79 protein-coding genes and 1 pseudogene are annotated in these 104,997 nt (G+C 71.0%); 50 read left to right on the top strand and 30 right to left on the bottom strand.

All coding sequences use genetic code 11. The features are described 5' to 3' along the window. The 4 genes from VQ02_RS35705 to atzF all read left to right on the top strand — a co-directional run. Positions 1-215, top strand: a 215-nt coding sequence (locus VQ02_RS35705; protein ID WP_245239751.1) for a DUF4089 domain-containing protein, incomplete at its 5' end; no start/stop codon positions are given. Further along, positions 212-1,597, top strand: coding sequence for an AtzE family amidohydrolase (locus VQ02_RS15975; RefSeq protein WP_048445183.1), 1,386 nt, complete (start codon positions 212-214; stop codon positions 1,595-1,597). The genes VQ02_RS35705 and VQ02_RS15975, both read left to right, overlap by 4 nt. 166 nt (positions 1,598-1,763) lie before the next feature. Next, complete coding sequence (gene hpxZ, locus VQ02_RS15970; protein ID WP_048445196.1) at positions 1,764-2,153, top strand: oxalurate catabolism protein HpxZ; 390 nt, start codon at positions 1,764-1,766, stop codon at positions 2,151-2,153. After that, the gene (atzF, locus tag VQ02_RS15965; protein ID WP_048445182.1) at positions 2,150-3,952 is read left to right on the top strand and encodes an allophanate hydrolase; all 1,803 of its coding nucleotides are present in this window, start codon (positions 2,150-2,152) and stop codon (positions 3,950-3,952) included. Before hpxZ ends, atzF begins: the two co-directional genes overlap by 4 nt. A 1,182-nt stretch (positions 3,953-5,134) precedes the next feature. On the opposite strand, the gene VQ02_RS15960 is transcribed toward atzF, so the two are convergent. Continuing rightward, positions 5,135-5,803, bottom strand: coding sequence for a GntR family transcriptional regulator (locus VQ02_RS15960; RefSeq protein WP_048445181.1), 669 nt, complete (start codon positions 5,801-5,803; stop codon positions 5,135-5,137). 89 nt (positions 5,804-5,892) lie between these two features. Between VQ02_RS15960 and VQ02_RS15955 the strand changes: the two genes are divergently transcribed. From VQ02_RS15955 to VQ02_RS15935, 5 genes are all read left to right on the top strand, one after another. Beyond that, positions 5,893-6,903 carry a TRAP transporter substrate-binding protein gene (locus VQ02_RS15955; RefSeq protein WP_048445180.1) on the top strand — a complete coding sequence of 337 codons (1,011 nt, stop codon included), beginning with the start codon at positions 5,893-5,895 and terminating at the stop codon, positions 6,901-6,903. A 10-nt stretch (positions 6,904-6,913) separates the two neighbouring features. Then, positions 6,914-8,800, top strand: coding sequence for a TRAP transporter large permease (locus VQ02_RS15950; protein ID WP_083469248.1), 1,887 nt, complete (start codon positions 6,914-6,916; stop codon positions 8,798-8,800). Positions 8,801-8,810: 10 nt separating this feature from the next. Then, positions 8,811-9,167, top strand: a complete 357-nt coding sequence (locus VQ02_RS15945; RefSeq protein ID WP_083469247.1) for a cupin domain-containing protein — start codon at positions 8,811-8,813, stop codon at positions 9,165-9,167. Between the two features lie 522 nt (positions 9,168-9,689). Next, on the top strand, positions 9,690-10,694 hold the full coding sequence (locus VQ02_RS15940; RefSeq protein WP_048445178.1) for an ABC transporter substrate-binding protein: 1,005 nt from the start codon (positions 9,690-9,692) through the stop codon (positions 10,692-10,694). A gap of 8 nt (positions 10,695-10,702) precedes the next feature. Next, the gene (locus VQ02_RS15935) at positions 10,703-11,602 is read left to right on the top strand and encodes a glycine reductase (protein ID WP_048445177.1); all 900 of its coding nucleotides are present in this window, start codon (positions 10,703-10,705) and stop codon (positions 11,600-11,602) included. A gap of 49 nt (positions 11,603-11,651) precedes the next feature. Here the strand turns inward: VQ02_RS15935 and VQ02_RS15930 are convergent, their stop codons facing one another. The 3 genes from VQ02_RS15930 to VQ02_RS15920 all read right to left on the bottom strand — a co-directional run bounded on the left by VQ02_RS15930 (position 11,652) and on the right by VQ02_RS15920 (position 17,024). Next, positions 11,652-13,730: a di-heme-cytochrome C peroxidase gene (locus tag VQ02_RS15930; RefSeq protein WP_157080651.1), complete on the bottom strand. Its 2,079-nt coding sequence runs from the start codon at positions 13,728-13,730 to the stop codon at positions 11,652-11,654. A 197-nt stretch (positions 13,731-13,927) separates the two neighbouring features. Beyond that, complete coding sequence (locus tag VQ02_RS15925) at positions 13,928-15,673, bottom strand: patatin-like phospholipase family protein (protein WP_048445176.1); 1,746 nt, start codon at positions 15,671-15,673, stop codon at positions 13,928-13,930. An 838-nt stretch (positions 15,674-16,511) separates the two neighbouring features. Continuing rightward, positions 16,512-17,024: a hypothetical protein gene (locus VQ02_RS15920; protein WP_048445175.1), complete on the bottom strand. Its 513-nt coding sequence runs from the start codon at positions 17,022-17,024 to the stop codon at positions 16,512-16,514. Between the two features lie 208 nt (positions 17,025-17,232). On the opposite strand from VQ02_RS15920, the gene VQ02_RS15915 reads away from it, so the two are divergent. Beyond that, a complete protein-coding gene (locus VQ02_RS15915) occupies positions 17,233-17,604 on the top strand; it encodes a hypothetical protein (protein ID WP_425339904.1) in 372 nt (123 codons plus the stop codon). Positions 17,605-17,690: 86 nt separating this feature from the next. On the opposite strand, the gene VQ02_RS15910 is transcribed toward VQ02_RS15915, so the two are convergent. After that, on the bottom strand, positions 17,691-19,076 hold the full coding sequence (locus tag VQ02_RS15910) for a sensor histidine kinase (protein WP_053080398.1): 1,386 nt from the start codon (positions 19,074-19,076) through the stop codon (positions 17,691-17,693). 375 nt (positions 19,077-19,451) lie between these two features. On the opposite strand from VQ02_RS15910, the gene VQ02_RS15905 reads away from it, so the two are divergent. The 3 genes from VQ02_RS15905 to VQ02_RS15895 all read left to right on the top strand — a co-directional run bounded on the left by VQ02_RS15905 (position 19,452) and on the right by VQ02_RS15895 (position 21,228). Then, positions 19,452-19,958, top strand: coding sequence for a DUF427 domain-containing protein (locus VQ02_RS15905; RefSeq protein ID WP_157080650.1), 507 nt, complete (start codon positions 19,452-19,454; stop codon positions 19,956-19,958). A gap of 162 nt (positions 19,959-20,120) precedes the next feature. Next, positions 20,121-20,306, top strand: coding sequence for a hypothetical protein (locus VQ02_RS15900; RefSeq protein WP_048445173.1), 186 nt, complete (start codon positions 20,121-20,123; stop codon positions 20,304-20,306). Positions 20,307-20,505: 199 nt separating this feature from the next. After that, positions 20,506-21,228 (top strand): SDR family NAD(P)-dependent oxidoreductase, encoded by a 723-nt coding sequence (locus tag VQ02_RS15895; RefSeq protein ID WP_048445172.1) that lies wholly within the window; start codon positions 20,506-20,508, stop codon positions 21,226-21,228. 31 nt (positions 21,229-21,259) lie between these two features. On the opposite strand, the gene VQ02_RS15890 is transcribed toward VQ02_RS15895, so the two are convergent. The 3 genes from VQ02_RS15890 to VQ02_RS15880 form a co-directional block, all read right to left on the bottom strand. Continuing rightward, the gene (locus tag VQ02_RS15890; protein WP_245239750.1) at positions 21,260-22,399 is read right to left on the bottom strand and encodes a hypothetical protein; all 1,140 of its coding nucleotides are present in this window, start codon (positions 22,397-22,399) and stop codon (positions 21,260-21,262) included. A gap of 6 nt (positions 22,400-22,405) precedes the next feature. Further along, complete coding sequence (locus VQ02_RS15885; RefSeq protein ID WP_048445171.1) at positions 22,406-22,933, bottom strand: DUF421 domain-containing protein; 528 nt, start codon at positions 22,931-22,933, stop codon at positions 22,406-22,408. A gap of 171 nt (positions 22,934-23,104) precedes the next feature. After that, positions 23,105-23,875, bottom strand: a complete 771-nt coding sequence (locus VQ02_RS15880; protein WP_048445170.1) for a potassium channel family protein — start codon at positions 23,873-23,875, stop codon at positions 23,105-23,107. Positions 23,876-24,229: 354 nt separating this feature from the next. On the opposite strand from VQ02_RS15880, the gene ycaC reads away from it, so the two are divergent. The 4 genes from ycaC (at position 24,230) to VQ02_RS15860 (ending at position 28,508) form a co-directional block, all read left to right on the top strand. Then, positions 24,230-24,877, top strand: a complete 648-nt coding sequence (gene ycaC, locus VQ02_RS15875; protein ID WP_048445169.1) for an isochorismate family cysteine hydrolase YcaC — start codon at positions 24,230-24,232, stop codon at positions 24,875-24,877. 468 nt (positions 24,878-25,345) lie between these two features. Beyond that, positions 25,346-26,824 (top strand): protein adenylyltransferase SelO, encoded by a 1,479-nt coding sequence (locus tag VQ02_RS15870; protein ID WP_048445168.1) that lies wholly within the window; start codon positions 25,346-25,348, stop codon positions 26,822-26,824. A 203-nt stretch (positions 26,825-27,027) separates the two neighbouring features. After that, positions 27,028-27,492 (top strand): nuclear transport factor 2 family protein, encoded by a 465-nt coding sequence (locus VQ02_RS15865; RefSeq protein WP_048445167.1) that lies wholly within the window; start codon positions 27,028-27,030, stop codon positions 27,490-27,492. A 125-nt stretch (positions 27,493-27,617) separates the two neighbouring features. Continuing rightward, the gene (locus VQ02_RS15860; RefSeq protein WP_048445166.1) at positions 27,618-28,508 is read left to right on the top strand and encodes a LysR family transcriptional regulator; all 891 of its coding nucleotides are present in this window, start codon (positions 27,618-27,620) and stop codon (positions 28,506-28,508) included. Positions 28,509-28,636: 128 nt separating this feature from the next. Here the strand turns inward: VQ02_RS15860 and VQ02_RS15855 are convergent, their stop codons facing one another. Beyond that, positions 28,637-28,861, bottom strand: a complete 225-nt coding sequence (locus VQ02_RS15855) for a transposase (RefSeq protein WP_053080397.1) — start codon at positions 28,859-28,861, stop codon at positions 28,637-28,639. Between the two features lie 765 nt (positions 28,862-29,626). Between VQ02_RS15855 and scpC the strand changes: the two genes are divergently transcribed. The 7 genes from scpC to VQ02_RS15820 all read left to right on the top strand — a co-directional run bounded on the left by scpC (position 29,627) and on the right by VQ02_RS15820 (position 44,589). Beyond that, the gene (scpC, locus tag VQ02_RS15850) at positions 29,627-31,150 is read left to right on the top strand and encodes a succinyl-CoA:acetate CoA-transferase ScpC (RefSeq protein ID WP_048445164.1); all 1,524 of its coding nucleotides are present in this window, start codon (positions 29,627-29,629) and stop codon (positions 31,148-31,150) included. A 108-nt stretch (positions 31,151-31,258) separates the two neighbouring features. Then, complete coding sequence (locus VQ02_RS15845) at positions 31,259-32,155, top strand: fructose bisphosphate aldolase (protein WP_048445163.1); 897 nt, start codon at positions 31,259-31,261, stop codon at positions 32,153-32,155. A 778-nt stretch (positions 32,156-32,933) separates the two neighbouring features. Next, positions 32,934-38,747, top strand: a complete 5,814-nt coding sequence (locus VQ02_RS15840) for a HAMP domain-containing protein (RefSeq protein ID WP_048445162.1) — start codon at positions 32,934-32,936, stop codon at positions 38,745-38,747. A gap of 26 nt (positions 38,748-38,773) precedes the next feature. Beyond that, on the top strand, positions 38,774-40,822 hold the full coding sequence (locus tag VQ02_RS15835) for a response regulator (RefSeq protein ID WP_048445161.1): 2,049 nt from the start codon (positions 38,774-38,776) through the stop codon (positions 40,820-40,822). 146 nt (positions 40,823-40,968) lie between these two features. Further along, on the top strand, positions 40,969-42,162 hold the full coding sequence (locus VQ02_RS15830; protein WP_048445160.1) for an MFS transporter: 1,194 nt from the start codon (positions 40,969-40,971) through the stop codon (positions 42,160-42,162). 117 nt (positions 42,163-42,279) lie between these two features. Then, positions 42,280-42,810 (top strand): MarR family winged helix-turn-helix transcriptional regulator, encoded by a 531-nt coding sequence (locus VQ02_RS15825; RefSeq protein ID WP_053080396.1) that lies wholly within the window; start codon positions 42,280-42,282, stop codon positions 42,808-42,810. 99 nt (positions 42,811-42,909) lie between these two features. Continuing rightward, positions 42,910-44,589 (top strand): FAD-dependent monooxygenase, encoded by a 1,680-nt coding sequence (locus VQ02_RS15820; protein WP_048445159.1) that lies wholly within the window; start codon positions 42,910-42,912, stop codon positions 44,587-44,589. 105 nt (positions 44,590-44,694) lie between these two features. On the opposite strand, the gene VQ02_RS15815 is transcribed toward VQ02_RS15820, so the two are convergent. Both VQ02_RS15815 and VQ02_RS35150 read right to left on the bottom strand, forming a co-directional pair. After that, entirely contained in the window at positions 44,695-46,161 is a 1,467-nt protein-coding gene (locus VQ02_RS15815; RefSeq protein ID WP_048445158.1) for a sensor histidine kinase, read from the bottom strand. A gap of 123 nt (positions 46,162-46,284) precedes the next feature. Then, positions 46,285-48,384: a methyl-accepting chemotaxis protein gene (locus tag VQ02_RS35150; RefSeq protein ID WP_245239749.1), complete on the bottom strand. Its 2,100-nt coding sequence runs from the start codon at positions 48,382-48,384 to the stop codon at positions 46,285-46,287. Positions 48,385-48,487: 103 nt separating this feature from the next. Here VQ02_RS35150 and VQ02_RS34760 point away from each other — a divergent pair, with 103 nt between their 5' ends. Then, a complete protein-coding gene (locus tag VQ02_RS34760; RefSeq protein ID WP_280818947.1) occupies positions 48,488-50,335 on the top strand; it encodes a putative 2OG-Fe(II) oxygenase in 1,848 nt (615 codons plus the stop codon). A 50-nt stretch (positions 50,336-50,385) separates the two neighbouring features. Here the strand turns inward: VQ02_RS34760 and VQ02_RS15800 are convergent, their stop codons facing one another. Together VQ02_RS15800 and VQ02_RS15795 are read right to left on the bottom strand one after the other, a co-directional pair. Continuing rightward, entirely contained in the window at positions 50,386-51,336 is a 951-nt protein-coding gene (locus tag VQ02_RS15800) for a 2-hydroxyacid dehydrogenase (protein ID WP_048445156.1), read from the bottom strand. A 23-nt stretch (positions 51,337-51,359) separates the two neighbouring features. Beyond that, positions 51,360-52,217 carry an isocitrate lyase/PEP mutase family protein gene (locus VQ02_RS15795; RefSeq protein WP_048445155.1) on the bottom strand — a complete coding sequence of 286 codons (858 nt, stop codon included), beginning with the start codon at positions 52,215-52,217 and terminating at the stop codon, positions 51,360-51,362. Positions 52,218-52,432: 215 nt separating this feature from the next. Here VQ02_RS15795 and nac point away from each other — a divergent pair, with 215 nt between their 5' ends. The 15 genes from nac to VQ02_RS15720 all read left to right on the top strand — a co-directional run bounded on the left by nac (position 52,433) and on the right by VQ02_RS15720 (position 65,560). Continuing rightward, positions 52,433-53,368: a nitrogen assimilation transcriptional regulator NAC gene (nac, locus tag VQ02_RS15790; protein WP_048445154.1), complete on the top strand. Its 936-nt coding sequence runs from the start codon at positions 52,433-52,435 to the stop codon at positions 53,366-53,368. A gap of 90 nt (positions 53,369-53,458) precedes the next feature. Beyond that, the gene (locus VQ02_RS15785) at positions 53,459-53,917 is read left to right on the top strand and encodes an acetyl-CoA carboxylase biotin carboxyl carrier protein (RefSeq protein WP_245239748.1); all 459 of its coding nucleotides are present in this window, start codon (positions 53,459-53,461) and stop codon (positions 53,915-53,917) included. A 7-nt stretch (positions 53,918-53,924) separates the two neighbouring features. Further along, positions 53,925-55,274, top strand: coding sequence for an acetyl-CoA carboxylase biotin carboxylase subunit (gene accC, locus VQ02_RS15780; protein WP_048445152.1), 1,350 nt, complete (start codon positions 53,925-53,927; stop codon positions 55,272-55,274). Next, positions 55,271-56,026, top strand: coding sequence for a 5-oxoprolinase subunit PxpB (gene pxpB / locus VQ02_RS15775; RefSeq protein ID WP_083469244.1), 756 nt, complete (start codon positions 55,271-55,273; stop codon positions 56,024-56,026). The genes accC and pxpB overlap by 4 nt, the downstream gene beginning before the upstream one ends. After that, a complete protein-coding gene (locus tag VQ02_RS15770) occupies positions 56,023-57,009 on the top strand; it encodes a 5-oxoprolinase subunit C family protein (protein WP_048445151.1) in 987 nt (328 codons plus the stop codon). Before pxpB ends, VQ02_RS15770 begins: the two co-directional genes overlap by 4 nt. After that, positions 57,006-57,425, top strand: coding sequence for an acetyl-CoA carboxylase biotin carboxyl carrier protein (locus VQ02_RS15765; protein WP_048445150.1), 420 nt, complete (start codon positions 57,006-57,008; stop codon positions 57,423-57,425). Before VQ02_RS15770 ends, VQ02_RS15765 begins: the two co-directional genes overlap by 4 nt. Before the next feature lie 2 nt (positions 57,426-57,427). Next, positions 57,428-58,204 (top strand): LamB/YcsF family protein, encoded by a 777-nt coding sequence (locus VQ02_RS15760; RefSeq protein ID WP_048445149.1) that lies wholly within the window; start codon positions 57,428-57,430, stop codon positions 58,202-58,204. 86 nt (positions 58,205-58,290) lie between these two features. Then, positions 58,291-59,043, top strand: a complete 753-nt coding sequence (locus tag VQ02_RS15755; protein ID WP_048445148.1) for an SDR family oxidoreductase — start codon at positions 58,291-58,293, stop codon at positions 59,041-59,043. A gap of 13 nt (positions 59,044-59,056) precedes the next feature. Then, entirely contained in the window at positions 59,057-59,758 is a 702-nt protein-coding gene (locus VQ02_RS15750; protein WP_048445147.1) for an amino acid ABC transporter permease, read from the top strand. A gap of 2 nt (positions 59,759-59,760) precedes the next feature. Beyond that, positions 59,761-60,510, top strand: a complete 750-nt coding sequence (locus tag VQ02_RS15745; protein ID WP_048445146.1) for an amino acid ABC transporter permease — start codon at positions 59,761-59,763, stop codon at positions 60,508-60,510. Continuing rightward, entirely contained in the window at positions 60,507-61,256 is a 750-nt protein-coding gene (locus VQ02_RS15740) for an amino acid ABC transporter ATP-binding protein (protein WP_048445145.1), read from the top strand. The genes VQ02_RS15745 and VQ02_RS15740 overlap by 4 nt, the downstream gene beginning before the upstream one ends. A 137-nt stretch (positions 61,257-61,393) precedes the next feature. After that, positions 61,394-62,236, top strand: coding sequence for an ABC transporter substrate-binding protein (locus VQ02_RS15735; protein WP_048445144.1), 843 nt, complete (start codon positions 61,394-61,396; stop codon positions 62,234-62,236). Positions 62,237-62,243: 7 nt separating this feature from the next. After that, positions 62,244-63,281, top strand: a complete 1,038-nt coding sequence (locus VQ02_RS15730) for an L-idonate 5-dehydrogenase (RefSeq protein WP_048445143.1) — start codon at positions 62,244-62,246, stop codon at positions 63,279-63,281. Positions 63,282-63,416: 135 nt separating this feature from the next. Continuing rightward, positions 63,417-64,178, top strand: a complete 762-nt coding sequence (locus VQ02_RS15725) for an SDR family oxidoreductase (protein WP_048445142.1) — start codon at positions 63,417-63,419, stop codon at positions 64,176-64,178. Between the two features lie 179 nt (positions 64,179-64,357). Beyond that, positions 64,358-65,560, top strand: a complete 1,203-nt coding sequence (locus VQ02_RS15720; protein ID WP_048445141.1) for a pyridoxal phosphate-dependent aminotransferase — start codon at positions 64,358-64,360, stop codon at positions 65,558-65,560. 313 nt (positions 65,561-65,873) lie between these two features. On the opposite strand, the gene VQ02_RS15715 is transcribed toward VQ02_RS15720, so the two are convergent. The 8 genes from VQ02_RS15715 to VQ02_RS15680 form a co-directional block, all read right to left on the bottom strand. After that, positions 65,874-66,425, bottom strand: a complete 552-nt coding sequence (locus tag VQ02_RS15715; protein WP_048445140.1) for a protein phosphatase CheZ — start codon at positions 66,423-66,425, stop codon at positions 65,874-65,876. A gap of 266 nt (positions 66,426-66,691) precedes the next feature. Continuing rightward, positions 66,692-67,390 carry a hypothetical protein gene (locus tag VQ02_RS15710; protein ID WP_157080649.1) on the bottom strand — a complete coding sequence of 233 codons (699 nt, stop codon included), beginning with the start codon at positions 67,388-67,390 and terminating at the stop codon, positions 66,692-66,694. 167 nt (positions 67,391-67,557) lie between these two features. Further along, on the bottom strand, positions 67,558-68,757 hold the full coding sequence (locus VQ02_RS15705; protein ID WP_245239747.1) for an ABC transporter substrate-binding protein: 1,200 nt from the start codon (positions 68,755-68,757) through the stop codon (positions 67,558-67,560). A gap of 285 nt (positions 68,758-69,042) precedes the next feature. Further along, a complete protein-coding gene (locus VQ02_RS15700; RefSeq protein ID WP_048445138.1) occupies positions 69,043-70,584 on the bottom strand; it encodes an AMP-binding protein in 1,542 nt (513 codons plus the stop codon). 43 nt (positions 70,585-70,627) lie between these two features. After that, the gene (locus tag VQ02_RS15695; RefSeq protein ID WP_209437029.1) at positions 70,628-71,608 is read right to left on the bottom strand and encodes a quinone oxidoreductase family protein; all 981 of its coding nucleotides are present in this window, start codon (positions 71,606-71,608) and stop codon (positions 70,628-70,630) included. 30 nt (positions 71,609-71,638) lie between these two features. Then, positions 71,639-72,892 (bottom strand): thiolase family protein, encoded by a 1,254-nt coding sequence (locus tag VQ02_RS15690; RefSeq protein ID WP_048445136.1) that lies wholly within the window; start codon positions 72,890-72,892, stop codon positions 71,639-71,641. Then, positions 72,889-73,719: an SDR family NAD(P)-dependent oxidoreductase gene (locus VQ02_RS15685; protein ID WP_048445135.1), complete on the bottom strand. Its 831-nt coding sequence runs from the start codon at positions 73,717-73,719 to the stop codon at positions 72,889-72,891. Before VQ02_RS15685 ends, VQ02_RS15690 begins: the two co-directional genes overlap by 4 nt. A gap of 5 nt (positions 73,720-73,724) precedes the next feature. Further along, positions 73,725-74,522 carry an SDR family NAD(P)-dependent oxidoreductase gene (locus VQ02_RS15680; RefSeq protein ID WP_048445134.1) on the bottom strand — a complete coding sequence of 266 codons (798 nt, stop codon included), beginning with the start codon at positions 74,520-74,522 and terminating at the stop codon, positions 73,725-73,727. Between the two features lie 523 nt (positions 74,523-75,045). On the opposite strand from VQ02_RS15680, the gene VQ02_RS35700 reads away from it, so the two are divergent. From VQ02_RS35700 to VQ02_RS37150, 4 genes are all read left to right on the top strand, one after another. After that, the gene (locus tag VQ02_RS35700; RefSeq protein WP_083469241.1) at positions 75,046-75,606 is read left to right on the top strand and encodes a LuxR C-terminal-related transcriptional regulator; all 561 of its coding nucleotides are present in this window, start codon (positions 75,046-75,048) and stop codon (positions 75,604-75,606) included. Between the two features lie 369 nt (positions 75,607-75,975). Continuing rightward, complete coding sequence (locus VQ02_RS15675; RefSeq protein WP_245239746.1) at positions 75,976-79,908, top strand: Pls/PosA family non-ribosomal peptide synthetase; 3,933 nt, start codon at positions 75,976-75,978, stop codon at positions 79,906-79,908. A gap of 43 nt (positions 79,909-79,951) precedes the next feature. Beyond that, positions 79,952-81,400, top strand: coding sequence for a carbohydrate porin (locus tag VQ02_RS15670; protein ID WP_048445132.1), 1,449 nt, complete (start codon positions 79,952-79,954; stop codon positions 81,398-81,400). Positions 81,401-81,759: 359 nt separating this feature from the next. Beyond that, a complete protein-coding gene (locus tag VQ02_RS37150) occupies positions 81,760-82,395 on the top strand; it encodes a glycosyltransferase family protein (protein ID WP_157080648.1) in 636 nt (211 codons plus the stop codon). 563 nt (positions 82,396-82,958) lie between these two features. On the opposite strand, the gene VQ02_RS15665 is transcribed toward VQ02_RS37150, so the two are convergent. The 4 genes from VQ02_RS15665 to VQ02_RS15650 form a co-directional block, all read right to left on the bottom strand. Further along, positions 82,959-83,228: a hypothetical protein gene (locus VQ02_RS15665; RefSeq protein WP_048445131.1), complete on the bottom strand. Its 270-nt coding sequence runs from the start codon at positions 83,226-83,228 to the stop codon at positions 82,959-82,961. 451 nt (positions 83,229-83,679) lie between these two features. Next, positions 83,680-86,550 carry an NHLP bacteriocin export ABC transporter permease/ATPase subunit gene (locus VQ02_RS15660; RefSeq protein ID WP_053080394.1) on the bottom strand — a complete coding sequence of 957 codons (2,871 nt, stop codon included), beginning with the start codon at positions 86,548-86,550 and terminating at the stop codon, positions 83,680-83,682. Next, positions 86,540-88,735 carry an NHLP family bacteriocin export ABC transporter peptidase/permease/ATPase subunit gene (locus VQ02_RS15655; RefSeq protein WP_048445130.1) on the bottom strand — a complete coding sequence of 732 codons (2,196 nt, stop codon included), beginning with the start codon at positions 88,733-88,735 and terminating at the stop codon, positions 86,540-86,542. The genes VQ02_RS15660 and VQ02_RS15655 overlap by 11 nt, the downstream gene beginning before the upstream one ends. An 8-nt stretch (positions 88,736-88,743) precedes the next feature. Then, positions 88,744-89,994 (bottom strand): NHLP bacteriocin system secretion protein, encoded by a 1,251-nt coding sequence (locus VQ02_RS15650; protein ID WP_083469240.1) that lies wholly within the window; start codon positions 89,992-89,994, stop codon positions 88,744-88,746. A 437-nt stretch (positions 89,995-90,431) separates the two neighbouring features. Here VQ02_RS15650 and VQ02_RS15645 point away from each other — a divergent pair, with 437 nt between their 5' ends. Then, a complete protein-coding gene (locus tag VQ02_RS15645; RefSeq protein WP_048445128.1) occupies positions 90,432-91,226 on the top strand; it encodes a bestrophin-like domain in 795 nt (264 codons plus the stop codon). 48 nt (positions 91,227-91,274) lie between these two features. Here VQ02_RS15645 and VQ02_RS15640 read toward each other — a convergent pair whose 3' ends face one another. After that, positions 91,275-97,664: an autotransporter outer membrane beta-barrel domain-containing protein gene (locus VQ02_RS15640; protein ID WP_157080647.1), complete on the bottom strand. Its 6,390-nt coding sequence runs from the start codon at positions 97,662-97,664 to the stop codon at positions 91,275-91,277. Positions 97,665-98,169: 505 nt separating this feature from the next. Continuing rightward, the gene (locus VQ02_RS15635) at positions 98,170-98,406 is read right to left on the bottom strand and encodes a hypothetical protein (RefSeq protein ID WP_048445127.1); all 237 of its coding nucleotides are present in this window, start codon (positions 98,404-98,406) and stop codon (positions 98,170-98,172) included. A 536-nt stretch (positions 98,407-98,942) separates the two neighbouring features. Here VQ02_RS15635 and VQ02_RS15630 point away from each other — a divergent pair. Next, entirely contained in the window at positions 98,943-100,268 is a 1,326-nt protein-coding gene (locus VQ02_RS15630) for a lipoprotein N-acyltransferase Lnb domain-containing protein (protein WP_245239745.1), read from the top strand. A 73-nt stretch (positions 100,269-100,341) separates the two neighbouring features. Here VQ02_RS15630 and VQ02_RS15625 read toward each other — a convergent pair whose 3' ends face one another. Then, positions 100,342-101,541, bottom strand: coding sequence for a serine hydrolase domain-containing protein (locus VQ02_RS15625; protein WP_425339903.1), 1,200 nt, complete (start codon positions 101,539-101,541; stop codon positions 100,342-100,344). A gap of 255 nt (positions 101,542-101,796) precedes the next feature. On the opposite strand from VQ02_RS15625, the gene VQ02_RS15620 reads away from it, so the two are divergent. From VQ02_RS15620 to VQ02_RS15610, 3 genes are all read left to right on the top strand, one after another. Next, entirely contained in the window at positions 101,797-102,123 is a 327-nt protein-coding gene (locus VQ02_RS15620) for a DMT family transporter (protein ID WP_048445184.1), read from the top strand. 266 nt (positions 102,124-102,389) lie between these two features. Continuing rightward, complete coding sequence (locus VQ02_RS37145; RefSeq protein ID WP_048445124.1) at positions 102,390-102,545, top strand: DUF5993 family protein; 156 nt, start codon at positions 102,390-102,392, stop codon at positions 102,543-102,545. Positions 102,546-102,559: 14 nt separating this feature from the next. After that, complete coding sequence (locus VQ02_RS15610; protein WP_048445123.1) at positions 102,560-103,138, top strand: disulfide bond formation protein B; 579 nt, start codon at positions 102,560-102,562, stop codon at positions 103,136-103,138. Between the two features lie 946 nt (positions 103,139-104,084). Here the strand turns inward: VQ02_RS15610 and VQ02_RS15605 are convergent. After that, on the bottom strand, positions 104,085-104,336 hold the full coding sequence (locus tag VQ02_RS15605) for an AMP-binding enzyme (protein WP_209437028.1): 252 nt from the start codon (positions 104,334-104,336) through the stop codon (positions 104,085-104,087). Further along, positions 104,329-104,565, bottom strand: coding sequence for a hypothetical protein (locus VQ02_RS38230; RefSeq protein ID WP_053080392.1), 237 nt, complete (start codon positions 104,563-104,565; stop codon positions 104,329-104,331). The genes VQ02_RS15605 and VQ02_RS38230 overlap by 8 nt, the downstream gene beginning before the upstream one ends. 36 nt (positions 104,566-104,601) lie before the next feature. Here VQ02_RS38230 and VQ02_RS15595 point away from each other — a divergent pair. Beyond that, positions 104,602-104,997: pseudogene (locus VQ02_RS15595) on the top strand (transposase); the annotation flags it as partial.

Raw genomic sequence — 104,997 nt, 5'->3', positions numbered from 1 at the left:
TGACGACACATCCCCGGCCCCCTGCCCTTCCCCTCGACGACGAGACCGCCGGCGCGGTGGTCGACGCGATGGTGCCCCTCGTCGGCATCCCGATGGCGCCCGAGTGGCGCGAGACGGTGATCGCCAGCGTCAAGGCGACGGCGGCCGCCGCCCGCCTGGTGATCGACTTCCCCCTCGACGACACCGTCGAGCCGGCGCCGGTGTTCCGGGCATGAACGGGCCCGAGACAGCCGCCGGGATCGCCGCCGCCGTGGCGGCGGGCCGGCTCACCGCCGCCGCGTCGGTCGAGTCCGCCCTGGCGCGAATCGCCGCGATCGATCCGGGCGTGAACGCCTTCACCGACGTGACCGCCGCGCGCGCCCGGGCCCGGGCGGCGGAGATCGACGCGCAATGCGCCGCGGGCCGGGCGCCCGGGCCCCTCGCGGGCGTGCCGTTCGCGGTCAAGAACCTGTTCGACGTCGAGGGCCTGCCCACCCGCGCCGGCTCGAAGATCAATCGCGAGCGCGAGCCTGCGGCCCGCGACGGCGCCCTGGTGCGGCGGCTGGAGGAGGCCGGGGCGATCCTGGTCGGCGCCCTCAACATGGGGGAGTACGCCTACGACTTCACCGGCGAGAACGTCCATGACGGCCCCTCGCGCAACCCGCACGACCGGGAGCGGATGACCGGCGGCTCGTCCGGCGGCTCGGGCGCGGCGGTGGCGGCAGGGCTCGTGCCCCTCACCCTCGGCTCGGACACCAACGGCTCGATCCGGGTGCCGTCCGCGTTCTGCGGCACCTTCGGGCTGAAGCCCACCTTCGGCCGGCTGTCGCGGGCCGGCTCCTTCCCCTTCGTCGCGAGCTTCGACCATCTCGGGCCCCTCGCCCGCTCGGTCGCCGACTTAGGCCTCGCCTACGACGCGATGCAGGGCGCGGACCCCGACGATCCCTGGCAGGCTCCGCGCCCGGTCGAGCCGGTCGCGGGCGGGCTCGCGCAGGGCGCGTCGGGCTTGAGGATCGCGGTCGCCGGCGGCTACTTCGCCCGCGGCGGCGAGCCCGATTGCTTCGCGGCGGTCAGGCTCGCCGCCGAGGCGCTGGGGGCGACGCGCAGCGTCGAGATCCCGGAAGCCGCGCGCGCCCGGGCCGCGGCCTTCATCATCACCGCCGCCGAGGCGGCGGGCCTCCACCTCGAGCGCCTGCGGGAGCGGCCCGCCGACTACGACCCGGCGGTGCGCGACCGCTTGATCGCCGGCACGACGATCCCCGCCGCCTGGGTCCATCGCGCCCAACGCTTCCGCAGCTGGTACGCCAAGCGGGTGCTGACCCTGTTCGACGAGGTCGACGTGATCCTCGCCCCCTGCACGCCGTGCCGGGCGCTGCGGATCGGGCAGGCGACGATGGAGCTCGACGGCGTCACCGTGCCGGCGCGGCCGAATATCGGCGTGTTCACCCAGCCGATCTCGTTCATCGGCCTGCCGGTCGTGGCGGTGCCGGTGCGGGTGGGCGGAGGCCTGCCGCTGGCGGTCCAGGTGATCGCGGCGCCGTGGCGGGAGAACCTGGCGCTGCGGGTGGCCGGCGCGTTGGAGGCGGCAGGTGTAGCGGTGGCGCCGGTGGCGGCCTGAGGCCGTTCGATCGGGCCGGCAAGGTCAGCCGGCGGTGTTGATACCCTCACGCGTCATCCCGGGTAGTCGCGTTCGGCGAGCCCCGGGACGACGCGGAGAGGTTTCGATGATGGAGCCGCCAGACCTGCTGCTGCAGTCGGCCAGGCTCCGAAACGGGAGCATCATCATGGACATCGACCACCCCGACGTGAAGGCCGAGGTCGAGGCGGCCTTCGCCCGCTACGAGACCGCCCTCGTCACCAACGACGTGCCGACGCTCGAGGCCCTGTTCTGGGATGATCCCCGCACCATCCGGTACGGCGTGGCCGAGAACCTCTACGGCATGGACGCGATCCGGGCCTTCCGCCGGGCGCGCTCGCCGGTCGGGGTCGAGCGGCGCATCGGCGAGACAGTCATCACCACCTTCGGGCGCGACTTCGCCACCGCCTCGACCCTGTTCTGGCGCGAGGGCAACCCGGGCAAGGTCGGGCGCCAGATGCAGTCCTGGGCCCGGCTGCCCGAGGGCTGGCGGGTCGTCGCCGCGCATGTCAGCCTGATCGACGAGGTTCCGGCGTGACCGAGTTCCCCCTCACCCTCGCCGCGTACCGGGAGGCCTACGCCTCGGGGTCCCTCACGCCCAAGGATGCGGTTCGCGAGGTCTACCGCCGCATCGCCGCCCACGGCGATCCGGCGATCTTCATCACCCTGCGGCCCGAGGCCGAGGTGGCGGCGGACGCCGAGACCCTGCCGGCGGGCCCGCTCCACGGCATCCCGGTCGCCGTCAAGGACAACATCGACGTCGCGGGCCTGCCCACGACCTGCGCCTGCCCCGACTACGCCGCGGTCGCGGCGTCGGACGCCGAGGTGGTGGCGCGCCTGCGCCGGGCCGGGGCGCTCGTCATCGGCAAGACCAACCTCGACCAATTCGCCACCGGTCTCGTCGGCGTGCGCTCGCCCTACGGCGTGCCCCGCAACACCCTCGATCCGGCGCTCGTGCCCGGCGGTTCCTCGTCGGGCTCGGCCGTCGCGGTGGCGGCCGGACTCGTGCCGCTGGCGCTCGGCACCGACACCGCCGGGTCCGGCCGGGTGCCGGCGGGGCTCAACGCCATCGTCGGGCTCAAGCCCACCCTGGGCGCGATCTCGACCCGCGGCGTCGTGCCGGCCTGCCGCACCCTCGACTGCGTCTCGGTCTTCGCGCTCACCGTCGAGGACGCCTTCGACGCCTTCACGGCTCTGGCCGGCTTCGACGCCGCCGACCCGTTCTCGCGACCGGTCCCGGTCGGGCAGCCCGGACCTTCGGTGCTGCGGGTCGGCGTGCCGGACGCGGCGAGCCGGCGCTTCGCCGGCGACGCGCTCTCCGAGGCCGCCTTCGACTTAGGCCTCGCCGACCTCGAAGCCCTCGGCGCCACCCTGATCCCGGTCGACCTCGCGCCGTTCTTCGCGACCGCCGCGCTCCTCTACGACGGGCCCTGGGTGGCCGAGCGATGGGAGGCGATCCGCCCGCTCATCACCGCCCGGCCGGAGGCGCTGCACCCGGTCACCCGGGCAATCACCGAGCGCGCCGCCGCGTTCTCCGCGGCCGACGCCTTCGCGGGCCGCTACCGGCTGGCGGAGCTGCGCCGCGCCACCGAGCCGGTCTGGGCCGGCCTCGACGCGTTGTGCGTGCCGACCTTCCCGCGCCCGCAGCCCCTCGCCGCGCTGGCCGCCGATCCGATCGGCCCCAATGCCGAACTCGGCACCTACACGAACTTCGTCAACCTCCTCGACCTCTGCGCGCTCTCCGTGCCCGCCCGGCCGCGCGCCGACGGGCTGCCGGCGGGCGTGACCCTGATCGCCCCAGCGGGCCGCGACGCCGCCCTCGTTCCCCTCGGCGGCGCCCTCCACCGCGCCGGCGGCGCCACGATGGGGGCGACCGGCGCGTGTCCGCCGCCGGCGCCCGATCCGGGACCGCCGCGCGCGGCATCCGACGAGATCGAGCTCGCGGTCGTCGGCGCCCACCTGTCGGGTCTCCCCCTCAACGGCGAACTCACGGCGCTGGGCGCCCGCTGCCTTCGGGCCGTCGAGACCACGCCGGACTACCGGCTCTTCGCCCTGCCGGGCGCAGGCCCGCGCCGTCCGGGCCTGGTGCGGGTGGCGGCGGGCGCGGGCACGTCGATCGCCACCGAGGTCTGGGCGCTCGCGCCGGAGGCCTTCGGCCGCTTCGTCGCCGCCATCCCGGCGCCCCTCGGCATCGGCACGCTGCGCCTGGCCGACGGCACGACGCCCAAGGGCTTCCTCTGCGAGCCGGAGGGCGTGCGCGAGGCGGAGGACGTCTCGCATCACGGTGGGTGGCGCGCCTATCTGGCCGCCGGTCGGGCCGCGGTGCAGCCGGCCTGACGTGTCGCGGCGGGTGCGGCTCATGCGGCCGCCCCCTCACGGAAGCCGGCGCCTCCAGCTCGAGGCCGGAGTCCCGTATCAAGGCCTCGTCGCCAATGTACCCTGACTGAAAGCTGCTCGCTGCCCGCCGATGACGTCAGCATCGTGCGCGTTGCTCGTGGCAAAGGATGATGGCAATGGCTGCAAAATCTGCCATCGACCTATTTTTTCAAACCCTGCTCAAGCTTGGATAGCTCGAAAGCTACTCTTCCACTGAGATCGGCGGATCTTTCGCCAACGATATTCAAGAGGATCCGCCTGCGGGCCACCTCAAGCATCTCGTTCGCATACTGCCGATTCCCCCTGATGTACAGATTGGCGATCATTTTATTTTGAAATATTACGGCTATGATAAATTCGTTATCCGTTATCTGCTTGAGGTCGACAACAAGATTATTCGATTTTTCGGCGGACATGGCGCGTGGCTACCCTGAGGCATGGAATAAGCATATTGGGGGCGCTCTTCGTCAGCTAGCGCAAATTTGACACATGCGCGAGTAGGACTGCCGATGGACTTCAGGCCACGCTCAGCCTGTTTTTCCTTGCTTGCGGATTACCACGTGCCTCGCCCTCGCTTGCCAATCAGAGGGCGTGAAAGATCGAGCGCAATGGACCGCGTCTTGCAAGGAAAGCTTGTCGCCGACGTGTTCGTTGTCCGCTGCCCGAGCCCGGCCATCCTTCGGACGATCACGCTGATGAGGATCTGGCCGTGAGCAGGACCTCGCAAGGGTCGTGGGCGGCTCTGCGATAGGATCCTGCGACGGAAACAAGAATTCAGGCGGACGAGGCGTCAGAGCCTGTTTGCTTGGATCCCACAGAGTTGACACCCTGCATGTCACTCCGGGCTCCGCTGCGCAGCCCCGGAATGACCAAGAGAGTGCTAATACTATATCGCAAGTCAAACCGGTTCTCAGTCCACCCGCGCTACGCCACCATGGGGTTGGTTTTGCCGCATGAGTGGATCGCTCCCCGCCAGCCTCACCCGGTTCCCGGCCCGGTAAGCAGGAAGAACTCAGGACGGACCGCCCGCCAGTCAAGGCAGACCTGCTCAGGCCCCGGAGGCCGTCCGGTGCTCGACCGGCCGGGCGGACGCGCGGCGGCCCTGTTCACGAAGCCGATCGATGGAGAGCGGCAAGCAGGCGCTTACTCGAACAGGTGCGGATACTGAGCCTCGACCTTCGGCAGGGCGCGCACGATCTCCGACAGATGGTGGCGCATCGCCGCAGCAGCGGCCTCGGGATCGCGGGCGTCGAGGCCTGCGACGATCGCGCGATGCTGGTCCACCAGGGGGAGCATCGCGGCGGCGTCCGGCAGGGTGAGCTGGCAGGCTCGGTCGAGATGCGCCTTCACGTCCTGCACCGCCTCCCAGGCCAGCGCGCAGCCCGCCCCCTCCGCCAGCGCCGCGTGAAATAGCGAATCGGCGCGCTGGAAGCCCGCGTGGTCCCCCGCCGCCGCCCGCTCGGCCTGCAGGTCGAGGAGATCGTCGATCCGGCGACGGCTCGTGGGGTCGAACGCCTCGCAGGCACGCCGCGCCACCGCGGTCTCGATCGCCTCACGCACGAAGCGCGCCTGCATCAGCCGCGCCACCGAGATCTTGGCCACCACCGTCCCGCGCTGCGGGCGCACCTCCACCAGGCGGGTGCGGGAGAGCCCGATGAAGGCTTCCCGCACCGGCTGGCGCGACACGCCGTGCCGGGCCGCGATCTCCTGCTCGGACAGGCGCGTGCCCGGCAGCACGTCGAGCGCGATGATCGAGCGCCGCAAGGACGCCTCCACCCGCTCCGCCGCAGAGCCTGTCGTCACCTCGATCATTCCGCTTCACAGCCTCCGCGCGATGTGCATACACTACCATACAAGTCGGGCGCCCCACCAGAAGGGCGCCGGCTCCTTCGGAGGATACCATGACCCAAGGTCGCCTCACCCGCCGCGCCGTCGCGCTCGGTCTCGGCTCGCTCCCTGCCGCCGCCCTCCTGCGATCGCGACCCGCCGCCGCTGCGCCGGTCACCTTGCGGCTCTCCTCCTCGCTGCCCGCCGACCCGAACTCGGCCCACTGGCTCTGGTACGACCGCTTCGCCGCGAGCCTGAAGGCCAAGGCCGGCGACGCCGTGCAGGTGCGCTACTTCCCCGACAACCAGCTCGGCAAGGAGTCCGACGTCGTCGGCTCGGTGAAGCTCGGCGTCGTCGACATGATGATCTCCGGCTCCTCGATCTGGTCGACGCTGGCCCCGGAGATCGGCGTCCTCGACCTCGGCTACCTGTTCCCGACCATGGAGAGCGCGGGGCCGATCCTCGACGGGCCGGCCGGCAGCCAGCTCGACCGGATCTTCTCCGACCGGATCGGCGTGAAGGTGCTGAGCTGGGGCTACAGCCTGGGGGGGCGCAACGTCACGGCGCGCGAGCCCGCCGCGACCCCGGCGGCGATGAAGGGCAAGAAGATCCGGGTGCTGCCGGTGGCGAACTTCGTCGCCACCTTGCGGGCCATGGGCGCCTCGCCGACCCCGATGTCGCTCGGCGAGGTCTACACGGCGCTCCAGACCGGGGTGATCGACGGGATGGAGCACGACGCGCCCACCATCCTCGCCATCAAGGCCTACGAGGTCGCCAAGCACGTCACCCTGACCCGGCACATCTGCAACCCGCAGACCATCGTCATCGGCACCCGGGCCTTCAACAAGGTGCCGGCCGAGCACCGCGAGGCCTTCCTCGCCGCCGCGGCGGAGGCGACGGCGTACCAGCGCAGCCAGGCCGCCGCCATCGAGGCCAAGGCGCTGGCGACCCTGAAGGGCAACGGCGTCGGCATTCACGAGTGCGACCGGGCCGCCTTCCGCTCCCTGGTGACGCCGCTCTGGGACGAGTTCGCCAAGTCATACCCGGCGACGAAGCCGATCCTCGCCGCGATCACCCAGGCCTGAGGATCCGCCCATGCTCGCCGAGACCGGCCCGGGGGCCGCGACCGCGCTCCCCGCCCGCACCTCCCTGCCCGCCGCCATCGTCGCGAGCCTGCTGCGCACCGTGCAGGCCCTGGCGGCCCTGGCGCTGCTGGCCGACCTGCTGGTGGTGATGGCCGCCGTGCTGTGGCGCTTCGCCTTCGGCGATTCGCTCGAATGGGCCGACGAGGTCGCCCGCATGCTGCTGATCGTCGTGGCGTTCCTCGGCGGCGCGGCGGCGGTGGCGCATGGCCGCCACGTCGGCATCCGGATCGTGCGCGACGCGGTGCCCCCGTCCGTCGGCGCGGTGATGGAGGCCGCCGGCCTCCTCGTCGAGCTCGGCGTCGCGCTCGCGCTCGCCGCCTGCGCCCTGTCCTACGCGGCGACCGCCGCGACGCAGGTCACGCCCTTCGGCCTGCCGCAGAACCTGTTCATCTACCCCATGGTGGTGGGCGGGGCCTGCATGGCGGTGTTCATCGCCGCGCGGCTCGCAAGCCACCGCGCGCGGGACGTCGGCCTGGCGGCGCTGGTACTCGCCGGGCTCGCGGGCCTCGTCGCCGCCTGGACGGTGCTCCTCCCCGACGCTGCCCCGAGCCCGCTCGCGCTCCTCCTCCTCGGCTTCGCGCTGGCCTTGAGCTCCGGCATCCCGATCGCCTTCTCGCTCTCGGTCGGCGCGCTCGCCTTCCTGGCGGCGGATGGCGGCATCGACCCGGCGGTCTTCGCCCAGCAGGCCTCGAGCGGCATCGACAACTTCGTGCTGCTCGCGATCCCGTTCTTCGTCCTCACCGGCCTCGCCATGGAGGTCAACGGGATGTCGGTGCGGCTGATCGAACTCCTGCGCCGGGCCATCGGCGAGCGCCGGGGCGGGCTCGGCATCGTGACGATCCTCGCCATGGTGCTCTTCTCCGGCATCTCGGGCTCGAAGCTCGCCGACGTGACCGCGGTCGGCACCGTGACGGTGCCGGCGATGCGCCGCTCCAACCAGGACCCGTGCGACGGCGTCGCCCTGCTCGCCGCGAGCGCGATCATGGCGGAGACGATCCCGCCCTGCATCAACCTCATCATCCTCGGCTACGTGGCGAACCTGTCGATCGGCGGGCTGTTCGCGGCCGGCATCCTGCCCGCCGCGCTGATGGCGCTCGCCCTCATCGCCGGCGTGGTGGTGTTCTCCGCGCGCTCGCGCCCGGCCCCGGTGGAGCGCTCGCACCACACGCTCTCCCACCTGGTCTGGTCGAGCGCGGTCAGCCTCGGGGTGATCGTGATCATCTTCGGCGGCTACCGCTCGGGCTTCGCCACCGCCACCGAGATCGGCGCCTTCGCGGTCGTCTACGCGATCGCGGCCGGCATCCTGTGCTTCCGCGAGCTCTCGGTGCGGGCCCTCGCCGACCTGTTCGTGCGGTCGGCGACGCTCGCCGGCATGATCCTGTTCGTGGTCGCGGCCTCCCAGACCATCGCCTTCTCGCTCACCATCAACCAGGTGCCGCACGCGCTCGCCGACGCGATGATCGCGCTCAGCCACGGCGGCGGCGCCTGGATCTTCATGCTGGTGTCGATCGCGCTCCTGGTGGTGATGGGGGCGGCGCTCGAGGGGGCGCCGGCGCTGATCATCTTCGGCCCGCTGCTGCTGCCGGTGGCGCAGGGCTTCGGCATCGCGCCGCTGCATTACGGCATCGTGCTCATCATCGCGATGGGGCTCGGCCTGTTCGCGCCGCCGCTGGGCCTGGGCCTCTACACCGCCTGCGCGGTGGGCGGCGTCTCGCTGGAGCAGACGGTGCGGCCGATCGGCAAGTACCTGCTCCTGCTGCTCGGATGCCTCGTGCTGATCGCCTTCGTGCCGGAGATCACCCTGTGGCTGCCCCGCAGCATGGGCCTCGTGAAGTAGGAGGATGCGGATGACGCGGCGCGGACAGGTCTTCACCAGGGGGGCGGAGGTGGCATGGGAGCCGGCGGGCGAGGGCGTGCGCCGGCAGGTGCTGGCCTACGACGACGGCGTGATGCTCGTGCGCGTCGCCTTCGAGGCCGGAGCCATCGGGCCGGCGCATTCCCACCCGCACGTGCAGTGCACGCTGGTCGAGCGGGGCGTGTTCGACATCACCATCGCGGGGGAGACCGCGCGGCTTACCGCCGGCGACAGCTTCCTGGTTCCCTCGGGGGCGGTCCATTCCGCGGTCGCGGTCGAGGCGGGCGCGCTCACCGACGTGTTCACGCCGATGCGGGAGGACTTCGTGGCAGCGCAGGAAACACCGTGACGGCGCTGCCGTCCGGCTGGGCGCCGCGCCCCGTCGCCCAAAGGCGGCCGCTCTCGGTTCCTATCGATGCCTAATCGACAGGACGAAAAACCCCATGGTCATTCCGGGGCCGCGCAGCGGAGCCCGGAATCCAGAACCGCAGGTGAGTCAGGAAGAGGCGGGCGACCGTCCGCTTCGTTCTCTCCCGCCTGAGTCTCTGGATCCTGGGCTCCGCTGCGCGGCTCGGGATGACACGGAGGGGGTCAATACTGTCGAGAGCAGCAAGACAGGCCATGGGCTACGAAAATCAATCTTCCCAAGGCGCCCATACCGATAAAGACTTGTGAGGATCTCTCCGGTCTCGGCGCTGGGTCACGCGGAGCGCCTCCGCGCAGAGGCCCAGAAACCGCGACCGCCGGCCTGCACCATTGGCCGATCGGAACACGGGCGATCGTCCGGCTTCCGAGAGACGCTCTGCATCCCGGCAGTTGATCTCAGGCCACACGATCGTCGAGAGTGCGGCGAGAGGTGGAGGAGTCACCCATGACCCTGACCCGTCGCGTGCTTCTGTCCGGCGCGCTCGCGCTCTCCGCCCCGGCGGTGCGCCGGGCCCATGCCGAGACCTCCGAGGTGCTGATCGCGCAGCAATTCGGCCTCCTCTACCTCCAGCAGGACGTGATGGAGCGCCTGGACCTGATCGAGAAGCACGCCGCCCGGCTCGGCCTGCCCAACCTCAAGGCGCGCTTCCTCCGCCTCGGCGGGACCGGGCCGGTCACCGACGCGCTCCTGGCCGGCAAGCTGCATTTCGGGAGCGGCGGCGCGCCGGGGGCGATGCTGCTCTGGGACCGCTCGCGCGGGGCGATCAAGTCGTGCTTCGCCATGAACGCGGTCGACCAGAAGCTCGTGACCGTGCGGCCGGACCTGCGCCGCATCGAGGACCTCAAGCCCACCGACCGGATCGCGCTGCCCGCGGTCAAGACGGCGCCGCAGGCGATCTGGCTGCAGATGGCGGCGGCCGCGGCCTTCGGCCCCGCCGAGTGGGGCCGCTTCGACCCGCTCACCCTGGGCCGCGCGCATCCCGACGCCATGGCGGCGATGCTCGGGCGGACGGAGATCAACTGCCACTGGGGGACGAGTCCGTTCCAGGAGCGTGCGCTCGCCGACCCCGCCGTGCACGAGGTGACGAGCAGCTTCCGGATCATGGGCCTGCCCTCCGTGACCCCGAACACGATCTACGGCAACGCCAGCTTCCGGGAGGCGAACCCGATCGCCTGGAAGGCCTGCCTCGCCGCCTTCCAGGAGGCGACGGAGTTCATCAACAAGGAGCCGCGCCAGGCGGTCGAGATCTACCTCAAGAACTCGGGCGACAAGGACAGCGCCGAGAACGTGCTCGCCGCGATGAAGACCTCCGGCAACGACTTCACGCTGCAGCCGCGCGGGCTCCTCAAGATCGCGAACTTCATGGCCGACACGGGCGTGCTGAAGCGCCGTCCGGCGAGCCTGGGCGACCTGTTCTTCCCCGAGGCGCTCGACCTCGGCGGCAGTTGAGCACGGCCATGGACGCAGCCGCCGGCCGCGACGAGCCGATCCCCTACATGGCGCGCACCCGCGCCTATTACGGCGCCCTCGGCTATCCGCCCTACCGGTGGGCGCGCTTCGACGACGTGCCCTTCGCGCGCCTCGGGAAGCCCCTGGCGGGGGCCTGCGTCGCCCTCGTCACGACCGCCGCGCCCTACCAGCCGGACAAGGGGGACCAGGGACCCGGCGCGCCCTACAACGGCGCGGCCAAGTTCTTCGCCGTGTACTCCGCGCCGACGGACGGGAGCCCGGACCTGCGCATCGCCCACATCGCGTATGATCGCGACCACACGCGGACGGACGACCTCGGCACCTACTTCCCACTGGAGGCCCTGCGGGCGGCCGCAGGCGCGGGGCGGATCGGACGCGTCGCGCCCCGCTTCCACGGCCTGCCGACGAACCGCAGCCAGCGCGTCACGAGCGAGGTCGACGCGCCGGAGATCGTCGCCCGGATCCGCGCCGACGGGGCCGAGGCCGCGATCCTGGTGGCGAACTGCCCGGTCTGCCACCAGTCGCTCGCGCTCGCCGCCCGGGCCCTGGAAGCGGCCGGCGTCGCGACCGTGCTGATGGGCTGCGCCAAGGACGTCGTCGAGCATTGCGGCGTGCCGCGCTTCCTGTTCAGCGATTTTCCCCTCGGCAACGCCGCCGGCCGGCCGCACGACCGGGCCTCGCAGGAGGCCACCCTGCATCTGGCCCTCGATCTGCTCCAAGCCGCACCGGCGCCGCGCACGACGGTGCAGTCGTCCCAGCGCTGGAGACCCGATCCGTCCTGGAAGGCCGATTACGCGAGCATCGACCGTCTCTCGGCCGAGGAGATCGCCCGCCGCCGCGAGGGCTTCGAGGCCGAGAAGCGCAAGGCCCGGCCCGGACACCTTTGAAGGATCCAGGCCGTGTCCGCCGATGGTCCCGGCCGCACCCGCCGGACCCTCATCGCGAGGCCGGCGGCGCGGAGGATGCGAGGGCCTCGCAGCTGGTCCCGGAGGCGGCCGCGACCGCGGGCTTCGGGTCCGGCCCGTTGACGCAATCCGTCTTCAGGAACTCGATGAGCGCCAGGCGTTCCTCGGGAGAGAGCGGCCGGCCGACGATGCCGGGGCCGCTGCCCGCGCCGAATTCGTGGCCCGTGTTGAGGTTGCCGCGCTTCGACGTGTCGAGGGAGAACAATCCCTCGAGCCGGTTCGCGTCGGCGCCGGCCCGGGGGTTCAGGCAGCCCTGCGGATCCTCGGCCGACGCCGCGACGGCGGTGAGCTGGTAGCCGAGGCAGACCGGATCGAACTCCCGCCGGCCGAGCACGAACGTCTTCGGGCGCTCGGAGACGGGCGACAGCAGGGCGTAGATGTTCGGGACCGCGCCGTTGTGCAGGAAGGGCGGCGTCGCCCAGACCCCGTTGAGGGGGCGGGCCTTGTAGGCCGGAGGCGCCTGGATCCCGTTCGGGCGGTAGCCGTTCAGCCTCTCGCGGTCGGGCTTCGACATGTTCTCGCCGTCATACCAGCGATCCACCGCCCTCTTGACCGTCACGCCGAGCGCCGGGCCGAAGGCGTAGCGGCCGGCGCCGTCGGGATCGCCGAGCTCGGCGTCGCCCGGCCCGTCGCCGCGCCTGTCCTTGAGGACGCCGACCAGGTTCTCCGGCAGGGCCACGCGGCGGGCGATCATGTCCTCGGCCTGGGCCGGGTCGGTGCCGATCCGGGAGATCGGGATCGGCTTGACGTGCAGGTAGCGCTGCCCGAACACGTTCGGGGCCAGCCAGGCCTGCGATTCCCAGAAGTCCTTGCGGCCGACCGGAGGCAGGTGGCATCCCTTGCAGAGCTCGTCGTAGAGCACCTCCCCTGCCCGCGCACGTCCGATCGCGCCCCTCGCCTCGGACTCCGACCGGCCCGCGTTCAGCAGGTCCGGCCAACGCGGCGCGCGCAGACCGGTGAAGCCGGCCTGCGCCTCGGGCTGCTCGCCCGCGATCTGCTTCTCGATCCGGGCGAGGTTCTCGACGTGTACGCCCGATGCGAACAGCCCCGTGCCCGGATCGGTGAGGTTGAGCGGCGCGGAGACCCCGAGCGCCTCGCCGGCATTGCGCACCATCGGCTGCTCGATGGACGCGTTGTACTGCACCCAGTCGAACCAGGACGTGCTCCAGACGTGCGGAAAGTTCACCGGAGCCGTCGTCGCGGCGTAGTTGGCCTCCCGGCCCGTCTCGCCGAGATCGAGCGCGAAGACCTGGTTGCCGATGCGGTTGAGCGCGTCGAGCCGGCCGTAGCCCTCGTCGACGCTGGCCGCCGCCACGCTCTTGTCGAGCTTGCGCACCACGTCGAGCCGGTCCCACAGCGCGTCGAGCTGGGCGCGCAGGGCGGCCTTGTCGGCGTCGCCCGCATCCTCGCCGAGGACGTTCATCGCGAACCGGTCGAAGCGACCGGGCAGGAACTTGGTGAACAGGACCGAGATGCCGAGCGCCTGCCGGAACTTGCCGAGATCCGTCAGCGCCGGGCCGCCATCGACGAGGAGCGCCGTCCCGCGGTAGGTCAGGCGTCCGGTATGGCAGGCGGCGCAGGTGAAGCCGATCTTGTGCATCGGCCTGGCCGTCCGCGGGTTCGTCCAGGGCGTGCCGTCCGGCAGCAGCATCTCGCCCCGGTCCCTGCTCCTGTCGCCCCCCTTGGCGAAGCCGATCGGCAGCTGGATCTCGCCGCCGCGCGTCGCACCGGGGATGAAGCCGTAGCGGTCCAGATAGGCGGGGTCGGCGAGCCGCCCGACATCCCCGATCAGCGCGAGGCGCGGCTGCTCGAGGGCGATGAACCACTCGTAGGGGATGTTGAGGGTCTGCGTGCCCTGGTCGGCGTGGTGGTACCAGTCCTGCTCGTCGTTCGACCAGTCCTGGCCGAGCCAGCGCGCCTCCTTCACGGGCGGGTAGTCGGGCAGCGCGATGTACAGCTTGTCGCGGTAGAGCGTGAAGCCGACGCCGACGGCGACGAGCAGGACGACCAGGATGCCGGCCACGATCCTGGCGAAACGACCTTTTCCCATTTTCGCCCTCCCCGTTCGTGTCTCGTCCGACGGGACGAATGAAGTCGCCGCCGCGAGGCGATGTCGCGAGCGTCACCTCGCAGCTCTGACGCGATCCCGGCAGGCCCTGGCCCGGGAGCGATGGACATCGCGCGCAGAGCAGCCCCCGAACCCGTTCCTGCTCGCCATCGGTCTCGTCGCCCTGCGGCGGAGCCTTCTCAAGGAAAGTCCGCCTTCAACCGGTCCAGCGTCGCCGTGATGACGGTGTCGGCCTTCCGGGACGCGACCTGGACGCCGAAGGTCTTCGCACCCTTGCGCGCCAGGTACCCGACCACGGTCCCCATCTCGTCGGTCTCCTTGCGGAAATCGACGTCCACGAGCGTCTCGACGACCTTCTCGATGCGCCGCTTGAGGCCGCGACGCAGGTCGTCCTGCCGGACCGCGCCGGGGCGGGCCATGTCATCCGGGCCGATCTCGATCGGCTCCTGCAGCCGCGGCGTCAGCGGGATGACGGGATAGAGAGGCACGCCCTCCGGGGGACCCTCGGCGACCCTGAGCCTCCTGACGCGGAGGTCGCCCTCGGTGCCGGGGGCGACGGAGCCGGTCTCGCCGCTGGCATCGCGGACCTGCCACGTCGGATCGATGGTCGCTCGCGTGAACAGGTCGTTCGTCGCCGGCAGCACGAAGTTCCAGCGCAGGAAGGCCTGGGCATTGCGGCGCCCGAGGAGGTAGTCGTGGCGGCGGAAGCTCTCGTGCAGGAAGCCGCTGAAGCCGCCGAGCGCGCCGCTGGCGATGGCGAAGGCGGCGGGCGCGCCGTCCGCCCGCTCCCGCACGGGCGAGATGATGAAGCGGGAGAAGTCGGTGGCGTCCCTCGCCCGGGCGAGTTCCTCGGGCTTGAACCGCGCCTGGTTGATGAGCGCCGAGAACAGGCGCGGCAGCGCCGTCGTGAGCGTGCCCTTGACGGGATCGGCCTCCAGGGCCTGGTAGTTGGGAAACGGCGCGATCAGCACGACCGAGCGGCGGGCCTTGCCGCCGTCGGGCTCGTCCGGGTACCCGTCGGTGAGGTAGCGCCGCGCCTGCTCCAGGGGCTCGTTGTCGATCGTGCCGCCGTCGACGGCCCAGTACCGGCTCATCGCCTTGACGTCGTACCGGTCGTCCGGCGCGATGATCTCGAACCGTCCGTTCGGACCGATGCGGCCGACCGTGCTCCACTCCAGCAGATCGGCGCCCGGCCGGCTGACGTCGCGCGGCGCGAGCCCGACCGGGAAGGCCCCGGTCGCGAGGGCCGCGACCCGGAAGAAGTCCCAGGCCGGTTCGTCCGTGCGCGTCACGTCGAGCCAGGGCCGGTCGGCCGGGGCCTCGCCGGCGCCGAGCCGGAACGAGGCCACGTCGGCATGGTTCGTCATGCCGAAGGCGCGTTTCGCCCCCGCGCCGACCAGGTCGAACGAGTACGGCACCCCGCGCAGGTTCGTCATCGTCAGCATCACCCGCAGGCTGGTCCGGTCGCCGCGCCCGATCCAGGGCCGCCGCACGGGCTCCCCGTCGATCCGGAAGGCGTCGGCCAGGATCCGATCGAGCACGTCGCTACACAGGACCGATCTCAGGCCGCTCGCCCCGTCGAGATCGCCGGTCTCCAGCAGGCGCTCGATCGCGATGTCGCTCACCCAGCTCGCGTAGAGGCGGTTCTGCGCCTTGGGCGGCGGCGGCTCGCCCGGCCGGACATGCGCGAGGCCACGGAACATGTGCAGCGCCGCCATGCCGGCGGTCATGCCGCCCGCCGAGGCGCCCGCCAGCACCGGCACGCGCACGTCGTGGGTCGGGCCGTCCCAGCCCGGCGCGTCGCGCGCGGCGTAGTAGCCGTCGAGGGCCTCGATCAGGAAATCCATCACCCCGGCCGAGTAGCACCCGGCGGAGACGGCGCCGGCCAGCACGAAGCCGACCTCGTAGACGGGACGTTCGGGCATGACACTCCCTGGGTCAGGGGGGTGGCGGTGCGCGGGGCGGAATCCGCGGTCTCCGGCGGCGTCCTTCGCATCCTGGCAGGCGACGGGTCACCTGACGGCCGATGGACGGGACAAGATGCCAATGACGTCGGTCCGGCGCGGTGCGACGGCAGACGGAGAAAGACCCGAAACCGGCTGCGCGGCGCCGGGTTCGGCGAAGACATCCTGCCGGACCGCGTTGAGACAGAAAAACAACAGCAAAGTGCGGAGAGTATCGTCTCGCGGCCCCGCGGACCTTGAATCGTTCAGGAAGACCATGATGCACCCCCGTTTTCGATATCATGAGATGCAGCGCTGAAAACGTGTAACTTCTCTCGGGGATACAAGATGCAACGCCGGGATGCGTCAACAATATTCAATTACAATCATTCAGGTGTCAAGCGCCGTGCCGCTGGATCAGCCCGGCTTTGCAGAAGCCGGACTGCTGCCGCGCGGCTCTCTCCAGGTGATTGATTTCGCCTCATTTTCCGCATCGAACCGGCATTCAGGAACCTGCTCCGGATGATCGAGCACGACACCGATCGCAACATCGCGATCATCGGCTTGGCGCTGCGGGGCGTCGCCGACAACCGATCGCCCCGATCGGCCGAGGTCGGCCCACCGTTACGGCTGCGCGTCCCATTCGACCGCGCCATCAAAGGAATCCGGTGTCATGCCGGTGCCCGGTGCCGGCAGCGGCACAGGGCGGCCGCACACGCAAGCCGCCGCGTGCACTCGAGCGTCAGGGCTGGCCCTCGGGCCGTGCGCCGGCGCGGCGGCCGCCTGGCCCGCCGCTTGGCAGGCGAACCCCGCCAAGGCCTTAGCCGCACCATGCGAAACGTGAAGCCGTCCTCCCAGCCCAGCCATTCGCCCCGGCTCCGTCCGTTCTCCGCCTCGCTTCTTCTGAAGGTCTACGGTCAGCCTCCAAGTCACCGAGTATACTCCCGATCGGCTCTACTTCAGGGCGATGGAGGAGCGGCAGGGCCTGCGTCCCGTTCGCCTCGCCAGTCTGCATGACGCGGGCGATCATCGGACCGAGCGTGTCCCGACTCGCCGCCAGGGTGACGCGGATGTCGCCGCCGAGCGCCGCCGGGTGCCTCGCGCCGACCAGCTTGGCGTAGGCATCGTTGTCGATCTGGGTGAAGGCGGGCCCCCCGGTCAGGATCATCGGGTATTGGGACGAGAGCAGCGTGCGCACGGTCGAGCGCAGGCTCTGCGGCCGGCCTGCGACCGGCCCGAGCGGCGGGGCGGACCAGTCGAGGTCGCGCGCCAGGGCGCGGACCTCGCCCTTGCCGGCAAAGAGGATGTGAGCAGCGGGATCCTGCCTGGTCATGCGCCGACCATGGCCACCGCAGAATTCGCCCACAACCGCTCTCGCGACCCGCGGGCGACGGCTCGCCGGGCCCGTGCGGCGGGAAGCTGGATGCGACACCCCGCAACCATCGCGGGTTCGACCAAACGTCGCCCTGCGGCGTTGCCACGGCACGCCGCACCGCGCGGCCTTGCACGTTGTGAAGAGGATGGACGAAACCATGAGGCAGATGGCACTGGCGGCCCTGGCGGCCGCGCTCGGAGCCGGAGGGCTCCTCGGCAGCACCTGCGCCCGGGCGGGTGGCTACGGCTACGACGCCTACGACGCGCCCGAGACCGTGGTGACCCGCCGCACGGTGGTCGAGCGCCGCGTCGTGATCCCGCGCCGCGAGGTGGTCCGCGAGGTCGTGGTCGAGCGTCCGGTGGTTCGCCCGCGGCGCGTGGTCCGCGAGGTGATCGAGGAGCGCCCGGTCGTGTACCGGCCCCGCCCCGTGGTGCGGGAGGTCGTGGTCGAGCAGGACGGCTTCTACGGGCCGCGCCGGTTCGGTCCCTCCCGCCCGGTCGGCTACGGCTACGGGCCGGCCTTCGACCCCTACGATTAGGCGCTGCGGTCGGGACGGGCGGCGGTCCAGGCCGTCCGCGAGGGCATCGTCCTCCCCGGTGACGGGGACGGGCCGGACGACCTCCTTCAGGCCTGGCCCAGCCCACCCGCCGCCTGCCGCTCCGAGACGGGGAGGGCCATGGTGCAGTGAACGCCGTCCGGCCCCATCGCGAAGGTGGTTTCCGCGCCGAGCTGGTAGGGCAGCACCCGCTCGATCAGCGCGCGGCCCGATCCGCTCCCTTGCGGCGCTGCGGCCTCGGCGGGCATGACCACGCCGCTCTCGCGCCAGTCGACGTGCAGCCAGGGCTGCCCTTTCGCCCTCCACTCCACGCGCCAGCGAATGGCGAGCCGGCCGCGGGCCTGAGCGAACGCGCCGTACTTGACCGCGTTGGTGGCGAGTTCGTGCAGGGCGAGCGCGAAGGTCTGCACCGTGGAGGAGCGCAGGGCGACGCCCCTCGGCCCTTCCAGCGTGACCCGGCCGCCATCGTCGTCCAGTGCCGCCAGCTCGATGCGGATCAGTTCGTCGAAGCTGATGCGCCGACCCTCCGCGAGGCGGGACAGCAATCCCTGCACGCGGGTGAGCGCGGCGAGCCGGCCGCCGAAGCGGGCGCCGAAATCGGCGAGATCGGCCGAACTCTCCAGGGTCCTGGCGGCGATCGCGCAGATCACGGCCATCAGGTTGCGGGTGCGGTGCTGAAGCTCGCCGACCAAGACCTGCTGGCGCTCCTGAAGCTCGCGCAGGTCCTGGATGTCGATGACGGCCCCGAACCACCGGCTGACGGCCCCGTCCTCGCCGCGCATCGGGATATGCCTCACCAGGTGCCAGCGGTACTTGCCGTCCGTCCGGCGGATGCGCTGCTGGCGCTCGACCGCCTCGCCGGTCGCGAAGGCGTGGAGGAAGGCTGCGTGCGTCGCCGCGGCGTCGTCGGGATGGATCGCGTCGAGCCAGCCGTAGTTCTGGACGTCGGCGTTGTCCTGGCCGGTGTAGGACCGCCAGCGGTGATTGATGGTGATGTTGTCGCCCTGGGGGCCGCACCACCAGAGCATGGCCGGGACGAGCTCGACCATCAGCCGCTGCCGCTCCTCGCTCTCGCGCAGGGCCCGTTCGGCCTCCTCGCGCCGGCGTTCGGTGAGGAGGCGCCCGGTTGTCTCCGAGGCGATGTTCAGGATGCCGCCGATCGCGCCATCGGCGAGCCGGATCGGATCGAAGCTGAAGCTGAACCAGGCCTCCTCGATCCGGCCCCCGCGATTGAGCGGCAGGCGCTGGTCCTGGGTCCTGCTCGCGCCGTGCCCGGCCAGCACGGCGGCGAGCATCGGCTCGATCTCGCCCCAGACCTCCGGAAACACCTCGCGCGCCGGCCGGCCGAGGGCGGCGGGATGCTTGTCGCCGATGAGCCTGCGCCACGCATCGTTGTAGAGAAGGGCGAAGTCGTGGCCCCAGTAGAGGCCGATGGGCGTTGCCGCAGGCAGCATGAGGTCAACCGCGGCCCGCAACGGAGACGGCCAGCCCTGCGGCGGCCCGAGCGGCGTCGCACCCCAGTCATGGGATCGGATACGATGAGCCATCTCATCGTTTCCAAACGGCCACTCCATGACGACATGGACCTTTCTGCCGGGCTCGATCACGAGATGCCGCAGCATGTCCTCTCACGGGCCGCAAGCCAACTGCCGCGTTCCGGGTGGAGACTTTCGGCCGGTCCCTTTCGTCGGGATCTCGCCTTCGCGTCGCTCGGTCCCGCGCTATGTCCGGACCCTGAGCGACGATCACTCGGCGCCGGCCCGTGTCCGAAGCCGGCCGACCGGATGCCCTTCGGTGGGGCGGCTCGTCTGCGGCGAGGCAGGAGTGTGATGATGCGGCACGGCCACCCCGATCCGTACCCGGTGGGTCCCGGTCAGGAGAGCGTCTGGGACTACCCGCGCCCGCCGCGCCTCGAACCGATGCCCGAGCGCCTGCGCGTCGTCTTCGACGGTGTCACCATCGCCGACACGGTGCGGGGCTGGCGGGTCCTGGAGACGTCGCACCCGCCCTCCTACTACCTGCCGCCCGGCGACATCCTGCCCGGTGCGCTCGCCCCGGCCGGCGGCGGCAGCCTGTGCGAGTGGAAGGGCCGGGCCGTCTACTTCGACGTGGTGGGTCCGCGGCGGCGGGCGCCGCGCGTCGCCTGGGCCTATCCGCGGCCGACCGAGGCGTTCGCCGCGCTCGCCGATCACGTCGCCTTCTATGCCGGGCCGATGGATGCGTGCTTCGTCGGCGAGGAGCGCGTCACCCCGCAGCCGGGCGGCTTCTACGGCGGCTGGATCACCGGCCGCGTCGTCGGCCCCTTCAAGGGCGAGCCCGGTTCGATGGGGTGGTGAGCGAGAGCGCGGCGCCTCCGGGTCCGTGCGCCGGCGCCGCGGCATCGGGCTGTGGTCAACCTGGCACAGGGACGCGCGTGCCATGACACGGCCTGAACTGGACCACACGGCCGCCACCCTGGCCGGCCATCGCTGCGCCTCGATGAATCCGGGACCGCACCCATGCCGAACCTGCGCGCAGCACTCCTGACCGCCATCGGCATCGGCTTGATCGCCCTTGCCTTGGCGGGCATCGCGGAACGCAACACCCAGTCGCGCCTGGAGCGGGCGCTGCGGTCCGCTCCCCCGATTCAAACCGTCAGCAGCGCCGGCATCTCTTGTGGGGTCACCGGGCCGGGCGAGGCCTGAGCAGGTCTCGCAAAGGCGGTCGCCGGTTCTGCCACGAGCCCCTCCGACGGAACGAAGACCCGAGCGGACGAGCCTCGGCCGGCCTGGGCAGCTCGGCCGGGGAAGCGCCCGCGCGTGATTGGACCGGGCGGCGTTCCGACCGATACATGATGACCCGAGCCGGCGAGAGGCCTCGCCGGGCTCCAAGGCGGGTGCAGCGATGGGCGGCAGGAACAGCGCGGTCATCATCGGGGCGTCGGGCGGGGTCGGCCGGGCCCTCGTCGCGGCGGTCGCGGCGGGCGGTGCGCACGGTCCCGTCTTCGCCCTGGCGCGCTCGCCCGAATCCTTGCTCGAACCGGTGCGCTCCCTGTCCATCGACGTCACGGACGAGGCGTCCGTCGCGGCGGCGGCGCGGAGCGTCGGGGAGACCGGACCGGTCGGGCTGGTCATCGTCGCCAGCGGCATCCTGCACGGGCCGGGCATCGCGCCGGAGAAGGCGATCCGGAGCCTGGATCCGGCCGCGATGGCCGCGGTGTTCGCCGTCAATACCCTCGGCCCGGCGCTGGTCGCCAAGCACTTCCTGCCGCTGATGCCGCGCAAAGGCCGCAGCGTGTTCGCCGCGCTCTCGGCGCGGGTCGGCTCGATCGGCGACAACCGCCTGGGCGGGTGGTATTCCTACCGAGCCTCGAAGGCGGCGCTGAACCAGATCCTGCGCACGCTCGCCGTCGAGGCCGCGCGCACCCACCCGGAGCTGATCGTGGCGGGCCTGCACCCCGGGACCGTGCGGACGGCGCTGTCGCAGCCGTTTCGCCCGGAGCCCGGGACGCCCGGCCTGTTCTCGCCGGAGGAGAGCGCGGCCCACCTCGTGCGGGTCCTGGACGGGCTGCACCCCCGCGATTCCGGGCAGGTCTTCGCCTGGGACGGGCAGCCGATCCCACCCTGACGCCGGTCCGTCCGGGACGTCGCGAGCAGGCCTAGTCCGCCTCGTACCGGCGCACGAGGTCCCGCAACCCTTGCGATGGGGGGCCATAGCTCACGACCACGACGTCGAGGCCGGCATCGCGCGTGACTCGCAGCGCCCGAAGCATCGCCGCGTCGATCCACGCCTCCGCGTTGCCGAAGGCGCCGCCGCCGAGCCGCGTGAGCAGCACGCGGTCCGACGCGCCGCGCGCCGCGTTCAGCAGGCCGGCCAGCAGCGTCCCCTCGTAGGCCGCCTCCAGGACGAGCCGGGCGAACGGCGCCCAGGCTTCTCGCGACAGGCGTGTGTAGGCGACCGGCAGCGCCGAGCAGAAGATCTGGCTGACCAGCGGGCGCGGCGCCGGCCCGTCGGTGACCTCGACGTCCGTGTGCAGGCCGAGCCGGAGGTAACCCCGCAGGTCGTCCAGGTCGGCCTCGCTCGCCGCCCGGAGGTGCGCAGCGATGGCCGCCAGGCCCTCCTCCGTCGGCAGCGCGTAGCCGTTGCGCATGGTCCAGAGCGCCGTGCGCGCGGTGCCGAGGCGCCGCGCGAGGGCGTCGCCGAGATCGGCCAGGCCGTCGAGCTGCCGCCCGGACGTCTGGCCGATGCGGCCGTCCACGGACGCGAGGTAGTTGCGGTAGATCGTGGCGGCCCCCGCCGCCATGGCGCAGGCCGGTCCCTGCGTGTGGTCGTGGGCATAGCCGGCGACGCCGTGCTCCGGCATCACGTCGGGCCCGACCATCTCGAGCATGTTGAACTGCGAGGCGACTTGGAACAGCGCACCGCGATTCTCCGGCACCCGGTGCAGGGCGCGCACGTCGCCCTCGACGATGGACAGACGCTGCCGGCCCGGGCGCCTCGCGGCCGCCGCGGCCGCCGCGGCCGCGCGCAGTTCGGCCAGTGACGGCAGCGTCAGCGTCCCGGCCGCGAAGCTCTCGCCCGTGTCCGGCCGGACGAGGCGGCCCTCGGCCAGATGCAGCCGCTCTTGCGTCTGCGCGTAGCTCGTCTCCCGGAACCCGGTCAGCCGCTCGAACCAGCCCATGGCGTGCTCCCCCGATCGCTCGCGCATCATCCCACGGGTGAGTCGGTCGGCGAAGGCGCGCCGCTCGTCGTCGGGCCCGAGCGGCACCGGGAGCCGCCAGTTGCCCCCGGCCGGCACGCAACCTCAGGCGACCACGCGGCGATCCTCGGGCTTGCCGTCGGGATCCCCGCCGTCGCGGCGGATGACGCTGATGCTCCCGTCCCCCTCCAGCGAGGCGACCCGCACGAGGGCCGGATCGTCGATGCCCTGCTGGCGCAGCTGGCTCATCAGCTCGGCATGGGTGATCATCTGCCGGCGCATGTTCCGCCAGCAGACGCGGCCGTCGACGACGAGCGGCAGGCGCTTGGGCGTGATGAGGCGCTCGAAGGCCGGGAAGCGGAAGGCGAGCCAGTCGATGGCGTAGTTCCAGCCGACGATGGTCAGGACGAGCAGGACGCCCTCCGTCAGCGACTTGTACTCGTTCGAGAATGCGTTCTGCGAGACGTCCGCGATCAGCACGATGACCAGCAGGTCGGCCAGGCTCACGGCGCCGGCCTGACGCTGCATGACGAACCGCATGACGAGGAACAGGACCAGGTACATGATCGAGCCGCGCAGGGCGATCTCCAGCAGGGAGTGCTCCGGCACGAACAGCGTTCGCCAATCGGGCATCCAGACCTCCGCATCGCTCGCCTCATCCCGCCACCCGCGCCGCCGGGCGCTCGGGACGGGCTCCGATCCGGTGAGGAACGCGTCACGGAGCGGTCGCGTGCAAAGCCCGGCCCTTGCGTCTCAGTGGCGCGCCGCCTCGCCCCGGCGGCGCGGGCGTTCCCGGGCGCGGCTTCAGTCGGAGCCCTCGTCGGGGATGTTCAGCAGGGTGCCGCAGGCCTTGCAGTGGACCGCATCCGGCTCGTGACGCTGCAACCCGCAGGTCGGACACGGGAAGCGCACCTTGTAGGGCCGGAACAGGACCTGGGCGAGGCGCAGGAACAGCGTCACGCCGCAGATCATCACCACGACCGAGATCAGCCGCCCGCCAGTGCCCTGCAGGGTGACGTCGCCGTAGCCCGTCGTCGTCAGCGAGGTGACCGTGAAGTAGAGCGCGTCGACGTAGTTGCCGATTGCCGGGTTCGTCCGGTGCTGCGTCGCGTAGACGATGCCGGTCATCACGAAGATGAACACCACGAGGTTCACCAGCGCGATGATGACCTCCTCGTTGCGGCGGAAGACCGGGAAGTCCGCGCGCAGGCTGTCGAGCAGCTGGTAGGTCCGCAACAGCCGCAGCGTGCGCAGGATGCGCAGGAAGCCGGCGCCCTCGCCGACGATGGGGGCCAGGAAGGACGCGATGGCGGCCAGGTCCGCCCAGGTCGTCGGCCGCAGGAACTCCCGGCCCGGGCGTGGGCAGATCGCCAGGCGCGAGAGGAAGTCGCTGGCCACCGCGACGCCGATCAGGACGTCGATGCCCTCGACCAGCGGCTGGCGGGGCATGAACGACGACAGGATGATGAACAGGAGGGTGGCCAGATCGAAGGCGAGCAGGCCGTACCGGAATCGGTGCGCGCGGTCGCTGTTCCCCTCGTAGAGATCCTGCACCCTCTGCTTCAGGCCCGTCATGCGCAAGCAGGCTTCCAATCGCTCTCCGCGAGCCCAGGCATAAGTGGCGCGCGGACGCACGACGCAAAGGGCGCGCGCCGTTCGGGCCAGGCGCCGGCATCGTCGCGCGCAGCCGCGAGGATGGGGAGGATGGGCAGGCTGTGACCGTGTCGTCCAGGGGCCGAGCGGCCCACGCCTCGCGCGTCGATCCCACCGGCGCCGCGAGCAAGGCGCGAAGGTCGCGTTCGCTGCGTCCAGGCAATCACATTCCTGGAAACGATCGTTTTCCATCGTTTCTGTTTTCAGACCGAGGAGCCGCCGGCACACTCTCTCCATCGACACCGCGCCGCACCGGGCGCAACGATGGAGACGACGATGACCAAGCCCTACAATCGCCTCGACCTCGACCAGGCCGTCGTCCTGCTCGTCGATCACCAGGCCGGCCTGATGTCGCTCGTGCGCGACTTCGATCCCGATCGCTTCAAGAACAACGTGCTCGCCGTCGCCGACCTCGCCGCCTACTTCAAGCTTCCGACCATCCTCACCACCAGCTTCGAGGATGGCCCGAACGGCCCGATCATGCCGGAGCTGAAGGCCAAGTTCCCGGACGCGCCGTTCATCGCCCGGCCCGGCCAGATCAACGCCTGGGACAATCCCGACTTCGTCGCCGCCGTGAAGGCCACGGGGCGCAAGCAACTCATCATCGCAGGCGTCGTCACCGAGGTCTGCGTCGCCTTCGTCGCCCTGTCGGCCATCGCGGAAGGCTACGAGGTGTTCGCCGTCACGGACGCGTCGGGCACCTTCAACCCGGTGGTGCGCGACGGGGCCTGGAACCGGATGTCGGCCGCCGGCGTGCAGCTGGTGAACTGGTTCGCTGTCGCCTGCGAGCTGCACCGCGACTGGCGCCGCGACGTCGAGGGGCTGGCGACGCTGCTCGGCGACCATATCCCGGACTACCGCAACCTGATGACGAGCTACGGCGCGGTCCGGGGCGCGATCCCGCAGGCGGCCCCGGGCGCCTGACGGCCCGCCGCCCGGGTGCGGGGCCGGACAGCCGCCCCCTTGTGTCGGGGGCGGCACCGCCCTCGCGCCCGACGGGGCGGCGCGTGCGCGGCCGGCCAAGCGGGATTGCGCCTGCTCCGATGGGCACCAGGATCGCTCTCGCGTGAGGTGTTGTTGTCAGGCCGAGAGCCCGTTCCGGGCGACATTCCGCCGTCGGATGGTCGCGCCGGTCCGCGCCGGGCGCGATCCGCAACCGGGTGGCCGAAGCCGGCCAGCAGGACGGACGCGGAGGCGAAGCCCGCTGCGGCTGACGCCACCCTGCCGGCGAGCGAGCGCGAGGAACTGCGCCGGGCGTGACTGGAGAATCCGGCAGCGGGCGCTGGAGCGCGACATCCGCCCTTGCTCTCACACGCGGCGATCGCGGATTTGAACCCGAAGCGGCGCCGACCGTTCGCCTGCTACACCGTCCTCACAGACCCACGTGCGCGCATGACGCTTCGGATCCCGTTCGACAACAGCTACGCCCGCCTGCCGCAAGGCTTCTTCGCCCCCACGGCGCCGACGCCCGTCGCCAGGCCGAGGCTGATCCGCCTGAATCGCCCGCTCGCGCTGGAACTCGGCCTCGACCCGGACCAGCTCGCGAGCCCTGAGGGCGCCGAGATCCTGGCCGGGAACCGACTCGCCGAGGGATCCGAGCCGATCGCCACGGCCTATGCCGGCCACCAGTTCGGGCACTTCGTTCCGCAGCTCGGCGACGGGCGCGCCATCCTGCTCGGAGAGGTCGTCGGCCGGGATGGCCGGCGTCGCGACATCCAGCTGAAGGGCTCGGGCCCGACGCCGTTCTCGCGCCGTGGCGACGGGCGCGCGGCCCTCGGCCCGGTGCTGCGCGAGTACCTGGTGAGCGAGGCCATGGCGGCCCTGGGCATCCCGACGACCCGGGCCCTCGCCGCCGTCGCGACCGGCGAGACGGTCATCCGCGACACCCTGCTCCCCGGTGCGGTGCTCACCCGCGTCGCCAGCAGCCATGTCCGGGTCGGAACCTTCCAGTTCTTCGCCGCGCGCAACGACGTCGAGCGCCTGCGCGCCCTGGCCGACCACGTCCTGACCCGGCACTACCCGGAGGCCGCGGCGGCCGAGAAGCCCTACGCCGCGCTCCTGGCCCAGATCGTCGCCCGCCAGGCCGAGCTCGTCGCACGATGGCTGCTCGTCGGCTTCATCCACGGCGTGATGAACACCGACAACATGTCGATCGCCGGCGAGACGATCGATTACGGCCCCTGCGCCTTCATGGACGCCTATGATCCCGGGACCGTGTTCAGCTCCATCGACCAGCACGGCCGCTACGCCTACGGCGCCCAGCCGCAGATCGCGCTGTGGAACCTGAGCCGCCTGGCGGAGGCCTTCCTGCCGCTCCTGAACGCCGACACGCCGGCCGCCGTGGCCGAGGCCGAAGACGTGCTCGGCCGCTTCGGGCCGCTCTTCGAGGCCGACTTCCACGGAGGCCTCAACCGCAAGCTGGGCCTTGCCGCCGTGCGGGAGGGAGATCCGGCCCTCGCCGGAGACCTCCTGAAGCGGATGGCCGAGAACCAGGCCGACTTCACGCTGACGTTCCGGAATCTCGCCAGGGCCGCCGAGGACCCGACGGCCGACGAGGCGGTGCGCCGGCTCTTCGTCGATCCGACCGCCTTCGATTCCTGGGCCGTCCGGTGGCGGGACCGTCTGGCAGAGGAGCCGGGGGATGCCGCCTCGCGAGCGGCGGCGATGCGTGCCGTCAACCCGGCCTTCATCCCGCGCAACCACCGCGTCGAGGCGATGATCGAGGCGGCCGTCGAGCGGGACGATCTCACGCCGTTCGAGGAACTCCTGACGGTGCTCTCCCGCCCCTACGACGATCAGCCGGCCCACGCGCACTACGCCGAGGCGCCGGAAGGCGGCGGCGTCGGCTACCGGACATTCTGCGGGACCTGAGCGGAGGACAGCCCGGTCGTCCCGCGCCCGAGGCTCGATCACCGGCGATCACGGCCCGGGTCTGCGCCGCAGGCGCCAGGCGCTGATGCATCGAGCGCCTGGTCATCGACGTGCCCATGGCAGAGCGCGGAGGTATGAGCGGTAGACGTCGCCGCCGCCCTCCCCTTTCCTGTCCGTCGTTCCCCGGCCCCGAGGAGAAGCCGATGACCCGTCCCCCGCTGCCGCCGTTCACCGAGGAGAGCGCGATCGAGAAGGTCCGCCTGGCCGAGGACGGCTGGAACAGCCGCGACCCCGCCAAGGTCGCCCTGGCCTACACGACCGACACCCGCTGGCGAAATCGCGTCGAGTTCCTGACCGGCCGGGAGGCGGTCGAGGCCTTCCTGACCCGCAAGTGGAACCGCGAGCTCGACTACCGGCTGATCAAGGAGCTCTGGGCCTTCGCCGGCAACCGCATCGCGGTGCGCTACGCCTACGAGTACCACGACGACAGCGGCCAGTGGTTCCGGGCCTATGGCAACGAGAACTGGGAGTTCGCCGGGGACGGGCTGATGCGCACCCGGCACTCGAGCATCAACGAGCACCCGATCCGCGAGGCGGAGCGCCGGTTCCGCTGGCCGCTCGGGCGCCGGCCAGACGACCATCCTGGTCTCAGCCATTTCGGCTTCTGATCGGTCCCGGCGCTTCGGGGTGGCCGGTCCCGCCCCGGTTTACCATCCGGCCACGGGCTCGCGGCGCGATCCCGTGAACCGCTGTAAGCGTCGCGGTCGACGGGCCGGGACGGAGGGGGGAGGTCATGGACCGCTGGCAGGCCATGCGCATCTTCGCGAAGGTCGCGGAGACGGCGAGCTTCGCCGAGACCGCGCGCCTGATGCACATGAGCCCGCCGGCCGTGACGCGCGCGGTAGCGGCCCTCGAGGAGGCCATCGGCGCCCGCCTGTTCGTGCGCACCACGCGCTCCGTGAAGCTCACGGAGGCCGGCGGCCGCTACTACGAGGATTGCCGGCGCATCCTGGCCGACATCGTCGAGGCCGAGGCCGCGGCCGCCGGCTCCTACGCGACGCCGTCCGGCACGCTGGCGGTGACCGCCTCGCTCCTGTTCGGCCAGATCCACGTGCTGCCGATCGTGACCGACTACCTCGACGCCTACCCGACCATGGCGGCGCGGACGCTGTTCGTCGACCGGCAGGTCAACATCGTCGAGGAGGGCATCGACGTCGCCGTGCGCATCGGCCACCTGTCGGATTCCGGCCTGACGGCCGCCAGGGTCGGCTCGGTGCGCCGCGTCGTCTGCGGCTCGCCGGCCTACTTCGAGCGCCACGGCGTCCCGCAGACCCCGCAGGACCTGAGGGACCACCGCATCGCCATGTCGACGGGCGCCTGGGCCTCGACGGAGTGGCGCTTCGCGCAGGACCAGCGCGTGACGGTCCATCCCGCCCTGATGAGCAACACCAACGAGGCCGGCATCGCCGCGGCGCTGGCGGGCTGGGGCCTGACGCGGGTGCTGCACTACCAGATCGGGCCCGCCCTGCTGGAGGACCGGCTGCAGGTCGTGCTCGCCGAGTACGAGGAGCCGCCGCTGCCGATCCACGTCGTGTACCCCGAGGGGCGGCAGGCGCCGGCGAAGGTGCGGACCTTCGTCGACCTGGCCGTGTCGCGGCTGCGCGCCAACCGCCTGCTCAACTGAGCGGGCGGCCAGACGCGCGGCGTGCCCTCTCGCTCCCTATCTCTTTGCGAACCGAGCGCCCGCCGCTGCGCTGACGCATTTGGAAGGTTCAATCAGGCCTGAGCCGTGCAACTCTGAGACCAGCGGCCCTAGATTTTGACCTGTGCCCAGTCTCGCGAGGAGACAGAGGTGACGAGGTCTGTGTCGTTGGAGAAGAAGGTCCAGGCGTCGCAGCAGGCGTCGACGATCTGCTGGTAGGCCCGGAACACCCGGTTGGCGAGCGTGTTCTGGCGCAGGTACTGCCAGACCGGCTCCATCGGGTTCAGCTCCGGAGACGACGCCGGCAGGTGCAGCAACGAGATGTTGTTCGGCACTGGGATTGCCCCACTTTCGTGGTTCTTGCCGCGTGATCCACGAAAATTGAGCAAGAAGCACCGATCCGGTGCAATCCCGGCCCACCAAACAGCCCGAATGTAGACGGCTCCAGGATTGGCGGCTCAGGCCACAGCCCGCCCTCGTGTGTGCTACCGCACGTGCCATGCATCCACATCATTTAAATCAGAGCGTTCGCCTCATTCATGCATTTGAAGCATGCCTGCTGACTCAACTTTGTGATGCTCCTCTGCACGTTCGGGTGGCAGGACACACGGGATCCCCGAACGGTCGGGTGCGACGTCGATAGTTGCCGGATGCGGAGAGCGACCCCCGACGCCGAGGCTGGGACCAGGCAACCCTGTGTGTCGTTTGGAATATGAATATGTTCCTCGGTCCGACGATACTGGTCGGACCTGCAGGTCGGCGATGCCCCGTCGTGGCCATTCCGCAGACGCCGCATCCGCAGGGATCAAGCGGGGACGACGATGAAGCCACGTACCCGTCGCAGCGCGGCTCGGCTCAATTCCGGCGCAGGGCCACAGCGCGAGGACGGGGCCGCGGACAGAGGCGGCTTCGCACCTGCTTGTGGCCGGTACGCCCGCGGCCTTGCTCGCGACGGCGGGGATCGCAGGAGGCAGGCAACCGACGTCTCGCAGTGGCCTTGCCGTACACGGGAGACGAGGGCGAGGCGGTCATGGACGCGGTGGCGCGCCTCCTCTCCACCCACCTGTTTGGATGACGGGTCAGGAGTTCAGGAGAAGAGCATGGGACAGAACAGCCGTATCCGGCACGCCGCCCTCCAGGCCAAGGTGACCAGCGCCGAGCATGCGGCCAGCCTGATCGCCCCGGGCAGCACGATCGGAATGAGCGGGTTCACGGGCTCCGGATACCCGAAGGCCGTCCCGCTCGCCCTGGCAGCCCGGATCCGAGCCGCCCATCAGAGCGGAACGCCGTTCCAGGTCAACATCTGGACGGGCGCTTCGACCGGCCCGGAACTCGATGGAGCGCTGGCGGCGGCCGAGGGGATCTCCCTGCGCCTGCCCTACAACTCTGACCCGGTCGCGCGAGACAGGATCAACCGCGGCGAGATGGATTACGCGGACCTCCACCTCAGCCAGGTGGCGCCGATGGCGTGGCAGGGCTTCCTCGGCCCGCTCGATACGGCGGTCGTCGAGGTCTCGGCGATCCGGTCCGACGGCGCCCTCGTGCCGTCCTCGTCGGTCGGCAACAACAAGACGTGGCTGGACCGGGCGCGCCAGGTGATCCTGGAGGTCAATCGCTGGCAGAGCCCGGCGCTGGAGGGCATGCACGACATCTACTACGGCACGGCCCTGCCGCCGCACCGCGTGCCGATCCCGATCCTACGCCCAGAGGATCGCATCGGCGAGCCGGCCCTCCGCTGCGATCCCGACAAGATCGTCGCCATCGTCGAGACCGACGCACCAGACCGCAACCTGCCCTTCGCCGCGCCCGACGTGGTTGCCCAGGGCATCGCCAACCATCTCATGGACTTCCTCGGTCACGAAGTGGCGCGGGGACGGCTGCCGACTTCGCTGCTGCCGATCCAGTCGGGGGTCGGCAACGTCGCGAATGCGGTGCTCTCCGGCCTTCTTCACGGGCCGTTCGAGGACCTGACGGCCTACACGGAGGTGATCCAGGACGGCATGCTGGATCTGCTAGAATCCGGCAAGCTGCGCGTCGCCTCCGCAACCGCCTTCTCCCTCAGTCCCGAGGCGGCCTCGCGGCTCAATTCCGAAATGGCGCGGTTCCGCGACCGGATGATCCTGCGGCCGCAGGAGATCAGCAACCATCCGGAACTGGTCCGGCGGCTCGGCTGCATCGCCATGAACGGGCTCATCGAGGCCGACATCTACGGGAACGTGAACTCCACCCTCGTGATGGGATCGCGCATGCAGAACGGCATCGGCGGCTCCGGCGATTTTGCCCGCAACGCCTTCCTGTCGATCTTCATGACGCCCTCGACGGCCAAGGGCGGCACGATCTCGGCCATCGTGCCGCAGGTCTCGCATGTCGACCACATCGCCCAGGACGTCCACGTGCTGGTGACGGAGCAGGGCTTGGCGGACCTGCGCGGCCTCTCGCCGAGGCAGCGGTCGGAGCTGATCATCGCCCGCTGCGCCCATCCCGACTACCGGCCGCTGCTGGCTGAGTACGTGGAGCGTGCCCGTCACCGCTCCTTGGGCCTGCATGCGCCCATGATCCCGGGCGAGGCCTTGTCCTGGCACCAGCGCTTCCTCGATCATGGCTCGATGCGACCGATCGCATGACGCCCTGCGCCGCGTGACGGCCCTCGTCCTTGACGAGGCGGTCGGGCCGGAAACCAGGGCTGGCGCGTTGGGCAATCGGCGGCGCGCTCCGTCGCGGAGGTGAGAGCCATGACCGAGAACGAGATGGCAGTGCGGATCGCGGCGGACGGCTTCATCGCGGCGCTCGACCAGAGCGGCGGGTCGACGCCGGGCGCGCTGCGCGCGTACGGCATTCCCGACACCGCCTACGGCGACGAGGGCGAGATGTTCGCGCTGATGCACGCGATGCGGGTGCGGATCATGACCTCGCCCGCCTTCACGGGCGGCAAGGTCATGGGCACCATCCTGTTCGAGGGCACGATGGACGGCTCCGCAATGGGCAGGCCCGTCCCGACCTACCTCTGGCAGGAGCGCGGGATCGTCCCGTTCCTCAAGGTCGACAAGGGCCTCGCCCCGCAGGAGGACGGGGTCAGCCTGATGAAGCCGATGCCGGACCTCGACGCGCTCCTGAGGCGCGCCGTCGGGCTCGGCGTGTTCGGCACGAAGATGCGCTCGGTCATCAGCGCGCCGTCCGATCACGGGATTGCAGCGGTGGTGGAGCAGCAGTTCGAGGTGGCCGAGCGGATCGCCGCGCACGGGCTCATGCCGATCATCGAGCCGGAAGTCTCGATCACGAGCCTCGACAAGCCCGGCGCGGAGGCGATCCTCCTCGCCGAACTGACCCGCAGGCTCGACGCCCTGCCCGAGGGACGGCGGGTGATGCTGAAGCTCACCCTGCCCGAGGTCACGGACCTCTACGCACCGCTGACCCGCCATCCCCGGGTGGCCCGCGTGGTGGCCCTGTCGGGTGGCTACACGCGCGACGAGGCCTGCGCGCGGCTCGCCGCCAACCACGGCATGGTCGCGAGCTTCTCGCGCGCCCTGACCGAAGGTCTGACGGCCGACATGAGCGACGAGGCGTTCGACGCGGCGCTCGCAGCGGCCATCGACCAGATCTACGCGGCATCGGTGAACAAGCTGAGATAGCCGGAGCACGGGGCCGGGCGGCGGGCTTCGCGCCCGGCCGCGGAGCGTGACGCAGGCTCGGCCCGAGGCCGCCGGCCTTGATGAGGTCTTCTCAAGGGCGCGCTGCCCGTCGGAACCGGCACCGGCAGTGCCCGAGACCGGAAGCGCTGCGCTCGCCTCACGCGACGGCGCCACGGCCCTCTTCGCTCCGCGCGCCCGAGCAGATCCGATCCGAGCTGGCGGATGCGATCACACGGTGATCACCCGAGGCAATCGGCGGTCTCATACCCTCGCGCCTTCGCATCGACACGTCGATGCGAAGGCGTCCGGCGCATCAGCGCCGGCGCCCGTTCGGGCTTGCCTTGCGCCTCCGAACGGGTCCGTTCGAAGGCGCGGCGGTATCACGGGCTGTTCGGGCGTCGATATCGCGTGGTCGCGTCGAGATCACGGTGATCTGTTACTCCCGGAATTCACGATTCCGGCCAGTTGACGCCGGCACTCGACCGTCATGTGAAACGCGTCAACCAGATCGCAATGAATCCTCGCGGAGGCGGGGTGAGAGTGGGAGCAAGCGGGCATAGGACGGCAAAAGATTCTGTGCATCGGGGCGGCGCGGATCGACCGCCGTGATCTTACCGCTGGGTGAGCTTGCGCGACACGTAATGCCCCCGTACCAGCACCTGTCGCCGCCCGTCAGCGGGCAACGACCAGTGCGGGGCTGCGACGGATCTCGACCGCGCGCCGCGTCCTGGGTTGCCGGCTGGCGTGACGGACCGTCGCCGTCCGCAGGTGTGTTCGCATGTCGCCAGAGTCCTCGCAGCTCGAGCCGAAGCTTCTCCTCAAGACTCTCCGGGCCTTCCGGAAGGGGGATTTCTCGACCCGCCTCCCCCTCGACCTGACGGGCATCGATGGTGAGATCGCCGAGGCCTTCAACGACGTCGTCGAGCTGAACCAGGGACTGGTCCGGGAGCTCGACCGCCTCGCGCGCACCGTCGGCAAGGACGGACGCATCGGCGAGCGCGGCAAGCTGCCTGCGGCGACGGGCGGCTGGGTGGCCTGCGTCGACTCGGTCAACGCGATGATCGGCGATCTCGTCCAGCCGACCACCGAGGTCGCGCGGGTCATCGGAGCCGTGGCCAAGGGCGATCTCGGCCAGACCATGCAGCTCGAGATCGAGGGCCGTCCCCTCAGGGGCGAGTTCCTGCGGATCGGCAAGGTCGTGAACACGATGGTCGATCAGCTGAATTCCTTCGCCTCGGAGGTGACGCGCGTGGCGCGCGAGGTCGGCTCGGAGGGCAAGCTCGGCGGCCAGGCCCAGGTCGCAGGCGTCGGCGGGACCTGGAAGGACCTCACCGACAACGTGAACCTGATGGCGGCGAACCTCACCGGCCAGGTGCGCAACATCGCCGAGGTCACCACCGCAGTGGCCCGCGGCGATCTGTCGAAGAAGATCACCGTCGACGTCAAAGGCGAGATCCTCGACCTGAAATCCACCATCAACACCATGGTGGACCAGCTCAACTCCTTCGCCTCCGAGGTGACCCGCGTCGCCAAGGAGGTCGGCACGGAAGGCAAGCTCGGCGGCCAGGCGCAGGTGAAGGGCGTCGGCGGCGTCTGGAAGGACCTCACCGACAACGTCAACATGATGGCCGAGAACCTGACCGGCCAAGTGCGCAACATCGCCGAGGTCACCACCGCGGTGGCCCGCGGCGATCTCTCGAAGAAGATCACCGTCGACGTCAAGGGCGAGATCCTGGCCCTGAAGCTGACCATCAACACCATGGTGGACCAGCTCAACTCCTTCGCGAGCGAGGTGACGCGCGTGGCGCGTGAGGTCGGCACCGAGGGCAAGCTCGGCGGCCAGGCGCAGGTCGAGGGCGTCGGCGGGACCTGGGCCGACCTGACCGACAACGTGAACATGATGGCGGCGAACCTGACCGGCCAGGTGCGCAACATCGCCGACGTGACCACGGCCGTCGCCAACGGCGACCTGTCGAAGAAGATCACCGTCGACGTCAAGGGCGAGATTTTGGAGCTGAAGAACACCATCAACACCATGGTGGACCAGCTCAACTCCTTCGCCTCCGAGGTGACGCGGGTGGCGCGCGAGGTCGGCTCGGAGGGCAAGCTCGGCGGTCAGGCCCAGGTGAAGGGCGTGGCGGGGACCTGGGCCGACCTGACCGACAACGTGAACCTGATGGCGGCGAACCTCACCGGCCAGGTGCGCAACATCGCCGACGTGACCACGGCCGTCGCCAATGGCGATCTGTCGAAGAAGATCACCGTCGACGTCAAGGGCGAGATTTTGGAGCTGAAGAACACCATCAACACCATGGTGGATCAGCTCAACTCCTTCGCTTCCGAGGTGACCCGCGTCGCCAAGGAGGTCGGTTCCGACGGCAAGCTCGGCGGTCAGGCTCGCGTCGAGGGCGTGGCGGGAACCTGGGCCGATCTCACCAACAACGTGAACCTGATGGCCGAGAACCTGACCGGCCAGGTGCGCAACATTGCCGAGGTCACCACCGCGGTCGCGAACGGCGACCTGTCGAAGAAGATCACCGTCGACGTGCGCGGCGAGATCCTGGAGCTGAAATCCACCATCAACACCATGGTGGACCAGCTCAACTCCTTCGCCTCCGAGGTGACGCGGGTGGCGCGCGAGGTCGGCACCGAGGGCAAGCTCGGCGGCCAGGCCCAGGTGAAGGGCGTCGGCGGCGTCTGGAAGGGCCTCACCGACAACGTCAACATGATGGCGGCGAATCTCACCGGCCAGGTGCGCAACATCGCCGAGGTCACCACCGCGGTCGCGAACGGGGACCTGTCGAAGAAGATCACGGTCGCGGTCGAGGGCGAGATCCTGGAGCTGAAATCCACCATCAACACGATGGTGGACCAGCTCAATTCCTTCGCCTCCGAGGTGACGCGGGTGGCCCGTGAGGTCGGTATCGAGGGCAAGCTCGGTGGCCAGGCCCAGGTGCGCGGCGTCGGCGGGACCTGGAAGGACCTCACCGACAACGTCAACATGATGGCCGAGAACCTGACCGGCCAGGTGCGCAACATCGCCGAGGTCACGACCGCGGTGGCGAACGGGGACCTGTCGAAGAAGATCACCGTCGACGTGCGCGGCGAGATCCTGGAGCTGAAATCCACCATCAACACCATGGTGGACCAGCTCAACTCCTTCGCCTCCGAGGTGACGCGGGTGGCGCGCGAGGTCGGCACCGAGGGCAAGCTCGGCGGCCAGGCCCAGGTGAAGGGAGTCGGCGGGACCTGGAAGGACCTCACCGACAACGTGAACATGATGGCGGCCAACCTCACCGGCCAGGTGCGCGGCATCGCCAGCGTGGTGACGGCGGTGGCCCAGGGCGATCTCAAGCGGAAGCTCTCGGTCGACGCCAAGGGCGAGATCGCGGCGCTCGCCGCCACGGTCAACGAGATGATCGAGACGCTCGCGACCTTCGCCGACCAGGTGACGAACGTCGCCCGCGAGGTGGGCGTCGAGGGCAAGCTCGGGGGCCAGGCGCGGGTGCCGGGCGCCGCCGGCCTCTGGCGCGACCTCACCGACAACGTGAACCAGCTGGCCGCCAACCTCACCACCCAGGTGCGCGCCATCGCGGAGGTCGCGACCGCGGTGACCAAGGGCGACCTCGCCCGCTCGATCGCCGTCGAGGCCTCGGGCGAGGTCGCGGCGCTGAAGGACACCATCAACGAGATGATCCGCAACCTGCGGGACACGACGCTGAAGAACGCCGAGCAGGACTGGCTGAAGACCAACCTCGCCAAGTTCACCCGCATGCTGCAGGGCGAGCGCGACCTCGCCACCGTCTCGAACCTGATCCTGTCCGAGATCGCCCCGCTGGTGAACGCCCAGCGCGGCGTCTTCTACATGGTCGAGGACGACGGGGGCGAGCCGGTCCTCGACCTCGTGGCGAGCTACGCCTTCACGGAGCGCAAGAACCTCTCGAACCGCTACCGCCTGCGCCAGGGCCTGGTCGGGCAATGCGCCTACGAGAAGAAGCGCATCCTGCTCACCAACGTGCCGGGCGACTACATCACCATCGGGTCCGCGCTCGGCGAGGCGGCGCCGCTCAACATCATCGTGCTGCCGGTGCTGTTCGAGCAGGAGGTGCGGGCGGTGATCGAGCTCGCCTCGTTCAACCGGTTCAGCGAGACGCACCAGTCCTTCCTCGACCAGCTCACCGAGTCGATCGGCATCGTGCTTAACACGATCGCCGCGAACATGCGGACCGAGGGACTCCTCAAGCAGTCCCAGCTGCTGACGGGCGAGCTGCAGAGCCGCCAGGAGGAGTTGAAGAAGACCAACGACCGCCTCGAGCTCCAGGCCGCCTCGCTCCAGCAATCCGAGGACCTGCTCAAGAGCCAGCGCGAGCGCCTGCAGCAGACCAACGAGGAGCTGGAGGAGAAGGCGCGGCTCCTGGAGATCCAGAAGCGGGAGGTCGAGGGCAAGAACCGCGAGGTCTCCGTCGCCAAGACGGCGCTGGAGGAGAAGGCCGAGCAGCTGAGCCTGACCTCGCGCTACAAATCGCAGTTCCTGGCGAACATGAGCCACGAGCTGCGCACGCCGCTCAACAGCCTGCTGATCCTCTCGAAGCTCCTGTCCGAGAACCGCGACGGCAACCTCACCGACAAGCAGCGGGAATTCGCCAAGACGATCAACGCGGCCGGGACCGACCTCCTGTCGCTCATCAACGACATCCTCGACCTCTCGAAGATCGAATCCGGCACCGTGTCGCTCGAGATCGGGGACGTCGCGCTCCATGACCTCGTCGAGAACCTCAACCGGACCTTCCGGCAGCTAGCCGAGGAGCGTCGGCTTGCCTTCGAGATCGAGGTCGAGCCGGGGCTGCCGCGGTCCGTCCGCACCGATTCGAAGCGGCTGCAGCAGGTCCTGCGCAACCTGCTCTCCAACGCCTTCAAGTTCACCGAGAAGGGGAGCGTCTCCTTAGCGATCGGCTCCGCCGAGGGCTCGCCGCTGCGCGCCGGGAGCCGGTGGATGGCGTTTGCCGTCACCGATACCGGGATCGGCATCGCCGAGGACAAGCAGCGCATCATCTTCGAGGCGTTCCAGCAGGCCGACGGGACGACGAGCCGCAAGTACGGTGGCACCGGCCTCGGCCTCGCGATCAGCCGCGAGATCGCGCGCCTGCTCGGCGGGGAGATCGTGGTGGAGAGCCGCGTCGGCACCGGCAGCACCTTCACCCTGTTCCTGCCCTTCGAGCCGCCGGTGCAGGCGATCACCGGTCGTGCCCCGGACGCGGCCGAGGCGGGCGCGAGCCCGTCACCCGTCGGCCGCCAGCCCAACGCCGCGATGGCGCTCTCGGCCTCGGCCGACGACCGCCACGCCATTCACGGGGGCGACCACATCGTGCTCATCGTCGAGGACGACGCGATGTTCGCCTCGGTGCTGCTGGAGCTCGCGCGCGAGCGCGGCTTCAAGGGCCTGATCGCGCAGGACGGCGCCAGCGCGCTCAGTCTCGCGCACCGCTTCAAGCCGCACGCCATCACCCTCGACATCGGCCTGCCGGACATGGACGGCTGGGCCCTCCTCGACCTGCTGAAGAACGACCCCCGTACCCGGCACATCCCGATCCACGTGATCTCGGTCAACGACGAGAAGAAGCGCGGTCTGCGCGCGGGCGCGTTCGGCTTCCTGGAGAAGCCGGTCGAGCGGGAGGGCCTGTTGCGCGCCCTCGAGCGCTCGAAGGAGTTCATCACCCGGCCGGTGCGCAACCTCCTGCTCGTCGAGGACGACGAGAACCAGCGCGCGAGCATCACGGCGCTGTTGAGCGAGGAGGACGTCAAGATCTTCGCGGTCGGCACCGCTGCCGCCGCCCTGGAGGCTCTGACGGGCGGTCGGTTCGATTGCGCGATCGTCGATCTCGGACTGCCCGACCTCGGAGGATCCGAGCTGATCGAGCAGATCCGCGCCTCGCGCGAGGGCGAGGAGCTGCCGATCATCGTCTATACCGGCCGGGAGCTGACGGCTGCCGAGGAGCAGCAGCTCCGGCACACCGCCTCGACGATCATCCTCAAGGACACGCGCTCGTCCGAGCGGCTCCTCGACGAGACGGCCCTGTTCCTGCACCGGGCCATCGGCAGCGTCCCGGTGGAGGACCAGATCCTCGTCGGGAGCACGGAGGCGGCCTCGCTGCAGGGGTGCCAGGTCATTCTGGTCGACGACGACCTGCGCAATATCTTCTCGCTCACGAGCGCCCTGGAGCAGCACGGGCTCGAGGTCCTGTTCGCGGAGAACGGGCGGGACGGCATCGCTCTGCTCAACGCCAACCCGACGATCGACGCGATGCTGATCGACATCATGATGCCCGGGATGGACGGCTACGAGACGATCCGGGCGATCCGGGCCCTGCCGGCCTTCGGCGGCCTGCCGCTGATCGCCGTCACTGCGAAGGCGATGAAGGGCGACCGCGAGAAGTGCCTCGAGGCGGGCGCCTCCGATTACGTGTCGAAGCCGATCGACGTCGACCAGCTCCTCGCGGTGCTCCGGGTCCAGCTCGAGCGGCGGGGCGCAGGCAGGCACGGCGCGTCCGCGACCAAGGAGGGCGCGCAGGCCTCGGCGCGCAAGCCGCTGTGACCGCGCGTCCGCAGGATCCGCCCCCGATGGACCGTGACGCCGAGGACGGAACGCGAGCCGTGCCCCCGGAGCCGCTCCCGATCCGCGCCAAGATCCTGATCGTCGACGACGATCAGCGCAACCTGCTCGCCGCGTCCGAGATCCTCGCCGATCCGGCGATCGATCTCGTCCTGGCGGATTCGCCGGAGGAGGCGCTGCGCCGGACCCTGCGCGAGGACTTCGCCCTGATCCTGCTCGACGTGCAGATGCCGCGCATGGACGGCTACGAGGTCGCCGCCCTGATCCGCAGCCGCTCGCGCACGTCCAGTGTCCCGATCCTGTTCCTCACCGCGCACAACAAGGAAGACATGCACATCTTCCGGGGCTACTCGGCCGGGGCGGTGGACTACGTCTTCAAGCCGATCCAGCCCCTCGTGCTGAAATCGAAGGTCGACGTCTTCGTCGATCTCTACCGCAAGACCGAGGAGATCAAGCGCAAGGCGGCGGCCGAGAAGCAGCTCCTGCTCGAGAACCTGCGGGTGCGCGGCGAGAAGCTGGACGCCGAGCAGGCCCTGCGCCGGCGCGAGGAGCATCAGGCCGCCGTGCTGCGTGGTCTGCCGATCGCGCTCTACACCTCGCCGCTCGGGATGGAGGATCGGCGGCTCCACTTCACGAACGACAGCATCGAGCGCATCACCGGCTTCTCGCGCCAGGCCTTCGCCACCTCCGGCCTGTGGGAGTCCCGTCTCGATCCGGACGACGGCGAGCGCGTCCTCGAGGACCTGCGCACCGTGTCGGAGGCCGGCGCGGTGGCGCTGGAATACCGCTGGCGCAACGCCGACGGCACCGACCGGCACATCCTCGATCAGGTCGTGGTCAATCGCGGCGAGGACGGCACGCCGGCCGAGCTGTTCGGGATGTGGTTCGACGTGACCGAGCGCAAGGAGCTCGAGCTCAGCCTCCAGCACGCCTCGAAGCTCGAGGCGGTCGGCCGCCTGACCGGCGGCATCGCGCACGACTTCAACAACATGCTGAGCATCGTGATCGGGAACCTCGACCTCGCGAGGGGGGCGCTCGCGAACAACGAGGCGGCGCTCCGCCGGGTCGAGAGCGCCATCGAGGGCGCGCATCGCTGCGCGGAGCTGACCAGCCGCCTGCTCGCCTTCTCGCGGCGCTCCTCCCTCCAGCCCAGCGCGCTGGACATCGCCGCCTTCATGCCCGGCCTGGTCAAGCTGCTCGCACGCACCCTCGGCGAGCGGGTCACGATCGCGACGGACCTGGACGACCGCCTGCCGGAGGTCTGCGTCGACCACGCCCAGTTCGAGGCCGCCCTCATCAACCTCGCGGTCAACGCGCGGGACGCCATGCCGGACGGGGGTACGCTGGGCATCCGCATCCAGGGCCGCGCCGCCCCGGCCCCGGACGGCGGCGAGGACGCGCGCACCGTGGAAATCGCGATCACCGACACGGGCACCGGGATGTCGCCCTCGGTCCTCGCCCGGGTGTTCGAGCCCTTCTTCACGACGAAGGAGGCCGGCAAGGGCACCGGCCTCGGCCTCAGCATGGTGTACGGCTTCGTCCAGCAGAGCGGCGGCACCATCGCCGTCGAGAGCAGCCCGGGCCAGGGCACGCGCTTCGTCATCACGCTCCCCGCGCGCGTCGGGCGCTCCTCCCCGTCGCAGGGCGCCGGCCCGGGGGCGGCCGCCGAACCGCCGGAGACCGTGAACGGCGCGGGCAAGGCCGTCCTCGTCGTCGAGGACGACGCCGACGTCCGCTCCACCATCGTCTCGACCCTGGAGGCGCTCTCGTTCAGGGTCCTCAGCGCGCAGGACGGCAGCGAGGCCCTGCGCATCCTGGAGAGCGAGCCGAACATCGCCCTCGTCTTCAGCGACGTGAACATGCCGGGCGTGCTGACCGGCATCGAGCTCGGCCACGTCATCCGCCGGCAATGGCCGGCGATGCCCGTCCTCCTGGCCTCCGGCTACCTGAAGGACGACCAGGACGCGAACGGCTTCCAGCTCCTGCAGAAGCCCTACCGCGCGACCGAGCTGATCAGCATCCTGCGCAACCTGCTGAGCGGCACCCACGCGACGTGACGCCCACCCGCCGCGCGGGCGAGGAGACGGTGCGGCTCGCCCGTGCCCGTCCGCCCGCCGCGACGGCGGAACGGTTGCATCCGCGACCGGAAGCGGGGGGAGCGCGGTCGATTGACGGGCCGCTCGCGGCATCGATACGGTGTCGCATGTCCTCGGCATCGCTCGTCTCATCCGCCGCCCGCCCCGTCATGCCGGTGCTGGCCGCCCTCAGCGTCGCGCATCTCCTGAACGACACGCTGCAATCGATGATTCCGGCGATCTATCCGCTGGTCAAAGACACCTACCACCTCGACTTCGCGCAGATCGGCCTGATCACCCTCGCCTTCCAGGTCACGTCCTCCCTGCTGCAGCCTCTGCTCGGATACGTGACCGACCGGAGGCCGTGGCCGCACGCGATGGTCGCGGGCATGGCGGCGACCCTGGCCGGGATCCTCGGCCTCGCCTTCGCGTCGAGCTACGGCATGGTGCTGGCGTCGGCGGCCCTCGTCGGCACGGGTTCGGCCGTCTTCCATCCGGAGGCGACGCGCATGGCGCGGCACGCCGCGGCGGGCCGGCAGGGGCTCGCGCAAGGGGTTTTCCAGATCGGCGGCCACGTCGGCTACTCGATCGGCCCGCTCCTCGCGGCCGCCGTCGTCGTGCCGAACGGGCAGGCGAGCCTGTCCTGGTTCTCCGGCATCGCCGTCGCCGCGATGCTGCTGATGTCCTGGACCGTCTCGCTCTACGTGAGCTCGCGCCGCGGCCAGACGGCAGCAGCGGCGAAGGGGGCGGAGGCGACGTCGTCGGGGATGCCGGCCGGTCGCGTCGCGTTCGCGATGACGATCCTGATCCTGCTCCTGATGTCGAAGAACGCCTATCAGGCGAGCTTCACCTCCTACTACACGTTCTACCTGATCGAGCGGTTCGGGGTGAGCGTGCAGGCCTCGCAGCTCATGCTGTTCGGCTTCCTGGTCGTCGGCGCCGCCGGCGTCATCCTGGGCGGCATGCTGGGCGACCGGATCGGCCGCGGTCGCGTGATCTGGATCTCGATCCTGGGTCCGCTGCCCCTCGCGCTCATCCTGCCCTACGCGGACCTGTTCTGGACCGGGGTGCTGAGCGTGCTCGCCAGCTTCATCATGGCGAGCGCCTTCTCGTCGATCCTGATCTACGCGATCGACCTCGTGCCGCACCGGGTCGGGCTCGTCGGCGGCCTGTTCTACGGCCTGTCGTTCGGGCTCGGGGGCCTCGCGGCGGGCGGGCTCGGGCTCCTGGCCGACCGGATCGGCATCGTCGAGGTGTTTCGCCTCTGCGCCTTCCTGCCGGCGATCGGGCTCCTCGCCTTCCTGCTGCCGCGGCGGGCGTGACGGCGCGCCGGCGGACCGCACGTCGAGGAGGCCATCCGGGAACCGGCGGATGCACGGCTCGTTGAAGGCCAAGAACGACAGCCTGCTGTCATCTTGGCAACGTGTAGCGAGCAAAGCATGACAACGTCGGGCACCGCTCACCCGCCGGGCCCCGCCACCGAGGCGGAGCGCAGCCGGCAAGCCCTGACCGAGCTGATCCTCACGGTGTTCCGGCTCAACGGCGACCTGCTCGCGGCCGGCGACAAGCTCGTCCACGACCTCGGCCTGACCAGCGCCCGATGGCAGGTGCTCGGCGCCATCGCCCTCTCGCCGGTGCCGCTGCCGGTCGCCCACATCGCGCGCAACATGGGCCTCACCCGCCAGGCCGTGCAGCGCGTCGTCGACGACATGCGCGAGGCCGGCTTCGTCCATGTCGATCCGAATCCGCACCACCGCCGCGCGGGGCTCATCGCCCTCACCGAGAAGGGCGAGAGCGCCTACCGCCGCGCCATCGCGCGCAAGGAGATCTGGGCCGAGGGCCTGTGCGCCGGCCTGTCGCCGGACGGGATCGAGGCCGCCAACGCCCTCCTGCGCGATCTCCAGCGACGCCTCGACGAGGACGCGCACGAGGACGCGCGCGCCTCGCGGCGCCCTGCGCGCGACGCCTGATCCACACCTCGCTTCGTCCCGTCGGTCGCACACCGTGCCAAGCCTGGGGTCGCCATGTCCAAGAATATTTCGCCCGATAGTATTTCACCCGACAGTATCGTGCCCGAGAGCACGGTATCCGGGGACGCGTCGCCCGGCCCGACGGCGCACGACGCGGACGTCATCGTCGTCGGCGCCGGGCCCGTCGGCCTGACCGCGGGCTGCGCCCTGCGCCATCACGGCGTCGATTGCCTGATCCTGGAGGCCCGCACCGAGGTGCAGGACCATTCGCGCGCCAACAACCTCTGGGCGCGCCCGCAGGAGCTTCTGGCCGGCATCGGCCTCCGGGATGCCCTCGCGGCGCGGGCCTACCCGATCCGGCAGATCAACTTCTTCGTGAACGGCGCGCCCACGACGCCGATCCCGATCGACGACGTCGCCAGCCCCTACCCGCAGGTGCTCTATAGCGGCCAGGACGTGATCGAGACGACCTTGATCGAGACGTTCGAGGCGCGGGGCGGCCGGATGGAGCGCGGCTGCCGGGTCGTCGGCATCGCCCAGGACGACGACAGCGTGACCGTCACCCTGAGGCGGGGCGACGACGGCCCGGAGGAACGCCGGACCTGCCGCTACCTCGTGGCCGCCGACGGCGCCAAGAGCACGGTGCGCCCGCTATTGGGCCTGGACTTCGAGCCCGAACGGTTCGAGGGGCGCATGAACCGCCAGATCGACGCCAGGCTGTCGTGGCGGCGCGCGATGGAGCCCGACCAGCTCTGGTTCTTCTACTACGAGCGCGGCTTCTGCGGCGTGCTGCCGGTCTGGGGCGGCTATCACCGCCTGTTCTTCCTCGCCGACGACGCGGGCGTGCCCGACCGGGATCCGACGCTCGCCGAGATGCAGGCGGTGGCGCGCGAGGTCACGGGCGACGAGACGCTGACGCTGACCGACCCCCAGTGGCTCACCCACAGCCGCTTCCAGTCCGGCGTCTCGCCGGGCTACGCCCGCGGCCGGGTGTTCCTGGCCGGCGATGCGGGGCACCTGTCGCTGCCCATCGGCGGTCAGGGCATGAACGCGGGCCTGCATGACGCGGTGGAGATCGCCTGGCGGCTGGCGATGACGGTGCGGGGCGAGGCCGCGCCGGTCGTGCTCGACTCCTACGACGCCGAGCGCGGGGGCGAGCACGCCCAGCTCAGCGCGCAGCAGGCGAAGGGCTTTCGTCGGACCGTCTATCGCGGGCCGGTCACGGACGCGGCGCTCGGGCTCGCCGCCAAGGCGCTGCCGGGCATCGGCGCCCTGCTCCAGGGGACGGACGACCTGCAGCAGATGACGGTGAGCTACCCGCAGAGCCCGCTGAACGAGGACCACCTCTCGGGTCTGGCCCGGCTCTTCCACTCCGGGCCCGGACCGGGCGACCGGGCCCCCGACGCGGAGGTGACGCGGGCCGGCCGGACGACCTCGCTGTTCCCGTTCCTCTGCAACCCGGACGGTCGGACGACGGGATGGGCACTGCTGTGCTTCGACGGCCGCTCCTCGACCGCGGCGGCCTCGCTCCGGGCGGCGATCGAGGCGGTCGCGCCCTGGGACCGGGTGCGGCCGCGCCTCGTCCTCGCCGGTCCGTCCGTCGATGCCGGGGACGTGCCGGTCCTGTCGGATCTCGACGGCAAGGCGCACGGGGCCTACGGGCTCGAGGACCGCCCGGCCGTCGTCCTGGTCCGCCCCGACGGGCACATCGCCTTCCGCGACACGGCCGAACGGCCCGACCGTCTGGCGGCGTATTGCCGAAGGATCTTCACCCCGTAGGCGGGAGGTCCGGCACGGGGAGCCGGCCTCCGTAGCGGTCGTGAGATGGACGGTGAGCGCGGGGACGGCGAGGGCACGGGCGTCGCCCGCCCGCGCGGCCGGGGTTCAACCCGCTGATCCGACGCCGCGCGGCTCGGCACCCTGGCGCACCTCCTCTCCGTCCGGGGAGAGCGGCAGGTCGACCGTGAAGCGCGCACCGCGGCCCTCCTCGCTCGCCACCTCGATCTGGCCCTGCAGGGTCGAGGCGACGAGATTGAAGACGATGTGCAGGCCGAGCCCCGTGCTGCCCTTGGTCCGTCGCGTGGTGAAGAACGGGTCGAACACCTTGCCCAGGTTCTCCGCCGGGATGCCGACGCCGTCGTCGGCGACGACGATGCGCAGGCGGTCCTCGCCCAGGCGCGATGCCGTCAGCTCCAGCACGCCCGTCCGGCCCTCGGGGTAGCCGTGGACGATGGCGTTGAGCGCGAGGTTGCTGATCACCTGCGCCAAGGCGCCCGGATGGGCATCGAGGACGATCCCGTCCTCGCAGCGGATCCGCAGGGCGTGACCCTTGCGGCGCAGGAGCGGTCCGAGGGTGCTCATCAGCTCCTCGAGCCAGACGCGCAGCTCGAACGTGCGCCGCTCCTCGCTGGCCTGGTCCACCGCCACTTGCTTGAAGCTGTGCACGAGGTCGGCCGCCCGCGTGAGATTGGAGAAGAGCAGCCGCATCGCCTCGCTCAGCCGGTCGAGGCCCCGGGTCAGGTCCGACCGGCGCAGGCGCCCGGCCTCCACGGCCTGCTGGAGCTGTCGCAGGTCTCCCTCGGCGGCCGTCGCGGTGGTCAGCGACAGCCCGATGGGGGTGTTGATCTCGTGGGCGACGCCCGCCACGAGCTGGCCGAGGGCCGCGAGCTTCTCGGCCTGCACGAGGTGCGCCTGGGCCTCGCGCAGGTCGGAGAACGCCGCCTCGGATCGCTCCTTCTCCTGCCGGAGGGCCTGCTCGGTCCGGAACTGCTGCCGGGCCCGGTACTCCCGCGCGCTGACGGCGTAGAGCGAGAGCGCGTAGGCCATGCCGATCTCGAAATTGTTCACGAGGCGCATGCCCGCCTGCTCGTAGGTCGCGAGGGACTCGCACACCAGGAAGCAGAGCCAGGTCACGCCGCAGAACGCCGCGAGGGCGGGCAGGCGCAGCGGCAGCAGCGTCGAGACGAACAGGATGACGATGATCATGCCCGCGGCCGCGTGGTCGAAGCCGGGGCCCAGCCGCAGGTAGATCAGGCTGAGCACGCAGCCGGGCACGACGCAGTAGGCGAGGTAGATCGCCTCGGCCCAGCGCCGCGCGCCGGGCCGGCCCAGCACAGCCGCCGCCGGCAGGAGCACCGCGCCGGCGACCGCGAGCCGCAGCAGCAGCGTCTCCGTCCAGTGCGCCGGGTCGAGGATCCAGTCCCAGGCCGCGAAGGCGCAGTAGATGACCGCGCCGAGGACCATCGCGGCCCGCGTCCGGGACAGGTCGTCGAGGGTGAAGCGCGCGACGAAGGTGCGCTCGTCGGCGGGGTCGTCGAAGTGCAGGCCGAGCCGGCCCAGGAGCGTGCGCATGAGCGGGGGACGTGAGAGCACCGAGGCCGCCTCTCCTACGCGATCCGGCCGCGGAACGCACAGGCCGCGGCCGGGACCCGCACGGCGGGGGCCGCGCGGCCAGGTCCAGTGATCCCTGCGGCCTCAGGCCGCCCGGACGGTGGCCAGGAACCGCGAGACCTCGGCCGAGAGCTGCTCGGCCTGGCGCGACAGGTGCGAGGTCGAGGCCAGGACCTGGCTCGCCGCGGCCCCCGTCTCCTCCGCCGCGCCTGCCACGCCCGCGATGTTGCTCGTCACCTCGCCGGTGCCGACGGCCGCCTGCGCCACGTTGCGCACGATCTCCTGGGTGGCCGCGCCCTGCTGCTCCACCGCCGCCGCAATCGAGGTCGCCACCGTGCTGATCTCGCCGATGCGCGTCGCGATGCCGCCGATGGCCGAGACCGCCTGGGTGGTCGAGCCCTGGATGCGCCCGATCTGCCCGGTGATCTCCTCCGTCGCCCGCGCCGTCTGGGTCGCCAGCTCCTTCACCTCGGCGGCGACGACCGCGAACCCGCGGCCCGCCGCGCCGGCCCGCGCGGCCTCGATCGTCGCGTTCAGCGCCAGCAGGTTGGTCTGGCCCGCGATCGTCGAGATCATCGCGACGACGTCGCCGATCTTGGCGGCGGCGGCGCTCAGCTCCTGCACCAGGGCGGCCGTCTCGGACGCTTCCACCGCCGCCGTCCGGGCCAGGACCGCCGACCCGTTCACCTGCCGGCCGATCTCGAGGACTGACGCACCGAGCTCCTCGGCCGCCGCCGCGACGGTGCCGACGTTCGAGGCCGCCTGCTGGGCCGCGGCCGCCACGGTGGTCGATTGCGACGCCGTCTCGGCGGCGATGCCGGCCATGCTCTGGGAGGTGACCCGCAGCTCGGCGGCGGCGGCCGTGACCGTGGTGATGACGCCGCCCACCGCGGCCTCGAAGCCGTTCGCCATCTCGCGCGTCGCGGCCCGGCGCTGCTCCTCGGCGGAGGCGCGGGCGAGCGCGGTCTCCTCCTCGAGGGCCTTCATCCGGACCAGGCCGTCCTTGAACACCTGCACGGCGTTGGCCATCTCGCCGATCTCGTCGCGGCGGCCGGCACCGTCGACCCGGGCGTCGAGGTCGCCGCCGGCCAGCCGGCGCATCGTCCCCGTCATGCCGGTAATCGGGCCGATCACCCGCCGGCGCACGACGACGAACCCGGCCAGGGCCAGGACGAGCGCCGCGGCGAGCAGGCCGACCTCTCCCATCAGCCGCGTCGACGCCTCGGCGTAGCGGTCCTGGGCGTGCTGGCGGGCCATGCCCATCGCGGCGTTCGAGATCGACGAGAGGGCGTCCAGCCCCTCGTTGCCGGTCCGATCGAGCTCGTCGTTGCCGATGCTCGGCGCGCGCCGGCCGGCGGCATCGTCGTAGGCGGCCTTGCGGATCCGATCGTAGGTTCCGAACGTCACGCTCCTGGCCGTGCTCATCAGGCTCACCAGCCCGGCCGGGGCACCGGGCCGGGCGAGGAGCTCGTTGAGCACCGACCAGTTGACGGCCGCCCGGCCGCGCAGCTCGGCCATCCTGCGGTCGAGGTCCGGCGTGAGCTCGCCCTTGCTGCGCACCTCCGCCAGGACCGTGCGCTCCAGCCCGATGCCGTCGCGGGCGAGCCAGGCCGCCTGCTTGACGGCCATCAGCTCGGCCGTCGTCGTATCGGCCATCCGGATGGCCTCGCCTAGGGCGACCGACATCCTCTCCAGCCTGTCGATCACGTCGGTGGCCGCGGCGGCGTACTCGCGGCTCAAGCCCGCGCGCCGCTGCTCGATCGGCGCCTTGAGCGCGGCGTCGGCCTCGCCGCGCAGGGCGGAGAACCGCGCGACGCTGCCGGGCAGGCTGGCCGCGATCTCGGGCTGCCCGCCCGTGCAATCGACCTGCGCGCACAGCGCGACGACCCGCGCGGTGGCCGGATCGGCCTTCTGGCGCGCGGCGACGAGCATGGTGAGGAACGCGTCGGACGCGGGCTGCCTGGCTTCCAGCGCCACGCGGGTGGGCCCGCGCTGGGTGCGCGTATTCTGGAGGGCGGCGAAGACGTCGTAGCCGGCCTCCGCAACCTGCGCCACGCGTGCGCTGTCCTGCAGTTTCTTGGCGTCACCGTAGATCGGGATGCCGATCGCCACGACCACGAGCGCAGTCATCGACCCGAGCAGCACCTGAAGGGTGGTGCCGATCCTCGGCGAAAAATTTCTCAAGGCCATCATCCGTCCCGCTGCTGGGCTTGACAGCCACAGATCACCGAAATCTGAGTTACAATGCTGAAATTTATATTACTCGCTCGATCTTTACAGAGATCACTTGACGCGAATATTTGACCTTGCGTCATGCTATGCTTCCGCTGCTGCGATCCTGGCCGCGAATGCAGTCCGCAGCCGCTCACGCAGTGCCGGTTCGGTCATCTGCTGGGTCAGGAGACGGCATGGAGGAGACTTCGAGCAGTCGTCGCGTGAGGAGCGGAGGCTGGCCTCCCACATGACGGCGGCCTACGCCGCGTCGAACCCGTTGAACTTCAACAGTGCCGCCTACCGGCCGGTCGCCGGCCGCCTGCTCCTGTTCCCCGCCAAGCAGACCCATGAGGTCGAGCCGAACGAGACCGACGAGGCGCGGATCTCGGTCTCCTACGACCTGGTCGTCACGTCGCGGGGCGGGCCCGGGGACGGCCACCACGAGTTCCTGATGCCCTCGCTCTCGGTGTGGCGCCGGGTCGGGCGGCCCGAGGCGGCGCCCGCGCCCGCGCGCAGCGGCCCCTCCCCGGCGAGGGACTGGATCCCGCTCGCCGAGGTCAGCGGTCATCGCCGCGCGGCCGACGCTATCACCCTGCCGGCCCGCGACGGCCACGTGCTGTGGGAGCCGACGGTGCTGCCGCACTGCTCCAGCCCGGCGGCCTGGGGCGAGTACGCGGCGGAGCTGGCCGCGGTGCCGGACGAGGATTGGCTGCGCGACCATTCCGGCGCCGTCCTGCTCTGGAACGGGTGCCGGGAGTGGCGCGGGTTCCGCGACGCGGTCGACCGCCTCACCGTGCACCTGCGCGGGCGCGACGTGTCCCTCGACGGGGCCGGGCTCACGGCGCCCGTCCTGCAGCGGCGGGACGCCGGCGGCGAGCCGCCGTTCCGGCGCGGCAGGACGCATCTCTGCGTCTACCTGCGGCTCGACCATGCCGGCGCCCCTCCGGACCCGGAGGCAGGGCCCGCATGCGCGATCGACTTCGCGGAGGGCGGCGCGGTAGCCTTGGAGCCGGGCGACATGCTCCTCGTCGGCGGATGCCGCCGCCATCGCCTCCGGGGCGCGAGCACGGTGATCCAGTTCGGGCTCGACCTGCCGGCCATCGCCCGCGCGGAGGCACTGGGCTCGCGCGCGCTGCAGGAGCCGGAGGTGCTCGATGCCGTGGCGTTCGCGGCCGCCGCGGCGCAGCCGGTCGGTCATGCGCTGCCGCCGCCGCAGGTGCTGTTCGAGAAGATGCAGTGGCTCGAGGCCCGCGCCCGCCGGCGCATTCGGCACGAGACCTGTCCCGTCGTCCGCCGGTTCCTCATCGACCACGCCGATCCGGCCAGCGCGACGCCCGAGGAGCTCGCCCTCGTGCGCGGCCACGGCTTGCCGGCGGAGGCGGGCGACGTCCGCGACGGCGTGGTGATCGAGGACGTCCCGGTCCTCAGCGCCGCCGAGTGCGAGACGCTGTGCCGGTTCGCCGCCGCCCACGTGACCTCGGTCGTGCCCGACACCGTCGACGACCTGCCCGAGTACCAGGTCAACCTGACGATCGACGGCCTGTCCGCGCTCATCGGTGCCGAGCGCGTCGCCGTGCTCACGCGCATTCCGGACGCGTTGAGGCCATCGGACGGCCCGGCGCCGCGGGACGCCTATCGCCACATCGACATCTTCCTGAGGATGTACTCGCCGCAGACGCGTCCCTACATCGCGTTCCACTCCGACACCTGCGCGTACACCGTCAACGTCGCGCTGAACGAGGATGAGAGCTTCTCGGGCGGGCGGCTCCTCGCGCTCGGCGAGGCCGGTCTGGTCGCGCCGTCGCGCCGCACGGGCGCGGCGCTGCTCCACGCCGGCAACCTCGTGCACGGCGTCAGCCGCATCGAGCGCGGCACGCGCTACTCCCTCATCCTGTTCTTCCACGAGGCGAAGGCGGCGTAGCGCCGCCGAGCGCCTCGCCGTCGCTGCGTCGGTGGCGAGGCGCCCTGGTGTTACAGGACGGGCGTCGGCAGCTCGCGTCCGGCGAAGTGCGCCGTCAGGTTGTCGCGGACGAGCTGACCCATCGCCCGTCGCGTCTCGACGGTCCCGGAGGCGTGGTGCGGCTGGAGCAGGACGTTCGGCAGCGCCAGGAAGCGCGGGTTCAGGCGAGGCTCGCCCTCGAACACGTCGAGGGCCGCGGAACCGAGGGTCCCGTTCTCGAGGGTGTCGAGCAGCGCGTCCTCGTCGATGTTGGAGGCCCGCGAGATGTTGACGAGCATGCCCTCCGGCCCGAGCGCCGCGATGACCTCCCGCCCGACGATGTGGCGGGTCGCCGACGAGGCGGCCAGGGTGACGAACAGGACGTCGGAGCGCCGGGCGAGAGCCACCGGATCGGCGACGTAGGTCCAGGTCCCGGCGTAATCCTTGGGCGCGACGTCGCTGTAGGCGATGTCCATCTCGAAGCCGGCCAGGCGCTTCGCGACCTCGTAGCCGATCCGCCCCAGTCCCAGGATCCCGGCCTTCGCCCCGTGGACGCGCCGCTTCAGGGGATACAGCCCCTTGCCGGCCCAGCTGCCGTCGCGGACCCACGCCTCCGCGCCCACCACGCCGCGGGCCTGGGCCAGCATCATCGCCACGCCGAGATCGGCGACGTCCTTCGTCAGGACGTCGGGCGTGTTGGTGACCCGGATGCCGCGCTCGCGGCAGGCCCCCAGATCCACCGCGTCGAAGCCGACGCCGTAGACCGACACGATCTCCAGCACCGGCAGGGCCTCGATCAGGCGGCGGTCCGCGCCGAGCTCTCCGCGGGTGGCGACGGCGCGAATGCGGGGCGCCACGCGGTCCAGGAGGGCCTGCTTGTCCTCCGCCTCGTAGTAGCGGTGGACCTCGAAGGCCGCGTCCAGGGGCTCCTGATCCCATGGGGGATAGGGGCCGATCTGGAGCACGGCCGCCTTGCTGCTCATCCCTGCTCTCCCTCGTTGCGAACTCAGAGCGTGAACGGCCGGGCGGCGGCCTCGTAGGCCCCGTAGCCCAGCGTCGCGCTCAGCTCCGGCGGCGGCAGGGCGGTGTCGGCGACCGAGCGGCCGGCGGCCAGCGCGGCGAGCCCGCTCCGGATCCCCGCGACGGCCGGGGACAGGAGCCCCGTCGGGAAGGTGCCGATCTTCAGGCCCAGCTCCGCCGCCCGCGCCTGGGTCGGCGTTTCCCGCGGCGCCCCGGGGGACAGCACGGCGAAGTGCGGGCGCCCCTGGCTCGCAGCGACGGCCCGCCGGATCTCGGCCTCGTCGGCCGGCGAGTCGAGGAACAGGATGTCGGCCCCCTCCTCGACGAACATCTCGATGCGGGCGATCGCCTCGTCGATGCCCTGCGTCGGCCGGCAATCGGTGCGTGCCATCACGAGGATCCCGGAATCCTTCGCGGCCTCGACCGCGGCCCGGATCTTCATGCGCGCCTCCTCCCGCGGCAGGCAGGGCTTGCCGGCGGCGGTGAGGGCGCGGGGCGTGACCTTGTCCTCGATCAGCACGGCGGCGGCCCCGGCCCGGCCGTAGGCGCGCACGGTGCGCTGCACGTTCATCGCGTTGCCGTAGCCGTGGTCGCCGTCCGCCAGCACGAGCGTGTCGGGGGCGGCACCCCGCACCATCTCGAGCGAGTTCAGCATCTCGGCAAACGAGATCAGGTCGAGGTCCGGCCCCCCGAGGCGGGCGGCGGCCACGCACGAGCCCGACAGGAACGCGGTGCGGAAGCCCGCCTCCGCCGCGAGCCTGGCGCTCAAGCCGTCCCAGACCGCCGGCATGACGACGAAGTCGGGCTGCGCCAGCAGGGCGCGCAGGCGGTCTGGCGGTGTCATGGCGTGGGCTCCTCGCATCGGCCCGGCCGGGCCAGGCTCTCTCTCCCGCGGTCCGGCGCTCGGCCCACCGCCCGGAACGGGGGTCCGGGGTGTCACGGGGCGAGCCGCTCCCGCAGCGCTCCGAGGGGTCTACGGCCGGGCCGCTCCCGTAGCCAAGACGGGTTTGCTCTGGCTTAATAGCGTTTCCGTATGCCCCCGGTCCCGACGCCGAGCCCGTGAACCTCAAGCGCCTCCAGTACTTCCTGAAAATCGTCGACATCGGCAGCATGACGCAGGCCGCCGACGTGCTGCACGTGGCGCAGCCGGCGCTCAGCCAGCAGCTCGCCACCCTGGAGGCGGAGACCGGCCAGCAGCTCCTGGTGCGCACCACCCGCGGGGTCACGCCGACCGAGGCGGGCAAGGTGCTCTACCGCCACGCCCAGGCGATCATGCGCCAGTGCGACCAGGCCCGGGTCGACATGCGGGCGGCGGGCGAGGGCCTGTCGGGCGCGGTCTCGGTCGGCCTCGCGCCGGGCACCGCCGCCGCGCTCCTCGCGCTGCCGCTCCTGCGCGCGATGCGCGCCCGCCATCCCGGCATCGTGCCCTACCTCAATGAGACCTACGGCACGACGCTCTCCGAGCTCGTCATGAACGGCCGGATGGACATCGCGGTCCTCTACGGCGGGACGACGGAGGTCCATGGCCTGAGCTTCGTGCCGCTCCTGCGCGAGCCGCTCTACCTCGTCGGGCCGGCCGACTTGGCCCCGCTTCCCGACCCCGTCCCGCTGCGCGACGTCGCCGGGCTCGATCTGTACCTGCCGCGCCCCTACAACGTCGTGCGCAAGCTCGTCGACGGCGCCTGCGCGGGGATCGACCTCGCGCCGCGCGTCGTCGCCGAGATCGAATCGGCCGGCACCCTGACGGCGGTCATCGCCGCGGGGCTCGGGGCGACGATCCTGCCCGAGTCGATGGCCCGGGAGGTAACGACCTCGACGCCGTCCTGGCGCGCCCGGATCGTCGAGCCGACGATCGAGGCGCCCCTCGCCCTGTGCCAGTCCGACCACCTGCCGCTCTCCGAGCCGGCCCAGGCCGTCCGGGCGCTGCTCCTCGACCTGGTGCGCGACTGGCCGCAGCACCTGCTGCCCGCCGGGGCCCCGAAGACGCGGCCATAAACGGCCCTTATCGGCGCAGTCCCAATCCGTCTTGGCGCCCGGCGGACCGCCTCACTAGCGTGCCTCGAGAGCGGCCGAACCGGCCGGCAGATGGCATCCGCAATGACCATGGACGAGATCAAGGCGCTGATCGACGCGATGGCCGCGTCCGACCTCGCCGAGATGGAGGTCGCGAAGGACGGCTGGACCCTGCGGCTGGCCCGCGAGGCCCGGAGCGCGGCCGAGGCGACACCGCCGGCCGCGCCCGCGGTCTCCGCACCCGAGAAGCCCGAGCGCCAGAGCCCCGCCCCAATTCCGTCGCCCGCGCCGGCCGCCGCGAGCGAGGTGCGCGCGCCGCTCGCGGGCCTCGCCTACCTCGCGCCCTCCGCCGAGGCGCCGCCCTTCGTCACCGTGGGCCAGGCCGTCGAGGCGGGCGCCCTGCTCTGCACCGTCGAGGCGATGAAGACCTTCCACGAGGTCCGGTCCGCCCGCGCCGGGGTGATCGCGGCGGTCCTCGTCGCCTCCGGCGACGAGGTCGAGGGCGGCCAGCCGCTGTTCCGTTTCGGCTGAGGGACCGATGTTCGACACCGTCCTCATCGCCAATCGCGGCGAGATCGCGCTGCGGATCCAGCGGGCCTGCCGGACGCTCGGCCTGCGCACCGTCGCGGCCTTCTCGGAGGCCGACCGGGAGTCGCCCCATGTGCGGCACGCCGACATCGCCGTGTGCATCGGCCCGGCGCCGGCCGGGCGCAGCTACCTCGACGCCACCGCGCTGCTGCTGGCCGCCCGGGCGACCGGGGCGGGCGCGATCCATCCCGGCTACGGCTTCCTGTCCGAGAATGCCGACTTCGCCGCGCGGGTGGCCGAGGCCGGCCTCGTCTTCATCGGCCCGGACGCGGCCTGCATCCGCACCATGGGCGACAAGGTCGCCGCCAAGGCGGCGATGCGCGAGGCCGGCGTGCCCTGCGTGCCGGGTTCCGAGGGCGCGCTGCCCGACGACCCGGAGGCGGTGCGCCGCATCGCCGCCGAGACCGGCTATCCCGTCCTCCTCAAGGCGGCGGGCGGCGGCGGCGGGCGCGGCATGCGCGTCGTGCGCGAGGAGGGCGCCCTCCTCGACGCCCTCGCCCTGGTGCGCGAGGAGGCCCGGCGCGCCTTCGGCAACCCGGCGATCTACGTCGAGAAGTTCCTGGGCGCCCCGCGCCACGTCGAGATCCAGGTGATCGCCGACGGGCAGGGCAATGCCGTCTGGCTCGGCACCCGCGACTGCTCGCTCCAGCGCCGGCACCAGAAGGTGCTGGAGGAGGCCCCGGCACCCGGCCTCGACCCGGCGGCGGTGGCGGAGGTCGGCGAGCGCTGCGCCGAGGCCTGCCGCCGGCTCGGCTATCGCGGCGCCGGCACCTTCGAGTTCCTGGTCGAGGGCGGCCGCTTCTACTTCATCGAGATGAACACCCGGGTGCAGGTCGAGCACCCCGTCACCGAGATGGTCACCGGCCTCGACATCGTCGCGGAAGGCATCCGCGTCGCCCGCGGCGAGCCCCTGAGCCTGCGCCAGGCCGACGTCGTGAGCCGCGGCCACGCCTTCGAGTGCCGGATCAACGCCGAGGATCCCGTCACCTTCGCGCCCGCACCGGGCCGGATCGCCCGCTTCGACGTGCCCGGCGGCCCGGGCGTGCGGGTGGACAGCCATGCGGGCGCCGGCACGGCGGTGCCGCCGCACTACGACTCCCTCGTCGCCAAGCTGATCGTGCACGGATCGACCCGGGACGAGGCCCTGGCCCGCCTGCGCGTGGCCCTGTCCGAGGTGCGGATCGAGGGCATCGCCACCAACCTGCGCCTCCACGCCCGCATCCTCGCCGACACGGATTTCCGGGCCGGCGGGGTCGACATCCACCACCTCGAGGCGATGCTGGGGCGCGCGGCGGCATGAACGGACTGAACCCGAACCCGCGCCACACCTGGGCCGGCCCTCTGCATGGCGCGGTGTCGGACCGTCCGGCGATCGCCGGGCCGGATGCCGCGGCGAAGCGGCCGCACGACGGGATCAGCCTGCTCGGCACCACCGCCCTCCTGTTCGAGGCGCCGGGCGAGACCGGCCTCGAGGTCCAGCGCCGGATCTGGTCGCTGGCCCGCGAGGCGGAGACCTGGCCGGAGGTGCGCGAGGCGGTGCCGGGGGTGAACAACCTGCTGGTCACCTGGCGCGAGCCGCCCCGTCGCCTCGCGCCCCTCGCCGACCGGCTCGCCGCCGCCTGGGAGGCCGCTCCCCCCCTCGCCCTCGAGGGCCGCACCGTCGAGCTGCCGGTGGTCTACGGCGGCGAGGGCGGGCCGCACATGGCGGACGTCGTCGCCCATACCGGCCTCTCCCCGGAGGAGATCGCCGAGATCCACGCCGCCCCGCTCTATCCCGTCTACGCGCTCGGCAGCCACCCGGGCTACTGCTACCTCGGCGGCATGGACCCGCGGATCGCCACGCCGCGCCGCAAGGTGCCGGTGCTGCGCATCCCCGGCGGCGCCGTGTCGATCGGCGGCTCGCAGACCGGGGTCTCGGCCTCGCCGGGGCCGAGCGGCTGGAACACCATCGGGTCGACCGAAATGAGCTTCTTCGACGCCGCCCGCACGCCGCCGGCCCTGCTCCAGCCCGGCGACAGCCTCCGCTTCCGCATCGCCGGAGTGGTGCGATGATCCGCCTCCTCGCCTGCGGCGCGCTCGCCACCGTGCAGGATCGCGGGCGCCTCGGCGCCCTGCGCTGGGGCGTCGGGGTCGCCGGCGCCATGGACGCCCCGGCCCTGGCCGGCGGCAACCTCCTCGTCGGCAACCCGGACGACGCAGCCGGCATCGAGATCCAGGTGCTTCCGCTCGAAGCGCGGTTCGAATCCGAGGCGGTCTTCGCCGTCACCGGGGCCGACTGCACGGCGGTCCTCGACGGCGTGCCCGTCCTGCCCTGGACCGTGGCGCGGGCCCGGGCCGGCGCGACCCTGCGCCTCGACCGTCCGGCGGCGTTCCGACCTTGGGGCGCGCGGACCTACCTCTGCGTGGCCGGCGGCATCGACGTGCCGGTGGTGCTCGGCTCGCGGGCGACGCAGCTGCGCGGGGCGATCGGCGGCCTCGAGGGCCGGTCGCTCCAGGCGGGCGACGCGCTGCCGCTCGGCCGCCCGGCCGGGGATCCGCCTCCGCCCGGGACCGGGCTGGTGCCGCCCGTCCTCGCCCTGCCGCTCGCCGTCGGCGGCGTGCCGGCCCTGCGGGTGCTGCCCGCCGCCGAGCACGACCGCTACACGACGGATTCGCTCGCGGCGTTCTGGGGCGAGCCCTGGCGGGTGACGCCGCAGAGCGACCGCTACGGCTTCCGGCTCGCCGGATCGACCCTCGTGCCCCTCGCTCCGATGGAGCTGCGCTCGCACGGGATCGTGCCGGGCGTGATCCAGGTGCCGCATGGTGGCCAGCCGATCATCCAGATGTGCGACGCCCAGCCCTCCGGCGGCTACCCGAAGATCGGCACCGTCATCGAGGCCGACCTCTGGCGCCTCGCCCAGGCGCCGATCGGCGCCAGAATCCGCTTCGTCGAGACCGACTGGGACGGGGCGCTCGCCGCCCGCGACGCGATCGACGGCTGGCTCGAAGCGGCCCGGCGCGACCTCTCCTGCCTCCGGCCCCGGAGCGCCGCATGACCTCGCCCCGCACGACCTCGCCGCTCACCCGCATCCCCGACCTCGCCGCCTGGCTCGCCGCCTCCGGCCTCGCCGAGCTCGAGCTCCGGGGCCCGGACGGGCAGGTCCGCCTCGTGCGCGGGGGCCAGGCGGTCGCGGCCCCGGCAGCGCCCGGGCCGCGCCCCAAGCCTGCTCCCGGGCTCGTCCGGTCGCCGGGCGTCGGCCACTTCCTCACCGCCCATCCGCTGCGCGCCGAGCCGCTCGCGGCCCCGGGTGAGCGGGTCGCGGCCGGGCAGCCGGTCGGGCTCCTGCGGGTCGGGAGCCTGCTCCTCGCCGTGACGGCGCCGTGCGCCGGCACCGTCATCCGGGTCGTCGCGCCGGAGGGCGCCCTCGTCGGCTACGGCGACCCGCTCGTGGACATCCGGCCGGAGGCATAGGCATGCGGATCGACCTCAACGCCGATCTCGGCGAGGGCTACGGCCCCTGGCCCATGGGAGACGACGAGGCCCTCCTCGACGTCCTGTCCTCGGCCAACATCGCCTGCGGCTTCCACGCCGGCGACCCGCTCATCATGGAGCGCACGGTCCGCGCCGCTTTGGCGCGCGGCGTCGATATCGGCGCCCATGTCGGCTTCCCGGACCGCCAGGGCTTCGGCCGCCGGGTGATGCAGGTCGAGCGCGACGAGCTCGCCGCGATGGTGGTCTACCAGCTCGGCGCGCTCGCCGGCATCGCCCGGGCGCAGGGCGCGCGGGTGACCCACATGAGCTTCCACGGGGCGCTGGGCAACATGGCGGCGGCGGATGCGGAACTCGCCGCGCCTCTCGTGGCGGCGGTGGCCCGGTTCGACCCGGACCTCACGATCCTCACCTCGCCGAGCCGGGCGATCGAGGACGCCGCGGCGGCTCACGGCCTGCGCATCGCGAAAACCTTCCTGGCCGACCGGGCCTGCGACCGCGACGGGCTGCTGGTGCCGCGCCGGCTGCCGGGCGCGGTGATCCACGACGAGGCGCTGGTGCTGGAGCGGGTGCGCCGGCTGCTCGCCGAGGGCGTCGTCGTCACCCACGAGGGCGAGCGCCTCGCCTTGAGCCCGGACTCGATCCTGGTCCACGGCGACACCCCCGGCGCGGTCGCCCTCGCGCGGGCGGTGCGGGGTGCGGTGGCGGAGGCCGGGGGGAAGGTCGTTCCCCTGTCGCGGCGGAATGCAGCACCCGCATAACCTCGCCTTATCGCGGCACAGGAAATCCGTCTTTGCCCGCCGTCCTCAGCGTCACTTAACCTTCATCAACTCTCACGGACCCGCCTATGCCGTTCTCCGATTACAGAACCGCCCTCGTGACTGGTGCCTCGGGCGGCATCGGCGCCGCCGTGGTCGAGCGCTTCCGCCGCGAGGGGCTCGAGGTCCACGCGGTTGCGCGCAGCCGGGCGCCCCTCGAGGCCCTCGCCGCGCGCACCGGCTGCGTGCCCCACGTGATCGACGTCGCCGACACCGCCGCGCTCGCCACGCTCGCGGCAGACGTCCCGGTCGACGTGCTCGTGAACAACGCCGGCGTCGACACGCCGCGCAAGCTCCTGGACGCCACGCAAGCCGACATCGACCTCCTCGTCGACGTGAACCTGCGGGCGGTGCTGCACCTGTGCCGGCTCGTCGTGCCCGGCATGGCGGCGCGCGACCGCGGCCACGTGGTCAACATCACGTCGATCGCCGGCAACTACAATTTCGGTGGCAACTCGACCTACCACGCCACCAAGGCGGCGGTGGCGATGCTCTGCAACCAGCTGCGCATCGACACCTTCGGGCGCCGGGTGCGGGTGACCGAGATCTGCCCCGGGCGCGTCGCCACCGACATCTTCGCCCATGTCCATGGCGACACGCCGGAGGTCCGCGCCCGCTTCATCGACGGCTTCGAGCTGCCGGAGGCCGCCGACATCGCGGACGCCATCGCCTTCGCGGTCGCCGCGCCCCGGTCGATGAATGTCGGCCACATGGAGATCACCCCGACCCTGCAGGTGATGGGCGGCCTCCAGACCGCCCGCCCCGACGCCTCCGCGACCTGAAGGGCCTGACGCCGTGCACGGGTTCGACCTCCTCGCCGTCCTGTCAAACCCGGATTTCGCCCGGATGCTGTGGCGCGGCGCGATGATGACCCTCGTCGTCGCCGCGGGCTCGTGGTGCCTCGCGATGAGCCTCGCCCTGGTCCTGCTGACCGTCCGCCTGGCGCCCGGCCGGATCGGCGACCGGATCGTCGCGGCCTACGTCTCGTATCACCGCAACGTGCCGACGCTGGTGCAGCTGATGCTGTGGTACTTCGGTATCGCGAGCCTGCTGCCCGACGCCGTGCAGTACTGGCTCAACGACCACGGGGCCGAGGTGATCTACGGCATCGTCGGCCTCGGCCTGTGCCAGGCGGCCTATTTCAGCGAGGACCTGCGCTCGGGCCTGCGCGCCGTGCCGTCCGGCCAGATGGAGGCGGCCCGGGCGCTCGGCCACGGCTTCCTCGGCGCGATGCGCCACGTGCTGATGCCCCAGGCCTTCCGCAACGCCCTGCCCGCCCTCGTCAACCACTCGGTCTCGCTGTTCAAGAACAGCTCGCTCGCCATGGCGATCGGCGTCTCGGAGCTCACCCACGCGGTCAAGGAGGTCGAGAACCTGAGCTTCCGCACCTTCGAGACCTACCTGATCGCGACGATCGCCTACCTCGCGGTCTCGCTCGTCATCATGGGCATCGGCGCCGGCCTGCAGTGGCGCACGCAAGTCGCGGGAGCGCGCTGACCATGATCGGCGACATCCTCGAGATCCTGCGCGACAACTGGCTGCTCCTCCTCGTCGGCCAGTACCCGAACGGACCGCTCGGCGGCTTTGCCGCCACGCTGATCCTCTCCGCCCTCTCGATCGCGCTGGCCTTCCCCTTGAGCGTGCTGATCGCGCTCGCCCGGCTGTCGCGCAACCCCTTCCTGCTGTGGCCCTCGACGGCGCTGGTCTACGTCGCCCGCGGCGTGCCGCTCCTGATGCTGATCCTGTGGGTCTACTTCATGGTGCCGCTCCTGATCGGCGCCACCGTGCCGGGCTTCGTCACCATGCTGGTGACCCTGGTGCTCTACGAGGGCGCCTTCCTGAGCGAGGTGGTGCGCGGGGGCATCGTCGCGCTCGGGCGCGGCCAGATGGAGGCGGCGCGGGCGCTCGGCCAGTCCTACCCCCAGGCGCTCCTCTACGTGATCCTGCCGCAGGCGCTCTACAACGTCATCCCAAGCCTGATCAGCCAGTTCGTCTCGACCATCAAGGAGACGACGCTCGGCTACGTCATCAACGTGCCGGAGTTGACCTTCGCGGCCAACCAGATCAACAATCAGCTCCTGACGAAGCCGTTCCAGGTCTTCTTCCTGCTCGCGATCATCTACTACGCCGTGTGCTGGACGCTGACGTTCCTCGCGGTCCGGATCGAGCAGCGCATCGCCCGCCGTCGCGCCGGCTCCGCCGCCGTGCCCACCCCGCTCTCCGTTCGCCAACTCACGGCCGAGCTATGACCCCTGACGCTGCCATGATCCGCTTCGCGAACGTCACGAAGTATTACGGGGCGTACAAGGCCCTCGACGACGTCACGGCCGAGGTCGGCCGGGGCGAGGTCGTGGTGGTCTGCGGGCCCTCGGGCTCCGGCAAGTCCACCCTTATCCGCACCGTCAACCGGCTCGAGGAGATCGCCTCCGGCACCCTCAGCTTCGACGGAGAGAGCGTGCACGGCCCGCTCAAGGCCGCTTCCCTCAACCGGCTGCGCAGCCGGATCGGCTTCGTCTTCCAGAGCTTCAATCTGTTTCCACACCTCTCCGCCCTCGAGAACGTCACCCTGTCGCCGGTCAAGGTGAACGGCGCGAAGCGCGAGGTCGCTAAGGCGCGCGCCATGGCGCTCCTCGACCGGGTCGGGCTCGCCGCCAAGGCCGGCGCGTATCCGGGCCAGCTCTCGGGCGGCCAGCAGCAGCGGGTCGCCATCGCCCGTGCGCTGGCAATGGAGCCGCCCGCGATGCTGTTCGACGAACCGACCTCGGCCCTCGACCCCGAGATGGTCGGCGAGGTGCTCGCGGTGATGCGCAGCCTCGCGGCGGAGGGCATGACGATGATGTGCGTCACCCACGAGATGGGGTTCGCCCGCGAGGTCGCCGACCGGGTCTGGTTCATGGATGCCGGCCGCATCCTCGAGACCGCGACGCCGGACGCCTTCTTCTCGAACCCCCAGCACCCGCGCGCCCAGAAGTTCCTCTCGGACCTGCGCCACTAGACCATCGCCCGGCGGGGCGGAGACAGCCCCGCCGGGGACACCGCCGCCACGTCGAAACCCCTGAGCCGTGCACGATCGCAGCGCGACCGGACGCGGCCCGACACCCCCCTCGCCCCGTTCTCGCCCGGAGCCCCACGATGTCGTTGAAGACGCTCTCCCTCAGCCTCGCGCTCGGCGCCGCCGCGCTCGCGGCCGCCGTCCCGGCGCGCGCCGACCAGCTCGCCGACATCATGGGCCGGGGCGAGTTGCGCTGCGGCACCTTCGCCGACGTGCCGCCCTTCGCGGCGCCCGACCCGAAGACCCGCGAGATGGTCGGGTTCGACGTCGACCTGTGCCGGACCATCGCCAAGCGGTGGGGCGTGAAGGCGGCGATCACGCCGCTCTCCGTCGAGGCGCGGGTGCCCGAGGTGAAGCTCGGCCGCGTCGACCTCACCATCGCCAACCTCGCCTACACGCTGGGCCGCGCCGAGCAGATCCAGTTCTCGGATCCGTACTACCTCGCCAAGGAGATGCTGGCCGTGAAGGCGAGCGACCCCTCGACCTCGAAGGCCGACTACAAGGGCAAGCGCCTGTCCTCGACCAAGGGCTCGACCTCCGAGCTGGCGATCCGGATGAACGGCTCCGAGCCGCTGACCTTCCAGGACACCGGCTCGGCCTTCATGGCGGTGCAGCAGAACAAGTCGCTCGGCATGGTCGCCAACACCATGACGATCACCAAGCTCGTCAACGAGTCGCAGACCCGGGGCGTCAAGCTCAAGATGATCGCGGAGCCAATGGTCTACCAGCCCATCGGCATCGGCATGAAGAAGGACGCGCCGGCGCTGCTGGCCAAGGTCAACGAGACCCTGCGCGCCATGGATGCGGCGGGCGAGATCGATGCGGCCTGGAACAAGTGGCTCGGACCGGATACCGAGTACAAGCTGACGCGCGCCGAGAAGGTGACGTCCCTCAGCGAGCTGAAGTTCGAGCCGATCCCGTGAGGCCGCGATGAAGAGCATCGTCATCCATCCGCCGCACCGGCTGAGCGTCGAGGATCGGGCGCCCGAGACCCTCGGGCCCGGCCAGGTCGCCGTGGCCGTGAAGGCCGGCGGCATCTGCGGCTCGGACCTGCACTACTACCGCCACGGCGGCTTCGGCACCGTGCGGGTGAAGGAGCCGATGGTGCTGGGCCACGAGGTCGCCGGCCTCGTGACCGCGGTGGCGCCGGGCGTCGAGGGGATCGCCGTCGGGGACCGCGTGGCGGTCAACCCGAGCCGGCCGTGCCGGGCCTGCTCCTACTGCCTCGATGGCCTGCCCAACCACTGCGAATCGATGCGCTTCTACGGCAGCGCGATGCCGTTCCCGCACGTGCAGGGCGCGTTCCGGGAGGAGCTCGTCTGCGACGCGGTGCAGTGCGCCAAGGTGGCGGGCGACGTCTCTTACGAGGAGCTCGCCCTGTGCGAGCCGCTCTCGGTGGTGCTGCACGGCGCCCGGCGGGCCGGCCCGCTGCTGGGCAAGCGCGTGCTGGTGACCGGGTCCGGCCCGATCGGGGCGCTCGCCGTCGCGGTCTCCCGCCACTTCGGCGCCCGGGAGGTGACGGTCACGGACGTGGTGCCCGAGCCCCTCGCCATCGCCCGCGGGCTCGGGGCCGACCGCGCGGTCGACGTCGCCGCCCAGCCGGAGGTCCTGACCGCCTGGGCGGCGGGCAAGGGCACCTTCGACGTCCTGTTCGAGTGCTCCGGCAACGAGCACGCGATCCGCACCGCCCTCGCCGCCCTGCGCCCGCGCGGCGTCGTCGTGCAGCTCGGCCTGGCCGGCGGCGAGATCAGCTTCCCGCTGAATCTCGCGGTGGCCAAGGAGCTGGAGCTGCGCGGGTCGTTCCGCTTCCACGAGGAGTTCGCGCTCGCCGCGGAGCTGATCGGGTCGCGGCGGCTCGACCTGCGGCCGCTCCTGACGCGGACCTACGCGGCGGAGGAGGCCGTGACGGCCTTCGAGGCGGCGGGCGACCGGCGCACCGCGATGAAGATCCACCTCGCCTTCGGCTAGGGCATTTTCCGACGAAGCGGATTCCGGTTCGTCGCAGACGATGCGGCAAGATCGAAAACCTGGATCAGCGTCCGACGGCAAGGCAATCGGGCGTTGCTCCGACACGGGTCGCCCTCGCGACCGGGAGAGAGACGCATGACGATGTTCGACCTGACCGGGCGCACCGCCCTCGTCACCGGTTCGGGCAAGGGGATCGGCTTCGGCCTCGCCCGGGGCCTGGGCCAGGCCGGCGCCCGGGTCGTCCTCAACGGCCGCGACGAGGCGCGGCTCGCGCGAGCCGCCGAGACCCTGCGCGGCGAGGGCCTTTCGGTCGCGGTCGCGCCCTTCGACGCGGCCGACCACGCCGCCGCCGCCGCCGCGGTCGCGCGCGTCGAGGCGGAGATCGGCGCCATCGACATCCTCGTCAACAATGCCGGGATGCAGTTCCGCACGCCGCTCGAGGACTTCCCGGTCGAGCGCTGGTCCGAGCTGATGCGCACCAACATCGACACGGCCTTCTTCGTCGGGCAGGCCGTGGCGCGCCGCATGATCCCGCGCGGGCGCGGCAAGATCATCAACATCGCCTCGGTGCAGAGCGAGCTGGCCCGCCCCGGCATCGCGCCCTACACGGCCACCAAGGGCGCCATCAAGCAGCTCACCAAGGGCATGTGCACCGACTGGGCCAGGCACGGCCTCCAGGTGAACGCCATCGCGCCGGGCTACTTCAAGACCGAGCTGAACCAAGCCCTCGTCGACAACCCCGAATTCTCGGCCTGGCTCGAGAAGCGGACGCCGGCCGGACGCTGGGGCAACGTCGAGGAGCTCGTCGGCGCGGCGGTGTTTCTCGCCTCCGACGCCTCGTCCTTCGTCAACGGCCACATCCTCTACGTCGACGGCGGCATCACCGCCTCCCTCTGACTCCAAACCGGCCGAACCTTCCCCTACGGAGCCTGCCCCGCGCGCCAGGACGGTCACGTCCCGGCCCCCCAACCACCTCAGCGGAGCCGCACGCGGCACGTCCGCCGGGACCACGCGCGCCGCACCGCCCTGCCGCCGCGGCGCAGGGCACCGCATGCCGGAGCACGACGGAGCACGACATGATACGAACCGCAGACCGCCTGAAGAACGTGACGCTGTCGGCGTCGGCCGCGATGACCGACAAGGCGCGCGAGCTGCGCGCGCAGGGCATCGCGATCGTCAGCCTGTCCTCGGGCGAGCCCGACTTCCCGACGCCGCCGCACGCGGTCGAGGCCGCGCACCGGGCGGCCCTGGACGGCGACACCAAGTACCCGCCGCTCGGCGGCACGCCCGCGCTCAAGGCGGCGATCCAGCGCAAGTTCAAGCGCGACAACGCCCTCGACTACGCCCTCGACGAGATCCTCGTCGCGAATGGCGGCAAGCAGATCATCTTCAACGCCATCATGGCGACCTGCAACCCGGGCGACGAGGTCGTCATCCCGGCGCCGGGCTGGATCACCTACGCCGACATCGTCAACCTCGCCGGCGCGCGGCCGGTCCCGGTGCCCTGCCCCGAGAATAACCGGTTCAAGCTCCGGCCGGAGGACCTCGCGGCGGCAATCACGCCGCGCACGCGCTGGGTCATCCTCAACTTCCCGAACAACCCTACGGGTGCTGCCTGCACCGCCGCGGAAATGCGGGCGCTCGCCGAGGTCATCGAGCGGCACCCGGACGTGCTCGTCCTCACGGACGACATCTACGAGCACCTCATCTACGACGACTTCGCCTTCTGCACGATGGCCCAGGTGGCCCCGCAGCTGAAGGACCGGGTGCTCACCGTCAACGGAGCCTCGAAGGCCTACGCCATGACGGGCTGGCGCGTCGGCTATTGCGGCGGCCCGCGCGCGCTGATCGCGCCGATGAGCAACGTCCTGCTCCAGGCCACCGGCGGCATCGCGACGGTCTCGCAGGCCGCCACCGTCGCCGTGCTCGACGGGCCGCAGGACCTGCTGGCCAAGCGCGCCGCCCTCTACCGCGAGCGGCGCGACCTCGTCGTCCGCCTGCTCAACGAGATCCCGGGAATCCGCTGCCACACGCCGGAGGGCGCGTTCTACGTCTTCCCGAACATCGCCGACTGCCTCGGCCGGACCACCGCTGGCGGGCGCCGGATCGACAGCGACACGGATTTCGTGACCGCGCTGCTCGCCGAGGCGCACGTGGCGGCCGTGCCGGGCAGCGCCTACGGCATGAGCCCCTACGTCCGGCTGTCCTACGCCACCGACACGGAGGCCCTGACCGAGGGCTGCCGGCGCATCGGCGCCTTCTGCCGCGCCCTGAGCTGAGGGGACGCGCACCGGGCGGGACGGCCGCAAGCGTGCGGCCGTCCCGCCCGCGCACCTGGGGAACGCCCCGGGTCATGCCTTCGTGGAAGCCCGGCTACTCTTCGCGGAACGAGCCCGACCGGGCGCTTTCCGTGCGCCCGGCGAGATCGCGTGCGCCGGGGCGAGTGGACGACGTCGTGCCGGGCAAGGGCATCGCGGCCCTGGACTGCGATGCCCGCATCCTGCGGATCGGCACGGGACCATGGCCCACACTCATCCAGCTTGACCGTGCGAAGGGCTGATCAGGGTGGCAATCCGCGGCTCCGGCTTCAACCTAGGGGAACATCGCGTCGACGGCGTCCTGCGAGACGGTGGCGTCTCCGGGCAGGACCGGGCCGTTGAGGAGGGCGGCCTCGTCGGTGCGCCGGCCCGGCGCCGGGGCCGTCGGGGAGGCCGAGGCCGTCGAGCCGGACCAGAGACGGAGCATGTCGCCGACGCGGTCCTCGACGAGGACGATGGTGCGGACGACCTTCGCGATCCGCTGCCCCGTCAGGTCCTGGAAGTTGCAGGCCTCGAAGATGGTCTGCATCTGCGCCTGGATGGTCTCGGCGTCGGCCCGGGTCGCGCCGTCCTCCGACCGCCGGACGATGCCGCGGGCGAGGCTGTCGACGGTCTCGGAGGCGGTCAGGATGGTGTTGGTGGCCTGCTCGGTGCCCTGGACGACGGCGTGCAGCTCGTCGCGGGTGCGGCCGGCCTGCTGCTCCTGGCGCAGCTCGGCGATCTCCTGCCGGGTCCGGGTGATGGCCTCGGAGATCGACACCAGATGACGCTGCAGGAGGGCGTTGGCCTCTTCGAGGGAGACGGGGGCTGCCGTGCTGCAGGTCATGAGGTCGATCGCTGTGGCCTGTTGTTTCGCGGCCGAAACTAGCCGGCTGAGCTTAACCGATTCCGAATGTTCGGGCGCCCACGCGACTGGTGTTCGTCTGTGGCCCAACAAGTCCGGCAGTCATGGCCGTGTCCGTTGCCGCGGCGCACGAGGGAAAAGCCTGGACTGAGCGCGAGACGTCGATCCGCCGGGCCGCGGATCGCCCGTGAGCGGTTTCGCGGCGAACGCGGCCGGAGGTCGAGCCGTTCGACGTCGGCGCGTGCGGATCAATCGCCGACGACGTACTCGAACACGAGCTTCGCGTGGGGGCTGTCCCAGCTGTAGGCCACCACCTCGCAGCCGTCGCGCTTCGGCCCGGGGCCGGTCAGGGTGAGCCGCTCGTTGTGGTGCGAGTAGACGCCGCGGACCGGGTAGGACGCCGGCGGGCATCCCTGCTTGAAGGCGTAGGCCGTGCCGAGGACGATGCCGCTCGTCCTGACCCCGCCCTCGAAGATGACGGCTCCCGGCTTCACGATCCCCTTCAGGCCAGGCTTCGGGATCATGTAGGTGATCGTGCCGGACTTCGGATCGACCTTCACGCCGCTGCCGTTATGGGCCCAGGCTTCCGGGGTCGGCTCGAACGGGTCCGCGGGGCCGGCCTTCGGCAAGGGCGGGAACGGGGGAAGCAGGACGTGGCGCTTGCCGTCGCTGACGACCACGTTGCCCTCCACCCGCCAGGAGACGTCGATCCCGCCGCCGGCATGCCCGTTCGCCCAGCACTCGCTCGATTTCAGGCGACCTGCAGACACGACGGGGCGTTTGCAGGACAGGAGCTGGATCCCGACCTCGCCGTCCGCCGAGGAGACGCTGATCACGGAACCGTCCTGGGCGCGGTACTGGCCATCGGCCGCGCCGGCCATGTCTCCCGCCGCGGCGGGAGCGCACATCAGGAACGTGGCGAGGAAGGCGGAAGCGGTGTGTCTCATGGCCGCCAGGATGCCGGCCGCCTGCCAAGCTTCCGTTCCTCGGTTCCGGACAATTGCGCGGACCGGACGCGTCCGTCCCCGGGAGATGCGGGACGCACCGGAAGCGAGCGCGACAGGGGCGGCGCACGCCTTCCGGCGGCCCGTCCCGGTCGCATCCCCGCCCTCGATCACTGCGCGGTCGCGCACCCCTGGACCGGCCCGAACGCCGTCTCGCCGTCGATGCGCTTCAGGATCTTGAACACATCCCACTCCTCCTTGGATTCCGAGGGTGACTTCACCTCCTCGAGCAGCATGTCGTGCAGCATGACGCCGTCCGACCGCACGCGACCGGCTGACACGAACGCGTCCTCGACGGGCAATTCCCGCATCTTCTCGACGATCTTATCCCGATCGTCGGATCCGACGGCCTTCACAGCCTTGAGGTAATGCCTGATCGCCGAATAGACGCCGATCTGCGTCGAGGTCGGCATGCGCCCGAAGCGCTGTGCGAACCGGCGGGACCACGCCTCGCCATCGACCGATTGCTGCCAGTAGAACCCGTTCATGACGACGAGGCCCTTGGCCACGGCGAGGCCCAGCGCCTTGGCATCAGGGATGAGGAAGATGAAGGTCGCGATCCGCTGCCCGCCGTCGACCAGCCCGAACTCGTTGGCCTGCTTGATCGCCGTGGTCGTATCCTGTCCGGCGTTGAGCAGCGCGATCGCCTTCGCGCCGGAGGCCTGGGCCTTGATCAGGTAGGAGGAGAAGTCCTGCGTGGTCTGGGGATGCTTGCTGACGCCGAGCACCTTTCCGCCCCTCGCCTCGACCGCCTTCCTGAGATCGGTGGCCATGGCCTCGCCGAACGCGTAATCGGCCTGGATGAAGTACCAGGTGTCGGCGCCGCTCGCGACCATCGCGTCGCCGACGCCGTGCGCCTGGGTGTAGGTCGAGTAGGTCCACAGGAACCCGTAGGGCGAGCACGCCTCGCGGACGAGCGCCACCGAGGCACCGCCCGACACGATGTTGATGCCGCGCTTCCGGCGCACGATCTCCTGGACGGCGAGGGCGATGCTCGATGTCGGAAGGTCGGCGATGACGTTCACGCCCTCCTGATCGAGCCAGCGATTGGCGATGCTGGCGCCGATGTCGGGCTTGTTCTGGTGATCGGCGGAGATCACCTCGACCTTCTGGCCGAGGACGAGGCCGGCCTCCTCGGCGGCCATCTCGGCCGCCACGACCGAGCCGCGGCCGGTATTGTCGGATTGCAGGCCGCTGATGTCGGTGAGGACACCGATCTTGATCGGCTTCGCCTCGGCCCGTCCGGCGAGGCCGAGCGCCATCAGCGCCGTCAGCAACGCCGCGCGGCCAAATCTTGCGCGAATTTTCACCACGTCCCCTCCCGATTTATCTGATTTACCGAAACATTATTGGCGTTTCGTTGCCCCATGAGCGGAACACTCAGAGGGGATCCCATAGATTTGACGCCCTGCATGTCATCCCGAGGCCGCGCAGCGGAGCCCGGAATCCGGAAACCCAGGAACTTCCGAACTGAGTGGATCGCGCTCCACCCCGTCCTGCACCACCCGCGTTTCCGGATCCCGGGCCCTCGTCTTCGACGAGCCCCGGGATGACGCGGAGGGTGTCGAGGCCGTCGGATACCGGCAAAAAGGCTCTCAGATCGCCCGGTCGCGACCGGTCCAGTAGACGGCGCGAATGTCCTTCTTGCTGACTTTCCCGACGGCCGTCCGGGGGAGCACGTCCCAGAACTCGACCGACTTGGGCGCCTTCACGCTCCCGAGCGCCTCCTTGCAGCAGGCGATGATCTGGGCGGCCTCGACGGAGGCGCCGGGCTTCAGCTCGATGACGGCCTTCACCGCCTCGCCCCACTTGTCGTCCGGGACGCCGATCACCGCGCATTCCTGGACCGCCGGATGGCCCCAGATCACCTGCTCGACCTCGCTCGGGAAGACGTTGAAGCCGCCCGTGATGATCATGTCCTTCTTGCGGTCGATGATGGTGAAGAAGCCGTCCTCGTCCTTGACACCGATATCCCCGGTATGGTGCCAGCCGAACGTGGAGGCGTCCGCGGTCGCGGCAGGGTTCTTGTAGTATCCCGCCATGACGAGGTTGCCCCGCACCACCATCTCGCCGGGCTGGCCGGGCCCCAGGATGTTGCCGGCATCGTCCATGACCTCGACCGGCGTGAGGAGCATGGGGCGCCCGCAGCTCTTCAGCCGGCGGTCGAGCTGCGCTTCCGGGACGAGGTGCTCCGCCGCGGTCAGGCACGTGCAGAAGCAGGGCGCCTCGGTCTGTCCCCAGAACTGGACCATCACCGGGCCGAACACCGCGAGACACTGCTTCAGCTTCTCGACCGACATCGGAGCCGACGTGTACATGAAGCACTCGAGCGAGCTGAAATCCCGCTCCTCGAGCCTCGGATGGTTGAGCAGCATGTAGATCGCCGTCGGGGGCAGGTAGAGATGCGTGACGCGGTGCGTCTCGATGGCGGAGACGATCGCCTCGGCGTCGAAATGGTCATGAACGACGACGGTTGCTCCCATGGCGAAGAGGAGGAGGGCGAACGTTCCCGCCGCGTGGGTGATCGGCGCCACCACGAGGTAGACGGGCGGCCGGGTGCAGGGCACGATCGACAGGAGGTTCGCCGCCATGATCTCCCAGGTGAGCGGGGTGAACATCACGCCCTTGGGACGGCCCGTGGTGCCGCCGGTGCTGTAGATGCTGACGAGATCGTCGCGTCCGACCGTGATCGGCCCGGGATCGGCGGCTGTCCCGATCCAGTCCTCGAGGAACGGGCTCGCGCCGGTCCGGCCGTCGAGGCAGATCGTGCGGGTGACCAGGGGCAGGCCGCGGAGGGTCTCGGCTTCCGCCTCCAGGGCCGCGTCGTGGAAGATCGTCGTCACGTCGCAGAGCTCGGCGATGTCGGCGTTCTCGCTGACGTGGTTGCGCGGGTTGAGCGGCACGTAGACGGCGCCGGCCCGGTAGATCGCCAGCATGCATTCGAGCGCGCGCGCCGAGTTGGCGCCGTAGATGCTGATCTTGTCGCCCTTGCCGACGCCGTCGCGCAGGAGCGCTGCCGCGATCGCGTCCCGTCGGCGCTGCACGTCGCGGAAGCTGCGCGCGCCGCGCCCGTCGATCAGGCAGGTCCGGTCGGGGTAGAGTGCCGCGCCCCGGTCGAACAGCTTCGTCACGCCCACGGCCACTCTCCTCGCAACGTTGGTCGTGCCGGTCGGGGCACGGTCATGGATGGATCGTGATGGCGCCGGTGACCGTGCGCGCCTCCGCGGCCCGGTGCACGTCGCGGATGCGATCGAGGGCGAACCTCGCTCCGATCGGCACATGGACGCTGCCGTCCCGCATCGCCCGAAAAAGCGCCTCGGCGTTCGCGGCCCGGACCTCGGAGCGGGCGTTGTGCGGAAAGACCGAGGGGCGCGTCAGGAAGAGGCACCCCTTGGTGTTCAGAAGCTCGGGCGCGATGGCCGGCGCCGGCCCGGACGCCGCCCCGAAGACCACCACCGTTCCGAAGGGGGCGGCGCAATCGAGCGAGTCCATGAACGTGTGGCGTCCGACCGAGTCGTAGACGACGTCGGCCTTCCGGCCGCGGGTCTCCCCGAGCAGGCGCTCCGCCCAGCCGGCCCGGTTGTAGTCGACGACGACGTCGCAGCCGGCCGCCCTCGCGGCGGCGATCTTCGCCTCGCCCCCGACCGTGCCCATGACGGTGGCGCCGAGGTGCTTGGCCCACCGCGCCAGGATCGACCCGACGCCCCCGGCCGCCGCGTGGACGAGAACCGCGTGGGAGGGCCCGACCGCAACGGTCCGGTGGAGGAGGTACTGAGCCGTCAGCCCCTTGAAGAGCGTTGCGGCGACGGCGTCGTCGTCGAGATCGTCCGGCACGCGGATCAGCGTGTCGGCCGCCACGTTCCTGTGCGAGGCGTAGGCCCCGACCCCGGCATTCATCACGGCGACGCGCTCGCCGACCCGCACCGTCCCGACATCCGCCGCGACCGCCTCGACCGTGCCGACGCCCTCGAAGCCGAGCCCGCTCGGGAGCGGCAGCGCCCCGAAGCCCCGGCGCTGATTGACGTCGATGAAGTTGAAGCCGATCGCGTGATGCCGGATCCGCACCTCCCCGGGACCCGGATCCGGGAGATCCTCGAGGAGGACGTCGAGAACGTCCGGATCTCCGTAGGCGCCCATGCGGACGACGCGGCGTTTCGTCATGATGCTCTCCCCTCCCCGTCCGCGGCCGGCCTAATGGACCTTCTCCAGGATGGTGACGGCGCAGACCGCCTCGTCGAAGCCGATCGTCCCGCCGCCGTTCTCGGCCAGGGCGATCCGGGCGCCCTCGGCCTGTCGCGCCCCGGCCTCGCCGCGCAGCTGGGTGGCGAGCTCATGGATCATCGACAATCCGGTCGCCCCGACCGGATGCCCCTTCGAGACGAGCCCGCCGGAGAGGTTCACGGGCTTCGATCCGCCGAGCGCGGTCGCGCCGGAGGCGACGAAGTCGCCACCCTTCCCGTCCGGGCAGAAGCCCATCATCTCCGACTGGAAGATGATGCTGAACGACGTCGCGTCGTGGACTTCCGTGACGTCGACCGCGTCCGGCGTGAGACCAGCCATCCTGTAGGCCCGCTCGGCGGCAACCCGGCTCAGGCTCGGCTCGTCGAGCCGGCGGTACTTGCCGCCCGTCATGGTGGCGGCCCTGATCGCCACCGCCCGCTCCCGGATCTCCGGCGGCAGCCCCGCGAGGAAGCGCTCCGAGCAGACGAGCGCGGCCGCCGCCCCGTCGCCGATCGGCGCGCACATCGAGCGCGTCAGCGGATCGCTGACGACGCGGTCCTCCAGCGCCTGGTCGACGGACACGTCGAACTGATACTGCGCCAGCGGGTTGAGGCTGCCGTGATGGTGGCTCTGCGAGGCGGCGGTCGCGAGCTGGCGCCGCGTCGTGCCGTACTTCGCCATGTGGAAGGCGGCCTGCATGGCGTACGTGTCCATGAAGACCGTGCCGCCGCCGCCATTGGGATCGAAGGGCTTGCCGGCCACCTCGCCGGCGGCCTTGTAATAGGCCTTCCACTCGTCGACGTCGAACTGGTCGATGCCGCCCTCGAAGACCTCCCGGGTCTTGTCGGGATCGTTCTGCACGAAGGTCTTCTCGACGCCGATGGCGAGCGAGAGATCGGCGGTTCCCGACAGGATGTCCTTCCAGGCGCCGTGAAGGGCCATGGACGCGCTCGCGCATCCTCCCTCGACGTTGGTCATCGCGACCCGCTCCGGAAACAGTCCCTCGCGCACGAGCGGCGTGAAGCAGACCTGGCCGCGGATGTTGCGCTGCCCGAACGTGCCCATCCCGCAATTGCTGAACCACGCGTTCTCGATGGCGCCGCCATCGGGCAGGCCGGCGTCCTTCAGCACGGCCAGGTAGGCATCCCGGGTCAGGTCCTTGAAGCTGGACCCGGGATGCTTGCCGAACTTCGTGCAGGATGTGGCGATCACGTAGGCGGTCATCGGGGCACCTCCGGGGAGACAGGGTCGGCGGCGACGTCGTCGGCGATGACGCCGGCGCTCGTGAATCCGCCGTCGACGCACAGCACGTGGCCGCTGACGTAGCTCGCCTCGGCGCTGGCCAGGAACGCGACCGCGGCGGCGATCTCGTCCGGGGTGCCGTAGCGGGCGAGCGGGACCATGCGGGTGAAGGCGTCCCGCGTCCGCGGCGTGTGGTTCGCCAGCACCATGGGCGTGTCGACCGGCCCCGGCGCGACCGCGTTGACGGTGATGCCGAGCCCGCCGAGCTCGAGCGCCATCTGCCGCGTCAGCATGATGATCCCGGCCTTGGAGGTGCCGTAGGCCGTCCGGCCCGAACCGGCCCGGAGGCCGCTCACGGAGGCGATGTTGACGATCCGGCCGTAGCCGCGCTCCGCCATGATCCGGGCGGCCGCCTGGCCGCACAGGAACGTCCCGGTCAGGTTGACGCGCAGCACGCGCTCCCAGTCGCCGAGCGGCTGGTCCAGGAAGCGGTGGAGGCCGGCGATGCCCGCGTTGTTGACCAGGATGTCGAGGCGGCCGTAGCGCGCCAGGGTGGCGGCGAACAGGGCGTCCACCGAGCCCGCGTCGCCGACGTCGGTCGCGAGCGCGACGGCCTCCAGGCCGGCCCCGCGCAGCAACGCCGCGACGCCCTCCCCGAGATCCGCGTCGCGGTCGGCGACCACGATCGCCGCCCCTTCTTCCGCGAGGCGCCGGGCGATGGCCTCGCCGAGCCCCCCGCCGCTGCCGGTGACGATGGCCGTCCGGCCCGCGAAGCGGCCGGATCCGGCCGCCGGAACGATGCCCGTCATGTCGGTCAGCCCGTCGAGCAGGACATGCCGCCATCGACCACCAGCTCGGCGCCGGTGATGAAGCGGGCATCGTCGGATGCGAGAAACAGGGCGGCCCGGGCGACGTCCCAGGCGTCTCCCATCCGCCCCATGGGGACCTGCGCGTTGCGCTCGCGGACCATCGCCTCGCGGCCGCCCGGATACTCGTCCTTCATCGACGCCCACACCATGGGCGTGTCCATCAGCCCCGGCAGGATCACGTTCGCCCGCACACCCCTCTTGGCGTATTCGAGCGCGATCGTCCGCGTGAAGGGCAGGATCGCTCCCTTGCTCGTGCTGTAGGCGAGGTAGGGGATGCGCGCGTAGCGCAGCGCGGCGACGGACGACACGTTGACGATCGCCCCGCGCCCCTGCTTCTCCATGATCGGGAGGACCGCCCGGCACGTCAGGAACATGCTCTTCAGGTTGACCGCCATGACGAGGTCCCAGTCGGCCTCGCTCAGCTGCGTGGTGGCGGCCGTCCGGTTGATCCCGACGTTGTTGTGGAGGATGTCGATCCGGCCATGCGCCCGGAGGGTCGCCTCGACGAGCGCCTTGACGTCGGCGTCCCGCGCGACGTCGCCGACGAACGGCATCGCCGAGCCGCCCTCCTCCCGGATGAGGCGGCAGGTTTCCTCCGCGGCGGTCGGGTTGATGTCGAGCGCGACGACGGTCGCCCCCTCTCGCGCGAAGAGAACGGAGGCGGCCTTGCCGTTGCCCCACCCCTCCCCGATCGATCCCGCGCCGGTCACGATCGCCACGCGACCCTCGAGCTTGCCTGCCATAGCGGTCTCACTCCCTGTCTGGCCCCGACGCCGCCACGCCCGCAAGCGGCGCGAGATCATCCCTCGTCGACCCTTCCGACGAAGGGCCTGCACAGAAAAAGCACCTTGTCGGCCCCGATCAGAACAGCATTCGGGAATTGTATTCTTGAAAAGTCACAACATCGAGAAGGCATGCGGGCGGGCAGATGCCCCGCAGACCGGAACGGTCGCTTTCCACCGGCAGCAATCGTCGACGCTGCGGCCGGAGCCGCGCATCAGATCATCGATGAGCCGGAACGATCCCTGCCGGATCGGACCTTCCGTTCAAGCGAGGTCCGGGACAATCCGGCAGATCGGCGAGGCGCGTCCACGCGCGCGAAGATCACGATTCGTGACCATCTCGTTCCTCCCATGTGCTCTGGATCGGGCCAGAGTTCGTTGCACCGTCCCCGTCATGACCTGCAAGCCAGGACAGAGATGCGGTGTCACGTTGTGTGAAAATCTCCCTCTTGCCCGCAAGTGTGTCGACCAGTAGAAATACGGTATGGCTGCGTTTCGATCGCCGACCCTGCTCAGCCTCGACGACATTCCGGTTCCGGCCGTCGTCGGCAGCTTCCGCGTGATGAAGGACTGCAATTCGGCTTATTGCTCGCTTTATGGATATAATAAAGACGAACTTATTGGCAAGAGCTTTGGAATTCTCTATGTCGAACATCATGACTACGTCTCAAAATGGAAGAATTTTACCAAATCCGTTTCGGATGACGACATCTATCTGGACGAGCGCATCATGCGCCGCCGCGATGGCAGTCGATTCTGGTGCCGGGTGAGCGGTCGCCGCATCTCCTCCGACCCGTCGAGCACCGATTCTCTCTTCTGTGTGGAAAGCCTTCGTCGACCCGTGGACTGGGAGGGCCGGTCCCTGTCCGGACGACAGCGTGAGATCTGCTCGCTCCTCGTCCGAGGATTCTCGAGTCAGAAAATCGGCGAGGAACTCGGTCTCTCCGTCAGGACAATCGAGGATCATCGCTCCAGGCTGCTGCGGCAGGCGAATGTCCAGAATACCGCCGAACTCATCGCATGGTTCTGCGATGAAAGAAGGTAGGAATATCGTAAACTTTGTTTTCTGCTCGCGGTCGCCGGCTGCCTCGGTTCCCGTCGCATCCCAAGGCGTGAGAGCGGGACGGCCGCGTCCGCGCCGAGGTTGGCGATGGCTTCCGCACCGGAGGCCGCTCCTCCCTTGAGGCCGGCCCTTCCGGGCGGCGGGTCCGAGCACCGGCCCGATTGGCCAGGGGGCGAACCGTGCCGCCAAAGAGCACGGGCGGCATCCGCTAGCACTTCCTCAACATGTCGACGGCAAAAGCTCACCGGGCAACGTGGTCGTCGAGGGCTCACCTCCGTGAATATGCGTCCCTCTCTCGTTTATCGGAGCATCCTTCGGGGCCGGAAGGATCCCGCTCTCCGACGCGACGAGTTGCTGCCGGAACTCGTCTCGCACTCGGCCCGGGCGCGGCCGGACCACGTCGCGATCGTCTTCGGCGAGACCCGAGCCACCTATGCGGAGCTGGAGGCGCGAGCCGACCGGATCGCGCGGGCCCTGCGGGCGCGGGGCGCCGGCCCGGGGCGCTTCGTCGGCCTGTGGATGACGCGCTCGCTCGATCTGCACGTCGCGCTGCTCGGCATCCTCAAGAGCGGTGCCGCCTACATCCCCTTCGACGCCGACGCGCCGCCCGAGCGGATCGGCGAGTGCCTGGACGATTGCGGGTCCGACCTCGTCCTGATCGACGCCGTCACGTCGTTGCGGCTCGACCCCGCCCTGGCAGGCCGGGCGGTCCGGTTCGGGGTTCTCGCCGACCAGGCAGCGGACGGCCCGCCGGTCGACCTGCGGGGGGCGGGCGTCACGCCGGCCCATCCCGCCTACGCGATCTACACCTCGGGCTCGACGGGCAAGCCCAAGGGCATCGTCATCAGCCACGCCAATATCTGCCACTACCTGCGGGCCGGCAACGCGGTCTACGGCATGACCGGCGACGACGTGTGCTTCCAGGGGGCTTCGGTCGCCTTCGATCTCTCGCTGGAAGAGATCTTCATCCCCTACCTGGTCGGCGCGACCCTGTGGGTCGCCTCGCCCGTCACGCTCAGCGAGGTCGAGGCGCTGCCGGGCGTGATGCGGGAGGCCGGGATCACCGTCCTCGACACCGTGCCGACGCTGCTCGCGATGATGCCGGAGGACGTGCCGTCGCTCCGGATCATCATCCTCGGCGGCGAGGCCTGCCCGCCCTCGGTGCGGCAGCGCTGGTGCCGGCCGGGGCGCACCGTGTTCAACAGCTACGGCCCGACCGAGGCGACCGTGGTGGCCACCATCGACACGGTGACGCCCGACGCGCCGGTGACCATCGGCGGCCCGATCCCGAACTACAGCTGCTACGTCGTCGACGAGCGGCTGGAGCTCGTCGCCCCGGGCGAGGAGGGCGAGTTGCTGATCGGCGGTCCCGGCGTCGCCGCGGGCTACCTCAACCGGCCCGACCTCACGGCGGAGAAATTCATCGCCAACCCGTTCGGCTCGGACGGCGACGACCCGATCCTGTACCGATCGGGCGACGCCGTCACCATCGACCCGGACGGCCGGCTCCTGTTTCACGGCCGCATCGACGACCAGGTCAAGCTGCGCGGGTTCCGGATCGAGCTCGGCGAGATCGAGGCGCGGCTATCCGGCCTTCCGGGCGTGTCCGGCGCGGCGGTGGTCCTGCGCCAGGACGCAGGCGTCGACCGGCTGGTCGCCTTCGTGGTGCCGGACGGAGCCGCCCTCGACCCGGCGGCCCTGCGCACGGCCCTCAAGGCGCAGCTTCCGCCCTACATGGTGCCGGCGCATGTCGAGTCGGTCGCGGCCTTGCCGCGGCTGATCTCCGGCAAGACCGACCGCAAGGCCCTGCGGGCGCTCCCCCTCGCGGTCGGAGCCGAGGCCCAGGAGGAGCCGGGCAGCGAGACCGAGGCCGTGCTCCTCGCGGCCGCCCGGCCGCTCTTCCCGGGACAGGTGATCGCCTTCGAGGCGGACTTCTTCAACGATCTCGGCGGCCACTCGCTGCTGGCCGCCCGCTTCCTCGCCGCGGTGCGCGAGACCCCGCGCCTCGCGAACCTCACCCTGGAGGACCTCTACGGCCTGCGCTCCCTGCGGGCGATCGCCGCCCGCCTCGACGAGCGGGCCGCAGCAGGGAGCGGCGGCCCGCTCGTCGACCTCTCCTTCGCGCCGCCGCCCCGGATGCGGCGGATCCTGTGCGGCCTCGCCCAGGCGGCGTGCCTGCCGTTCCTGCTGCTCGGCCGCCTGGGGCCGTGGCTGACGATCTTCGTCGCCTACGAGCTGATCACCACGGACGAGGTCATCACCCTCCCCGAGGTGCTGATGCTGCTCGGCGTCTACGCCGCCGTGACCTTCGCGGTGACCGCGACGGCGATCCTCGCCAAGCGCGCCGTGCTGTGGCGGGCGACGCCCGGGCGCTACCCGCTCTGGGGCGCGTACTTCTTCCGCTGGTGGCTCGCCAAGCAGTGCGTCAGCCTCACGCATCTCTCGCGCATGCAGGGGACGCCGCTCGCCGCCTTCACCCTGCGGGCCCTCGGCGCGCGCGTCGGGCGCCGCAGCGTCGTCAGCGGCCTCGAAGCCGGCGCGGTCGACCTCGTCACCGTGGGCGATGACGTGACGCTGGGCGCCAAGCTCTGCATCGCCAACGCCGAGGTCGTGGGCAACGAGCTGGTCATCGGCCCGGTCGCGATCGGATCCTCGGCCTATATCGGCACGTCCTGCGTCATCGGCCACGACGTGACCATCGGCGAGGGCGCGGAGCTCGCCGACCTGACGGCGATCCTGCCGGGCACCCGCGTGGCCGCCCTGGCCCATTGGGACGGCGCGCCCGGCCGCCCGGTCGGCACGGTCGATCCCGCCGCCTGGCCGGCGCCCGTCCCGGAGCCGGCTCCGGCGGTGCAGGCGGCCCGCACCGCCTACTACGCCCTCATGATCCTGCTCATGCCGGCGCTGGCGCTGCTGCCCATCTTCCCGGCCTTCTACCTGTTCGACCGCTACGACACGGTGCTGCAGGCCCTGGTCGGCATCGACTATCACTGGTTCCTGCCGGTCCTGACCTGGCCGACCGCGATGCTGCTGGTCCTCGGCACCGCGCTCCTGGTGACGGCGATCCGCTGGTGCGTGCTGCCGCGGCGGGTGAAGGAGGGAGCCTACTCGATCCATTCCGGGCTCTACCTGCGCAAGTGGACGGTGGGCCTCGCCTGCGACGTGATGCTCGACACGTTGAGCTCGCTGTTCTCCACCGTCTACATGCGCCGCTGGTACCAGCTGATGGGCGCCCGGATCGGCCGGGACACGGAGGTCGCGACCAACTTCTCCGGCCGCTTCGACACGATCGAGATCGGCGACCAGTGCTTCGTCGCCGACGAGGTGGTGATCGGCGACGAGGACATCCGCCGCGGCTGGATGACGGTCCGCACGGTCCGCACCGGCGCCCGGGTTTTCCTCGGCAACGACTCGGTGCTGCCCCCCGGCGCCGACGTTCCCGACGGGTGCCTGATCGGCATCAAGTCGAAGCCCCCCGCCGACGTCGCCCTCGAGCCCGGCGAGATCCGGTTCGGCAGCCCGCCGCTGCGCCTGCCGGTGCGCCAGCGCTTCGACGATGCCGCCGCCGGCATGACCTTCAGGCCGTCCGCCGGGCGCCGGCTGCTGCGGGCGACGTTCGAGCTGTTCAGCGCCTCGATGCCCACGATGATGTTCATCACGCTGGGCACCTTCGCGGCGGAGTACGTGCTGTTCCCGGCCCTCGAGCACCAGAGCCCGGCCGTCTTCCTCGCCCTCTTCATCGCCACCGGCACCGCCTGCGCGCTGATCCTCGCCGGCGCCGTGCTCGCCCTGAAGTGGCTGATGATGGGGGCCTACCGGCCCGGCAACCACGGCCTGTGGTCCTGGTGGGCCCTGCGCAGCGAGGCGATGACCACGCTCTACTGGGGCACGGCCGGCGCGATCCTGCTCGACAGCCTGCGCGGCACCCCGCTCCTGCCGGCCGCCCTGCGCCTGCTCGGGGCTGAGATCGGCCGCGGCGTCTTCCTCGACAGCACCGACATCACCGAGTTCGACTGCGTGCGGATCGGCGACTACGCGGCGGTGAACGCCACCGCGAACCTGCAGACCCACCTGTTCGAGGACCGGGTGATGAAGGTCGGCCCGATCGAACTCGGACGCGGCGTGAGCGTCGGCGCGCTGACGACCGTACTGTACGGCGCGCGGGTCGGGGACTTCGCCCGGCTCGGGCCGCTCACCATCGTGATGAAGGGCGAGGCGATCCCCGCCGACACCGAGTGGGCCGGCGCGCCGGCCCGCCTGATGCCGCAGGCAGGCGCGGCCTGACCGGCGCCGCCCTCCCCCTCGTCCCGGTTCGGCGTGGTGCGCGATGAAGCGGATTTTCCGGGCCACGCGAGTCCCGGCCTGCCTCCGGCTGGCCCTGCCTGCGGCCTGCCTCGCCCTCGGTCCGGCGCCGGGACTGGCGCAGATCGCCTCGCCGGCGGGCGAGCTGCTCGACGCGACCGAGCCGCGGACCGATCCGCGGATCGCGCGGCGCGCCGAGGACGCGGGCCGCAGCGGTCCGCTCGCCGCCTGGGCGACGGAGACGGCGGCGCAGGGCCTGACCTTCGACGCCACCGCCTACAGCTTCTACTCCGCCAACCCGACCCTCGGCCTGCGCCCCGGCCAGCAATCCCATGCCGCCTACCTGGTGCTGAGCATGAGCGCGGACCTGGAGCGGATCGCCGGCCTCGCGGGCGGCACGATCAACGCCACGCAGAGCGTGTTCGGGCTGGTGCACAACCTCGGCATGGCCGACGCGATCGGCGACAGCGTCGCCGGCTATCAGCCGGCCTACAACCCGTACCCGACGCGCCTGTCGCTGCTGACCTACCAGCAGCGCCTCCTCGACGACCGCCTGGTGCTCGAGATCGGCCGGACGCATCCCGACCGCTACTACGCGCTGCCGCCCTGCGGGACGATCAACACCTGCTACCAGAGTCTGCTGGCCCTCAACGCAGGCTGGACCTCGAGCCTCTACGCCGTCTGGGGCGCCAACGCCACCTACAGGCTGTCGCCGTCGGCCTACGTCCAGGCCGGCGTCTTCAGCGTCAATCCGGACACCAACCGGCTCAGCGGCTTCGAGTGGGGGTCGGAGCGGATCGCCGGCGCGAGCGTGATGACGGAGGTCGGGATCCAGACCGACTACGCCACCAGCCTCTATCCCGGACGGGTCTCCCTCACCGGCTTCGTCAACACCGCCGACCACGAGGACAGCATCCGGACGATCGCGGGCCTGACGAGCGGCCTCGAGGGCGACCCCGCGACCTTCCGGAAATCCGGCACGTCGGGCGTCGTGCTGACGACGAGCCAGACGGTGTGGCGGGCGGATGGCGGCGCGGACGCGGGCGCCCGGAACCCGACGGCCCTCACGCTCTACTCGGGCACCGGCCTCGCCCTCGACGCCTCGGTCTCGGTCCGCTTCAACAGCTTCGCGGGCCTGCTGCTCACGGGGCCGGACCGCGACCGGCCCGACGACACCTACGGGTTCAAGCTGAGATGGCAGCGCCTGAACCCGGCCTTCGCCGCGTTCCTGGGCGAAGCCAACCGCGTCTCGGGCGGAACCGGCCAGCCCTACCCCCGCGACAAGCTCGTGGTCGAGGCCAATGCCCGGTTCGAGCTCGGCCATGGCGTCGGGTTCGAGCCGGTGCTCCAGTACGTCGTCAACGCCGATTCGTTCTACGAGCCCTACTCGGCCCGCCGGGCGAAGGACGGGGTCTTCGTCGGTGCGTCGCTGGTCGTGCCGCTGGGTACGATGCTGGGGCTGGCGACCGAGTGAGCGATGCGGCGGGACGGCACGCGGCGAAGGTCCGGGGCAGGCCCGGAGATCCGACACCCCGACTTCACTCCGCCGGCCGGACCGCTCGGGCCGAAGCGGCCTCGGTTGGACGGAGAGAGGATGCTGGAGCGGCAGCGCGAGAGGATTGCGAGGGCAGTGGGACCCTACAAGGACGGGGATCCGACGGCGAGGGCCAGGGCGCATGAGGTGGGGGACTGCACGCTGAGGGGCCGAGCATGGTCCAAGTTCGCTGCAAGGCTTGGCCTTGGAGTGGACAGCGTGCACCGGGCCTTGAACGGGACCACAACCTCAGCCATCCGTCCGGACGGGTGACAGAACGTCACCTAGGGGGATGGTTGATGTTCGGAGGAACGTGCAAAGCTACGTTGGTTGGGGCGGTCGTCGCGATGTGCGTACTGGGTCCCCGAATGGCGATTTCAAAAGACGACCTAGACCGCTCCGACAAGGAGGCGGTCATCTTGTTCAAGCAAATCATCTCAGATGAACGGGCTTACTACAAGGAATGCGTGATCTCAGATGAGTGGCTTGCACATCCCATTTATGCATATTCTGTAAGGAATTACATAAAATATCCGATCCGCGGCGACGTTTCTCCTCCGCACCGTACCACAATGCCGAAGGATATCATCGGCAGAGGTGCGGGCGCAGAAGGTTTGATATGCAGCGAGAAGGAGCAGATGGAGCGCAAGGACGCTGCTCTCGGTGCTTCGACCTACTCAGGGAATAGCACCTTCAGAGACAAGCAAATAGTCGCATCAACCAACACATCACGAAGAGAATTCAGCTATCCAATATTTGATATTGACTATCGGACTGCCTTCGTGGTTCGCGATAATTCCAGACGGATATGGATCAAGACCGAAAACAACAAATACCCCAGCTTCGGAGACGGGGAAACTGCGGTCTTCATATACAGAAAGAAACATGGACGGTGGAAGCTCATCGGCCACGATGAATATGCATCTTATCACTGAGTATATCGTGATTGTTTTACGGCGAAACATTACAACAACGGCCGCCGAGGTCGACTCTGCGGGTTGCGGCTCGGCTTGGCTTCTGATCCGCTCGTCGGATCAGGAGGCATCGCCGCGGGCGGGATCCCTCTCATACCCTCGCGCCTTCGCATCGACACGTCGATGCGAAGGCGTCCGGCGCATCAGCGCCGGCGCCCGTTCGGGCTTGCCTTGCGCCTCCGAACGGGTCCGTTCGAAGGCGCGGCGGTATCACCCATGCCGAACTGACGAGCTTCGCCACCTTCAGGGTGATGCTGCGTTCAGTGGCCGCCTTCGCCGCGCGCTCGCCCCCGTAGCCCTGATCGACATAGGCAAGGTTGCTGAGCGGCGGCCTCGGGCAGCATCTTCAGACAGGACGCGACCTGCGCCCGTTGCTCATAACTGGCGTCGGAGGGATGGGAGCGTCAGGACTGCATCCCTCCGCAGCCCGTGCACCCGCAGGGCCGTAGCAGCCGCCGGGGATCGACGGAAATTCGCGAACGGCACCGAAGGTCGATGTCTCTCAACCTTCGGTGCCGCCGATCTCAGAACGCTCCGTCGTAGGTCTTGAGCAGCTTGTTGTCGTGATTGTAGAGATTGATCTTGCCGCCCTCGGCGTATTCCCGCCGGGTGGAGCTGGTATACGTCTCGCTCTTCGAGCCTTCCTTCGCCCAGCCCTCGTAGACCCAGTTCCCCTTGGAACCCTGGCGCCAGGCACCGCCCTGCTCGACCTGCCCGCCCGTGATCGTCTCGAGATCCGCGTCGGACAGATTACGATCCTCGACCTGCGCCGTGACAGTCGCGTTCTCAGTCATCAAAGCCTCCCGGGGCTAGTAGCGCCGTCAGCGCCTGACAACAGGAGTAGCGATCATCCATTACCCTATTGTTGCACCGACGACATCATTCAGGCCACCTGCTGCGCAGCTCCTGCGAGAGTTAATTTTGCTTTGACAACATCAGTAGCTTTGTCTGCAATTCAGTCCTGGCCTGCACGGTGCCTTGCCGTGATGCTCGCTCCTCGGACCGGCCGCAGCCGGCAGGTCGGGTGAGCCCGCTCGCTCGGTAAGGCGGAGCTGAAGCCCGATCGCCGTCCCGGCTCCGCTGCGCGGCCCGGGATAACGGCGTGGACGATCGCGGCCGGCACGCCGTCTTGCGTCCCTGCGAGGGAGGCAGGTTCCCGGATACGGGGAGCGACGCCCATGGTGGGCCGCGGCGTCGCCGTGCGGGCGGGCGATGCGCGTCCGGTGCCGTCGTCCGGCACCCGCGTCACGCGAGCTGGCGCAGGGCCAGGGCGGCGAACAGGCCGCCGCGCTCCAGCAGCTCCCGGTAGCTTCCCTGCTCGACGACGCGGCCGGCGTCGAGCACGTAGATCCGGTCCGCCTTCTGCACGGTCGAGAGCCGGTGGGCGACGACGAGGCGGGTGGCGTCGAGCTGCTCCAGCCCCTCGGAGACGATCTGCTGGGTGCGGTTGTCGAGCGCGCTCGTGGCCTCGTCGAACAGTAGGATGCGAGGGCGCCGCACCACCGCCCGCGCGATCAGGAGGCGCTGGCGCTGGCCGCCCGAGAGGAGGCCGCCATCCTCCCCCACGTAGGTGTGCATGCGCATCGGCATCGCCCGGATATCGTCGTCGAACCCGGCGAGGCGCGCGGCCTCCCAGGCATCGGCCTCGGTGAGGGCCGCGCCGTTCAGGATGCACTCCATCAGGGTGCCGCCCGTCGTGCGGCTCGACTGGAGCACGACGCCCATCTGCCGGCGCACCGCCCGCAGATCGAGGCCGGTCAGGTCCTGGTCGTCGAAGAACACCGAGCCGCGCTGCGGCTGCTCGAACCCCAGGAGGAGCCGCATCAGGGTCGACTTGCCCGAGCCGGACGTGCCGACGATGCCGATGAACTCTCCGGGCCGCGCGAGGATCGAGACACCGTCGAGGACCGGCGGTCCGTCGGCGTGATAGCGGAACGCGACGTCGGCGAGCTCGATGGCGCCGCGCAGGTCGTGGGCCGCCCCGCGCCGGCCGAGATTCTCCGGGGTGGCCGCCAGGACCGGCCCGGCGCGCTCGGAGAGCGGATGCAGGGAGAGGAGGGCCGGCAGGGCCGTGCCGAGGGAGAGCGTCGCGGCCATGAACTGCCCGTAGGCGGCGTTGAAGGCGACGAAGCCGCCGACCCCGATCTCGAGGCCCCCCAGGCCCACGATGCCGATCATCAGGGCGGCGGCGGCGATGCCGTAGGCGGCGCCGAAGGCCGAGAACCTGGCCAGCAGTCCGTTCTCGCGCAGTTCCAGCTCGCGGCGCTCGACGAACAGCGGCGCCCACCGGGCGAAGCCGCGCGCCTCCGCACCCGCGACCTTGAGCTTGGCGATGCCCTGGATCAGCTGGAGCGACACGGCCTGGAGCCGCCCCTCCATGTCCAGGATGCGTCGCTTCCAGCCGAGCAGGCGCAGGTTCACCGCCGTCATCACGGCGAGCTGGACGAGCGCGAGCGCCACCGCCACCAGGGCGAGCCGCCAGTCGTAGGTCAGGATCAGGGCGAGGCTGGAGACCGAGAACGCCGCGGACAGCACGGTGCCGATCACCGTACCGCCGACCGCGTCGCGCATCTGGTTGATGGAAGCGGCCCGAAGGGCCAGGTCGCCCGCGGCGTGATCACGGAAGAAGCCGGCGGGAAGGCGAAGCAGCCGGTCCCACACCGCCCCCTCGAGGTCGGTGTTGAGCAGCGTGGTGAGCCGCAGGAACAGGAAGCCGCGCACGAGCTCGAACACGATCCCGCCGAGGCCGAGCGCCGCGATGCCGGCGACGAGCTGGACGAGCTCCGGGCGGGAGGCCGCCGGAATCACCGTCTCGAACAGGATGTTGGTGGCCACCGGCACCGCGAGGCCGAGCAGGCTGCCGGCCAGCCCGATCCCCAGCACCGCGAGGAGCGCCGGCAGGGCGAGCGGCCCGGCGAAGCGGAGCAGGCCGCGACCGTCGATGGGACGATCGGGCAGCCGGCGCTGCAGCACGTAGCCGTGCTCGGCCAACCCGGCGGCCTCGCGGGATCCGACGCCGCGAAGGCGTCCGGCCTCCCGCATGCGGTAGCCGCCGCGCCAGCCCGTGCCGGCGATCAGCGCCACCGGAGTGCCGTCGGTGCGAAAGCCGAGGACCGGTTGGCCGCCCCGGCGCCACCACCCCGGCTTCAGCCGGATCCGGCGTGGGTGCAGCCCGGCCCAGGCCGCGAGATCGGCGACCTGCCGCTCGACGGGGCGCGCCCCGCTCGTCGCCGCATCGTCCGCGACGTCCGGCGGCGGGCCGCCGGGCAGGGTCGCGGCGCCGGCCTCGGCCACAGCGCGGAAGGCCGTGGCGAGGGACGCCTCCCCCGGGGCGCCCGCGCCGTGGGAGGCGACCAGCGGCGCGACGGTGGCGGCCAGGACCGAACGGTCGCGCGCCGCCTTGCCGCCGACCAGTGCGGCCTCGAGCGCGTCGCACGCCGCCTCCGCCGCGATCAGGACTTGAGCGAGCCGCTCCTGATGCCCGAGCACGGCGCCCGCGAGCTCCCCGGCGGCGGCGAGCGTCGCGCTCGACCGGCCGAGGATCCGCGCACCGTCGTCGGTCGCGACGCCGCCGGCCGAGGCCGTGACCGCGACCGGCGGATCGCCCGGGCGACACGGACCGGCGCCCGGAAGGCCGACCCGGACGGTTCCGGCCTCCACGGCGATCCAGAGCAGCCCGTGCCCGGACCGCGCGGCGAGGCCCGGATCGAGCCGGCCGGCGCCCTCGGCGAGAAGGGCCGGACGGCCCGGGACCGGCTCGGCGAGGGCATCGAGCGTGCGCCCGATCCACGCCTCCACGGCGGCGATCGCCTCGGGGACGACCGCGTCGAGCCGCTCCAGAAAAGCGTCCGGCCTGAAGGTCGAGAGCTGCGCGCCGGGCGCCGGGAGGGCCAGGAGGCGCACCGCCCGGTCGTCGTGGGGAAGAGGAAGCGCGATCTCGCCCGCGCGCAGGGTGGCGAGGCGGCGGCGGCGACCGGCCCGCCCGGGACGCTCGACGTAGAGCTCGGCCCTGCCGGCCTCGACCCGCAGGCCTTGGCCGACGACCATGACGGCCTCGTCGGCGGCCCTGCCGGCGCCCGTGGCGCCGGCGGTCCGCTCGGGGAACTCAAGCAGCACGGATCAGCTCCGCGTAGGGGCCGGCCTGCCCGTAGAGCGCGTCGTGCGTGCCGCGCTCGACGATCCGGCCGCGGTCGAGCACCAGGATCTCGTCGCAGTCGCGGATCGCGCTGAGCCGGTGGGTGACCAGGATGAGGGTGCAGCCGCGCCGGCGCAGGTTGTCCAGGATCTGCGCCTCGGTCACCGCGTCGAGGGCGCTCGTCGCCTCGTCGAGCACGAGGATGCTGGGCTTGAGCGCCAGGGCCCTGGCGATCTCCAGGCGCTGCGCCTGCCCGCCCGACCAGTTGGCGCCGCCCTCGCTCACGGCCGCGTCGTACCCGCCGGGACGCGCCGCGATGACCTCGTGGAGCCCGGCGTCCCGCGCCGCCGCGACGATCGCGCGCTCGTCGATCCGCGGGTCCCAGAGGGAGAGGTTGTCGCGCACGCTCCCCTCCATCAGCACGACGGTCTGGTCGACGTAGGCGATGGAGGCACAGCGCACGCCCTGCGGGATTCCCGCGGCGGGCAGGCCGTCGAAGCGGATGCTGCCCTCCCACGGCTCGGCGAGCCCGACGATCAGGCGTGCGATCGTGGACTTGCCGCTGCCGGACGGACCGACGAGCGCGATGCGGGCGCCCGGAGCGACCGCGACCGAGAAGCCCTCGACGAGGGCCGGGTCGAGCGGGTTGTAGCCGAAGGCGAGGTTCTCGATCGCCACCGTTCCCGACAGGCGCCGGGGCGGCACGGCCGCGCCGTCCCCGGCGGCGTCCGGGCCGGAATCGGGCGCGGCGCGGCGGTCGAGCGGGTATCGCAGCACGTCGTCGACGCGCTCCATCGCGACGCGCAACTCGCGCATCCCGGAGGCGATGCCGACGAGGCCGTTCACCTGAACGAGGAAGCTCGCCAGCACGGACTGGAACGCCGCCAGGGTGCCGACCGTGATCAGCCCGTCCATGGCGCGCAGGCCGCCGACGCCGAGGATCGCCGCCACGGTCAGGGCTCCGAGCGCCGCCGGGATCACGCCGAGCATCTGGAGCGGCACCTGCATCCGGTGCAGCGCGTTCATGGTGCGCGCCTGGGCATTGGCCCAGCGGTCGAGGAAGTCGTCCTCGGACGCGGTCGCCTTGAGCGTCTCGATGGATTGGATGCCGGTGATCGAGAGGCTGCCGAGCCGAGCCTGCTCGCGCATCACCGCGCGCGCCGCGTCCTCCTGGCGCCGGGCCACCAGACGGACGAACACGACGTTGATCAGGGCGAGCCCGAGCCCGATCGTGGCCAGGACCGGGTCGTAGAGGGCCATGAGGCACCCGTAGAACACGGTCGCGAGCCCGGTCACCAGCAGGGCGGAGACCTGGCTGCCGATCAGGTCGCAGGCCCGCTCGGTCGTCGCCAGCCGGCTCGCGACGTCGCCGGCGTGGCGCTGGGCGAAGAAGCTCGGCTGGAGCCGCAGCAGGTGCCAGGTCAGGCGCAGGCCGAGCGAGACCCCCAGCTTCCACTGGAGCCGCGCCAGGACGTGGCCCTGCAGCCAGCCGAGCAGGCCGCTCAGCACGGCCGCGAAGGCGAGGCCGAGGAGCAGCGGCCGGATCCAGTCGGTCAGGTGATCGAGCAGGATGTCGTCGACGAAGATCTTGGTCGCGGCCGGCACGAAGACGCCCGGCGCCAGCGCCGCCGCGCCGGCGAGCACGAGGAAGGCCACGGCGCCGCGGGAGGTGGCGAGCCCCTCGCGCACCGACCGCCAGGCGTTCGGGCGCAGGCCCGACCGCACGAAGTCCGGACCCGGCGCCATCGTCAGCATCACGCCGGTGAAGGCGCGGTCGAACTCCTCGTGCGTGACCGTACGGGGTCCGGTCGCCGGGTCGTTGAGGTGGACGACGCGGCGGTCCACGCCCTCCAGCACCACGAAGTGGTTGAACTCCCAGAACAGGATCGCGGGCAGCGGCTTGCCGGCGAGCTTGGACGGCTCGGTGCGCCAGCCCTCGGCCGTCAGCCCGTAGGTGCGGGCCGCCCGCACGATGTTGCGGGCCTTGCTGCCGTCCCGCGACACGCCGCAGGCGACGCGCAGCTCCTCCAGGGGAATCCATCGCCCGTGATGGGCGAGCACCATCGCGAGGCACGCAGCACCGCACTCGGCGGCCTCCATCTGGAGGATCGTCGGCACCCGGGCGCGGGCCGTTCGGGGGAAGCGCCGCTCGGGCGTCGTGCTCATCCGCCCGCTCACACGCCGGCGAGCCGGCGCAGGGCCGGGACGAACAGGCGGATCGGCGGCCCGGATTTCACCGTGACCTGACCCTCGACCAGGGTGGTCGAGGCGAGAACGACCTCGTCGCCGCGCCGGGACGTCCAGGCGTAGCTGTCGGGGCCGCCCGCGCCGGGATTGAGCCGCACGACGAGCTGGAGCGGCGGGCCGCCGCGCGTGAACAGGCGGGCGAGGTCGGGGTTGCCGAGGCGCTGGGCGATGGCGCTCTCGTTCTCGGGGCTCTCGTCGACCTGGATGACGGTGCCGACGAGCGTCCCGTACTCCTCCTTCCGGGCGACGGAGGGCGACAGGCGCACCTCCATGCCGAGCTTGACCGCCTTGCCGCTGTCGGCCGGCACGTAGAGCAGCGCGTCGAGGCGCGGACCGCCCTGCTCGATCACCATCAGCTTCTGCCCGGCCGCGACGAGGGCTTGGTCGCCGGCCTCGTTGGTCGTGACGACGCCGTCGGCGCGCGCCACGATGGTGGTCGCGAGGCGCTCGCTCAGATGCGCCTGGGCGCGCTGTCCCTCGGCGTCGCGGATCTGGCGGTCCATCGCCGCGAGGTCCTGGTCGGACCGGTGCCGGAGGGAGAGGAGCGCGGCCTCGAGCGAGAGCAGGTCGGTGCGGGCCCGCGAGATGGATTCGCGCGCCGCGAACAGCCGCTCGCGGGCCTCGATCACCCGGTCGGCCTGCGTCAGACCCTTCGCGAGCAGCTGCTCGCGGTGCTCCAGCAGCACGAGCAGCTCGCGCACCCGCGCCTCGCCGAGCCCGATCGTCTCCTGCAGCGCCTCGCGCTTGCGCCGCGCCGCCGCAGTCTCCTTGCCGATCTGGTCCTCGAGCCGCTCGGCGAGGGCGGCGCGCTGGGCCGCGAGCTGGTTCACCCGCCCGTCGACGTCGGCGAGCCGGGCCGCGTCCTCCGGGGCGCTGAGCCGGGCGAGGAGATCGCCCTTCCTCACGGTATCGCCGCGCTGGCGGTAGCTCTCGATCCAGCCGGACTTGGGGGCGTGGACGCTGACGAAGGCCCCGCCGGCCGGGACCAGCAGGCCCTGGCCGCTGACGGTCGTGCGGTAGCTGCCGAAGACCGACCATCCGAGGCAGCCGCCGATGACGACCAGGGCGACGCTCAGGGCCGCCCAGCCGAGCGGCGAGGTCACCTCCACCATCTCGTCGAGCCGATCGGGGGCCGCCACGCCGGCAAGTGCTTCCTGACGGTAGATGGTTGTTGACATCGACTGTCCGGCGCAAGCACAAACTGATAGAATATGGCCGTAACAGTCTTTTGCTAACAAAGCGTTAGCTGGATATCAGTCCGGAATGGCTATATTCCTGATCGACATCGACTCTCGCTTACCGGGCGATTGCCTTCATTCGACATCCCGCGTCTGCGAAAAAGCCGGCTGGATGCCCGGATGCCGGCAGACCCGGTGCGGGATCGACGGTGTCGACGCTGCCGGCCGGGTGCCCGGATGATCGCGGGCGGCACAGGCCTCCCTTCGCAGGCCGCCCGCCGATCCCCGTCGCAGGCGAACTCGTTCGCTGCGTCACGCCTTCCTCTCGGTGATCGGACGTCGCGGGCAGGTCCGGGCGGCTCGAGGCCCGGCGATTCACCGATCCAGAGGGATTGCCTGGCTAGTGTCCCCGGCACGATCACGTCCCAGGTGCTCCCATGATCCTCGGTTTCTGGCTCGACCTGCCGGTCTGGTTGGTGTTCGCCCTGCTGGCGGCCTACGTCTTCGGGGTCTGCGGGGTGATCAGCCTCGTGACGAACCTGTCCTGGACCCGGCCCTGGATCGGCAAGCTGAGCATCGGGATCGCGCCGACCTACATCGGCGTGCTCGCGGTGCTGCTCGCGCTCCTGACCGGGTTCGTCGCCAACGATGCCTGGGAGCGCCAGCGCGCGGCCTCACGCGTGGTCCAGGCCGAGCGCGCCCACGCCCTGGCCGCCTACGATCTCAGCCACGCCGCGGCTCCGGACATGAGCGACCTGCGCAAGGCCCTCGTCGGCTACCTGGACGCGGTGATCGACGCCGAGTGGCCGGCCATGGCCGACACCGGCCGCGGCGCCCCGCAGGCCGGCGCGGCGCTGGCGCGCCTCCTCGAGACGGCCGCCGATCCCCGGACCGGGACGGAGGCTGGCCAGGCCGTGCAAACGTCGCTGCTGACTGCCGTGCTGGGGTTACGCTCGGCACGGGGCGAGCGCCTCGCCCTCGTCGCCTCGGAGCAGGACGAGACGAAGTGGCTGACGCTGATGGTGCTGGCCGGGCTGACGATGATCTCGATCGGCCTCGTGCACTGGGAGCGGCCGCTCGCGCAGGCGACCACCCTGATCCTCTTCGCCGCCGCGATGGTCACGACGCTCGGCGTCATCGCCCTGCACGAGAGGCCGTTCGACGGGCCGCTGGCGTTGAAGCCCGAGCCCCTGAGGCTGGCGCGCAGCGTGGTGGTCGCGGGCACCCGGTGAGCGGCGGCCCGCACGGGCTGCCGCTCGTCGTCCCGTGACCACCAGCCTTCAGAACCGTACCTGCATCCGGGCGGTGCCGGTCTGCGACAGGTAGCGGTCGCCGACATGGGCCTGGTACTCGCCGGTCAGCTCGATGCCGTTGCCGAGCCCGATCTGGAAGCCCAACCCGGCCTCGCCGAGCTGGTCCGGGATCCGGGAGGACGTGGCGAAGGCCCCGAGCCCGCCGGAGCCCCGGAAGCTCGCGATCCCGGTGAAGTGGTCATCCGACAGCAGCGTCACCCCGAGGGTGCCGTAGGGGCGGATCCAGCGGCCGGCATCGAGGTCGATCCGGCCGCCGATCTCGACGTTCGGGCTGAACGCCACCAGGGTCTTGGCGAGGCTGCCGACGTCGAGGTTGAAGGCCGGTGCGCCGGTCTCCGAGTAGGCCGGGCTGTGCGCGTAGAGCACGTCGAGGTCGGCGTAGGGTTTGACGTACCAGTCGCCGAACAGGAACTGGTAGCTCGCCCGCAGCCGGCCGCCGGCGGTCAGGACCTCGGACTTGCTGCGAGCCAGCCAGGTGTCGCCGCCGATGCCGATCGCCCGCACGTTGGTCTGCCACGAGTAGCCGAGATTGGCCGAGGCCGCGAGGAGCCAGGGGCCGACCTGATGCTTGAGCGCCAGCGAGAGGTCGCCGGCATCGCTGACGTTGCCGGTGATGCGGTCCGATCCGCTCTGGCCAGCGCGGGTATAGGCCCCCGAGAGGCCGAAGAACCAGTCCGGGCTGAACTCGGTCTGGAGGCCGCCCTGGTAGCTCAGGGCGGTCTGGCGGTAGCCGCTCTCCTCGGCCGACGAGAACAGGCTGGTGCGGGTGCCGGTGATCCGGCCCCACACGCACTCGCCCTCGCGCAGGAGCGTGCCGGTGCCGACGAAGGCCGGGCAGCTCATCGCCCGCTTCAGCCCGGCGCGCGTGTCGAGGGTGCGGTCGGTCAGCACGTACTGGTTGGCTTCCGGGGTGATCTCGTCGAGCGCGTCGGCGTAGCTGGCCGTGGTGCCGACCTTGAGGAACTGGGCGAACCGCCCCTGGGCGCCGGCCGCGCTGACCGTCCAGTCGTTCTGGAGCGCCTGGGCGACCGCCCGCTGGTCACTGGTCAGGACCATATCGCTGGGCGCGGTGAAGTTGGCCTGCGGGCTCAGGGCGAGCGTGGTGCCGGCCTGCACGATCGCCCAGCTGATCGGGATCGACCCGGGCTGGATCACCGTGCCGGAGGCCGTCGCGCTGGTGTCGCCGAGGCTCTTGGCCGTCAGGAAGGTGTACTGGCCCGGCAGAAGCCCGCCGATCACGTTCGGCTGGACCACGCCGCCGAGCGTGGCCGCGCCGCTGACGACGAGCAAGTCGCTGCGCAGGGCGCCGTCCCGCGCGGTCGGCGCGACGTCGACCAGCAGGCGACCGCCCGCGAGCTGGCGGAACTCGCCGGTGATCGTGGTGCGGGCGAGCGTGCCGACGCCGCCGATGTCGAGGACGGCATGGTTGAGCACCTGGCCCGTCGCCCCGACAGCGATGATGCCGTCCGGCCGCGTGCGCAGGAGGGCGCCGTGCCAGTCGCTCGCACCGTTCTCGACCCGGTCGACGCCTGAGGCGCCGGCGCCCTTGAGGTCGATGTCGCCCAGGATGGTGCCCCGGTTGACGACGCGATCGTCGGCGAACGAGCCGACGATCGCCCGGTCCGAGGCCGCCCGGACCACCGCCCGCTCGTCGATGGTGATCGTGTTGCCGCCGCCGCCGTCGATCCGGATCGCCGCCCCGGCGCCGCTGCCGCCGGCGACCAGCCCCTTGGCCGTGACGGAGATCGCGCCTCCCGCCCGGCCGGGATCCAGGGTGCCGTCGGTCTGCTGGACGCCGCTCTGGGCGAAGATCGCGTAGGCGTCCCGGCCCAGCGCCTCGATCGTGCCGGCGCTCGTGATGGTGATGTCGCCGCCCTTGCCCTTCGACAGGGCTCGGCCCTTCGGCGGCTCCGCCGCGGCCGAGGTGAGGCCGGAGAGCTGGACGATGAGCCCGCCGCCGCCGCCGAGGCTCTGCGCGTAGAGGCCGTGCGCCTGCTCGCCGCTGGTCCGGATCGCGGCGCCGCTCTCCACGGTGGCGGTGATCGCGCCGCCGCTGCCGCTCGAACCCTCCCGCAGCAGGAACGGGATCGCGTAGCCCATCGCCTGGTGGGCGCCGGCATAGCCGCCGCCGCCGCCGATCGATTGCAGCATCACGGCCGTCGCCGCGTCGCCGGACGTCGTCACCGAGGCGCCGCTCCCCAGCGTCGCGGTGATCCGGCCGCCGTCGCTGGCCGTGCCGCCCGCACCCCCGCCGCCGAACGTGTACTTGGAGCCGCCCGGGCCGGCCGCGGCCTCCGCGGTCCCGCCGCCGCCGCCGATGCTCTGCGCGAAGAGGCCGAAGGCGCCGAAGCCGGTCGTGGTGACCGCGCCGCCCTGCGTCACCGTCACGGTGCCGCCCTGGCCACCGCCGCCGCCGGAGCCGCCCAGGGTGACGGCGTAGGAGTTCTTGGGAACGGATCCGGACGGCTCGGGCTCGGCGATCCGCTCGATCCCGAGCGCCGACATCAGCGCCGTCACCAGGGCCGCGGCCTCGCTGTCGGACTTCTCCGCGGCGGCCTTGTTGGTCTCGCTCGCCGGGACCGGCTTCGCCACCGGGGCCACGAAGGCGCCGCCGCCGCCGCCGACGCTCTGGGCGACGATGGCGTGCGCCGCGACCCCGGCGGTCACGACCCGGCCGGTATTCGTGATCGTGACGTCGCCGCCCTTGCCGCCCTCGCCTCCGTTGCCGCCGACCGTGAGGTTGAAGCTGCGCGTCTCGTCCTTGCCGTCGCCGCCCGGCTTAGCCCCGCCGGCCAGCGTCGCCGCGACGCCGCGGCCACCGCCGCCGCCGACACTCTGGGCCGAGAGGCCGTAGGACATGTCGTCCGCCGTCACGACGGTGCCGCTGTTGACGATCGCGACCGTGCCGCCGTCGTTGCCCGAGCCGCCCTTGCCGCCGAGCGTGCCGGAGACGTTGGTCTTGTTCGCCGCGACCGCGAAGGCGAGACCGCCCTGGCCGCCGCCGCCGCCGACGCTCTGGGCGTCGATGCCGTAGGCGAGCAGCCCCTGCGTCGCGATCGATCCGGCATTGGTGACGCTGACGCCGCCGCCGACGCTGCCCTGGCCGCCGTCGCCGCCGACGCTCAGCGTGGCCGAGAGGTCGGGCAGCTTCACGCTGCTGTTCTTCTGCTCCTTCAGGTAGTCCGACGCGCTCTTGCTGTAGGATTGCAGCGCCTTGCCGAAATCGGAATTCTTGATCGTGCTGGCGAGGCCCTTGTAGGTGTCGGTGTCCTTGATGTCCTTGAGGAACTGATCAAGGGCCTCCTTGTCGTCCTTGTTCTTCTTGTCGGCCGCCCACGTCTCGTAAGCCTTGATGCCGATCGCCTGCTTGATCTGGGCCCAGATCGTCCCGACCGCGTCCGGCATCGCCTCCTTGCGGGCCGACACGCTGCCGCCGCTGCCGCCGCCACCGCCGATGCTGCGGGCGACGATACCGTGCGCGCCGTCGCCGGAGGTCTCGATCCGGCTGCCCGCCACGGTCTCGACCGTGACGTTGCCGCCGCGGTTGCCGACGCCGCCGGCGCCGCCGAGCGTGAGCTTGAGGTCGAGCTTGCCCGTGGCGGCGCCCTGGACCTCGCCGCCGGTGCCGCCGCCGCCGCCGACGCTCTGCGCCACGATGCCGGCCGCGCTGGAGCCGGAGGTGCGGATCGTGCCGTGGTTCGTCACCGCGACGTCGCCCCCGACGCCGCCGCGCCCGCCCCGGCCGCCGACCGTCAGGCTCAGCGCCGCGTTGTCGGCGAGAGGCAGCTTCTTGAGCAGGGAATCGACGGTCTTGTCGAAGGCGAAGCCCGCCCCGCCGAGCGTCGTGGCGTCGCCGCCGGTGCCGCCGCCACCGCCGACGCTCTGCGCCAGGATGCCGGTGGCGAGGGCGCCCCCGGTCTCGACCAGGCCGTGATTGACCACTTTGACGCTGCCGCCGTTGCCGCCGCCCTGATCCGCGACGTCGATCGGGTTCTCGAGCTTAATGGCGCCGTTCTCGTCGAGCTGGATGCGGCCGTTCCCGTCCAGCAGCGGCTTGAGCTGCGGGCCGCCCCCGATCGCGGCCGTGAGGGTGATGTTCTGGCGCAGGCTGAGCGCGTTGCCGACCGCCGTCGCGCCGCCGCCATCGCCACCGCCGCCGCCGGTGCTCTGTGCCTGGATCCCGAAGGCCGAATCGCCCGAGGTCCGCACGGTGCCCCGGTTGACGATCTCGGCCTTCGCCCCGTCGCCGCCCTTGCCGCCGGTGCCGCCGAGCGCCGAGACCGCGGCGACCGCCGCCTGGCCGGGCGGCGCGACGGCGAGGGCGTAGCCCGCCGCGTCGCCGCCGATGCCGCCGCCGCCGCCGACGCTGAGCGCCCGCAGGCCGACGGCCCTGGCGCCGAAGGTCGTGACGGTGCCGTCGTTGGTCACGCTCGCCTCGGCCCCGTTCCCGCCCTCGCCGCCGGTCCCGCCGATCGCGGTGGTGATCGCGATGCTCGGCAGGGACTGGCCGTTCGGAAGGACCAGGGGGATCGCGATGGACTTGGCGTCGTCGAGGCCGCCGACACCGCCGCCGCCGCCGATGCTGAGGGCGCTGAGGCCCGCCGCCGCGAGGCCGGCGGTGGTCACGACCATGCCGTTCTCGATGCGCGCCTCGCCGCCGTTGCCGCCGCTGCCGCCGCTGCCGCCGACCGATCGGGCATAGGAGATCCCGAGACCGCCGGCGACGCCCCTGGCTTCGCCGCCGACGCCGCCGCCGCCGCCGACGCTCTGGGCCAGGACCGCGGTCGCGCCGGCCCCGAACGTCTCGATCCGGCCCGCCAACCCTGAGACATAGGCCTTGCCGCCGTCGCCCCCGCCGCCGCCGCCGCCGCCGAGGGCGACCGCCGCGAAGGCGCCCGCGATCGAGGTGGCGCCGCCGGCGCCGCCGCTGCCGCCGACGCTCTGGGCGAGGATGCCGAAGGCGTCGGCTCCCTCGGTCAGGACCACGCCGCCGTCGTTGACGACGCTGGCCAGCTTGCCGGAGGCGCCCCTTCCGCCCGTGCCGCCATTGCCGAAGAAGAGCCCGAACGACCCCCCGCTCTCGCCGCCGCCGCTCGCGCCGCCCGCGACGTCCAGGGCCGCGAGGGGCAGGGCCGAGAGCGCGTTGCCGCCGCCGATGCTCTGGGCGACGAGCCCCGTCGCGCCCTTGCCGCGGGTGGTCACGAGGCCCCGGTTGGTGAGCGTGACGTCGCCGCCCGGGGCCGCCGCGCCGCCGCTGCCCCCGGTGCCGAAGGCCTTGCCGCCGCCCTTGCCGCCCGGGCCGCCGACCGATTGCGCCACGATTCCGAGGGCGTAGGCGCCCGTCGTGCTCACGCTGCCGTCGTTGACGACCTCGACCTGGCCGCCGTCGCCGCCCCGGGCGCCCGGATAGCCTCCCCCCGTGGTATCCTGGATGCCGCCATTGCCGCCGAGGCTCTGGACCAGCACCCCGAGGGCGTAATTGCCGGAGGTGGCGATCCGGCCGGCATTGTCGAGGCTGGCCTTGCCCGCGGCTCCGCCAGGCGTCGCGTAGTGGCCGCTATAGGCATCGTTCCCCTTGCGCGATCCCGCGCCGCCGAGGGACTCGACGAGCACGGCGGTCGCCCGCTCGCCGGCGGTCTCCACCCCCGCACTCCGCGTCAGCTGCAGCCGGGCCTCGCCGCCCAGGCCGCCGCGCCGCAGCAGGGCCGCGTCACTGTCGCTGCTCCCGCCGTGACCGGCATTGCCGCCGGCGGAGGTGACGCGAAGGCCCTGGAACGCGGTGCCCTGCGTGATGATCGAGGACGACAGGGTCATGGTGACGGTGCCGGCATCGCCGCCGCCGCCAGGCGTCATCTGCCCGTCGCCGCCGGCGCCGCCGCGGGAATAGACCCAGAACCGGGGAAGCTGTGCCGTCTGGTTTCCGGCCCCGACGAGCGCCTCGGTCAGCGTCACGAAGACCGGGCCGCCGCGGCCGCCGACGCTCCCGGCCCTCCAGTTCGCCCCGCGCTCGTACCCGTCGCCGCCCGCACCGCCGATGGACCCGGCCGCGATGGAGGCGGCAGGATTCTTCGCCGCCGCCCCGGTGTCGACGTCGGGGAGGCTGAGGCCGCCGCCGTCCTTGCCCGGCGTGCTGTCGTGGCCGAGCGTCCCGAAGAAGTTGATGAGCCAGTCATCGGCCCGCTCCCCGTTGTCGCCGCGCACCACCACCGGGGTTGGCCGCTCGGCCGCAGCGGCGCCCGACGGCATCGCGCCCATCGTCAGCGCCATGCTGCTGACCCCCGTCAGGAGCGCGATGGCCCTCCCCGGCCGCGTCCTGCCAGGGCGGAGCGCAGCGAGCGGGGCGTGAGCGGACGGCATCGGGAGAACTCCTCGTCGGGCGGGACGCCACCCGGGTGGGCCGACCATGCGCGAGCGGACGCGAACGAACGCAGGCACGGGCCTGTCCGGCAACCGGACACGGGCGCGAAACTCGACGGTCAGGCTTCCGACAATATGGTTAACAAGTATTTAAACCTTCGATATCACGACGACTCACTGAAGCGTCCGTGTCACAGCATAAAATATATTTACAAGCCCCTGCGCGTGCCGCCTCGCCCAACTCGAAACAAAAACCCAATCAGAACGGCAAACTTGCGATCGCTGACCAAGTCGATATGCAGTCACGAGGAGCGATCCGCGCCCTTCCCGCCGCGGCGCACCGCCGGACGACGACCTTCGAAGGGCTGGTCTCGACGGATCGTCTTTGGAGGGCCGGGCACCGGCACTGCGTCGCCCGTGACGCGCCAGCAGCGCCGACGCCGCCGCCTCGGGCTCGACCGGGATGCCGCGCCGGCAGGCGCGGTGATTCCCGAGGCACGGCCTGTCACGGATGCAGGATGCCGACGAGGTGGAACACGTCGTCGATGGTGAGCGGCTTCCAGCCGAGCAGACGCCTGAGGAGCGCGTAGCCCGCGCAGAGCGCGACGGCGCAGCCGATGAGGGCCAGCATGAAGGCGGCGACCTGCCCGGTCACGAGCCCGACCACGGCCGCGACGATCGCGGTGGTGACGACGATGATGCGGCCCGGGTGCTGCGGGCCGGCTCCGACGGACTCTGGCATCGCTGTGATCTCTCCAAATCGCGATCGGCGGCCGCGGCGACCGGAGTCGCGCGGCGTCACGGTCCAGCCATCGGACCGAAGCGGAAACATGGCCTGTATTTAACCGCGACACTTGTCGCGATCCCACGCGGTCTTGCGGTGGCGGGCCGACGCCTCGTCCGTTCAGGTTACTGATCTGTCGCAATTTCTCGTCGCGGAACCGGCAGCCGATGCTGCGAAGCCTGCTTTAGGGGACGGGACGAGTTCCCCATCCGTCCCCGCTTCTCGAGACGGAGGTGGAAGCTCGGCTGATCTCCGCCTCGCGATCGGCGCACCCGCGCCCGATGCCGCGATCTCCCCCGCAGGACGGCCGGGAGCGCGACCCGAGCGGGAGCCTCCGGAAGCCCGTTAACAAAGTCATCACGCAAGTGGTGAAACGTGCGCGCCGCTGCACGCCGCTTCGAAGACATTGGGCCATGGCCGAACTGCTTCCCTCCCCGCCCGGCCATCCATGCTCCGGGGCGGCCGAAACCCGCCGCGGCCGTGAGGGCGACGACGTGCGGACCACGCCCCTGTGGATGCTCCTCGTGGGGCGCGCGGCGGTGCGCCGGCACGCGAACCTCTTCCTTGCCGCGGGTCTCGTCTGGGCGGCGCTGGGCATCCTCGTCGTGATCGACTCCCTCGACGGGGCGCTCCACGTTCCGGATCGCTGGTTCGGCGTCCTGCTCCTCGCCGAGGGCGTGGGCTCGCTCGTCGCCGGAATGACGGCCATGGGCGCCGCCCGCCGGCTGCGCCTCCTCAAGGGCGGCCTGCTGCTGGCGATGGCCGTCCTGATCGTGGCGTCCACGCGCCACAGCACCTTCCTGCTCGCCATGATCTTCGGCACCGCCTTCCTGGTCGACGGCGCGGTCCGGATCGTCATCGCGTGCCTGCTCAAGTTCTCCGGATGGCGGATCTCCGTCGCCCTCGGCGCCCTGGGCGTCGCGTTCGGCCTCTTCCACCTGCAGCCCTGGCCGACCTGGTACGCTGGCACGGTGGGATATTGCCTCGGGATGTTCCTGATCCTCAGCGGGGCACGGTTCGCGCTGGCCGGCCGGCGCACGAGGCGCATGGCCGCGGAACCCGCCGCAGCGTCCTCCGCGTCGGCATCCGACAGCCTGACGGTCTACGTCTGGACCCCGACCGGCAATGCCACGACGCCGGCCCGGCAGCGGCTGATCCGGCGATACATCGCCGCCGTCAACGCGCGCGGCGTGATCTCCACCGGGCACGCCGCCCTCGCGCAGGGCGACGACCTCTACATCAGCCACTATCCGGCGGTGGAGATCGACCGCTCGCCCGCCAATCTGCGCTCCAGCCTGCGGGCCGGCCCCGAGAACGACGTGCCGGGCCGCTTCCTGCCCTCCTACGCGTCCGAGGCTGCCGATTGGTGCGAGGCGACCGTCACGGTCACGCTCACGGGCATCTCCGCGCCGAATCTCCGCGCGTTCTGGGAGAGCTACCGCCGCGACTCCACCTACAACTTCATCGGCCGCAACTGCTCCACCACGGTGGCTCGCGCCTTGGACGCCGCCGTGGAGGGCGCCTTCGCACGCACGGGGCACCCCTGGCGGCGCCTCGCCAAGGCCTCGACGACGCCCGAATTCTGGGCCGCCGCCCTGTTGCGCAACAGGGCCGCGGCGATGACGTGGACGCCGGGTCTGATCCTGGACTACAGCCGCGCCCTCAGCGCGCTCCTCGATCCCGTCTCGCCGGTGCCGAGCATCGCGTGGCGGGAGGTCGGGCGCGGTCTCGTCCGCAACCTGCGCAGCGGGCCGATGGCCGAATGGTACCGCATCGCGAGACGCCGGCCGGTCCCGCGCACCGGACCGACGGAGGCGTGAGGGCGGCGGCCGGCCCGGCGACCGGGGGGCCGCTCCGGTCGAGGGGATCAACCGCGGAGGGCGGCCGCTTCGCTCACGGCCGTCCGGGCTCGCCGCCCGCCCGGGTCCGCCCGGCATCGAGATCGGTGGCGATCGCCTGCATCACCGCGAGGGTCTCCCGCTCGTCCTGCTCGGCGCCGTGATCGCTGAGCTTCACGATGACCGTGCCCGTGCTGCGGTTGACGTAGACGTACTGCCCGTAGACACCGATCGCCGAGATGTCGTCGTCGTCCCCGCCCGGGGCGTGCCACCATTGCGCGGAGTACTGCCAGCCGTCGACCGTGCGCCGGGCCGGCGTCGCGATCCGCTCGATCCAGCGCGCTGGGACGATGCGGGTGCCGCCCGCGCGCCCCTGGTCGGCCACGAGGAGCCCGAGGCGGGCGAAGTCCCGCGCGGTCGCGTTGATGCAGCAGAACGCCTTCTCGACGCCGCCGGTCCGGTCGAGGTTCCAGGTCGCCTCGGCCTGGGCGCCCATCGGCTTCCAGATCCGCTCGGAGAGCAGGTCCGCCAGGGGCTTGCCCTCGACCCGCGCCAGGATCAGGCCGAGCACCTCCGTGTCGATGCTGCGGTAGCGGCCCTCGCTGCCCGGCTTGAAGGCGAGCTGCGCGTGGTCCCTCACGAAGGCCGTGATGTCCCGGGTCAGGTACATCCCGGCCGTGCCCGTCAGGGGGTGACGGGGATCGTAGTTCTCCGGCACGGCGAGCCCGCTCGTCATGTCGAGGAGGTTGCGCACGGTGATCTTCCCGAACACCGCGGCGGAGCGCAGCTCGGGCAGGAGGTCCGAGACGCGGTCGGTCTCGGAGAGCTTGCCCCGCGCCACGGCCGATCCGACCAGCAACGAGACGACGGATTTCGCCACCGACCATGACGGGAACAGCGTCGCCGGTCCGGTCCCCCGACGGTGCCACTCGTGGACCACGACGTTGTCCTGCACCACGAGGAAGGCGTTGGTGTGCGTCGCCTCCAGCATCGTGGCGAGGGGGACCGCCCGCCCCTTCCAGTCGACGCGATCGAGGATCGGGCGCGGCCTGAACGGCAGGGCGCTGGCCTGCGCGGGCGCCTGCACGACGCGACTCGGGAACCACGTGCCGACCGCCGAGGGCTCCACGACCGCGAGGACCGCGAGGGTCACGGGATCGGGGACGTCGATCACCGCGGTCACGGCCCAGGCGCAGCCCGCGGCCAGGGCCGCGCCGATCGCCGTGCCCGCGAGCCATCGGCGGGCGGGCTTCATGCGGAGGGACGGCTCGGGAAGCGTGGGCGACAGAGACATGTCGAAGTGATGTCGCTCCGGACCCTGAAGATTCCCTTGATGCGGTCAGGGCTGCCCGCACGCCGGAGCGCGGAATCCTTGCGGATGCGGGCGCGGTCGTGAGCCGGACGTCCGGGCCGGTCCGCGGCGTGGAAAAGATTCATCTGTTTCGCGGAGAACCCTGACTCGATGGCTCCTCAGGCGCGCGACCGTCATTTCTCCAAGGAAGTGCTGGACATGAACCCTTTCCTGACTCTCGGTCTCGCGATCGGCGCCGAGGTGACGGCGACCCTCGCCCTCAAGGCTGCGGACGGTCTCACGCGTCCCGTTCCGACCATCATCGTGGTTCTCGGGTACGGCACCGCCCTGTGGCTGATGTCGACGAGCATGGACATGCTGCCGATCGGGGTCGTCTACGCGATCTGGGCCGGCATCGGCATGGTGGGCGCCGCGCTCGGCGGCGTCTGGCTGTACGGCGAGCCGCTCAACACGACGCTGCTGGTCGGCATCGCGGTCGTCGCCGCGGGCGTCACGATCCTGGCCGTCGGACAGGGCCAGCATTGAGGGACCGATCCCGACCATTCGGCGACAGCCCCACGCCGCGGGCGCTACGCATTCCGGCCGTTCGGACACTGCCGAACCCGACGGCCCGCCGCATCGTCGAAGCTCATGAATCGCGACTACGAGCCGGACAAAAAGCATCCTTCCGACGGACTCCGTAAAGCGTGCCGGCAGGAAATGCCTGCAATTCACCATGCAGTAAGATGTCGCCGCCATGCCAGGACGGAGCAGGGCCCTTGCTTGGATCGAAGCGGCCTGGATCAGATCTCATGATGGTTCTTCCTTTCATCGGCCTCGCGGCAGCCGTCGCCACCATTCTGGCGGGACGGCGCGGCCTGGCCGTCGGCCTGTGGCTGGCCTCGCTCATCGGCACGCTGGCGCTGTTTGCCGCCCACGCCACCGACACGCTCCAGCTCAGCTTCTGACCGGATCGCGCACGATGACGCCCGCGCAAGCTCGAACTCTCAATGCCCTCGGGCTGCTCGGCTGCTGCGCCGTGCTCCTCGTGGCCTTCTGGTACCAGTTCCGCCTCGGCGAGGTGCCCTGCCCGCTCTGCCTCCTGCAGCGCGCCGCCTTCGCGGCGGCGGGGGTCGGGTTCGCGCTCGGCCTGCGGTTCGGCCCCAAGCCGTCGCATCACGCCATCACGATCCTGAGCGCCGTCGCGGGAGCCTTCATTTCCGCCCGACAGGTCGCGCTGCACATCGTTCCGGGCACGGGCAGCTACGGCTCGACGCTGTTCGGGCTGCATTTCTACACGCTCGCCCTGATCGCGTTCATCGCGCTGGTCGTCGCAGCCGCGGTCCTGCTCCTGCTGGACGGGACGTTCGGAGCCGAGGAACGCACAGGCAACAAGGGCATCGGAGCCTTCCCTCGGGCCTGCCTGCTGCTGTTCCTCGGTGTCATCCTGGCCAACGCCGTCTCGACGGTCGCGGAATGCGGCGGAGGCCTCTGCCCGGACGATCCATCGGGGTACCAAGCCCTCGACAACTGGCTCCGCACCCGCTCGGATCCGAGCTGAACACGGGACACGCTCGCGATGCGGCGTCGGGCCAGGATCGGGTCGCGGCCCAAATCCGAACCCGGAAGCCCCGACGACCGCCGCCATGATGGCCTGGGAGCCTGACCGGGAGGAACCCGGAGCCGAAGGTGCCTCATTGCTGGGATTGCGCCTGCTCAATGGACACCACGATCGCTTTCGCGTGGGGTCTTGTTGGCATGCCGACAAACCGTGCCAGGCGACGTTCTGCCGTCGGATGGTCGCGCTGGTCCGCGCCGGACGCGTCCGCCCGACCTCGTTCGCGGATCCAAGCCCTCAGTGAGCATCGACTGGCAAATTTTTATTATCCTCGGATAAAAAGGCAAGTCGATCGTGCGAAAACAGCGATCAATAGCGCAATCTTAAATTTTTTCGCTGTAAATATCTTAATAGATCGAAGACGCACGTTTTGATATTCGTCATGTTTCGCAACTTCATAGAATATCTTAAGTTCTTTCGCTGGGAGAATTAATTCTATATCATGTGTCATATCTGAAATAAAGAATTAATATAACTCAGAATCAACTCGCATCACCTCATCCCAGGACCATACACATTCATTTTGAACACGAACCATCTCATGGGGACCGATTAGCGGGCCATGAGCAACCTTCAAACTATGTTTGCGCATGGCTCTGACGAACAAACATGCGACGCGCTGTCCGAGAGCAGGCCCGAAATCTGACCAGCCAGTCGCAGGCAAAGGGCCTGTGCGACCGACAAATCTTAATTGTCATTATCAATGAAATTTGTGCTCTTTATCTTCAAATCGTATCATATTTATTGAAATAAATTCCCTATCATTATTATTTAGCAAAATCATTACGCGCCGACGCGCCTACGACGCGACACGTGATCTACACGATTTTTGACATGCTGGACGGACGCTTTTGTGTCACGGTGACCACTTACCCGGACAAGACGTTGCTCAGCACAGTTCGCGCCTGAGGACCTTGTCGGCGTTGTTTTTCGGGAGATTTGCCACGAAGCGGTAGTCCTTCGGACGTTTGAACCGCGCGATCTGCGACAGGCACAAGGCGTCGAGCTCGGGAGCGGTGATCTCGCATTCGCTCCGCACCACGACGAAGGCAACCGCCCTCTCGCCCCATTCCGGATCGGGCGTGCCGACGACCGCGGCCTCGGCGACGGTGGGATGTCTCATACCGTCGCGCTTAAGCATTGATGCGTGCGATGTACGGGAAGTTGGCCAGGGAGCAGACGCGCTCTGGCTCTGCCGCGAGTGCGTTCCAGGCGGTGCAGCTGGCGTCGAGGATTGCCTCATAGTCGTGGAATACGCGCGCGGAGAGGAAGCGCTCGCGTAGGTACAGCCAGATCCGTTCGACCGGGTTGAGCTTGGGCTGTAGGCGGGCAGCCGCACCAGTGTGATCCTCCCTCGGTTTCGCGGACACCTCTGCTATGCTCGTTACGGGCGGGGAAGGTGTTTGATGGCAAAGACACGACGCGAATTCACCCCCGAGTTCAAACGCGAGGCGGTCGCCCTGCTCGAGAGCAGCGGCCGGTCGCAGATGCAGGTCGCCGCGGAACTCGGGATCCAGCCCTCCATGCTGCGCCAGTGGCGAACCGTGCTGATGGACGGCTCCCCGCCAAAGCGACCCGCAGGCTTGCCGGGCCTCGCTCCTACGAGCCCGGTTGCCTCGCCGTCCGATCAGGCAGCTGAGATCGCCCGCCTGCGCCGCGAACTCGACCGGACGCGCATGGAGCGCGACGTGCTAAAAAAAGCGATCGGCATCTTCGCGGAGATGCCCAAGTGACGTTCGCCTTCATCGAGCAGCATGCGACCACCTCGCCGGTGCGTCTCATGTGCCGCGTGCTCGGAGTGT

The sequence above is a fragment of the Methylobacterium variabile genome, from assembly GCF_001043975.1.
Taxonomy (GTDB): Bacteria; Pseudomonadota; Alphaproteobacteria; order Rhizobiales; family Beijerinckiaceae; genus Methylobacterium; species Methylobacterium variabile.
The sequence above is the reverse complement of the archived record's forward strand: the minus strand, read 5'-3'. Positions and strand labels throughout refer to the sequence as shown.

Coding starts and splice junctions, on each gene's coding strand:
- VQ02_RS15720 (WP_048445141.1), top strand. CDS start 64,358: ATGATACGAACCGCAGACCGCCTGAAGAACGTGACGCTGTCGGCGTCG.
- VQ02_RS15785 (WP_245239748.1), top strand. CDS start 53,459: ATGGCATCCGCAATGACCATGGACGAGATCAAGGCGCTGATCGACGCG.
- VQ02_RS15930 (WP_157080651.1), bottom strand. CDS start 13,730: ATGGGAAAAGGTCGTTTCGCCAGGATCGTGGCCGGCATCCTGGTCGTC.
- VQ02_RS15925 (WP_048445176.1), bottom strand. CDS start 15,673: ATGCCCGAACGTCCCGTCTACGAGGTCGGCTTCGTGCTGGCCGGCGCC.
- VQ02_RS15715 (WP_048445140.1), bottom strand. CDS start 66,425: ATGACCTGCAGCACGGCAGCCCCCGTCTCCCTCGAAGAGGCCAACGCC.
- VQ02_RS15640 (WP_157080647.1), bottom strand. CDS start 97,664: ATGCCGTCCGCTCACGCCCCGCTCGCTGCGCTCCGCCCTGGCAGGACG.
- VQ02_RS15680 (WP_048445134.1), bottom strand. CDS start 74,522: ATGGCAGGCAAGCTCGAGGGTCGCGTGGCGATCGTGACCGGCGCGGGA.
- VQ02_RS15635 (WP_048445127.1), bottom strand. CDS start 98,406: ATGCCAGAGTCCGTCGGAGCCGGCCCGCAGCACCCGGGCCGCATCATC.
- VQ02_RS15665 (WP_048445131.1), bottom strand. CDS start 83,228: ATGACTGAGAACGCGACTGTCACGGCGCAGGTCGAGGATCGTAATCTG.
- VQ02_RS15695 (WP_209437029.1), bottom strand. CDS start 71,608: ATGACGAAACGCCGCGTCGTCCGCATGGGCGCCTACGGAGATCCGGAC.
- VQ02_RS15730 (WP_048445143.1), top strand. CDS start 62,244: ATGAAGAGCATCGTCATCCATCCGCCGCACCGGCTGAGCGTCGAGGAT.
- VQ02_RS15795 (WP_048445155.1), bottom strand. CDS start 52,217: ATGACACCGCCAGACCGCCTGCGCGCCCTGCTGGCGCAGCCCGACTTC.
- scpC (WP_048445164.1), top strand. CDS start 29,627: ATGGGACAGAACAGCCGTATCCGGCACGCCGCCCTCCAGGCCAAGGTG.
- VQ02_RS15765 (WP_048445150.1), top strand. CDS start 57,006: ATGACCTCGCCCCGCACGACCTCGCCGCTCACCCGCATCCCCGACCTC.
- VQ02_RS15900 (WP_048445173.1), top strand. CDS start 20,121: ATGCCGAACCTGCGCGCAGCACTCCTGACCGCCATCGGCATCGGCTTG.
- VQ02_RS15800 (WP_048445156.1), bottom strand. CDS start 51,336: ATGAGCAGCAAGGCGGCCGTGCTCCAGATCGGCCCCTATCCCCCATGG.
- VQ02_RS15725 (WP_048445142.1), top strand. CDS start 63,417: ATGACGATGTTCGACCTGACCGGGCGCACCGCCCTCGTCACCGGTTCG.
- VQ02_RS15830 (WP_048445160.1), top strand. CDS start 40,969: ATGTCCTCGGCATCGCTCGTCTCATCCGCCGCCCGCCCCGTCATGCCG.
- VQ02_RS15620 (WP_048445184.1), top strand. CDS start 101,797: ATGAACCCTTTCCTGACTCTCGGTCTCGCGATCGGCGCCGAGGTGACG.
- VQ02_RS15650 (WP_083469240.1), bottom strand. CDS start 89,994: ATGTCAACAACCATCTACCGTCAGGAAGCACTTGCCGGCGTGGCGGCC.
- VQ02_RS15870 (WP_048445168.1), top strand. CDS start 25,346: ATGACGCTTCGGATCCCGTTCGACAACAGCTACGCCCGCCTGCCGCAA.
- VQ02_RS15895 (WP_048445172.1), top strand. CDS start 20,506: ATGGGCGGCAGGAACAGCGCGGTCATCATCGGGGCGTCGGGCGGGGTC.
- VQ02_RS15760 (WP_048445149.1), top strand. CDS start 57,428: ATGCGGATCGACCTCAACGCCGATCTCGGCGAGGGCTACGGCCCCTGG.
- VQ02_RS15625 (WP_425339903.1), bottom strand. CDS start 101,541: ATGAAGCCCGCCCGCCGATGGCTCGCGGGCACGGCGATCGGCGCGGCC.
- VQ02_RS15960 (WP_048445181.1), bottom strand. CDS start 5,803: ATGATCGAGGTGACGACAGGCTCTGCGGCGGAGCGGGTGGAGGCGTCC.
- VQ02_RS15740 (WP_048445145.1), top strand. CDS start 60,507: ATGACCCCTGACGCTGCCATGATCCGCTTCGCGAACGTCACGAAGTAT.
- VQ02_RS15745 (WP_048445146.1), top strand. CDS start 59,761: ATGATCGGCGACATCCTCGAGATCCTGCGCGACAACTGGCTGCTCCTC.
- pxpB (WP_083469244.1), top strand. CDS start 55,271: ATGAACGGACTGAACCCGAACCCGCGCCACACCTGGGCCGGCCCTCTG.
- VQ02_RS15845 (WP_048445163.1), top strand. CDS start 31,259: ATGACCGAGAACGAGATGGCAGTGCGGATCGCGGCGGACGGCTTCATC.
- VQ02_RS15885 (WP_048445171.1), bottom strand. CDS start 22,933: ATGCCCGATTGGCGAACGCTGTTCGTGCCGGAGCACTCCCTGCTGGAG.
- VQ02_RS15645 (WP_048445128.1), top strand. CDS start 90,432: ATGATCCTCGGTTTCTGGCTCGACCTGCCGGTCTGGTTGGTGTTCGCC.
- VQ02_RS15840 (WP_048445162.1), top strand. CDS start 32,934: ATGTCGCCAGAGTCCTCGCAGCTCGAGCCGAAGCTTCTCCTCAAGACT.
- VQ02_RS15605 (WP_209437028.1), bottom strand. CDS start 104,336: ATGCTTAAGCGCGACGGTATGAGACATCCCACCGTCGCCGAGGCCGCG.
- VQ02_RS15670 (WP_048445132.1), top strand. CDS start 79,952: ATGAAGCGGATTTTCCGGGCCACGCGAGTCCCGGCCTGCCTCCGGCTG.
- VQ02_RS15685 (WP_048445135.1), bottom strand. CDS start 73,719: ATGACGGGCATCGTTCCGGCGGCCGGATCCGGCCGCTTCGCGGGCCGG.
- VQ02_RS15865 (WP_048445167.1), top strand. CDS start 27,028: ATGACCCGTCCCCCGCTGCCGCCGTTCACCGAGGAGAGCGCGATCGAG.
- VQ02_RS15880 (WP_048445170.1), bottom strand. CDS start 23,875: ATGACGGGCCTGAAGCAGAGGGTGCAGGATCTCTACGAGGGGAACAGC.
- ycaC (WP_048445169.1), top strand. CDS start 24,230: ATGACCAAGCCCTACAATCGCCTCGACCTCGACCAGGCCGTCGTCCTG.
- VQ02_RS15755 (WP_048445148.1), top strand. CDS start 58,291: ATGCCGTTCTCCGATTACAGAACCGCCCTCGTGACTGGTGCCTCGGGC.
- VQ02_RS15975 (WP_048445183.1), top strand. CDS start 212: ATGAACGGGCCCGAGACAGCCGCCGGGATCGCCGCCGCCGTGGCGGCG.
- VQ02_RS15915 (WP_425339904.1), top strand. CDS start 17,233: ATGGCACTGGCGGCCCTGGCGGCCGCGCTCGGAGCCGGAGGGCTCCTC.
- VQ02_RS15920 (WP_048445175.1), bottom strand. CDS start 17,024: ATGACCAGGCAGGATCCCGCTGCTCACATCCTCTTTGCCGGCAAGGGC.
- VQ02_RS15905 (WP_157080650.1), top strand. CDS start 19,452: ATGATGCGGCACGGCCACCCCGATCCGTACCCGGTGGGTCCCGGTCAG.
- VQ02_RS37150 (WP_157080648.1), top strand. CDS start 81,760: ATGTTCGGAGGAACGTGCAAAGCTACGTTGGTTGGGGCGGTCGTCGCG.
- VQ02_RS37145 (WP_048445124.1), top strand. CDS start 102,390: ATGATGGTTCTTCCTTTCATCGGCCTCGCGGCAGCCGTCGCCACCATT.
- VQ02_RS15710 (WP_157080649.1), bottom strand. CDS start 67,390: ATGAGACACACCGCTTCCGCCTTCCTCGCCACGTTCCTGATGTGCGCT.
- VQ02_RS35700 (WP_083469241.1), top strand. CDS start 75,046: ATGGCTGCGTTTCGATCGCCGACCCTGCTCAGCCTCGACGACATTCCG.
- VQ02_RS15860 (WP_048445166.1), top strand. CDS start 27,618: ATGGACCGCTGGCAGGCCATGCGCATCTTCGCGAAGGTCGCGGAGACG.
- hpxZ (WP_048445196.1), top strand. CDS start 1,764: ATGGACATCGACCACCCCGACGTGAAGGCCGAGGTCGAGGCGGCCTTC.
- VQ02_RS15935 (WP_048445177.1), top strand. CDS start 10,703: ATGGACGCAGCCGCCGGCCGCGACGAGCCGATCCCCTACATGGCGCGC.
- VQ02_RS15825 (WP_053080396.1), top strand. CDS start 42,280: ATGACAACGTCGGGCACCGCTCACCCGCCGGGCCCCGCCACCGAGGCG.
- VQ02_RS15815 (WP_048445158.1), bottom strand. CDS start 46,161: ATGCGCACGCTCCTGGGCCGGCTCGGCCTGCACTTCGACGACCCCGCC.
- VQ02_RS15835 (WP_048445161.1), top strand. CDS start 38,774: ATGGACCGTGACGCCGAGGACGGAACGCGAGCCGTGCCCCCGGAGCCG.
- VQ02_RS15610 (WP_048445123.1), top strand. CDS start 102,560: ATGACGCCCGCGCAAGCTCGAACTCTCAATGCCCTCGGGCTGCTCGGC.
- VQ02_RS15690 (WP_048445136.1), bottom strand. CDS start 72,892: ATGACCGCCTACGTGATCGCCACATCCTGCACGAAGTTCGGCAAGCAT.
- accC (WP_048445152.1), top strand. CDS start 53,925: ATGTTCGACACCGTCCTCATCGCCAATCGCGGCGAGATCGCGCTGCGG.
- VQ02_RS15955 (WP_048445180.1), top strand. CDS start 5,893: ATGACCCAAGGTCGCCTCACCCGCCGCGCCGTCGCGCTCGGTCTCGGC.
- VQ02_RS15770 (WP_048445151.1), top strand. CDS start 56,023: ATGATCCGCCTCCTCGCCTGCGGCGCGCTCGCCACCGTGCAGGATCGC.
- VQ02_RS15655 (WP_048445130.1), bottom strand. CDS start 88,735: ATGAGCACGACGCCCGAGCGGCGCTTCCCCCGAACGGCCCGCGCCCGG.
- VQ02_RS15950 (WP_083469248.1), top strand. CDS start 6,914: ATGCTCGCCGAGACCGGCCCGGGGGCCGCGACCGCGCTCCCCGCCCGC.
- VQ02_RS15940 (WP_048445178.1), top strand. CDS start 9,690: ATGACCCTGACCCGTCGCGTGCTTCTGTCCGGCGCGCTCGCGCTCTCC.
- VQ02_RS15735 (WP_048445144.1), top strand. CDS start 61,394: ATGTCGTTGAAGACGCTCTCCCTCAGCCTCGCGCTCGGCGCCGCCGCG.
- VQ02_RS15910 (WP_053080398.1), bottom strand. CDS start 19,076: ATGCTGCCTGCGGCAACGCCCATCGGCCTCTACTGGGGCCACGACTTC.
- VQ02_RS15945 (WP_083469247.1), top strand. CDS start 8,811: ATGACGCGGCGCGGACAGGTCTTCACCAGGGGGGCGGAGGTGGCATGG.